General features: G+C 72.0%; 104 protein-coding genes (2 of these 104 cut by a window edge). 55 read left to right on the top strand and 49 right to left on the bottom strand.

Annotated features, from left to right (window positions below; genetic code table 11):
* Together NUT86_RS07610 and NUT86_RS07605 are read right to left on the bottom strand one after the other, a co-directional pair.
* Positions 1-844: the 5' portion of an amino acid permease gene (locus NUT86_RS07610; protein WP_274734296.1), read on the bottom strand. Its footprint begins 680 nt before the window's first position; only the first 844 of its 1,524 coding nucleotides appear in the window; the start codon lies at positions 842-844; the stop codon falls past the left edge of the window.
* Between the two features lie 67 nt (positions 845-911).
* A complete protein-coding gene (locus NUT86_RS07605) occupies positions 912-1,853 on the bottom strand; it encodes a hypothetical protein (protein WP_229838306.1) in 942 nt (313 codons plus the stop codon).
* 736 nt (positions 1,854-2,589) lie between these two features.
* Between NUT86_RS07605 and NUT86_RS07600 the strand changes: the two genes are divergently transcribed.
* From NUT86_RS07600 to NUT86_RS07560, 9 genes are all read left to right on the top strand, one after another.
* Complete coding sequence (locus tag NUT86_RS07600) at positions 2,590-3,183, top strand: hypothetical protein (RefSeq protein WP_323182529.1); 594 nt, start codon at positions 2,590-2,592, stop codon at positions 3,181-3,183.
* A gap of 136 nt (positions 3,184-3,319) precedes the next feature.
* Positions 3,320-4,135, top strand: coding sequence for a DUF3761 domain-containing protein (locus NUT86_RS07595; protein ID WP_274734293.1), 816 nt, complete (start codon positions 3,320-3,322; stop codon positions 4,133-4,135).
* Between the two features lie 153 nt (positions 4,136-4,288).
* Positions 4,289-4,828, top strand: coding sequence for a hypothetical protein (locus tag NUT86_RS07590; RefSeq protein WP_274734291.1), 540 nt, complete (start codon positions 4,289-4,291; stop codon positions 4,826-4,828).
* A gap of 267 nt (positions 4,829-5,095) precedes the next feature.
* The gene (locus tag NUT86_RS07585) at positions 5,096-7,315 is read left to right on the top strand and encodes an NADP-dependent isocitrate dehydrogenase (protein ID WP_093646852.1); all 2,220 of its coding nucleotides are present in this window, start codon (positions 5,096-5,098) and stop codon (positions 7,313-7,315) included.
* Between the two features lie 362 nt (positions 7,316-7,677).
* A complete protein-coding gene (locus NUT86_RS07580) occupies positions 7,678-8,085 on the top strand; it encodes a hypothetical protein (protein ID WP_274734289.1) in 408 nt (135 codons plus the stop codon).
* A gap of 217 nt (positions 8,086-8,302) precedes the next feature.
* Entirely contained in the window at positions 8,303-9,736 is a 1,434-nt protein-coding gene (locus tag NUT86_RS07575) for a site-specific integrase (RefSeq protein ID WP_274734287.1), read from the top strand.
* Positions 9,726-11,402, top strand: a complete 1,677-nt coding sequence (locus tag NUT86_RS07570; protein WP_274734285.1) for a hypothetical protein — start codon at positions 9,726-9,728, stop codon at positions 11,400-11,402. The genes NUT86_RS07575 and NUT86_RS07570 overlap by 11 nt, the downstream gene beginning before the upstream one ends.
* Positions 11,399-13,564: an integrase gene (locus tag NUT86_RS07565; protein ID WP_274734284.1), complete on the top strand. Its 2,166-nt coding sequence runs from the start codon at positions 11,399-11,401 to the stop codon at positions 13,562-13,564. Before NUT86_RS07570 ends, NUT86_RS07565 begins: the two co-directional genes overlap by 4 nt.
* Complete coding sequence (locus NUT86_RS07560; RefSeq protein WP_274734282.1) at positions 13,554-13,997, top strand: hypothetical protein; 444 nt, start codon at positions 13,554-13,556, stop codon at positions 13,995-13,997. The genes NUT86_RS07565 and NUT86_RS07560 overlap by 11 nt, the downstream gene beginning before the upstream one ends.
* 19 nt (positions 13,998-14,016) lie before the next feature.
* Here the strand turns inward: NUT86_RS07560 and NUT86_RS07555 are convergent, their stop codons facing one another.
* Positions 14,017-15,132, bottom strand: coding sequence for an NADAR family protein (locus NUT86_RS07555; RefSeq protein ID WP_274734281.1), 1,116 nt, complete (start codon positions 15,130-15,132; stop codon positions 14,017-14,019).
* Between the two features lie 112 nt (positions 15,133-15,244).
* Between NUT86_RS07555 and NUT86_RS07550 the strand changes: the two genes are divergently transcribed.
* Together NUT86_RS07550 and NUT86_RS07545 are read left to right on the top strand one after the other, a co-directional pair.
* On the top strand, positions 15,245-15,754 hold the full coding sequence (locus NUT86_RS07550; protein ID WP_274734279.1) for a hypothetical protein: 510 nt from the start codon (positions 15,245-15,247) through the stop codon (positions 15,752-15,754).
* A 51-nt stretch (positions 15,755-15,805) separates the two neighbouring features.
* Positions 15,806-16,204, top strand: coding sequence for a VOC family protein (locus NUT86_RS07545; RefSeq protein ID WP_159489663.1), 399 nt, complete (start codon positions 15,806-15,808; stop codon positions 16,202-16,204).
* A gap of 23 nt (positions 16,205-16,227) precedes the next feature.
* Here the strand turns inward: NUT86_RS07545 and NUT86_RS07540 are convergent, their stop codons facing one another.
* The 5 genes from NUT86_RS07540 to NUT86_RS07520 form a co-directional block, all read right to left on the bottom strand.
* On the bottom strand, positions 16,228-16,926 hold the full coding sequence (locus NUT86_RS07540; protein ID WP_159489661.1) for an HAD family hydrolase: 699 nt from the start codon (positions 16,924-16,926) through the stop codon (positions 16,228-16,230).
* On the bottom strand, positions 16,923-17,666 hold the full coding sequence (locus NUT86_RS07535) for a phosphatase PAP2 family protein (RefSeq protein ID WP_018087522.1): 744 nt from the start codon (positions 17,664-17,666) through the stop codon (positions 16,923-16,925). The genes NUT86_RS07540 and NUT86_RS07535 overlap by 4 nt, the downstream gene beginning before the upstream one ends.
* 63 nt (positions 17,667-17,729) lie before the next feature.
* On the bottom strand, positions 17,730-18,665 hold the full coding sequence (locus tag NUT86_RS07530; RefSeq protein WP_274734276.1) for a M56 family metallopeptidase: 936 nt from the start codon (positions 18,663-18,665) through the stop codon (positions 17,730-17,732).
* Between the two features lie 138 nt (positions 18,666-18,803).
* Positions 18,804-19,412: a DUF5134 domain-containing protein gene (locus NUT86_RS07525; RefSeq protein WP_274734275.1), complete on the bottom strand. Its 609-nt coding sequence runs from the start codon at positions 19,410-19,412 to the stop codon at positions 18,804-18,806.
* A gap of 152 nt (positions 19,413-19,564) precedes the next feature.
* Positions 19,565-19,951 (bottom strand): VOC family protein, encoded by a 387-nt coding sequence (locus tag NUT86_RS07520; protein ID WP_018087519.1) that lies wholly within the window; start codon positions 19,949-19,951, stop codon positions 19,565-19,567.
* A gap of 137 nt (positions 19,952-20,088) precedes the next feature.
* Between NUT86_RS07520 and NUT86_RS07515 the strand changes: the two genes are divergently transcribed.
* Together NUT86_RS07515 and NUT86_RS07510 are read left to right on the top strand one after the other, a co-directional pair.
* Positions 20,089-20,622, top strand: a complete 534-nt coding sequence (locus NUT86_RS07515) for a GNAT family N-acetyltransferase (RefSeq protein WP_159489653.1) — start codon at positions 20,089-20,091, stop codon at positions 20,620-20,622.
* Positions 20,623-20,770: 148 nt separating this feature from the next.
* Positions 20,771-21,610, top strand: a complete 840-nt coding sequence (locus tag NUT86_RS07510; protein ID WP_018087517.1) for an aldo/keto reductase — start codon at positions 20,771-20,773, stop codon at positions 21,608-21,610.
* Between the two features lie 64 nt (positions 21,611-21,674).
* Here the strand turns inward: NUT86_RS07510 and NUT86_RS07505 are convergent, their stop codons facing one another.
* From NUT86_RS07505 to NUT86_RS07490, 4 genes are all read right to left on the bottom strand, one after another.
* Positions 21,675-22,487, bottom strand: a complete 813-nt coding sequence (locus NUT86_RS07505; protein WP_159489648.1) for an amino acid ABC transporter ATP-binding protein — start codon at positions 22,485-22,487, stop codon at positions 21,675-21,677.
* On the bottom strand, positions 22,484-23,386 hold the full coding sequence (locus NUT86_RS07500) for an amino acid ABC transporter permease (protein ID WP_229838304.1): 903 nt from the start codon (positions 23,384-23,386) through the stop codon (positions 22,484-22,486). Before NUT86_RS07500 ends, NUT86_RS07505 begins: the two co-directional genes overlap by 4 nt.
* Positions 23,383-24,264 carry an ABC transporter substrate-binding protein gene (locus NUT86_RS07495; protein WP_266449140.1) on the bottom strand — a complete coding sequence of 294 codons (882 nt, stop codon included), beginning with the start codon at positions 24,262-24,264 and terminating at the stop codon, positions 23,383-23,385. Before NUT86_RS07495 ends, NUT86_RS07500 begins: the two co-directional genes overlap by 4 nt.
* A gap of 166 nt (positions 24,265-24,430) precedes the next feature.
* Positions 24,431-25,114 (bottom strand): glycerophosphodiester phosphodiesterase, encoded by a 684-nt coding sequence (locus NUT86_RS07490; protein ID WP_018087513.1) that lies wholly within the window; start codon positions 25,112-25,114, stop codon positions 24,431-24,433.
* A 553-nt stretch (positions 25,115-25,667) separates the two neighbouring features.
* Between NUT86_RS07490 and NUT86_RS07485 the strand changes: the two genes are divergently transcribed.
* The 5 genes from NUT86_RS07485 to NUT86_RS07465 all read left to right on the top strand — a co-directional run bounded on the left by NUT86_RS07485 (position 25,668) and on the right by NUT86_RS07465 (position 30,345).
* The gene (locus tag NUT86_RS07485) at positions 25,668-27,065 is read left to right on the top strand and encodes a DUF6421 family protein (RefSeq protein ID WP_159489644.1); all 1,398 of its coding nucleotides are present in this window, start codon (positions 25,668-25,670) and stop codon (positions 27,063-27,065) included.
* A gap of 59 nt (positions 27,066-27,124) precedes the next feature.
* Positions 27,125-27,886, top strand: coding sequence for an SDR family NAD(P)-dependent oxidoreductase (locus tag NUT86_RS07480; RefSeq protein ID WP_026169264.1), 762 nt, complete (start codon positions 27,125-27,127; stop codon positions 27,884-27,886).
* A complete protein-coding gene (locus NUT86_RS07475; RefSeq protein WP_078518477.1) occupies positions 27,865-28,953 on the top strand; it encodes a threonine aldolase family protein in 1,089 nt (362 codons plus the stop codon). The genes NUT86_RS07480 and NUT86_RS07475 overlap by 22 nt, the downstream gene beginning before the upstream one ends.
* A gap of 75 nt (positions 28,954-29,028) precedes the next feature.
* Positions 29,029-29,607 carry a transglutaminase domain-containing protein gene (locus tag NUT86_RS07470; RefSeq protein ID WP_274734270.1) on the top strand — a complete coding sequence of 193 codons (579 nt, stop codon included), beginning with the start codon at positions 29,029-29,031 and terminating at the stop codon, positions 29,605-29,607.
* A gap of 12 nt (positions 29,608-29,619) precedes the next feature.
* Complete coding sequence (locus NUT86_RS07465) at positions 29,620-30,345, top strand: B3/B4 domain-containing protein (protein WP_266449135.1); 726 nt, start codon at positions 29,620-29,622, stop codon at positions 30,343-30,345.
* A gap of 21 nt (positions 30,346-30,366) precedes the next feature.
* Here NUT86_RS07465 and NUT86_RS07460 read toward each other — a convergent pair whose 3' ends face one another.
* Together NUT86_RS07460 and NUT86_RS07455 are read right to left on the bottom strand one after the other, a co-directional pair.
* Positions 30,367-31,083, bottom strand: a complete 717-nt coding sequence (locus tag NUT86_RS07460; protein WP_018087507.1) for a lysophospholipid acyltransferase family protein — start codon at positions 31,081-31,083, stop codon at positions 30,367-30,369.
* A 157-nt stretch (positions 31,084-31,240) separates the two neighbouring features.
* Positions 31,241-31,657: a DUF4395 domain-containing protein gene (locus tag NUT86_RS07455; protein WP_018087506.1), complete on the bottom strand. Its 417-nt coding sequence runs from the start codon at positions 31,655-31,657 to the stop codon at positions 31,241-31,243.
* A 74-nt stretch (positions 31,658-31,731) separates the two neighbouring features.
* On the opposite strand from NUT86_RS07455, the gene NUT86_RS07450 reads away from it, so the two are divergent.
* The 4 genes from NUT86_RS07450 (at position 31,732) to NUT86_RS07435 (ending at position 34,934) form a co-directional block, all read left to right on the top strand.
* The gene (locus NUT86_RS07450) at positions 31,732-32,151 is read left to right on the top strand and encodes a TlpA family protein disulfide reductase (RefSeq protein ID WP_026169263.1); all 420 of its coding nucleotides are present in this window, start codon (positions 31,732-31,734) and stop codon (positions 32,149-32,151) included.
* Between the two features lie 225 nt (positions 32,152-32,376).
* A complete protein-coding gene (locus tag NUT86_RS07445; RefSeq protein WP_018087504.1) occupies positions 32,377-32,883 on the top strand; it encodes a flavin reductase family protein in 507 nt (168 codons plus the stop codon).
* A 251-nt stretch (positions 32,884-33,134) separates the two neighbouring features.
* Positions 33,135-33,920: an electron transfer flavoprotein subunit beta/FixA family protein gene (locus NUT86_RS07440; RefSeq protein ID WP_026169262.1), complete on the top strand. Its 786-nt coding sequence runs from the start codon at positions 33,135-33,137 to the stop codon at positions 33,918-33,920.
* Positions 33,921-33,971: 51 nt separating this feature from the next.
* Complete coding sequence (locus NUT86_RS07435; RefSeq protein ID WP_018087502.1) at positions 33,972-34,934, top strand: electron transfer flavoprotein subunit alpha/FixB family protein; 963 nt, start codon at positions 33,972-33,974, stop codon at positions 34,932-34,934.
* Between the two features lie 106 nt (positions 34,935-35,040).
* On the opposite strand, the gene NUT86_RS07430 is transcribed toward NUT86_RS07435, so the two are convergent.
* Positions 35,041-35,559 carry a DinB family protein gene (locus tag NUT86_RS07430; RefSeq protein WP_018093691.1) on the bottom strand — a complete coding sequence of 173 codons (519 nt, stop codon included), beginning with the start codon at positions 35,557-35,559 and terminating at the stop codon, positions 35,041-35,043.
* Between the two features lie 196 nt (positions 35,560-35,755).
* Between NUT86_RS07430 and NUT86_RS07425 the strand changes: the two genes are divergently transcribed.
* On the top strand, positions 35,756-37,042 hold the full coding sequence (locus NUT86_RS07425) for a DUF6986 family protein (RefSeq protein ID WP_159489634.1): 1,287 nt from the start codon (positions 35,756-35,758) through the stop codon (positions 37,040-37,042).
* Between the two features lie 116 nt (positions 37,043-37,158).
* Here the strand turns inward: NUT86_RS07425 and NUT86_RS07420 are convergent, their stop codons facing one another.
* Complete coding sequence (locus NUT86_RS07420; protein ID WP_274734248.1) at positions 37,159-37,785, bottom strand: TetR/AcrR family transcriptional regulator; 627 nt, start codon at positions 37,783-37,785, stop codon at positions 37,159-37,161.
* Between the two features lie 72 nt (positions 37,786-37,857).
* Between NUT86_RS07420 and NUT86_RS07415 the strand changes: the two genes are divergently transcribed.
* Together NUT86_RS07415 and NUT86_RS07410 are read left to right on the top strand one after the other, a co-directional pair.
* Positions 37,858-38,175, top strand: coding sequence for a hypothetical protein (locus NUT86_RS07415; RefSeq protein ID WP_018093694.1), 318 nt, complete (start codon positions 37,858-37,860; stop codon positions 38,173-38,175).
* Complete coding sequence (locus tag NUT86_RS07410) at positions 38,172-38,378, top strand: hypothetical protein (RefSeq protein ID WP_274734246.1); 207 nt, start codon at positions 38,172-38,174, stop codon at positions 38,376-38,378. The genes NUT86_RS07415 and NUT86_RS07410 overlap by 4 nt, the downstream gene beginning before the upstream one ends.
* A 25-nt stretch (positions 38,379-38,403) precedes the next feature.
* Here NUT86_RS07410 and NUT86_RS07405 read toward each other — a convergent pair whose 3' ends face one another.
* Positions 38,404-39,444, bottom strand: a complete 1,041-nt coding sequence (locus NUT86_RS07405; protein ID WP_274734245.1) for a LacI family DNA-binding transcriptional regulator — start codon at positions 39,442-39,444, stop codon at positions 38,404-38,406.
* A gap of 142 nt (positions 39,445-39,586) precedes the next feature.
* Here NUT86_RS07405 and NUT86_RS07400 point away from each other — a divergent pair, with 142 nt between their 5' ends.
* Together NUT86_RS07400 and NUT86_RS07395 are read left to right on the top strand one after the other, a co-directional pair.
* On the top strand, positions 39,587-40,540 hold the full coding sequence (locus NUT86_RS07400; protein ID WP_018093697.1) for an ROK family protein: 954 nt from the start codon (positions 39,587-39,589) through the stop codon (positions 40,538-40,540).
* Between the two features lie 230 nt (positions 40,541-40,770).
* Complete coding sequence (locus NUT86_RS07395) at positions 40,771-42,930, top strand: serine/threonine-protein kinase (RefSeq protein WP_274740401.1); 2,160 nt, start codon at positions 40,771-40,773, stop codon at positions 42,928-42,930.
* A gap of 102 nt (positions 42,931-43,032) precedes the next feature.
* On the opposite strand, the gene NUT86_RS07390 is transcribed toward NUT86_RS07395, so the two are convergent.
* Positions 43,033-45,108: an NPCBM/NEW2 domain-containing protein gene (locus NUT86_RS07390; protein ID WP_274734241.1), complete on the bottom strand. Its 2,076-nt coding sequence runs from the start codon at positions 45,106-45,108 to the stop codon at positions 43,033-43,035.
* Positions 45,109-45,376: 268 nt separating this feature from the next.
* On the opposite strand from NUT86_RS07390, the gene NUT86_RS07385 reads away from it, so the two are divergent.
* The 4 genes from NUT86_RS07385 to NUT86_RS07370 all read left to right on the top strand — a co-directional run bounded on the left by NUT86_RS07385 (position 45,377) and on the right by NUT86_RS07370 (position 49,887).
* Complete coding sequence (locus tag NUT86_RS07385; RefSeq protein ID WP_018093700.1) at positions 45,377-46,633, top strand: ABC transporter substrate-binding protein; 1,257 nt, start codon at positions 45,377-45,379, stop codon at positions 46,631-46,633.
* Between the two features lie 44 nt (positions 46,634-46,677).
* Positions 46,678-47,589, top strand: a complete 912-nt coding sequence (locus NUT86_RS07380; protein ID WP_159489624.1) for a carbohydrate ABC transporter permease — start codon at positions 46,678-46,680, stop codon at positions 47,587-47,589.
* Entirely contained in the window at positions 47,586-48,503 is a 918-nt protein-coding gene (locus NUT86_RS07375; RefSeq protein WP_148592045.1) for a carbohydrate ABC transporter permease, read from the top strand. Before NUT86_RS07380 ends, NUT86_RS07375 begins: the two co-directional genes overlap by 4 nt.
* A 349-nt stretch (positions 48,504-48,852) precedes the next feature.
* The gene (locus NUT86_RS07370; protein WP_274734236.1) at positions 48,853-49,887 is read left to right on the top strand and encodes an NUDIX hydrolase; all 1,035 of its coding nucleotides are present in this window, start codon (positions 48,853-48,855) and stop codon (positions 49,885-49,887) included.
* Between the two features lie 525 nt (positions 49,888-50,412).
* Here the strand turns inward: NUT86_RS07370 and NUT86_RS07365 are convergent.
* A complete protein-coding gene (locus NUT86_RS07365; protein WP_274734234.1) occupies positions 50,413-51,765 on the bottom strand; it encodes a dipeptidase in 1,353 nt (450 codons plus the stop codon).
* A 178-nt stretch (positions 51,766-51,943) separates the two neighbouring features.
* Between NUT86_RS07365 and NUT86_RS07360 the strand changes: the two genes are divergently transcribed.
* From NUT86_RS07360 to NUT86_RS07350, 3 genes are all read left to right on the top strand, one after another.
* Positions 51,944-53,149 (top strand): geranylgeranyl reductase family protein, encoded by a 1,206-nt coding sequence (locus tag NUT86_RS07360; RefSeq protein WP_093638934.1) that lies wholly within the window; start codon positions 51,944-51,946, stop codon positions 53,147-53,149.
* Positions 53,150-53,360: 211 nt separating this feature from the next.
* Positions 53,361-54,671 carry a sensor histidine kinase gene (locus NUT86_RS07355; RefSeq protein ID WP_274734231.1) on the top strand — a complete coding sequence of 437 codons (1,311 nt, stop codon included), beginning with the start codon at positions 53,361-53,363 and terminating at the stop codon, positions 54,669-54,671.
* A complete protein-coding gene (locus NUT86_RS07350) occupies positions 54,668-55,333 on the top strand; it encodes a response regulator transcription factor (protein WP_274734229.1) in 666 nt (221 codons plus the stop codon). Before NUT86_RS07355 ends, NUT86_RS07350 begins: the two co-directional genes overlap by 4 nt.
* Before the next feature lie 130 nt (positions 55,334-55,463).
* Here NUT86_RS07350 and NUT86_RS07345 read toward each other — a convergent pair whose 3' ends face one another.
* Positions 55,464-56,225, bottom strand: a complete 762-nt coding sequence (locus tag NUT86_RS07345; protein ID WP_274734227.1) for a maleylpyruvate isomerase family mycothiol-dependent enzyme — start codon at positions 56,223-56,225, stop codon at positions 55,464-55,466.
* Between the two features lie 111 nt (positions 56,226-56,336).
* Positions 56,337-57,560, bottom strand: coding sequence for an MFS transporter (locus NUT86_RS07340; protein ID WP_274734225.1), 1,224 nt, complete (start codon positions 57,558-57,560; stop codon positions 56,337-56,339).
* Positions 57,561-57,577: 17 nt separating this feature from the next.
* Here NUT86_RS07340 and NUT86_RS07335 point away from each other — a divergent pair, with 17 nt between their 5' ends.
* The gene (locus tag NUT86_RS07335) at positions 57,578-58,798 is read left to right on the top strand and encodes an ROK family protein (RefSeq protein ID WP_109888346.1); all 1,221 of its coding nucleotides are present in this window, start codon (positions 57,578-57,580) and stop codon (positions 58,796-58,798) included.
* A 161-nt stretch (positions 58,799-58,959) separates the two neighbouring features.
* Positions 58,960-59,343, top strand: a complete 384-nt coding sequence (locus NUT86_RS07330; RefSeq protein WP_127149813.1) for a PPOX class F420-dependent oxidoreductase — start codon at positions 58,960-58,962, stop codon at positions 59,341-59,343.
* 102 nt (positions 59,344-59,445) lie between these two features.
* Here NUT86_RS07330 and NUT86_RS07325 read toward each other — a convergent pair whose 3' ends face one another.
* Genes NUT86_RS07325 through NUT86_RS07310 form a run of 4 tightly spaced genes read right to left on the bottom strand, consistent with a single transcriptional unit; the run spans position 59,446 to position 62,057 of the window.
* A complete protein-coding gene (locus NUT86_RS07325) occupies positions 59,446-60,405 on the bottom strand; it encodes a phosphotriesterase family protein (RefSeq protein WP_274734223.1) in 960 nt (319 codons plus the stop codon).
* Positions 60,402-60,986, bottom strand: coding sequence for a DUF4865 family protein (locus NUT86_RS07320; protein WP_274734222.1), 585 nt, complete (start codon positions 60,984-60,986; stop codon positions 60,402-60,404). Before NUT86_RS07320 ends, NUT86_RS07325 begins: the two co-directional genes overlap by 4 nt.
* A 52-nt stretch (positions 60,987-61,038) precedes the next feature.
* Positions 61,039-61,437 carry a (R)-mandelonitrile lyase gene (locus NUT86_RS07315; protein ID WP_274734221.1) on the bottom strand — a complete coding sequence of 133 codons (399 nt, stop codon included), beginning with the start codon at positions 61,435-61,437 and terminating at the stop codon, positions 61,039-61,041.
* 29 nt (positions 61,438-61,466) lie between these two features.
* On the bottom strand, positions 61,467-62,057 hold the full coding sequence (locus NUT86_RS07310) for a TetR/AcrR family transcriptional regulator (RefSeq protein ID WP_274734220.1): 591 nt from the start codon (positions 62,055-62,057) through the stop codon (positions 61,467-61,469).
* Positions 62,058-62,347: 290 nt separating this feature from the next.
* Between NUT86_RS07310 and NUT86_RS07305 the strand changes: the two genes are divergently transcribed.
* Positions 62,348-62,653, top strand: coding sequence for an SHOCT domain-containing protein (locus NUT86_RS07305; protein WP_274734219.1), 306 nt, complete (start codon positions 62,348-62,350; stop codon positions 62,651-62,653).
* Between the two features lie 130 nt (positions 62,654-62,783).
* On the opposite strand, the gene NUT86_RS07300 is transcribed toward NUT86_RS07305, so the two are convergent.
* Positions 62,784-63,290: an ATP-binding protein gene (locus tag NUT86_RS07300; RefSeq protein WP_051104172.1), complete on the bottom strand. Its 507-nt coding sequence runs from the start codon at positions 63,288-63,290 to the stop codon at positions 62,784-62,786.
* A 176-nt stretch (positions 63,291-63,466) separates the two neighbouring features.
* A complete protein-coding gene (locus NUT86_RS07295) occupies positions 63,467-63,754 on the bottom strand; it encodes a hypothetical protein (protein WP_018090832.1) in 288 nt (95 codons plus the stop codon).
* Positions 63,755-63,993: 239 nt separating this feature from the next.
* On the opposite strand from NUT86_RS07295, the gene NUT86_RS07290 reads away from it, so the two are divergent.
* Positions 63,994-65,151, top strand: coding sequence for a PLP-dependent cysteine synthase family protein (locus NUT86_RS07290; protein ID WP_274734218.1), 1,158 nt, complete (start codon positions 63,994-63,996; stop codon positions 65,149-65,151).
* Between the two features lie 110 nt (positions 65,152-65,261).
* Here NUT86_RS07290 and NUT86_RS07285 read toward each other — a convergent pair whose 3' ends face one another.
* Complete coding sequence (locus NUT86_RS07285) at positions 65,262-65,735, bottom strand: SRPBCC family protein (protein WP_274734217.1); 474 nt, start codon at positions 65,733-65,735, stop codon at positions 65,262-65,264.
* A gap of 62 nt (positions 65,736-65,797) precedes the next feature.
* Positions 65,798-66,643, bottom strand: a complete 846-nt coding sequence (locus tag NUT86_RS07280; protein ID WP_018090829.1) for a DeoR/GlpR family DNA-binding transcription regulator — start codon at positions 66,641-66,643, stop codon at positions 65,798-65,800.
* A gap of 468 nt (positions 66,644-67,111) precedes the next feature.
* Between NUT86_RS07280 and NUT86_RS07275 the strand changes: the two genes are divergently transcribed.
* On the top strand, positions 67,112-69,526 hold the full coding sequence (locus NUT86_RS07275; protein ID WP_381844347.1) for a hypothetical protein: 2,415 nt from the start codon (positions 67,112-67,114) through the stop codon (positions 69,524-69,526).
* Here the strand turns inward: NUT86_RS07275 and NUT86_RS07270 are convergent.
* From NUT86_RS07270 to NUT86_RS07245, 6 genes are all read right to left on the bottom strand, one after another.
* The gene (locus NUT86_RS07270; RefSeq protein ID WP_274734216.1) at positions 69,496-71,934 is read right to left on the bottom strand and encodes a right-handed parallel beta-helix repeat-containing protein; all 2,439 of its coding nucleotides are present in this window, start codon (positions 71,932-71,934) and stop codon (positions 69,496-69,498) included. The two genes, NUT86_RS07275 and NUT86_RS07270, sit on opposite strands and share 31 nt — an antisense overlap.
* 168 nt (positions 71,935-72,102) lie before the next feature.
* Positions 72,103-72,696: an Rv1733c family protein gene (locus NUT86_RS07265; protein ID WP_148591700.1), complete on the bottom strand. Its 594-nt coding sequence runs from the start codon at positions 72,694-72,696 to the stop codon at positions 72,103-72,105.
* 173 nt (positions 72,697-72,869) lie between these two features.
* The gene (locus NUT86_RS07260; protein ID WP_018090825.1) at positions 72,870-73,310 is read right to left on the bottom strand and encodes an ATP-binding protein; all 441 of its coding nucleotides are present in this window, start codon (positions 73,308-73,310) and stop codon (positions 72,870-72,872) included.
* Positions 73,304-74,194, bottom strand: coding sequence for an MEDS domain-containing protein (locus NUT86_RS07255; protein WP_274734215.1), 891 nt, complete (start codon positions 74,192-74,194; stop codon positions 73,304-73,306). The genes NUT86_RS07260 and NUT86_RS07255 overlap by 7 nt, the downstream gene beginning before the upstream one ends.
* 132 nt (positions 74,195-74,326) lie before the next feature.
* Entirely contained in the window at positions 74,327-75,151 is an 825-nt protein-coding gene (locus NUT86_RS07250; protein ID WP_018090823.1) for an MOSC domain-containing protein, read from the bottom strand.
* Positions 75,152-75,198: 47 nt separating this feature from the next.
* Complete coding sequence (locus tag NUT86_RS07245) at positions 75,199-75,648, bottom strand: DUF6643 family protein (protein ID WP_018090822.1); 450 nt, start codon at positions 75,646-75,648, stop codon at positions 75,199-75,201.
* Positions 75,649-75,889: 241 nt separating this feature from the next.
* Here NUT86_RS07245 and NUT86_RS07240 point away from each other — a divergent pair, with 241 nt between their 5' ends.
* Positions 75,890-77,350 (top strand): TerD family protein, encoded by a 1,461-nt coding sequence (locus NUT86_RS07240; protein WP_274734214.1) that lies wholly within the window; start codon positions 75,890-75,892, stop codon positions 77,348-77,350.
* 22 nt (positions 77,351-77,372) lie between these two features.
* Here NUT86_RS07240 and NUT86_RS07235 read toward each other — a convergent pair whose 3' ends face one another.
* Entirely contained in the window at positions 77,373-78,521 is a 1,149-nt protein-coding gene (locus NUT86_RS07235; protein WP_274740398.1) for a glycosyltransferase, read from the bottom strand.
* A gap of 170 nt (positions 78,522-78,691) precedes the next feature.
* On the opposite strand from NUT86_RS07235, the gene NUT86_RS07230 reads away from it, so the two are divergent.
* From NUT86_RS07230 to NUT86_RS07220, 3 genes are all read left to right on the top strand, one after another.
* Positions 78,692-79,540 carry a glutamate racemase gene (locus tag NUT86_RS07230; protein WP_018090819.1) on the top strand — a complete coding sequence of 283 codons (849 nt, stop codon included), beginning with the start codon at positions 78,692-78,694 and terminating at the stop codon, positions 79,538-79,540.
* Between the two features lie 94 nt (positions 79,541-79,634).
* Positions 79,635-80,252, top strand: coding sequence for a hypothetical protein (locus NUT86_RS07225; RefSeq protein WP_018090818.1), 618 nt, complete (start codon positions 79,635-79,637; stop codon positions 80,250-80,252).
* 76 nt (positions 80,253-80,328) lie between these two features.
* Positions 80,329-80,832, top strand: a complete 504-nt coding sequence (locus NUT86_RS07220) for an NUDIX hydrolase (protein ID WP_274734213.1) — start codon at positions 80,329-80,331, stop codon at positions 80,830-80,832.
* A 45-nt stretch (positions 80,833-80,877) separates the two neighbouring features.
* Here NUT86_RS07220 and NUT86_RS07215 read toward each other — a convergent pair whose 3' ends face one another.
* Positions 80,878-81,411 (bottom strand): hypothetical protein, encoded by a 534-nt coding sequence (locus tag NUT86_RS07215; RefSeq protein WP_159489590.1) that lies wholly within the window; start codon positions 81,409-81,411, stop codon positions 80,878-80,880.
* Positions 81,412-81,656: 245 nt separating this feature from the next.
* Here NUT86_RS07215 and NUT86_RS07210 point away from each other — a divergent pair, with 245 nt between their 5' ends.
* The 3 genes from NUT86_RS07210 to NUT86_RS07200 all read left to right on the top strand — a co-directional run bounded on the left by NUT86_RS07210 (position 81,657) and on the right by NUT86_RS07200 (position 84,860).
* A complete protein-coding gene (locus tag NUT86_RS07210; RefSeq protein ID WP_266449076.1) occupies positions 81,657-82,451 on the top strand; it encodes a 3-hydroxybutyrate dehydrogenase in 795 nt (264 codons plus the stop codon).
* A 64-nt stretch (positions 82,452-82,515) separates the two neighbouring features.
* A complete protein-coding gene (locus tag NUT86_RS07205) occupies positions 82,516-84,534 on the top strand; it encodes a helix-turn-helix domain-containing protein (protein ID WP_381285341.1) in 2,019 nt (672 codons plus the stop codon).
* Between the two features lie 131 nt (positions 84,535-84,665).
* Complete coding sequence (locus NUT86_RS07200; protein WP_018090813.1) at positions 84,666-84,860, top strand: CsbD family protein; 195 nt, start codon at positions 84,666-84,668, stop codon at positions 84,858-84,860.
* Positions 84,861-84,944: 84 nt separating this feature from the next.
* Here NUT86_RS07200 and NUT86_RS07195 read toward each other — a convergent pair whose 3' ends face one another.
* On the bottom strand, positions 84,945-86,366 hold the full coding sequence (locus NUT86_RS07195) for an MFS transporter (protein WP_274734211.1): 1,422 nt from the start codon (positions 86,364-86,366) through the stop codon (positions 84,945-84,947).
* 284 nt (positions 86,367-86,650) lie between these two features.
* On the opposite strand from NUT86_RS07195, the gene NUT86_RS07190 reads away from it, so the two are divergent.
* On the top strand, positions 86,651-87,451 hold the full coding sequence (locus NUT86_RS07190) for a S1 family peptidase (RefSeq protein WP_159489586.1): 801 nt from the start codon (positions 86,651-86,653) through the stop codon (positions 87,449-87,451).
* A 20-nt stretch (positions 87,452-87,471) separates the two neighbouring features.
* Entirely contained in the window at positions 87,472-88,278 is an 807-nt protein-coding gene (locus NUT86_RS07185; protein WP_159489584.1) for a S1 family peptidase, read from the top strand.
* A 120-nt stretch (positions 88,279-88,398) separates the two neighbouring features.
* Here NUT86_RS07185 and NUT86_RS07180 read toward each other — a convergent pair whose 3' ends face one another.
* The 3 genes from NUT86_RS07180 to NUT86_RS07170 all read right to left on the bottom strand — a co-directional run bounded on the left by NUT86_RS07180 (position 88,399) and on the right by NUT86_RS07170 (position 92,417).
* Entirely contained in the window at positions 88,399-89,586 is a 1,188-nt protein-coding gene (locus NUT86_RS07180) for an MDR family MFS transporter (RefSeq protein WP_274734210.1), read from the bottom strand.
* 23 nt (positions 89,587-89,609) lie between these two features.
* On the bottom strand, positions 89,610-90,878 hold the full coding sequence (locus tag NUT86_RS07175; RefSeq protein ID WP_274734209.1) for an ATP-grasp domain-containing protein: 1,269 nt from the start codon (positions 90,876-90,878) through the stop codon (positions 89,610-89,612).
* A gap of 174 nt (positions 90,879-91,052) precedes the next feature.
* The gene (locus NUT86_RS07170) at positions 91,053-92,417 is read right to left on the bottom strand and encodes an aminotransferase family protein (protein WP_093638857.1); all 1,365 of its coding nucleotides are present in this window, start codon (positions 92,415-92,417) and stop codon (positions 91,053-91,055) included.
* 226 nt (positions 92,418-92,643) lie between these two features.
* Between NUT86_RS07170 and NUT86_RS07165 the strand changes: the two genes are divergently transcribed.
* Together NUT86_RS07165 and NUT86_RS07160 are read left to right on the top strand one after the other, a co-directional pair.
* On the top strand, positions 92,644-93,828 hold the full coding sequence (locus tag NUT86_RS07165; RefSeq protein WP_159489578.1) for an LLM class flavin-dependent oxidoreductase: 1,185 nt from the start codon (positions 92,644-92,646) through the stop codon (positions 93,826-93,828).
* Between the two features lie 108 nt (positions 93,829-93,936).
* Positions 93,937-94,941, top strand: coding sequence for an alpha/beta fold hydrolase (locus tag NUT86_RS07160; RefSeq protein ID WP_274734207.1), 1,005 nt, complete (start codon positions 93,937-93,939; stop codon positions 94,939-94,941).
* A gap of 73 nt (positions 94,942-95,014) precedes the next feature.
* On the opposite strand, the gene argJ is transcribed toward NUT86_RS07160, so the two are convergent.
* The 5 genes from argJ to NUT86_RS07135 all read right to left on the bottom strand — a co-directional run bounded on the left by argJ (position 95,015) and on the right by NUT86_RS07135 (position 101,573).
* Positions 95,015-96,196, bottom strand: a complete 1,182-nt coding sequence (gene argJ, locus NUT86_RS07155) for a bifunctional glutamate N-acetyltransferase/amino-acid acetyltransferase ArgJ (protein WP_018090804.1) — start codon at positions 96,194-96,196, stop codon at positions 95,015-95,017.
* Between the two features lie 158 nt (positions 96,197-96,354).
* Entirely contained in the window at positions 96,355-97,329 is a 975-nt protein-coding gene (cs1, locus tag NUT86_RS07150) for a clavaminate synthase Cs1 (RefSeq protein ID WP_159489573.1), read from the bottom strand.
* A 14-nt stretch (positions 97,330-97,343) separates the two neighbouring features.
* Entirely contained in the window at positions 97,344-98,288 is a 945-nt protein-coding gene (gene speB / locus NUT86_RS07145; RefSeq protein ID WP_018090802.1) for an agmatinase, read from the bottom strand.
* A gap of 41 nt (positions 98,289-98,329) precedes the next feature.
* Positions 98,330-99,856: an asparagine synthase-related protein gene (locus NUT86_RS07140; RefSeq protein WP_274734206.1), complete on the bottom strand. Its 1,527-nt coding sequence runs from the start codon at positions 99,854-99,856 to the stop codon at positions 98,330-98,332.
* Between the two features lies 1 nt (position 99,857).
* Positions 99,858-101,573, bottom strand: a complete 1,716-nt coding sequence (locus tag NUT86_RS07135) for a thiamine pyrophosphate-binding protein (RefSeq protein WP_018090800.1) — start codon at positions 101,571-101,573, stop codon at positions 99,858-99,860.
* Positions 101,574-102,010: 437 nt separating this feature from the next.
* On the opposite strand from NUT86_RS07135, the gene NUT86_RS07130 reads away from it, so the two are divergent.
* The 4 genes from NUT86_RS07130 to NUT86_RS07115 all read left to right on the top strand — a co-directional run bounded on the left by NUT86_RS07130 (position 102,011) and on the right by NUT86_RS07115 (position 105,523).
* Complete coding sequence (locus tag NUT86_RS07130; RefSeq protein ID WP_266441279.1) at positions 102,011-103,006, top strand: aldo/keto reductase; 996 nt, start codon at positions 102,011-102,013, stop codon at positions 103,004-103,006.
* A 153-nt stretch (positions 103,007-103,159) separates the two neighbouring features.
* Entirely contained in the window at positions 103,160-103,615 is a 456-nt protein-coding gene (locus NUT86_RS07125; protein WP_274734205.1) for a nuclear transport factor 2 family protein, read from the top strand.
* A 46-nt stretch (positions 103,616-103,661) separates the two neighbouring features.
* Positions 103,662-104,861 carry a serine hydroxymethyltransferase gene (locus NUT86_RS07120; RefSeq protein ID WP_274734204.1) on the top strand — a complete coding sequence of 400 codons (1,200 nt, stop codon included), beginning with the start codon at positions 103,662-103,664 and terminating at the stop codon, positions 104,859-104,861.
* Between the two features lie 65 nt (positions 104,862-104,926).
* Positions 104,927-105,523 (top strand): flavin reductase family protein, encoded by a 597-nt coding sequence (locus tag NUT86_RS07115; protein WP_274734203.1) that lies wholly within the window; start codon positions 104,927-104,929, stop codon positions 105,521-105,523.
* A 107-nt stretch (positions 105,524-105,630) separates the two neighbouring features.
* Here the strand turns inward: NUT86_RS07115 and NUT86_RS07110 are convergent, their stop codons facing one another.
* The 3 genes from NUT86_RS07110 to NUT86_RS07100 form a co-directional block, all read right to left on the bottom strand.
* Positions 105,631-108,774, bottom strand: a complete 3,144-nt coding sequence (locus NUT86_RS07110) for a BTAD domain-containing putative transcriptional regulator (RefSeq protein ID WP_274734202.1) — start codon at positions 108,772-108,774, stop codon at positions 105,631-105,633.
* A 526-nt stretch (positions 108,775-109,300) separates the two neighbouring features.
* Positions 109,301-110,026, bottom strand: coding sequence for a DUF4232 domain-containing protein (locus NUT86_RS07105; protein WP_159489561.1), 726 nt, complete (start codon positions 110,024-110,026; stop codon positions 109,301-109,303).
* A 28-nt stretch (positions 110,027-110,054) separates the two neighbouring features.
* Positions 110,055-110,177, bottom strand: coding sequence for a hypothetical protein (locus NUT86_RS07100; protein ID WP_018090793.1), 123 nt, complete (start codon positions 110,175-110,177; stop codon positions 110,055-110,057).
* Between the two features lie 139 nt (positions 110,178-110,316).
* Between NUT86_RS07100 and NUT86_RS07095 the strand changes: the two genes are divergently transcribed.
* A protein-coding gene (locus NUT86_RS07095) for an AAA family ATPase (protein WP_274734198.1) crosses the window boundary here: on the top strand, positions 110,317-112,958 show its 5' portion. Its footprint extends 469 nt past the window's final position; the window shows 2,642 of its 3,111 coding nt (coding positions 1-2,642); the start codon lies at positions 110,317-110,319; its stop codon lies beyond the right edge, outside the window.

Here is a 112,958-nt window from a genome sequence, read left to right as displayed (position 1 = left end):
TGGCGAAGGTCAGGCCGAAGAGCAGCACGAATCCGGCGGCCCAGGACACGACGATCGAGCGGACGATGCCCTTCGGCCCCTCGACCGAGGCGTTCTTCGTCTCCTCCGTCATATGGGCGGACGCGTCATAGCCGGTGAACGTGTACTGCGCCATCAGGAGCCCGATGAGCGCGACATAGACCGCGGAACCCCAGCCGGTGTTGTTGACGAACTCGGTGAAGACAAAACCGGGGGACTGGTGCTTGTCGGGGATGATCAGCAGGGCACCGACGATCACCACGACGCCGATCAGATGCCACCACACCGAGACGGTGTTGAAGAAGCCGACGACGCGCACACGGAAGGTGTTCACCACGGCGTGCAGCAGCAGGATCACGCCGAAGAGGGTGATCGTGTGGGCGGGGGTGGCCGCGTAGCCGAACTGAAGGTTCAGGTAGGCGTTGAGGAACGACGCGGCGCCGAAGTCGATGCCCGCGGTGACGGCCACCTGGCCGAGCGTGTTGAACCAGCCGGTGAACCAGGCCCAGGCCGGGGCGGACTTCTGCGGGGCGAGCTTGTGCGCCCAGAAGTAGAGGCCGGCGGAGGTCGGGTAGGACGAGCAGACCTCCGCCATGGCCAGGCCGACGAACAGGGTCATCAGGCCGACGAGGACCCAGCCCCACATGATCAGGGCCGGCCCGCCGGTGTTCATACCGAAGCCGTACATGGTCAGGCAGCCGGACAGGATGCTGATGATCGTGAAGGAGACGGCGAAGTTCTGCCGCCCGGACATTGAGCGGTCCAACGTCTGGGCGATACCGAGTTCGGCGAGGCGTTCCTCCTCCGTCTGCGTGACGCTTGGCATGTCCAATGGCATGGCTGGGCCTCTCCTGTTGGTGGCGCGGTGACGTGCGGAACAACCTCGGTCGGCGCTACGGTCCGGACCCCTTGACCGCCCACTTCCGATGCCGGGCGAAGAGCTGCTGAGCGTCTCCGCAGTAACTCCACGGCACATCCGTGGCGTACGGGCCGATGGCGTCGAACACCTCGGCCGCCGCCCGGTGCTGATTCGCGAAGGACATCGCGTGGGCCAGGTAGTTGGCGTCCTCGTGGAAGGCGGCGTGCGGCATGGAAGGGGCCCGGTACGTCCACCAGTTCACCCACGCCTGCTGGGTCGACGGGTTGTCCGTCCAGGGGTGGACCGTCAGGCCGTACCGGTGCCCTTCCTTCTTCATCCGCGTGCGGTGCGACTCGGCGAGCGCGACCAGCGGCAGGACGTGCAACGGCATCCCGCGGGGGACATGGGCGCACCGCTCCTGCGCCCAGTGGAACATCTCGCCCGCCACGCCGTGCCAGTCGGGGAACATGTAGGTGAGCAGCTCGTGGTGCGCCTCCCTGTTCCACGGGTCGCGTTCCTCGACCTCCTGCCACACGCTGTGCACCGTCTCCCGCCACTGCCGGTCGCGGTCGGGGGAGTGGTAGCGCAGCAGGGCGAGCATGACGACGTACGGCGTCGGATCGGCCGGCAGGGTGTCCCCGGCGGCATGGCAGGTCTCCCAGGCCTGTTCCATCTCCGGTCCGCTGCCCTGCCCCCGTGGGCCGGCCATCGAGCGCAGGGCCAGGACGGTGGCGAGAAGGGCCAGGGCGTGCGGCGAACGCGGTTCGGCCTGTGCCCAGGTGTCGGCGAAGGTGAGCCGCGCCCCGGCGCGGGCGAGTACCTGGAGGCGGAAGATACGGCGGTCCCAGTCGGCACCGGTCGCGGTCAGCAGTTCGCGTGCGCCTTCCCACCTGCCCATCGCGGCGTCCTCCACCACTGCGCGCAGGCGAGTGTCGTCCCGCGCCGGATGCCGGTCGAAGGCCGGTTGGCGTCTCACCGTTGTCCCGTCAACGGTCTCTCGGGCGAGGGGAACAGGTCCTCACCGTGCGCAAGGGGCGTGTCAACGGGCACTTTTCAGGCCTCCGGGTGGGCGTCCGCCGTGTCGGACGCCGACGTAGGGGGAGCGCGTCGCGCTGAGCGAACGACCATGGGGCCGGCAGGGCGCGTATGCCCGGCGTCCTTGACGGGCGGGACAGCGAGGGCATCGGGCGGGGCGGCGATGCACCGGGCCCACGCCGCTGGTGAGGGGCCTGCCCGGACACCGGTGGGGTCCGGCGACGGTGCCCGTGGGCCCCGGGTCCGGCCCTTGCCGGGCTGTCTCGTGCGCAGGCGAAAGCCCGATTCGACCTTGAGGGGCAATCACCGCAATCTCCTGTACGTGGCATGCATGTGCTGCGCAAGCGGACTGTCAACTTCGTTCATGAAGTGCTGACTTGAGAAAGAAGACTATTCACTGAGGAACCTCGGCGCACATTTCTTCGGGGATAAATCTCAGGCGATGTGGCGCCCTCGTCGGCGCGTGGGGGGTGTTCGCGCTCCCCTGGGACCTATCGGTCCTTGCCGCAGGGCGAGTTGACCGCGCCGGCCGGTACCGCGCCGAGAAGCCCTGGACCTGCACTCCGAAGCCTTGGCCAACGCATTTTGGTCACGGCATCATCACAGGTTCTTCACTTCATCTATTTCGATGTTCAACCACTCGCTACTCTTCCGGTTCCAGACACCTAGGGGGAATCGTGGCGTATCAGCAATATCCGTCCCAGCCCGGACAGCAGCCGCCCACGCCGCCCGGCATGTACGCGTCGCCACCGCCGAAGAAGATGGGGGCCGGCGCAAAGATCGGCATCGGATGCGGCGGCGCCTTCGGTGCGCTCGTCCTCATCGGCGTCATCGCCGCCGCGGTGGGCGGCGGCGACAGCGGAACACAGGCCGAGAACAAGCCCGGCAAGACCGCCACCGCACCGGCGAAGGAGCGGGCGAAGGGCAGCGCCGAACCGGCCGAAGCCAAGCCGGAGGAGAAGCCCGAGGAGAAGCCCAAGGCGGCCCCCAGGTCACCGGCCGACCGGTTCAAGGCCTTCGTCACGAAGAACGGAAGTGCCAACGAGAAGGCGGCCATCGGGCACGTCACCAAGGTCCAGGGCGCCGAGGAGCAGAACGACATCCTCGACTCGGTGGACATCTACACCGACTTCACCGGCGGCCTGATGGGTCCCCACCAGAGCGAGGGCAAGCTGATCGCCTCCGCCTTCGCCGACTGGAAGGACTCCAAGAACGGCCTGGTCACCGTCTACGACGTCAAGGGGGAGCTCCTCGCCAACGGCAACTTCTGACCGCCCTGGCGCGACAACACCACCTGTCTCTCCGGTTTCAGCCGGGCGGCGGCTCGCGACCGTGGGCAGGGCCATGCGTGCAGGGGAGCATGCAGTCGCCAGGCAGGGGGGCCACTTGTCCAGAAACCAACGACCGATGTCGCCGGAGGAGAAGAAGAACACCCGGCTCGGCTGTGCGGTCATTGCCCTTCTCGTGCTGCTGGTTGGCGGGTGCGTCAACTTGATGGACGGCGAGGGCGGCGGGGACGGCTCGAAGTCGTCCGCCAGTAGTTCGGTCGCCGATGCTTCGGACGCTTCCGACCCTTCTGCTGACGCGTCCGATGGATCGGACGAGTCCGACGCATCCGACGCCTCCGACAGTGACGCCGACACCGTCACGGTGCCGGACTACACCGGCCGCAACCTCCAGGAGGCGCAGGACGACGCGCAGGGCAGGGGTATCTACCTGCTCAAGAGCGATGATCTGTCCGTCCGGCAACGCCTGCAGGTGTGGGACCGGAATTGGCAGGTGTGTGACCAGGAGCCGGCCGCCGGGACGGTCATGGCGGACACGGAAACGCTGACGTTCGCCGTCGTGAAGACCGGCGAGAGCTGCGACGATCCCGACGAGGCGGCATCCGCGGGCGACGACGGAACGCCCGAGCCCACGGAGGAGCTGACCGAGGCCGGCAGTTCCGGCACCTCCGGCTCGTCCGCCTCCTCCGGCGCGGACGCGAGCGACTCCTCCGGAGGTTCCAGCTCCTCCGGTGGTTCCAGCTCCTCCGGGAGTACGGGGAGTACGGGCTCCGAGGGTGGCAACACCTCTACGACTGGTGGCGAGGAGCAGTCGCAGGCTCCGGCAGGTGCCTCGGCGCGGTGCAACGACGGGACGTACAGCTACAGCCGGCACCGGCGGGGCACCTGCAGTCATCATCACGGGGTCGCCGTCTGGCTGAGGAGCCTTCCGGCTTGAACGGGTGCCCGTCCCGGGGCGACGGGGCGTAAGGGGCAGGGCGTATGGGACGGGCTGTAAGGGGCGGGGCACGTACGGGCACCTGGCCGTGCAACCTTCATCGGCAGTGGGCGGTCTTCACGACACCATCACACATTGCCAGGGGGACTGATCATGTCGTACTCGCAGCAGCCCGCGCCGCCCGGCCGGCAGCCCCGCCCCTTCGCGCCGCGGCGGGCCACCGAGCCGCCGGAGAAGAAGCACGCCACCCTCAAGATCGCAGTGGGTGTGGTCTGTGCGTGCATCGTCGTCGGGCTCGGGGCCGCGGTGGGCGGCGGCGGCAAGAAGACCGAGGTGGAGCCCGCACCCGCTGCCACGGTCACCGTCACCGCCAAGATGGCCAAGGCCCACGCGGCGAAGCCGAAGGGCGGCGCGAAGCCCGCCGAGAAGGCGGCGGCGCCGACGGGCCCGGAGATCATGGTCGGCCAGGGCAGCTACCTCGTCGGGGAGGACATCACCGCCGGCACCTACCGGACCGGCGGCCCGGCCGCATCCGATGTGCCGCTCTGCTACTGGGCGCGCGCCAAGGACTCCAGCGGTGACATGGACAGCATCATCGCCAACGGCACCCCCCAGGGCCCGGCCCGCGTCACCGTCAACAAGGGGGAGACGTTCGAGACCAACGGCTGCAAGGAGTGGACCAAGGTCCGCTGACCGGCTCGCCGCAGCTCAGGTCGCGCTTTTCGGTGGCCGCGCCGTCGGCCGTCATGGGCCGACGTGCCGAGCCGCCCGGTCCGCCGGCGGGGGCGTGAGCGGGGAAGGGGGAGGGGGCAGTGCCGTGCGGCCGACAGAATTCCTCCGCTCGCATCCGGTCGGAGTCGGTTCCTCCGGTTTTGCCCGGGGTGGGGTCCTGTCGAGAGGGGGGCGCTCACGAGATATCTTGATGTCGAGCAATGTTGCAGACGTGGAGCGGAGCACCCGGTGACTGACTCGACCATCATTTACACCCACACTGACGAGGCCCCGGCCCTGGCGACGTATTCGTTCTTGCCGGTGATCCAGGCATACGCGTCGACGGCCGGCGTCAGCGTGGAGACCCGTGACATCTCGCTGGCCGGGCGCATCATCGCGAGCTTCCCCGAGCACCTGGAGGAGGGCCAGCGCATCGACGACGCCCTCGCCGAGCTCGGTGAGCTGGCAAAGACTCCCGAGGCGAACATCATCAAGCTGCCGAACATCTCGGCCTCGATCCCGCAGCTGAAGGCGGCCATCGCCGAGCTTCAGGAGCAGGGCTACGCGCTGCCGGCTTACCCGGACGACCCGAAGACCGACGAGGAGCGCGACATCCGCGCCCGCTACGACAAGGTCAAGGGCAGCGCCGTCAACCCGGTCCTGCGTGAGGGCAACTCCGACCGCCGGGCCCCGGCGTCGGTCAAGAACTACGCCAAGTCCAACCCGCACCGCATGGGTGCCTGGACGGCCGACTCGAAGACGAACGTCGCCACCATGGGCGTCGACGACTTCCGCTCCACCGAGAAGTCCGCGGTCATCGGCCAGGACGGCACGCTGCGCATCGAGCTCTCGGGCGACGACGGCTCCACCACCGTGCTGCGCGAGTCGGTACCGGTCCTCGCGGGCGAGGTCGTCGACGCGTCCGTGATGCGGGTGGCCGCGCTGCGCGAGTTCCTCACCGCGCAGGTCGCCCGCGCCAAGGCCGAGGGCGTGCTGTTCTCGGTGCACCTGAAGGCCACGATGATGAAGGTCTCCGACCCGATCATCTTCGGCCACGTGGTCCGTGCCTTCTTCCCGAAGACGTTCGCCCAGTACGGCGAGTCGCTGGCCGCCGCCGGCCTGACCCCGAACGACGGCCTCGGCGGCATCTACAAGGGCCTGGAGTCGCTGGCCGACGGCGCCGAGATCAAGGCGTCCTTCGACGCCGAGCTCGCCGAGGGCCCGGAGCTCGCCATGGTCGACTCCGACCGCGGCATCTCCAACCTGCACGTGCCGAGCGACGTCATCGTCGACGCCTCCATGCCGGCCATGATCCGCACCTCCGGCCACATGTGGGGCCCGGACGGCGCCGAGGCCGACACCCTCGCGGTCCTCCCCGACAGCAGCTACGCCGGCATCTACCAGGCCGTCCTCGACGACTGCCGCGCCAACGGCGCCTACGACCCGTCGACGATGGGTTCGGTCCCGAACGTCGGCCTCATGGCGCAGAAGGCCGAGGAGTACGGCAGCCACGACAAGACCTTCGAGATCCCGGTCACGGGCACCGTGCGGGTCCTCGACGAGAACGGCAACGCCGTCCTGGAGCAGGTCGTCGGCGCCGGCGACATCTTCCGGATGTGCCAGACCAAGGACGCGCCGATCCGCGACTGGGTCAAGCTCGCCGTCACCCGTGCCCGCGCCACCGGCAACCCGGCGGTGTTCTGGCTCGACGCCGGCCGTGCGCACGACGCCCAGCTCATCGAGAAGGTCAAGACCTACCTCGCCGAGCACGACACCGACGGTCTGCAGCTGGAGATCATGTCGCCGGTCGACGCGATCACGTTCTCCCTGGAGCGGATCCGCCGTGGCGAGGACACGATCTCGGTCACCGGCAATGTGCTGCGTGACTACCTGACCGACCTGTTCCCGATCCTGGAGCTGGGCACCAGCGCCAAGATGCTCTCGGTCGTACCGCTGATGAACGGCGGCGGGCTGTTCGAGACCGGCGCCGGCGGCTCCGCGCCCAAGCACGTCCAGCAGCTCGTCAAGGAGAACTACCTGCGCTGGGACAGCCTGGGTGAGTTCCTCGCCCTCGCGGTCAGCTTCGAGCACCTCGCGCAGAAGACCGGCAACGCGCGCGCCCAGGTGCTCGCCGACACCCTCGACCGCGCCACCGGCACCTTCCTCAACGAGAACAAGTCGCCCAGCCGCAAGCTCGGCGGCATCGACAACCGCGGCAGCCACTTCTACCTCGCGCTGTACTGGGCGCAGGAGCTGGCCAAGCAGACCGACGACACTCAGCTCGCGGAGGCGTTCGCGGCACTCGCCAAGACGCTCACCGAGCAGGAGCAGACCATCGTCGACGAGCTGAACGCGGTGCAGGGCTCGCCGGCCGACATCGGCGGCTACTACCAGCCCGTCGTGGCGAAGGCCGATGCGGTCATGCGTCCGTCGAAGACCCTCAACCAGGCCCTGGCCTCCCTCAGCTGACGCGACAGCTGAGGTAAGCCCCTTCCGCCCCGGCCGGTGCCCACCGGCCGGGGCGGTGCCGTTTCCGGCTGACGGCCGCCCCGTTCTCCGATTTCCGCCGGCCGGAACGGGCCCCTCCGGCACGACGGGCGGCATCATGAAGCCGTGGAACCCACGCTGCCGCTGCTCTTCCTCGACGTCGACGGCCCCCTTATCTCGGCGGTTCGATCCTGTCTCGCTGTCTCATCAGCCGCTCACGCCTGCTACGCTCCGCGAGTCCGAGCGAGGACTCCCGGCCGATCAGCGGGCCCTGCCGACCTGGCGCCGCCGAGCACGGCCGGGTCGGCCACTCCTCGCGGGGTGCTGTCGGGCAGCATGGGGCGATGAGCTCGGATCAGGCGCTGCCTCACGAGGTGAAGGTCATCGGTACCGCCGCGCTGCTCGAGCTGGAGGATCGCGCCTGTCAACTCAGCCTGAACCAACGGCTGGACCCTGCTTGGGTGCTAGAGAATGCGGCACCCGAGGGAACTCACTACCTGTGGCCGGCAGTGTGGAACAGCCTGCCCCATCGCCCGGAGGTCCCGCGCCAACTGCGGTGCGAGCTGCTGCTCACGCTGCGTTCGGGAGAACGCGTGATGAGCCTGTTGGACATGCTTCCCAACGACTTCGACCCGCTCCCGAGGGTGACCTCGCGCGAAGAGGGCATGCAGGTGAGCCGACTCCTTGACCACGTTCCATCGGTGAGGGAGTGGCTGCTACGGGAAGACAAGGGCTCCTCAGACCGGCTGTGACTGGCGGCGCCAGCAGAGCGCGGCTCTCCCAGCGAGTCCTCAGGCCGCAGAATCAGTACAGGTGGGCGAAGGCGCGCTCGACGACTCCGCACTGCGGGCATTCTCGGCGGGCGCTAGCGAGACACCGTCGCGGCGCGAATATACGACTAACTCTCGCAGGGCTTGCCTTCTCGCAAATATCGGGCACTCCCAGCTACGTCTCAAATACCGTGCAGCGGTGATTCTCTTCTATTTCTCCAGAGCCGGTGGGGAGGATTGGAACCTCTCCTCCCCGCCGCTCAACCGCGACGGCATGCCGGTACTCGTGGACGACGACCTCCGCTTCGAAGACGAGAACGGCCCCCGACCGGTAACCTTCATCAACCGATGGCTACGGGAGCTGCCAATCAGCGGCGCCCCGGCCGAGAACTCCTGGAAGACCTACGCCCTACAGCTCAAGCCCTGGGCCGAATTCCTGCTCGTGCACGGCATCGGCCTGTTCTCCGACAGGCAGCGGCTGCGGGACGGCTTGTCCCTCTACGCTGAGCATCGTTTATCCGGCCCGCTGGAGGTCCGGCTCGGGTCGACGAGCTGGAACCTTGCGGTCAAGACAATCGCGGCATTCTATCAGTGGGCTGTGAACGAGGGCCACTGCGACCAGGTCCCTTTCTCCTACGCCAAAGGATTCCACCTGCGCCCCGACGGCGTACGAGTGGAGACCGCCCGTAACCTCGCCACCGTGCGGGGTGCCAGACGACACGCCACCCGCAAGTACCTGGAGCGGCCGTACTCCGATCTGCTACTCAACGCCCTCGCCGGCAACGACCCGGACGGCGAACCTGACCACACGTTTCGGGGTCGCGAGACCGGCCGGAATGCAGCCGGCGGCTCGCTTGCGATCTCCACCGGCCTGCGGCTTCGAGAATGGCGGCTTCTCACACCGTGGGAGATCCCTCCCCTGCCCCGCCAGCGCACGGTCGTCCCCATCCCGTTGCCGCTCGCGCCTCCTACCACCAAGGGCAGCAAGGGCCGACAGACCTGGGTGGAATACGACGCCCTGGCCCGCATCCACGACTACACGACGCTGGAACGGGCCGCCCAGGTGGACGGCTCCCGGTGGCGCCCCGCCCACGCCCTCGACGTAGAAGACCCGACGTACGAGGGCGCCTACCTCAACGGCACCTACCGCCGCTGGCACCTGCTGACTCCCACCGAGAGGCTCCGCCTCGTCGGCCCGGGCGGCGGGAGCGCCCTCCTCGCCGTCCAGTCCGACGGCTCGCCGTTCCTGGACTGGGCGACCACGCTCCGTCGGACCTCCGCCCGTATCCGCGACCGCTGGGAACCCGCGTTCCCGCGCGTCCACCCCCACATGACACGGCACACGATGGCCATGACCACTCTGGAAAGGCTGGTGCGGGGCTACTACCAGCAGGCAGCCCGCCTCGTCCTAGACACCGGCAATGACAACGCCATGGCTCTCTACCTCACCAAGGCCGATCCTCTGCTGATCCTGCGGGACCTCCTCGGCCACGCCAGCGTCGCCACCACCCAGGTGTACCTCCATCTCCTGGACACCCAGAGAATCTTCCGCCAGGCGTACGAGGACGCCGACCCCAACCCGGTCGCCCGCCGGGAAGCCGACGCAGAATTCCAGGACACCGATGCCCGCTGAAATCCGACAACCGCTCGCCGTTCAGTACACGCTCCCGGGTCAGCGGCCTTACCTCGGCACGCTTCACGAGCTGCCCGACTCGGTACTGGCCGGCGACCTCGCCCGAGGACTAACCGCAGCCGCCCATCCCAACGGCCCGATCCGCACCTACCGCGATGCCCGGCACGCTGTCCGGTGTGCCCGACACCTCGCCCGCTACCTGCACGAGACCGGCTTCACCGGCACTCTCTCCAGTCTCACTGCGGCACAACTCACGCCCTACTGGCTGAAGTTCGGATTCACATTCGAGCGGCACAGCCGCATCACCCTCAATGGCTTCCTCGCCGACGGCGGCACCCTCCACGCCGGCATCCGAGCCCACCTCGAAGGAAGGCCGATCAACCAGCAGGCTGGGTCCACCCCGCATCGGCCCTACAGCGACGCAGAATGGCGGCGCATCGATCAAGCCGCCCGCGCCGCCATCGACGCCGCCTGGCAGGATCACCTCAAGGCTCTGGAATCCGCTGAACGCGGGGCCGACCCGATCGCCCACGGCATCACCCGGGACAACCTGGCCTGGCTGATCCGTAGAACTGGCCCCGTGCCGGTTCGCGCGATCCGCGCGATGATCCCAGGAGCTCCTTGGGCGATCACAACCGCGGTCCTGGAGATTCGCGACGCCCTGTTCCCATCCGGGTATACGGCACTCGTCTACAACCTCCGGCTGGCCATGCTGACCGGCGCCGTACCCGACGGTATCGACACCCTGTCCGTACCCGACTTCACACACACCGGCCCCGGCACGGGCCTGCTGTCCTATCGCAAGGGTCGGACCGCCCGCGAAGCCCTCAACCTGCGCGGCCCCGCCGTACGGCTCCTGGACCAGTGGCTCTCCCACTCCGCACCTCTTCGCGAGCACGCCGGAGAACTCTCCGACTCCATGTGGATCAACTACAACGGCACGGCGTTGTCCGGGCAACCCCGTACCCCATGGCAGCGGATCAAGTGGGCGAAGACCGTTGGCCTGACCGACGACAACGGCCAGCCCATGGCCCCGCACGGCGGCCGGATCCGCACGACCTGCCATCACAGGCGCGACCGCTCCGCCTGGACAGGACGCACCACCATCGATCCCAACCACACACCGGCGATCGAAGGCGATCACTACCTCCACCACCACACCCCCGCCCAGGTGGATGCCATCGAGGGAGTCATCGAGGAAGCTCAGCACGACATCCGCCGCAAGGCCGCGCCGCCGGTCATCGCCACCAGCCAAGACGCCGCCCGGTTCGCTGCCGACTTCCCCCGCCTCGTTTCGGACGCCGGACTCGACGGCGACGCCGTCCAGCGGCTACTGGCCGGCGAGCAGGACGTGTTCGTCGCCTCTTGCGCAAGTCTCTACAACAGTCCTCACGCCCCGGCCGGAACCGCCTGCCCAGCCCGTCCCTGGGTGTGCCTGTTATGCCCGCTCGCCGTGTTCACCCCCCGGCACCTGCCCAACCTGCTGCGTCTCCAGCGCTATTTCGCCGATCAGGAACGGCACATGACGAACGCGCAGTTCCTGGCCATCTTCGGCCCCTACGCCGACAGGCTCAGCACTGACCTGCTGCCCCGTTTCAGCACGACAGCGATCCGGGCCGCCACCGAAAACGGGTTCGCGGCCCTGCAACCGGAGGAGATCCCGTGACCCGATCCGACGCTCTGATCGCTGGCGCCGGTCACCGTCCCTTCACTGGCTTGGACATCCTCCAGACTGCCGGGTACCGCACTCGGCCCGGTACTCGCCGCCCCCACTTCGACCAGGACATCTGGGACCTGACCGGCGTTGCCGACGCCCCAGCCTCCTGGCCCCGCAGCGACCAGATCCTGGACTTCACCCAGGTCACCAACCCGACCTGGCGAGCGGTCGCACGCACCTACTTGATGGCCCGCCTCCTGCCCACCCACCCGTCCGTTGCGGTCCTCCCACAGGCATACCGCTCCCCCCTCGCCCTGCAGACGCTTCGACACGAGCTCGTCCGCCTCACAGCCTGGTTCAACCACCTCACCGAGGCGGGACTCACCGGCCTTCAGCAGATCCACCAGCGGCACTGCGACGCCTTCCTGCCAGTCGTCTCCGTCAGCCGCACCAACCCCACCCAGACGGTCACCCCCGGCACCATCGCTGGTTTCGTCCTGACCACTCAGGCCCTGGCCGCCTACGCGTCACTGCTACCCGACGCCTACCCGACTGGGTTCCGCCCATGGGGCGACCGCACAGCCGCCCAGGTCGCCGGATACCAGCGTCCCGACACCAACCAGACCCCCGCCGTCCCAGACGACATCCTGCGGCCCCTCCTCGCCGCCGCCTCCTACCTCGTCGACACGATCAGCCCCCATCTCGTCAAGGAAGCTACCCACGCCCGGCAGACCATCGCACGCCGGGCTGGCATCCGGTCGTCCCTCCGCGTCGAACATCACACGCCCGTCATCGCCGAAATCGAGCGTCGTATCGCAGCCCGAATCCCGGCCCCCCGCGCTGCCCCCTCCGGCATCTCCCGCAGGCTCAACTCGGGTTGGGATGTCAGCGACCCTCTCCTCACGCTTGGCCACACGTCCTTCACCAAGGACTTCCTTTCGCTCTCCTCCACCAAACGGGACCTGGAACGGCTCCGGCCCCAGTTGGAGGCATGGGTCGCTGCCTGCGGTGTCGAGAACTCGTGGTGCCGTGACGTAGCGGCGGTGCCCCGCGCCGATGACGCAACGCCCGTCCCATGGGCGCTCCCGATGAATCACTTCACCCTGGACAGCACGGTGTTCGCCGTCGCCTCCGCCGCCTACTACCTCACCTCAGCACTGTCTGGAATGCGATCCTCAGAGCTGGCCGAGCTCACCCATGGCTGCCGCCGCAGCGAAGACCGCGCCTACGGCTCCCGCCACTGGCTGGACTCCCGACGCGTCAAGGGTGAAAAGTTCGGCGGAGTGCCTGACTCATGGGTGGTCATCGAAGAGGTACACCGCGCTGTCGGAGCCGCCGAAGCTCTCGGCGGCACGGACCTGGGAGACCCGATCTTCCCCGTCGCCAACAACTCAGCCAACAGGTACACCGCGCTCCGGGACTGGATCAACGGCCCCTTCGGACAGCATCTCGGCCTCACCGCGATCCCCGATGGCTCGGTCCACCCGCGGGCGCTGCGCCGTACTCTCGCTCTGTCCATCGCCCAACGTCCCCACGGCCTCCTGGCCACAAAGTGGCACTTGAAGCACGTCTCGGTGGCCACCACCGAGGGCTACACGGCTCGGCCAGGCGGGCACCAGGCTGCGTTCCTCGCCGAGGTCCAGGCCGAAGAGGAGGTCGAACACACCCGGCTCACGGTCGCCGCCTACCACGACTACCAGCAAGGCATCCTCCCCTCGGGCCGAGGCGCACGAGACCTGGTCGCCGCTTTCCAGAACGTGGACCAGTCCCTCGCCGGACACGACCCCGGCCCCGCCACCGTCGCCGACGACCGCCGCGTGGAGAAACTCCTCAAGAGCAAGGCGAAGACCCTTCACATCGGAGTGGCGAACTACTGCTGGTTCACCGACCCCGCCAAGGCTCTGTGCCTCACCATGGCCGGCACCCCGAATGCCACCGAGCCTCTGCTCGGCATGTGCGACTCCGCTCGCTGCCCCCAAGCCACCCATCACTCCCAGCACCGGCAGGCATGGGCCGACCACGCCGAGAACACCCGGGCTGTGTTCCTCGGCAATCCCCGGCTGTCCGCGCCGGAGCGTCAACGCGCCCAGCAGACCTACGAGCGATCCATGCGGATCGTGGAATCCATCGACGCCGCCGTAGCCACTGAGGAGGCATCCAGTGCCCAATGACCGCCACGCCGACGCGGAGAGCCGTTTGAAAGCCGCCATGGATCAGCTCATGGCTGGGGACATCCCTGAGGGCCTGCGGTGCGACATCAAGTCCCTCAGCATCCTCGCGGCTGTCCCCCGGGCGACGCTGTACCGCACCTACCCCCACATCAAGCAGGAGTTCGAAAGCCGGCTGGGCAGGGCCCGAGAGGTCACCGGCGAGCCGGACCCCCGCCTGGCCCAGATCGAACGCCTAAAAGCCGAGGTAGCCAGCTTGAAGGGGCGACTCTCCCAAATGAAGCAGGAGGCCATCGAGGCGGCCGAATTCAAGACGTTGGCACTCTCTCGACTGGTCGAACAGCACGACGAGATCCAACGCCTCCGCGTCGCCCTCGAAAACGGCGGGAACATCCGCACCCTTCCCGTGCGGGCCCACGCCGCACCGGGGCAGTAGACGCCGCGGCGCAATCCCGTTACCTGATTCCGGCCCGCTGCGCGTGCAGTTCAGAGCGAACGAGTTCGAGGAGACGACCTGTCCAGTTGCGGCCGCGGCCGGCGTTGTCACCCCAGAAGCCGGAGTCGGCGTCGTCGTAGATGAGGGTAGCGTCGTTGGTTGCGAGAAGGATCTCTGCCAGGTCGGGGTGCTGCGTGTACTTGACACGCAGCAGTGTGGTCATGACGGCGGTACGAGCGTCTTCCCAGCCCTCGCGCTGGGTAGCGTCGGCGGCCAGTCTGCGGGCGGCGTATGCGGTATCCGCCACTGCGATGGCGACTCGCGTCGTGGGGTCGGTGGCTGACAGGGCCCAATACGCTTGGGAGACGGACGAGTAGGTGATGCCGTCGATGTCGATGGGCGCGGGGTAGTCATTGCGTAGACCCACCATGCCCGGGTCGTCGACTCGCTGCCGCGGGTATGAGTGGGCCAGATGAATCGCAGGTGCGTGCGGCGTCGCCGGGCCGTCCGCAGGAACCCGCGAGGGCCGTTCGGCGATGAGCCGGGCACGCTCCTCGAAGTAAGCGAGAGCATCCTCGTACGCTTTCTCCGAGACCAGCTCGTCGGACCAGCTGTCCGGCTGGCCGCCCACCCCGACCACCAACACCTGAAGCGGCCAGTCCTTTCGGTCCATGTCACCGAGCGCGTACCGGCGCTGGGTCTCGGGAATGGCGAGATACGCGGCCCGAGCCGTGGCGCGATTCTCCTCGGTCCGGTCGGCGAGGAACACATCGACGGCTGCCAGGCACCGGGCGGTCGAATCGGGGCGACGGTTAAGCTGGTCGATGGTGTCCCGCACCTCGGCGAGCAGCAGCTCGGGGGTGAGCCATGTGCGCGGCTCACTGAACTTCCATGAGGCCAGGTCGTGGGCTGATGCCTCGGCGCCTTCCGGGAGGTCAGTGGCCACCCAGCCGGAGCGCAGCTTCCGCTCGAACTCGTCGACGGTGACCAGGCCCCAGCAATCGACGAGCCCGTCGGCATAGATGACGAGGTCCGTGAGGAAGAACGTCCCACCGTTACAGATGAAGGCGTGACGCCAAGTTCCGGGTATGCGGACGCCGTCCGCCTTGCGGTAAGTGATCCGGTTTCCGATCATCCTGTCATTGTGCCGGGCCCGGCCTCACTCCCCGCTGCCCTTTTCGGCGAAGAGCGATTCAGTCGCGAGACACGAGGCCGTTCTCCCGGCGTTCCGCGAGAACCGGTCGGACATGTCTCATGCCCGCATAGGCGTCCTCAACCCCTGGCGGGCCAAGCCCCACCGGCGGCCCGAGGGGTACACCACGCTGCGGATGCGGCCCACGGGCTGGGAGCCGCCGGGCCCGGCCCTGCGGGTCTGGCTCAACCCCGCCCATGGCCCGCTACTGCTGGGCCTGGGCTTCCGCCTCGTCTGGGCGACGACCTGGAAGACGGAGGCCAACACCTGGATCGGTCCCGTGCTGGGCCTGCCGGAACTGCCCGCCGTGGACTGGCCGCAGATGCATCACCGCGATCCGGAGGGCGTGCACTGGAAGACCCGCTACCTCGTCACGTCCGCCGCCGGCCGCCCCTTCGCCTGGGTGGACGACGAGATCGGCCCCCGGGACCGGGCGTGGATCGCCCGCCACCACACGGGCCCCGGGCTGGCGCACCGCGTCGATCCGGCGAAGGGCCTGCTCCCGGACGACTTCGCGGCGCTGCGGGAGTGGGCGGCGGAGGTGGCCGGGGGCGGTGCCCCGTGAAGCGGTAGCGTCACCGCGCAGGTGTCCGCACTTCTCCACACGGGGGTATCGATGGAACTCGCCCAAGTCCGCCTGCTCGTCTCGGACTTCCGCGGCTGCTACCGCTTCTACCGGGACACGCTGGGGCTCACTCCGCAGTTCGCGGCCCCGGACGGTCCGTATGCGAAGTTCACCTGTGACGACGGCACCGCGGGCATCGCGCTGCAGGAGCGCGCACAGATGGCCCGGGTCCTCGGCGAGCTGGCCGCCGCGCCGGACGGCTACCGGTCCCTGATCGTCCTCCGGGTCGACGATCTCGACGCCTACTGCGGGGAACTCACCGGGCGCGGCGCCGCCCTCGCGCACGGCCCGGCGCCGATGACGGACCGGATGCGGGTCGCCCACCTCAAGGACCCGGACGGGAACCTCGTCGAGCTCCAGGAATGGCTGGCACCGCGGTCCGCCGGCTGACCGCGGTGCCAGGCGCCCGGCGCTCAGCCCACGAGGTCCAGCACCGGCCGCAGCCCGTCCGGGCGCCGGTCCACCGGCAGCGGGTCCACCGGCAGGAAGGAGCAGCCCAGCGCGGTGGCGCCGCCGTCGGCCGTGCGGTCGTCGCCCACCATCAGGACGGCGGACGGGTCCAGCCCCAACTCCCGGCAGGCCACGGCGAACAGCTGCGGGTCCGGCTTCTGGATGCCGTGCTCGTAGGACAGCACACAGGCGTCCAGGTAGCGGTCCAGGCCATGGGCGCGCAGCACCGGCCGCAGATCCCAGCCGATGTTGCTCAGCACGCCGATCCGGATGCCGCGCCGGTGCAGCTCCGCCAGCACCTCGGCGGCATCGGGGTACGGCTGCCAGGCCGCCGCCGTCATATGGCGGTCGTAGAGCGCGTCGTACAACTCCGGCCCGGGGAGCGGAACTTGGCGGGCCAGGCCGGTGTACACCTCGCGGTGGTGGCGGGCATCGCGGTCGCGGATCTCCCACAGGTCGGCCAGCGCGGCAGGGATCTCGGCGGGCGAGGCACCGCCGGGCAGCGCACCGGCCCGTTCCAGCGCGGCCGCCCGCGGGGCGATCTCGGCCTCGGCCAGGTCCGTACCGGACGCGGCCAGCGCCGCCCGCAGCCATGACTCGGCGGGTTCGATCCGCAGCAGGGTCTTGGAGAAGTCGAAGAGCACACCTTTGATCGTCGTCATGACCGCCATCCTGCCCACCGTGCGGCTCCGCTCACCTCGGGCCGGGGCGCATACCCGGTGTACGCCGCTGCCGCCGCGGCCACCAGCGCCCCGCCCAGCAGCCAGCCCCCGACGACGTCCGACAGCCAGTGCACCCCCAGATACACCCGGGTGAAGCCGACGCCGGCGACCGAGACCACGGCCACCGCCCGGGCCGTCCAGCGCCACAGCGGACGCGCCCCGCCCAGCCGCAGCACCCACAGCACCAGTGCGCCCGCGACCAGCGCGGACATCGCATGCCCCGACGGGAACGCCGCGTAATGCGCGGTGTCCACCGGGTCCGCCCAGACCGGACGGTCCCGGCCGACCACCGCCTTCAGCACCTGCTGCAGCCCCGTCCCCACGAGCGCGGTGACCGCCACCCAGACTCCGAGCAGCCGCTCACCGCGCCGTACGAGCAGGACGACCGCCCCCACGAGCACCGCGCGCATCATCCACGGGTCCCACAGCCAGTCGCTGAGCACCCGGTTGAGCCGGGTCCAGCCGGGCGCGGCGACGGCCGTCCGGTGCAGCACACCGGCAAGCGCGCGGTCCACCGACATCAAGGGCCCCCAGCCCATGGCGACCAGGGTGAGCAGCAGGCCGAAGACGACCGTGCACAGGACGGCGCACGGGAGGGCCGGGACGCGACGGGCGGGATCGGCGCGGCGGTCGTCGTCCACGGCGGACGACCGGACGGAGGGCTGCGGCGTCGGTGGCATACGTCGATCCTCGCCGATACCCGGCGTTCCGGGCGAGGGGGCCACGCCCCAGGGGGTCGATCCCTACGTCAGGGCACTCAACCCGGGCATAAAGGTCACCAGCAGCGGCACCGCCGGCACCAGCGCCGCCACCGCCGTCATCCGCAGCCGGCGGCCGGGGGTGAAGCGCGGGGCGGGGGCCAGCAGCCGGTCCACCCGCTCCGGTACCTGGGCGAGCTGGGCCGGGCAGGGGCCGAACACCCCGCGGTCCTCGTTGAGTTCGACCAGGGCCAGGGCGATCGTCCGCCGGCCGAAGCGGCGCGAGGCCACATCGTCGGCGGCCAGCTCGACCAGCCGGTGCACCTGGTCGCGGAACGCGGCGAAGACCGGGACCTGCGGAAAACCGGCGGCCAGCGCCGAGGCGCAGTACAGCAGGAGATCGTGCCGGGCCCGCGCATGGCCCTGCTCATGGGCGATCAGCGCATCGAGCTGATGCCCCTTCAGCCGACGCAACGCCGAAGTGGTGATGACCAGTTGGGGCGAGGCGTGGGACAGCCACCAGGCCTCCGGGCGGTCCCCCTCCAGGACGACCAGACGCTCCCCGGAGGGCTCCTCGCCGGGCAGCAACGGGGAGCGGCGCAGCAGCTCGGCCCGCCGCTGCCGGCGACGGGAGCGAACCGCCCGTACCTCGCGGGTCAGGGCGACGGCCGTCCAGGCGCCGCCACCCGCCAGCAGCAGGGCCAGCGCCCCGGCCCAGGGCCCGTGCGCCTGGAGCGCGTACGCCTCGACGACGACCCGTGGGGCGAACCCGAACACCGGGCTGCGCACGCCCTCCCAGGCGGCGGCCGCGCTCAGCGACATCGCGAGCAGACAGCACAGCAGCACACCGGCGACCACGCACTGCCACACCCACAGGGCGAGCACCGGTTCCCGGTCGGGCCAGTCGGAACGGGCCATCAGCCGTGGCGCCATTGCCGCGGCCAGCACGCCGAGCATCATCAGCGCGAGAGGGACCATCATGCCGTCACCCTATGAGCGCACGACTACCCGTTGGTACGGCCACGCGTCGGAAGTGATGCATACCACCCCCGCAACAGGTGTGAACGGTCAACGGACGCGCCCATGGCGCCGAACCGTTCGGCGGGGCGTCGTCGCAGCTCACAGCGCCAGCAGCATCGCCAGCATGCCGATCCCCATCGCCACCCGGCAGGCCCGCAGCACCCCGGCGCCCGCCGCCGCCCCGCCCGCCGGCGCCTCCAAGCCCCCCGCGCCCGCCGCCGGCACCAGCCGGACCCCCGCGGCGAGGACGTACCCCGTGAAGTAGACGAGCAACAGCCCTGTCAGCAACGGCACACCGCCCGGCGCTGTGTGCGCCATCGGGCCCGTCCCGCCCGCCTGGTCCATCTGGCCCAGATGACCTATTGGGCTCATCTGGTTCATCTGCCCTGTGTGGCCCGGCTGTTGGGACGGGATCACCATCGCGAGTGCCATGTACGCCATGGCCAGGGCACCGACCGCATGGTGCAGATGGCGCCGCGCCAGCGCCCACAGGCCCGCCGCCCCGAACACCGCGGTGAACAGCCACGGCGACCACGACGGCGGCGCCACCGGCCAGGCCATCGCCGCCATCCCCAGCGCCATCAGCCCCTCGCCGCGCGCCTCGCCCCGCTGCGCGGCCGGACCGGTACGCGCCCGCCACAGGCAGTACGCGCCGGCGGCGGCACCCAGCAGCACCAGCAGCCAGCCGACCCACGCCGGTCCGTGCACGGAGCACCTCCCCCTCGTACCCGTACGCATCGGGGGCAGGATGCCCGCCGGGCGCCCGGCACACGGGAGCGCACGGGCGCAAGGGGGGAGCGCGGCGGTGTTGCCCGCCGGGACCGTTTCCGCCCCGGCCGGAAGCGGCCGCGGAGACGGACTTACGGGCGGTAGCGCAGCGGATGGTCCGCCGGGACCTGGGTCAGCACGATCCGGTGGCCGTCCGGGTCGGCGATCCACATCTCGATCAGCCCCCAAGGCTCCTGTACGGGCTCGCGCAGCACCTCCACCCCGTGCGCCAGCAGCTCCTGGTGTGCCTCGGCCGCGTCCGCCACCTGGAGCCACAGCTGGAGGGTCCCGGTGGCCGGGCCGGCGGCGTGGCCGGACACCTCCAGGAAGCCGCCGCCGAGGAAGTAGACCGTGCCGCGCTCGGGCCCCGTACCGAATTCCCGGTAGATCTCCAGACCCAGCGCCTTGCCGTAGAACGCCCGCGACCGCTCGGGATCGGCCGGCCGCAACAGCACCCTGCTGCTCAGTACGTGCACCATGGCTGGACCCTACGCCGACGGCCGCGCACGGCCGGGCACCCACCGCCGGAAGACCGTGACGAAAGGCCCTGACGCCGTACACCCGCCGGTTGTTAGCCTCCTCGAAGCACCCGTCCGCCGAGAGGACTCCGCGCACCATGCCCACCAGCGAGCTGACCTTCCGTACCGCCCTCGATGCCGATGTCCCCGGGCTCGTCGGCCTGATCGAGTCGGCCTACCGCGGCGATGTGAGCCGCAGCGGCTGGACGACGGAGGCGGACCTGCTGGCGGGGCGGCGCACCGACCCGGACGCGGTCACCGCCGTGGTGCGCCACGAGACCGGCCGGCTGCTGATCGCCGAGCGGGACGGTGAGCTGATCGCCTGCTGCCAGATCGAACACCGCGGGGACCACGCGTACTTCGGTATGTTCGCGGTGCGCCCGGAGCTCCAGGGCGGCGGCCTCGGCAAGGTGATCCTCGCGGAGGCGGAGCGGGCCGCCCAGGAGATCTGGGACGCCCGGGAGATGCGGATGACGGTCATCCGGCAGCGCACGGAGCTGATCGCCTGGTACGAGCGCCGCGGCTACCGGCGCACCGGGGAGCGCACCCCGTTCCCGTACGGCGACGAGCGCTTCGGCATCCCCCAGCGCCCCGACCTGGAATTCGAGCTGCTGGTCAAGCCGCTCGGCTGACCTCTGTCCCGTTGACCGGCCGCGGGTCCGGACGGGGGACGCCTTGGTGCGGCGGCGGAGGTGCACGCGGATCGCGCGCGCCCGGCTCACCCACGCCAAGGCCCTTCGCACTGTTAGCGTTTGGCCTTTGAACGAGGGGCGGCATCAGATGACATCGACCACGTTTCGCATCGGCGGGGACCTGGGCATACGGCGGCTCGGGTTCGGAGCCATGCGCCTGCCGACCGGGCCGGGCTCCGCCCGGGAGGCCTCCCTCGCGCTGGCGCGAAGGGCCGTCGAGCTGGGCGTCACGCTGATCGATACCGCCCACATGTACGGCTGGGGAGCGAACGAGGAGCTTCTCGCCGAGGCCCTGCACCCCTATGCGGACGGGCTGCTCATCACCACCAAGGTCGGCATCGCGCGATCGGCGTCCGCCGGCGAGTGGAGTCACGACGGGCGGCCGGACTCGCTACGCGATCAGGTCGAGAACGCCCTCCGTCGGTTGAGGGTGGAGCGGATCGAGCTGCTCCAGCTGCATCGCATCGATCCGCAGGTGCCCCTCGCCGACCAGCTCGGCGCGTTGCGGGAGCTCCAGGTCCAGGGCAAGGTCGGCCGGATCGGGTTGTCGGAGGTGACCGTCACCGAACTCGGCCGGGCGCGCGAGTTCATCGACGTCGCGAGCGTGCAGAACCGCTACAGCCTTCTCGACCGTGAGCACGAGCCGGTGCTCGCGGCCTGCGAGGCCGCGGGGATCGCGTTCCTGCCGTGGAGGCCGGTCGCCGGAGCGGCGTCAGGCGCGGCGGACGAGGTGGCCGCCGTGGCGGCCGAACTCGGTGCCACCCCGGCCCAGGTCTCCCTCGCGTGGCTCCTCGACCGTTCGCCGGTCATCCTCCCGATCCCGGGCACCGCCCGGATCGCTCACCTGGAGGAGAACCTCGCCGCGGCACATCTCCGGCTGACCCCGGACCACCGTGACCGCCTCGACCGGTTGGCCGAGCAGGCATAGAGGGTGTCCGGGCCCGCAGCTGATCAAGGGGACAGCACGCAGGCCCGGGGCCGGCGGCCGCCGTTCACAGCCGTCCCGCCTGGATGATCCGCTGCAGGAACTGCCGGGTGCGGTCGTGCTGCGGATCGCCGAAGACCTGCTCCGACGTGCCGCGCTCCAGCACCACCCCGCCGTCCAGGAAGCACACCTGGTCGGCGACCTCCCGGGCGAAGCCCATCTCATGGGTGGCGATGACCATGGTCATGCCCTCCTCCTTGAGCTCGCGGACGACGCCGAGCACCTCGCCGACCAGTTCCGGGTCGAGCGCCGCGGTGATCTCGTCGAGCAGCAGCAGCCGGGGCCGCCCGGCCAGCGCACGGACGATCGCGACCCGCTGCTGCTGGCCGCCGCTGAGCCGGTCCGGGTACTCGCCGGCCCGTCCGCCGAGCCCCAGCCGCTCCAGCAGCTCGTGGGCCCGCGCCTCCGCCTCGGCGCGCGGCACCCCGTGCACCCGGCGGGGCGCCAGCGTGATGTTGTCCAGCACGGTCATGTGCGGGAAGAGGTTGTAGGCCTGGAAGACCACACCGATCCGGCGGCGCACCGCGTCCACGTCGGCCCGCGGATCGGTGATCTCCGCACCGTCCAGGAAGATCGCGCCGTCGTCGATCTCCTCCAGCAGATTCGCGCAGCGGAGCAGGGTGGACTTGCCCGACCCCGAGGCGCCGATCAGCGCGGTCACGGTGTGCGGCGGGACCTCCAGATCCACATCCCGCAGGACGACCGTGCCCCGCCCGTAGGTCTTGCGTACGGACTCCAGCCGCAGCACCGGTCCGCCGTCGGGCGCGGCCGGGCCGGCGGTCTCCACGGCCGGCCGCGGGGTGTCGTCCGTCGTGCTCATACGAGGCCTCCCTGGGCGCGCCTGCGGTCCATGCGCGCCGTGATCCAGTCCGTGCAGCGGGTCATCGGGATCGTCAGCGCGACGAAGACGAGCCCGGCCACCACATAGGGCGTGAAGTTGAAGTCCTTGCCGGCGATGATCTGCGCCGCGTAGACCGCGTCCACCGCGCCCGCGATGGACACCAGACCGGTGTCCTTCTGCAGCGAGACCAGATCGTTCAGCAGCGGCGGCACCACCCGCCGCACCGCCTGCGGCAGCACCACGAAGCGCAGTGCCTGTCCGCCGGAGAGCCCCAGCGACCGTGCCGCGGCCCGCTGTGAGGGGTGCACCGATTCGATGCCGGCCCGGAAGACCTCGGCGACATAGGCCGAGTACGTCAGCACCAGCGCGGAACCGCCGAGCAGCACCGGGTCGGTGGTCACGCCCTGCAGCCGCAGCGCCGGCACCCCGAAGACCACCATCAGCAGGCAGATGATCAGCGGCAGTCCGCGGAAGAAGTCGGTGTACGCGGCGGCCAGGGCGCGCAGCGGGAAGAACACCGGGCCGCGCAGGGTCCGGGCCACCGCCAGCAGCAGCCCGAGCACCAGCACCGCCGCCCCGCACACCAGCAGCAGCCGCAGATTCAGCAGCAGCCCGTCCAGCACCTTCGGCAGCGCCATCCGGGCGTACTCCAGGCTGAAGAAGGTCTCGCGGGTGCGCGGCCAGCCGGGCGAGCGGGTGATGACGAGGAAGAGGACGGCGCCGGTGACCAGGGTGCTCAGCGCGGCGACAGCGGTGGCGCGCCGGGCCCTGGCCCGCTTGAAGCGCTCCCGCTCGATCCGCCGCGGCGAGGGCACATACCCGTCGTCGGCCCCCGTCTGCGCCGTACGGGTCTTCACCACACCTTCTCCGTACGTCACTTGAGCACCGGAACCGAAACGGCGTCGGCCAGCCACTTCTTCTCCAGCGCGGCCAGGGTGCCGTTCTTGCGCAGCGTGTCCACCGCGGCCGTCACACACCCGGTGATCCGGCTCTCCTTGTCCAGGACCAGACCGAACTGCTCCTCGGCGGTACCGGTGGCGGCGAACTGCCCGACCACCTCGGCGTCCTTCACCTCCGTCGAGGTGATGTAGAAGGCCGTCGGCAGATCGGTGAGGATCGCGTCGACCTGGCCGTTCTTCAGAGCGGACTTGGCGAGGTCGTTCTTCTGGAAGACGGCCGGCGGCTGCGTGGGCCGGACGGTGTCCTGGAGGACGTCCAGGCTGGTGCTGCCGACCTGCGCTCCGAGCTTGACCCGCCGCAGGTCGGCGATGCTCTTGGCGCGCGCGGCCCGGGAGCCCTTGAGCGCGATCACCGCCTGCCGTACGTCGTAGTAGCCGGAGGAGAAGGCGACGGCCCGCTTGCGCGCATCGCTGATGGAGATCTGGTTGATGTCGAAGTCGAACTTCTTCTCGCCGGGCGCGAAGGCGTTGTTGAACGGCACGGTCTGCCAGTGCACCGCGCCCTTGTCATAGCCCAGTTGCCGGGCGACGGCGTACGCGACCGCGGACTCGAAGCCCTTGCCGTTGGCCGGGTCGTCGTCGTGGAACCACGGCGCGTAGGCGGGCTTGTCGGTGCCGACCGTGAGCTTGCCGTCGGCCACGGTGGCCAGTTGGCCGCGGTCGCAGCTCTGTTTACCCGGCCCGGCGGCCCCCGGGCCACCGGGGGACGTGTCCTGCGGGGCACAGCCGACGGCCGCGACGAACAGCGCGACGGTGGCGCAAGCGGCAAGGCGGAGGGGGCGGTTGGCGAGGCGCATGGCGGGAGAGTGGCAGTGCGCGAGGTGATCTGTCGAGATCGCCGGGGGAAACGTCCGCATGCTGGAAGCACATTGCACGGCTGTGAACTGCGGATTTCTCCGTGTGCCGGGGCGGGGCCCGGGGGACGAAGTACGCCCCGCCGGGCTCGGAGCCGTGCCCGCCGTCCTACGCCGTGAAGCGGACCGCCCGGCGGATCTCGGGCTGGTCGGTCACCACACCGTCCAGCCCGAGCCCGCGGGCGAGACGGAGCTGGTCGTGGGTGTTGACCGTCCAGGCCACGACCTTCAGCTGCGCGGCATGGGCCCGCTCGACCAGTTCCAGGGTGAGCCGGCGGATGTTCAGCGAGAGCATCGTCGCGCCGACGGCCAGTGCCCGGTCGACGACATCGGCGCCGTAGCGGCTGCCGACCAGCGCGGTACGGACGCCGGGCAGCAGGGTCCGGATCGCGGCCAGCGCCTCGTCGTGGAAGGAGATCACATCGACCCGGCCGACCAGATCGCGCGAGCGCATCACCTCGGCCAGCGCCTGCGCGGCCGCCACGTCCTTGATCTCGGCCTGCAGCGGCCCCTTGACCGCCTCCAGGACCTCCTCGAAGACGGGGATCCGCTCACCCTGGCCGGCATCGAGTTCGCGCAGTTCGGCGAGGGTGCGCTCGGCGATCGGACCGGCGCCGTCGGTGGTCCGGTCCACATCCGCGTCGTGCATCACCACGAGCGCGCCGTCCTTGCTCAGATGCAGATCCAGTTCGATGACATCGAGGCCCTCGTGCTCGGCGCGCACGAAGGAGCGCAGGGTGTTCTCCGGCTCGACGCCCATCATCCCGCGGTGTCCGATGGTGAGAAAGGACAAGGCTGCCTCGCTTCTGTCGGCTCGGTGCTGCTGTCGGCTCAGTCCCAGTGTCGACCGTCGACTCTCGGCAACGGCGTGACGAAATGGCGCACAGCCTAACGGGCCCGGACGGCGGAAAAAGGGGTGCCGGACGGGGCCGCGGTGTGTCCAGTACGGGTACCCGCCATCTCCGGGTTCCAGACCGCCTCACCCTCGCGTGGGCGAGTCCTCACCGCGCTGACGGGCCCGTCGGGACCCGGTCACCACGGGCAGCGGAGGTGCCGGGGAGCGAGTGTGGCATATGCCATACGGCTGCGGGCGGCGGCTGCCGCGGCGCTCGGACGGCGGCACCCGAGGAGGCGGAAAGGTGCCCTTTCCCCGTCAACAGGCCCTGAAAGAAGCGCCGGAAGCTTGGGCGTCACGGGCAGGAAGTGCCGTCTAGGCCGTCACACACAGGAAAAATCTGCGTGAGCGCGGGGTGTCGGCAGAAAAATTTTCACCGGCACCACTTGAGCGGGCGATCCTCGGCTGGTTACCGTGGCCTGACAACACGATCTACCGCCGGAGGGCAGTCATGACGGAAATTCTTTCGCCTGTGGGTGTCCGGGGGGCCACCACGACCGCAGAGAGTGTGGTCGCGCACCCGGCGTGGCCCGTGCTCAAGGACGCGGTCGAGACCATCCGCCCGTGGCAGTCCAAGGACGGTTCGATCGACCTGGCGGCGGAGGGCGCGCCGACCGCCGACGCCGTCCGCGCCGAGGTCGACCGCGTGATAGCGGCCGTCGGCGAGCTCGCCCCGCTGCTGCCGCACGACGCCGCCTACCACGAAGCGCTCGCCGCCGACCTGCGCCGCTGGGCCGACAGCGGCTTCGGTGTGCCGGACTTCCTGGACTCGCTGCTCGCCTTCCAGCCCGCCCAGCAGCGCGCCGACGGCCTCCAGCACCTCGTCCTGTTCCCCATGTACACCCAGAACGGCAACCTGGACCGCAACTTCGAGGCCGTCGTCCTGCGCATGGTCTGGCCGGACTGGCTCGCCGAGCTGGAGCGCACCCGCTACGACAACCCCCTCTTCTGCGGAATCACCTTCGAGGACTTCACGGCCGGGTACGACACCCACTCCGCCGTGCTCTTCCCGGAGACCATCGCCGTGCGCGAGGCTCCCGAGCGGTTCAGCTGGGGCGGGATCTTCTGTGACCGCGAGGCCGCCCGCTTCCGCCGGGTCAGCGAGGCCGCCATCGAGACGCTCGGCCTCGAAGTCCCGCAGGACCTCCGCGAGATGCTCGACGACCAGGAGCGCTGCCAGCAGGCGTTCGTGCTGTGGGACATGGTGCACGACCGCACCCACAGCCACGGTGACCTGCCGTTCGACCCGTTCATGATCAAGCAGCGCCAGCCGTTCTGGATGTACGGCCTGGAGGAGCTGCGCTGCGACCTCACCGCCTTCAAGGAGGCCGTGAAGCTGGAGGCCGAGGGGTACTCCCAGGCACGCGATGTGCAGTTCGCAGTGATCTTCGACCGGATGTTCCGCTTCCCGGTCAGCGGCGACCGTGTCCGCAACTACGACGGCCTGGGCGGCCAGCTGCTCTTCGCGTACCTGCACCAGCACGACGTCGTACGCTGGACGGACAACACACTCCACATCGACTGGGAGCGGGCGCCCAAGGTCACCAACCAGCTGTGCGGCGAGATCGAAAAGCTCTACCGCGACGGCATCGACCGGCCCAAGCTGGTCCACTGGCTCGCTGCGTACGACCTCGTCTCGACCTACCTCGCACCGCACCCGGGCTCGGTCTGGGCCAAGGGGCCCGAGGCCCTCGACCTGGACCAGCCGCCGCGCAAACTCGTGGACGACGTGCTCCCCGACGAATTCCCGCTGAGCATGTTCTACGAAGCGCTCGCCAAGAAGCTGCGTGCTGTGATCGCCTCTACCAAGGGCATCACGGCCCACAGCGACGCATTGGCGGCGGCATGAAAACCGAGCGGAACACCCGGCCGAAGGCCGTCCAGCAGCAGGACGAGGAGGCGACGAAGATGGTTACTTCGACGGGCGGACAGGGGCCGCTGGAGGGTGCGGTCATCGCGGTGGCGGGAGCGGCCGGACCGGCCGGCCGGGCGACCCTGCTGCGTCTGGCCGAAGCGGGTGCGGTGGTGGTCGGCTCGGACTCCAACCCCGAGCGACTGGCGGAGGCCGTGGACGCGGCGCGCTACGCCCATGGCGGCGCCACGGTGATAGGGGACACCGTCGACCTCCTCGACCCGGACCAGGCCCGTGAATGGGCGGACCGTACGGAGAAGGAATTCGGCCGGATCGACGGCCTGGTGCACCTCGTCGGCGGCTGGCGCGGCTCCTCGACCTTCGCGGAGACCGACCTGACCGACTGGGACATGCTGCACAAGCTGCTGGTGCGCACCGTCCAGCACACCTCCCTCGCGTTCTACGAGGCCCTGGAGCGCAGCGGCAACGGCCGTTTTCTCCTCACCAGCGCGGCCGGCGCCAGCAAGCCCACCGGCGGCAATGCCGCCTATGCCGCCTCCAAGGCCGCGGCCGAGGCCTGGACGCTGGCCATGGCGGACGGTTTCCGCAAGGCGGGGGGTGAGCAGGGGCCGCGCGCCGCTGCTGCCATCCTGATCGTGAAGGCGCTCGTCAACGACCAGATGCGCGCCGAGCGACCCAACGCAAAGTTCGCGGGCTTCACGGATGTCACGGAGCTGGCCGAGGCCATCGCCGGGGTCTGGAGCCGGCCCGCGCAGGAAGTGAATGGACAGCGTCTGTGGCTGACCCCCGAGCCGTGACCGGTGCGAAGACCGACGCCCGGCAGCACCACGATCCCGAGATACGCGGCTTCGCCAGCGACAACTACGCGGGCGCGCACCCCGAGGTGCTCGCCGCGCTCGCCCTTGCCAACGGCGGCCATCAGGTCGCCTATGGCGAGGACGACTACACCGCGCACCTCCAGCGTGTCATCCGCAGCCACTTCGGGCAGCGCGCCGAGGCGTTCCCGGTGTTCAACGGCACCGGCGCCAATGTCGTCGCCCTGCAGGCCGTCACCGACCGCTGGGGTGCGGTGATCGCTGCCGATTCCGCGCACATCCACGTCGATGAGTGCGGTGCGCCCGAGCGGGTCGGCGGGCTCAAGCTGCTCACCGTGCCGACCGAGGACGGCAAGCTCACCCCTGAGCTGATCGACCGCGAGGCGTACGGCTGGGACGACGAGCACCGTGCCATGCCGCAGGTCGTCTCGATCACCCAGAGCACGGAGCTCGGCACGGTCTACACGCCCGACGAGATCCGGGCGATCTGCGAACACGCCCATGAGCGCGGCATGGTGGTGCATCTGGACGGCTCTCGGATAGCCAACGCCGCGGCGACGCTCGATGTCCCGATGCGGGCCTTCACCAACGCCGTGGGCGTCGACATCCTCTCCTTCGGCGGCACGAAGAACGGTGCGGTCTTCGGCGAGGCCGTGGTCGTGCTCAACCCCGACCGGGTGCGGGCGATGAAGCATCTGCGGAAGCTGTCCATGCAGCTGGCCTCCAAGATGCGCTTCGTCTCCGTCCAGTTGGAGGCGCTGCTGGCCAAGGACCTGTGGCTGCGCAACGCCCGGCACGCCAACACCATGGCGCAGCGGCTGGCGGCCGGGGTGCGGGAGATCGGCGGGGTGGAGATCCTCTATCCCGTGCAGTCCAACGGGGTGTTCGCGCGGCTGCCGCACGACGTCAGCGAGCGGCTCCAGAAGCGCTACCGCTTCTACTTCTGGGACGAGTCGGCCGGTGTCGTGCGCTGGATGTGCGCCTTCGACACCGCGGAGGAGGACGTCGACGGCTTCCTCGCCGCACTCCGCGAGGAGATGGGCCGCTAGACGGCACTGCATAGCTATGCGCCCGGTCGGAAAGTCATTGACTTCTGGCCGGGCGCATAGCTACGCTCCCCGGGCATGGAGCTGATCCAGAACACCCCGGAAATCTCTGCCTACTTGGCGGCCGGCGAGGTCATCGACCACGAGCATCCACGCGTCCGGGCCACCGCGGCCACGCTCTCCGTCGACGCCCCCGATGCATACGCATACGCCACGGCCGCCTTCGAATTCGTCCGCGACACCATCCCGCACAGTCGGGATGTCGGAGATCCACGGGCTACCTGGCGCGCCTCCGACGTCCTCGCCCAGCGCACCGGCATCTGTTACGCCAAGGCGCATGCGCTCGCGGCCCTGCTGCGGGCGGAGGGCATCCCCACCGCGCTCTGCTACCAGAAGTTCGAGGTCGTCCACGGCCTGGTGGCCGTCAAACTGCCCGGTGAGGACCGCTGGGCCCGGCAGGATCCGCGGGGCAACAAGCCCGGCGTCGACGCACAGTTCCGCCTCGACCGCGAGCAGCTCGCCTTCACCGTGCGACCTGAGTGCAATGAACTGGACTACCCGGTGCTATTTGCTGAACCGCACCCGGCCGTGCTCCAATGCCTCCGTGAGGCCGTCGACCGGCCTCACCTCTGGCAGACGCTCCCCACCGATCTCTGAGGAACGGCCCTGATGCCCAGCCCTTCGCAGGTCTCCGACCTCACCTGTGCCCTGCACATCTCCGACGAGGTGCGCGCCCTGGCACCCGGCTTCGCCTGTCTCGCCGTGGAGGCCCACGGCCTGACCAACGGGCCCAGCGACGAGGCCGGCGCGGCGCTCCTGGAGGACGCCACCCGCCGGCTGACCGAACGCCTCGGCGGACGGGCTCCGCAAGACGATCCGCACGTCGCCGCCTGGCGCGCCGCGTACACCGCCTTCGGCAGCAAGCCCTCGCGCACCCGCAACTCCGCCGAGGCGCTGGCCAGGCGGGCGCTCGCGGACGGCGGCCTGCCGCGTATCAACCGTCTCGTCGATCTTTACAACGCGATCAGCGTCGCCCATCTCATTCCCGTGGGCGGTGAGGACCTGGACCGCATCCAGGGCGGTATGCGGCTCGTCCGGGCCACCGGCGAGGAGCCGTTCGCGACCGCGGCCGGAGGCGCCGAGACCGTCGAGTACCCCGACGCGGGCGAGGTGGTCTGGTGCGACGACGAGGGCGTCACCTGCCGCCGCTGGAACTGGCGGCAGGGTGTCCGCACCCGTCTCACCGAGGACTCGGTCAGCGCCCTCTTCCTGCTGGAGCGGATGGCCCCCATGACGCTCGACGAACTGACGGCCGCGGGCGCCGAGCTGGCCGAGGCGCTGCACCGGGCCTGCCCGGACGCCCGGATCGAGATCGGTGAGATCCGCGCCGCCTGATCCGGGCCGGTCCCGGCGTCGTTACGCGGGGCTCCCGGGCGCCGCGGGGGCGGTGCCGCCCAGGTGCGCCGGGATCCACCAGGTGTCCTCGGGGTCCTTGGGGCGTACGGGGTAGGCGCGCTGGGCCGCCTCCAGCAGGTCCTGCACCCGGGACCGCAGCCGATCGGTGATCTTCTCGGCCTGCTCGGCCGGGTCGGCCTCGATCGGCTCGCCCACCCGGATCGTTATGGGGAAGTGGTTCCGGCCCAGATCGCGCTTGTGGCCCTTGGTCCACAGCCGCTGGGTGCCCCACAGCGCCACCGGCAGCAGCGGCACCCCGGCCTCCTGGGCCAGCCGCGCCGCACCCGACTTGAAGTTCTTCAGGGTGAAGGACTCGGAGATCGTCGCCTCGGGGAAGACCCCGATGATTTCACCCGAACGCAGTGCGGACAGCGCGTGCTTGTAGGCATGCATGCCCTGGCCGCGGTCCACGGGGATGTGCTTCATCGCGCGCATCAGCGGACCCGACACCTTGTGCCGGAAGACCGACTCCTTCGCCATGAAGCGCACCAGCCGCTTGGCCGGCCGCGCGGTCAGCCCGGCGAAGACGAAGTCCAGGTACCCGATGTGATTGCTCACCAGAACCGCCCCGCCGCGGCGCGGAATGTGGTCCGTCCCGGCGATGTCGAATTTCAGATCGAGCGCCTTGAAGAGCGTGCGGGCGGCGCCGATCACCGGCGGATAGACGAGCTCTGCCATTGTCCGGAGGACCCCTTTTCCACGCCTGGGGAGGGTTCTCCCGGCGGAAACCTACGCAGTCGTAACTGCGGCTTTCGGGAGATCGTGCCCGATGTCGGCCGTGGCGGCCAGCGCGTCGGCCGCCAGGGCCGGGAGATTCTTCTCACGTGGCCCCGGATCAGCCGGCCGTTCTCCGCAGCAGAAGGTACATCTCGCACCCCAGGCAGTACCCGAACACGGCATTGAGGAAGGCCGCCGCGAGCGCGCAGCCGGTGGCCGCGAGCCCCAGCCACTCCGGCCCCACGAAGTAACCCGCCAGCCCCACGACCGCGAAGAACAGCCCCACGCCCTGGGCGAAGCGCGGCGGGGCGGCGCCCTCGAACTCCGTCGGCGGGGACAGCCGTGGGCGCACCGCCACCTTGAACAGCCAGGCATAGGGCGACCGCGGCACACCCGCCACCGCCCCGACCGCGAAGACCAGCGCCTGGAAGGCCAGCAGCGGGCCGCTTCCGGTGATCAGCACGGCCGCCAGCACGACGGTGGTCAGCGCCGCGCCGAACCTCGGGCCCCGTACGTCAATCCTGTCGACAGTCATGCCCTCACCCTTCCGCAGAGCGGGCCGGATACGCCCCGGGAATCTTTGCGGTCCCGTGAACGCTGCATCCCTCGATGACTGGACTCATGGTGTGCATCGCGGTGCTCGCGGCGGCGAGCGCCTTCGGCGTATGGCACCGACGCCGCAATGGGAGGCTGACGGTGCGGGAGCGGGACGACACGGCGCGGCTGGGCGCTGCCGAGATCGGGGCGGCGCTGGGGGAGCGGGCCACCCTGCTGCAGTTCTCCAGTGCCTTCTGCCAGCCCTGCCGGGCCACCCGGCGCACCCTCACCGAGGTCGCCGGCATGGTCGAGGGGGTGGCCCATGTCGAGATCGACGCGGAGGACCATCTGGACCTCGTACGGCGGCTCAATGTGCTGCGGACCCCCACGGTGCTGGTGCTCGACGCACAGGGCGCGATCGTGCGCCGCGCCTCCGGACAGCCCCGGAAGGCGGATGTCATCGCGGCGCTGGGCGCGGCCGTCCGTGATTGATCTCCCAGATGGCGGGCGCCCCTTGACGCTGTGGGTCACGAATCGTCACTCTGACGTGATGCGGCCAGGAACCCTTCTCTACGGACGCGCCCACGTCGACCTTCTGCGGACTGCCAGCGCCCGCTGTCCGGGCATGTGAGCAGCGACGACATCAGTGCCGCCGGCCGCCCCACGGCTGTCGGCGGCTTTGCCCGGGCTCGTACTCGACAGCAGAAGGACAACTCCATGACGGCCCTGCCCGGCCTCGGCACGCCCCGCACCGCCTCTCCCGAGCTCCTGCGCTCGGTCTTCCGGCAGCACGCCGCCGGCGTCGCGGTGATCACCGCGCCCGGCTCCCGCCCCGCGGGCTTCACCGCCACCTCCCTCACCTCCGTCGCCGCCGACCCGCCGCTGCTCTCGTTCGGCGTGGGCACCGGCTCCTCCAGCTGGCCGGCCGTCTCGGAGGCCGAGCACATCGGCGTCCACATACTCGGCGAGCACCAGCAGGAGCTGGCCGCGACCTTCGCGCGCAGCGGCGCCGACCGCTTCGGCCCCGCCACCTCCTGGTACACCGGCCCCGAGGGCGTGCCCCTCCTGGACGGTGTCCTGGCCTGGATGGTGTGCAAGATCGTGGCACGGGTACCGGCCGGCGACCACTGCCTCGTGCTCGCCCAGCCGGTCGTCGGCGACCCCGCGGGGCCCGGCCGTCCGCTCCTCTATCACCAGGGCCGTTTCAACGCGCTGCGGGACTGACGGGCAGTCGTCGGACCTCCCGGGTCCGGCGACACGCTCGGGGTTCCGGCGCGGCTTCCTCTTCGCCCGTTCAGGGCCGTTGGCAAGGTCACATTTCGACGGCCTTGCTTCGGGGCATGAGACTGGATGTACTGGCGAGTAATATGACGGTCGGCGTGGGGAACCGGAACCGACCGGGAGCCGCCCCAACAGGCGCCTATGCTGCCAGCACAAGGCAGTTCTGAAGAGACGAAGCAGGTAGGAGAGTCGGCGTGAGCTTGAGGATCGTTGTCTGTGTGAAGTACGTGCCCGACGCCACCGGCGACCGGCACTTCGCCGAGGACCTGACCGTCGACCGTGATGACGTGGACGGTCTGCTCTCGGAGCTCGACGAGTACGCCGTCGAGCAGGCCCTGCAGATCAAGGAAGCGGCCGACGACGCGGAGATCACGGTCCTCACCGTCGGTCCCGAGGACGCCAACGACGCGCTGCGCAAGGCGCTGTCGATGGGCGCCGACAAGGCCGTCCACGTCGAGGACGACGACCTGCACGGCACGGACGCGCTCGGCACCTCCCTCGTGCTCGCCAAGGCCATCGAGAAGACCGGCTACGACCTCGTCGTCTGCGGTATGGCCTCCACCGACGGCACGATGGGTGTGCTGCCCGCGCTGCTCGCCGAGCGGCTGAACATCCCTCAGGTCACCCAGCTCTCCGAGGTGTCCGTCGCCGACGGCAAGGTCACCGGCCGCCGGGACGGCGACACCGCCAGCGAGCAGCTGGAGGCCGCGCTGCCGGCCGTCGTGTCCGTCACCGACCAGTCGGGTGAGGCGCGTTACCCCTCCTTCAAGGGCATCATGGCTGCCAAGAAGAAGCCGGTGGAGTCCCTGGACCTGGAGGACCTGGAGATCGAGGCGGACGAGGTCGGCCTCGAGGGCGCCTGGACCAAGGTCGAGGACGCCGCCGAGCGTCCGGCCCGTACGGCGGGCACGATCGTCAAGGACGAGGGCGAGGGCGGCAAGCAGCTCGCCGAGTTCCTCGCGGGCCAGAAGTTCATCTGAGCCGCGCAGCCCTTCCCACCGCCCTCATTCTTCCCGCAGGAGAGCAATCCCATGGCTGAAGTTCTTGTCTACGTCGACCACGTGGACGGTGCCGTCCGCAAGCCCACCCTCGAACTGCTCACCCTCGCCCGCCGCATCGGCGAGCCGGTAGCGGTCCACCTCGGCCCGCACGCCGACGAGGCCGCCAAGGTCCTCGCCGAGCACGGCGCCGTCAAGGTCCTGGCCGCCGACGCGCCGGAGTTCGCCGAGTACCTCGTCGCTCCCAAGGTCGACGCGCTGCAGGCCGCCTACGACGCGGTCTCGCCGGCCGCCGTGCTGCTGCCGTCCTCCGCGGAGGGCAAGGAGATCGGTGCCCGCCTCGCGGTCCGCATCGGCTCCGGCATCATCACCGACGCCGTCGACCTGGAGGCCGGCGACGAGGGCCCGGTGGCCACGCAGTCCGTCTTCGCGGCCTCGTACACCACCAAGTCCCGCGTCTCCAAGGGCACCCCGGTCATCACCGTCAAGCCCAACTCCGCCGCCCCGGAGGCCGCCCCGGCAGCCGGCACGGTCGAGCAGCTCGCGGTGACCGTCGCCGACTCCTCCAAGGGCACCAAGATCGTCTCGCGCACCCCGCGTGAGTCGACCGGCCGCCCGGACCTGACCGAGGCCGCGATCGTGGTCTCCGGTGGCCGCGGCGTCAACGGCGCCGAGAACTTCCCGGTCATCGAGGCGCTCGCCGACTCGCTCGGTGCGGCCGTCGGCGCCTCGCGTGCCGCGGTGGACGCCGGCTGGTACCCGCACACCAACCAGGTCGGCCAGACCGGTAAGTCGGTCTCGCCGCAGCTGTACATCGCGGCGGGCATCTCCGGTGCCATCCAGCACCGCGCCGGTATGCAGACCTCGAAGACGATCGTCGCCATCAACAAGGACGAAGAGGCACCCATCTTCGACCTGGTCGACTACGGCGTGGTCGGCGACCTCTTCGAGGTCGTCCCGGCCCTCACCGACGAGGTCAAGACCCGCAAGGGCTGAGCCCGTCGAGGTGCCGGTCCCTTCGGCGCACGCAACGAGGCCCCGTACGCGCGCTGCGTACGGGGCCTCGTGCTGCCGCGGCCCAAGGAGCCGCGCGCGTCACGCCCTAGGCGCCCGTCGTGCCGTCGATCTGCTCGCGGAGCAGATCCGCATGGCCGTTGTGGCGCGCATACTCCTCGATCATGTGGACGTAGATCCAGCGCAGGCTCAGTGTGCGGCCCCGGGAGGTGCGGAAGGTCTCGTCCAGCCCGCTGTCCGCCACGGCCTTGTCACAGGCATCGATCTCGGCACGGAAGGCCGCGAAGTGCTCCTCGGCGGCGGCCGGGTCGAGGTCGTCGAAATCGGCGTCGGGGCTGGCTTCGGTGAAGTAGTGGTCGCCGACCCGTTCACCGAGGAAGCGCTTGCGGAACCAGGTCCGTTCGACATCCGTCATGTGGCGCACGAGGCCGAGCAGGGTGAGGGTGGACGGTGCGCTGCTCGCCTGGATGAGCTGGTCGGCGGTGAGTCCGGTGCATTTGGCGAGCAGGGTGTCGCGATGGAAGTCGAGCCAGCCCTGCAGCATCTCCCGTTCACCGGCCACGGTGGGGAGTTCTCTGCGCTCGATGGGGGGTGCGATCCAAGTCATGCGGGTGAGTCTGGCGGTGCCGGCTCCGCCGCGCCACGGGGTTTCCGGCCCGGCCGCACACCCCGTGACCTGCGTCGCCCCGGGTGAGGGGTGTTGACCTCGCCGAATGACCCCGTTAACTTCGCTATACGGATTGTTGATTCCGTTAAGCGGAATACGCTCGATGGTCGGGCGTGAGCACCGGGAGGGGCAGCGAATGGGGCAGCAGGAGACCGTGGCGACAAGCCTCGCGGACACCGTACGCGAGGGCATCGGCGCCGCTCTCGCCCAGGTGGACGCGGATCTGGCGCGGCGCTACCCGGGCGACCCCGGCACCCGCCAGCCGGTCCACACGGTCTATGTCCCCGGCGACGCCTTCGCCGCCGACACCCTGCGTTCCTGGGGTGACCAGGCGCTCGCCGCCCTCGACGCGCACGCCCCCGACGCCGGTGCGCTCGCCGCCGTCCTCGGCATCCCCGACGCGCTCGCCGCCGATGTTCATGACCGGGTCCGCGCGAAGCTGGTCCGTGAGCCCATCGAGGATCTGCGCATCGACTTCGAGGACGGCTACGGCCCCCGCCCGGACGCCGAGGAGGACGCGGCCGCGGCCCGCGCCGCCGCCCTGGTCGCCGCCGCGAATGAGAACGGCACCGCGGCCCCCTATATGGGTATCCGGATGAAGTGCATGGAGGCCGCCGTCCGCGACCGTGGCATCCGCACTCTCGACATCTTCCTCACCGGCCTGATGGAGGCCGGCGGTCTGCCCGGCGGACTGGTCCTCACGCTCCCCAAGGTGACCTACGCCGAGCAGGTCACCGCCATGGTCCGGCTGCTGGAGGCCTTCGAGAAGGCGCACGGCCTGGAGAGCGGCCGGATCGGCTTCGAGATCCAGATCGAGACCACCCAGTCGATCCTGGGAGCCGACGGCCGGGCCACCGTCGCCCGCATGATCGAGGCGGCCGAGGGCCGCGCCACGTCCCTGCACTACGGCACCTTCGACTACAGCGCCTCCTGCGGCGTCAGCGCCGCCCACCAGTCCCTCGACCACCCGGTGGCCGACCACGCCAAGGCCGTGATGCAGGTCGCGGCGGCCGGCACCGGAGTACGGCTCTCCGACGGCTCGACCAATGTCCTGCCCGTCGGCACGACCGACCGGGTCCACGAGGCCTGGCGGCTCCACTACGGCCTCGTCAGCCGCTCGTTGGCTCGCGCCTACTACCAGGGCTGGGACATGCACCCCGCCCACCTGCCCACCCGCTACGCGGCGGTCTACGCCTTCTACCGCGGGGGCCTGGAGCAGGCCGCCGCCCGGCTCGCGGCGTATGTCGCCAAGGCCGGCGGGGACGTCATGGACGAGCCCGCCACCGCCAAGGCACTCAGCGGCTATCTGCTGCGCGGTCTGGACTGCGGAGCCGTGGACATCGCCGAGGTCGCCCGTCTGACCGGGCTGACGCGCGCCGACCTGGACGCCCTCGCGGGCCGCCCGACAGCTACGGCAGTCTGAGGCGACAGCCGAAACCGGCACAACTCCTCGCATGATGCGGTGAGTTGACTGCCATAGCCGCTTACGGGCCCGAGTGCCCGACGAGGCCCCCGCCGATCCGGCGGGGGCCTCGTGCGTCAGCCGCCCGCCGGTCCGAGGTCGTCGAGGTGGGCGCGCAGGACCGTGGCGCACGTCGGTGCGTCCAGCACTTCGGGCCGCAGTACGGCGGTGAAGGCGAGGCCGTCCAGGAGGGACGTCAGCCGCTCGGTCTCGGTCTCGACGCACAGCCCCGGCCGCAGCCCGCCCGCCGAGCCGAGGCGGGTGAGGATGCGCCGCACCAGGGCCCGGGTGGCGACGGCGGTCTCGTGGGCGAGGCCGCCGAGGGTGGGATCGGTCCGGGCGGCCGTGGAGAAGTCGACGAGGACGGTGACCTCGGCGCGCCGGCTGTCGTCCAGGGGCAGCAGCTCGGAGAGCAGCTCCACCGCGAACCCTCGGATCCGGGGCCCGGGGAGCCCCTCCAGATCACCCAGTTCGTCGATCCGCCGCTGCAGCCGGTCGCCGACCCGGTCGAGCATCGACCGCATCGCAAAGCGCATCAGCTCTTCCTGGCCGGCGAAGTAGTGCCGGACCGAACCGATGTTGAGCCGCGCCTCGTCGGCGACGGCGCGCAGTGACGCGCGCTGGAGGCCGTCGCGTACGGCGACGCGGAAGAGGGCGTCGACGACCTCGCGGCGGCGGGCTTCCCGGTCCACCTGTTTGGGCATGGGCCCTTTCTATCACGGCTGTGATAAATTGTTTTCTATCACGCCTGTGATACAAAAATGAGAGGGGCGACCATGGAACGGGTCCTGAACCTTCTTCTCCTCAGATTCGGCCTGCTCGTGGGCGGTCTGGTGGCGCTGGCCCTGCTGGTCTTCGCGGTGGCGCTGGTGCTCCGGCGCAGGGGGAAACTCGGCGAGGCGCGGCGGTATGCGGCACCCGCCGCGCGTGCCGCGAGCCGCTGGCTGGACGGCCGCGGTGCCGCGCGGGGCCGCGGCGGGTCCAGAGGTGGGTCCCGGGGTGTCGGAGCGGTGGCCGGGGCGGCGATCCGGGTCGCGGCCCGTCACCTGGACGACGACGGGCGCGGGCAGCGGGAGCGGGGTGCGGGGCGATGACCGGTGGCGTGCCGCTGACGGGTGGCGGTATGGCTCACCCCCTCGCCCGGGGCGATGGTGCCGGCCTCCTCCACCACCTTCTGGTCGACCGGGCGATCAAGGTCGCTCTCGTGCTCGTCGCACTGATCGTGCTCGGGCTCGGGATGGCGCTCATCTGGAAGAAGGCCGGCCGCGGCGGACCTCCGCGGCGCGACGACGGATGACACCGGGCCCGCGGCGGCGGGGAGTTCAGTTCTCCGAAGGGGGGATCTCGCCCGAGCCGCGGGGGATCAGCCGGGTGGGGATCTCCATCCGGCGGGGTGCGTCATCGGCGCCGTCGAGCCGGCGGAAGAGCAGATTCGCCGCCGTACGGCCCAGTCGTGCGGCGTCCTGGGCGACGACGGTGATGGCGGGGTCGACCAGATCGGCGAGTTCGAAGTCGTCGAAGCCGACGAGGGCGACCGGGCGCGGGCGTTCGGCGAGCACCCGGACCGCCGTGACCGTGACGCGGTTGTTGCCCGCGAAGAGCGCGGTCACCGGGTGCGGGCCCTCCAGCATGGCGGTGGCGGCGGACCGCACCCGCTCCGGAGCGGTCGGGCCGAGGGAGACCCAGGACTCGTCAACGGGCAGGCCGGCGGCGGCCATTGCCGTACGGTAGCCGCGCAGCCGCTCATGGGCGGTGTGGATCCTGGGCTGGTCGCCGATGAAGCCGATCCGGCGGTGGCCGTGCGCGATGAGATGGGCCACCGCGTCCTGTGCGCCGCCGAAGCTGTCGGAGAGGACGACATCGGCGTCGATACGTCCGGCCGGGCGGTCGACGAAGACCGTGGCTATCCCGGCCGCGATCTCCGGTTCCAGATACCGGTGGTCGTCCGCGGCCGGGATGATGACCAGGCCGTCCACCCGCCGGGCGCACAGGGCCAGCACCAACTCCTGTTCCCGCGCCGGGTCCTCGGCGCTGGAGCCGTTGATCAGCAGTGCGCCGTGGCTGCGGGCGACTTCCTCGACGGCGCGGTTGAGCGGGCCGTAGAAGGGGTCGGCGAGATCCTCCAGCACCAGACCGATGCTGGCCGTGCGTCCCTTGCGCAGGATCCGGGCGGAGTCATTGCGGCGGAATCCCAGGGCCGTGATGGCCTCCTGGACGCGTCGTTCGGTGTCCGGGGTGACCCCCGGTTCGCCGTTGACCACACGGGAGACCGTCTTGAGGCCGACCCCGGCGCGCGCCGCGACATCCTTCATCGTGGGCCGGGTGCCATAGCGGCGGGACGTGCCCCGCGCGGTGTCGGTCACGGTGTGCGGTCCTGATTCTGTCGGCGTCGGCGTGTGGCGTCGAGCATAGCCTCTAGACAACGTTGTCAATCAAAGGGAGACTGGCGTTCTCACGCCGGGCCGGTACGCTCGGCCCCCGGGCCCACCAGGAGATTCCACACCGATGCAGACGGACCTCAGCGCAGCCTTGGACATTGGCGGCACCAAGATCGCCGGCGCTCTGGTGGACACTCACGGCAGGCTGGTCGTACGGGCCGCCCGGCCCACCCCCGCCGACAAGGACGGGGCGACGGTGATGCGCGCGGTGGCCGAGGTGGTCGGCGAGCTGGCGGCGGGGCCGGACTGGGCGCGGGTGGCGGCCGTCGGAATCGGCAGCGCGGGCCCGGTGGACGCCGCCACCGGCACCGTCAGCCCGGTCAACATCCCCGGCTGGCGCGACTTCCCGCTCGTCGCCGGAGTGCGGGCACTCGTCGGGGAGCGCCCCGTCGTGCTGGTCGGCGACGGCGTCGCGATGACCGCGGCCGAGCACTGGCAGGGCGCCGCACGAGGCCACGCCAACGCGCTGTGCATGGTGGTGTCCACCGGAGTCGGCGGCGGGCTCGTCCTCAACGGGCGGCTGCACCCGGGACCCACGGGAAACGCCGGGCACATCGGTCACATCAGCGTCGATGTCGAGGGTGACCCCTGCCCCTGCGGGTCCCGCGGCTGTGTCGAGCGGATCGCCAGCGGCCCCAACATCGCCCGCCGGGCGCTGGCCAACGGCTGGCAGCCGGGCCCCGACGGGGACACCAGCGCGGCCGCCGTCGCCGCCGCCGCGCATGCCGGTGACCCGGTCGCCCTGCGCTCCTTCGAGCGAGCGGCACGGGCGCTGGCTGCCGGAATCGCCGCCACCGCCACGCTCGTCGAGATCGATATCGCCGTCATCGGCGGGGGAGTCGCGGGTGCGGGGGAGGTTCTCTTCCGTCCCTTGCGTGCGGCGCTGCGGGACTACGCGACGCTGTCGTTCGTGTCGCGCCTGACGGTCGTACCCGCCCAAATGGGCACGGACGCCGGGGTGGTGGGCGCCGCGGCCGCCGCACAACAGTCCCGTCTCGATGCCTTTGTCCCCGCTCCCTGAACCCACCACGTGCCCCCGTGCGCCCCTTAGTGTGGTGCCCATCGCGACGTCCGCCGTGACGCGCGCGGTGGTCGGCAGGGGTACGGGCAGCGAGGGGATCGGCGACGGTGACAGCGGGGGAACGCGCGCAGGGCGGAGCGGACGGGGAGCCTGAGGCGAGCGGTGTGAGCGGCCCCGGTGAGCCGGGCGGCGAGCCGGCGCGGAGTGCCGACGGCGGGGCGGGCCACGGCGTGCCCGGAGCCGCCGCCGCGAGCGGGCCACGGCGCGGCAAGGACGCGGATCTGACCGGGCGGCTGCTGGGCGGCCGTTACCGCGTGACCGACCGGATCGGACGCGGTGGCATGGGCGTGGTCTGCCGCGCGGTCGACGAGGTGCTGGGGCGCGAGGTCGCGGTCAAGGTCCTCCGTGCCTACACCGACGCCTCGGCTCCTGAGCTGGCCGATCTGCGCACCCGGATGCAGCGCGAGGCGCGGGCCGCGGCCCGTATCCGGCACTCCGGTGTGATCACCGTCCATGACGTCATCGACGAGGACGGCCGGCCCGTCATCGTCATGGAGCTGGTGGACGGTCCCTCGCTGGACGATGCGCTGGAACAGCAAGGCCCCCTCGATCCGCGGGAGATCGCCCGGATCGGCGCCGAGGTGATGGACGCCCTGGACGCCGCCCACCAAGCAGGCGTACTGCACCGCGATGTGAAGCCCGGCAATGTGCTGCTGGACAGGTGGGGGCACCGCCCCGACCGTTCAGGCGCCGGGGGAGGCCGGGTGGTGCTCACCGATTTCGGCATCGCCAGCATCGAGGCCCCGGGCGACGGCGCGACCACGCACCTCACCCGCAGCGGCGAACTGGTCGGCTCGCTCGACTACTTGCCGCCCGAGCGGGCGCAGGGCCAGGACCCCACCCCGGCCTCGGACATCTGGTCCCTCGGTATGACGCTGTATGCGGCGGTCGAGGGCGGCGGCGCCCCGTTCCGCCGTACGTCGGTGTGGTCGACCCTCACCGCGATCGTCACCGAGGCTCTCCCCGAGCCCCGGCGGGCCGGGCCGCTCACCCCCGTACTCCATGCCCTGATGGCCAAGAACCCGGCCGACCGGCCCTCCGCCGCCCAGGCCCGGAGCCTGCTGGCGGCGGTGGCCGAGGGCCGCGAGCCCACACCGCTGCCGACGCCCGGAGCGTCGCATTCGCCCACGGTGACCGATGTCCGGGCGGCCGCCCCGCCGGCTGCGCCGGGGGAGCACGGGCCGACGGTGGGGGTGGGCGGGCCGGAGGGTGCGGCTGCCGGTCCTGCGGGGGCTGCCGGTCCAGGCGCCACGGGTTCCGGCGCTGGTGGGGCTGGCCCCACCGGTCCCAGCCCCACCGGACCCACCGGGCCGGTCAACGCGGGTGCACCGACGGCCGGTTGGCCTTCCGGACCGGGGGCTCAGGGCGCCCCGGCGACCCAGCCCACGCCACTGTCGCCACCTGCACCTGCACCTGTACCGGCACCCGCCCCGGCACCGACGCCGCCCTCCGCCCCCGCCGGGCATCCCACGCCCCCACCGGGCGCCGCCGGGCCGTACCCGGCGAGCTCCGCCGAGCGGGACCCCGGACGCGACACCGGACACGCCCCCGAACGGGACACCGAACGGGTGCCCGCCCGGGGACGGCGTCGGGTGCTCCCGGCCGTGGCGGCGGTGCTCGCCGTGCTCGCGGCAGGGGGTGGTCTGACGTATGCGCTGGTCGGCGGCGGGGCGAGTGAGACGGTCGCGGACCGCGGGCGGCAGTCGGCCCCGCCGGCCGGGACGCCGGGCGGGCCGGACAGCCGGGGCGCGGCCGAGGGCAAAGCCGGTGGCGAGGAAGGCGACAAGGGCAACGCCAAAGGCAGCGACAAGGGCAAGGGTGGCGGGAAGAGTGCGTCGCCGTCCGCGTCGGACCGGCCCTCGGAGGGGGACGGGACCGAGGGCCCCAAGCCCGGTGGTGCGGGCGGGAGTCCGGGCGGTCAGGGCGGTGACTCAGGGGGAACCCAGGGCGGCACCGACGGTGGCGGCGGCTCGGACGGTGGCCAGGGTGGTGCGTCCGGGGGATCCGGCGGGGACAGCGGCAGCGGCGGCGGTGAGCCGACGCAAGGGCCGTCGTGCGAGTCGATCGGCGGCGGCAAGGCCAACTGCGACGTATGGCGCAGCGCAAACTCCTACACCGCGTCCTTCCAGCAGGTCGGCACCCTCAACATGGGCACCAACTACTTCTACTGCCAGTCGAAGCTGGGGCGCCGGGAGACGTACGGGAAGTGGACGAACGTCTGGTGGGCCAAGACCGATGACGACAGCGGCAATTCCGGTGTCTACATCAGCGTCGTCTACCTCAAGGGCGGGGCGAACGACCAGCCGGTCCCCGGGCTGCCCACCTGCTGAAAGCCCGGTACACGCTTCGGCTGCCGGGCGGACCGAACCGGCCCGCCCGGCAGCGACTGCCGCCTCAGCAGCTGACTGCCGCCTCAGTAGCTCAATGCCGCCTCAGCAGCTGAACGTGGCGTCCGCCCAGTCGGCGTGGTCGTAGTCGATCCCGTCCCCGCCGTCGGTCACGACCAGCCGGACGGTCTGCGCACCGGCGACCGGGGCGCTGATGGTTCCGGCGGGATCCGCGCCGGTCGCGGCGATCCGGGCGACCCGCTTGCCGTCGGCCCACACCTCGAAGCCCACCGAGCCCCGGTCACCGACCTCGTCGTCGACGCCGGTCCGGGCGCGGAACTCGGAGCACCGCCCGCCCGTGTAGAAGCTCACCTCGCTGGCGGCATGTACCCCCAGGCCCTTGGCGAAGCCGGTGCCGCCGATGCCGAGCGGCCTGCCGTCCCCGGCACCTTCTTCCCCGACGCTGCTGTTCTTCTCCACCGGGCCCCAGCCATTGGTGGCGGTGAGCCAGGGCAGTGCGGCGGCGTCCGCGGTCCCGGACGGCGGGGGCACCACGACATGGGCCGTGCCCGGCAGTGTCGTGGTGATCCGCTCGCCGCCCGGTGCGCGGTAGTCGGCGGTGAGCGGCAGGGCGTAGGCGCCGGGCGTGGTGCCGGCCGGCGCGGTGATCCGCCAGTTGGTGCGGAGCGTCCGGCCGCCGGGCAGGGCGCGGGCCGACGCGGGTGAGGTGGCCTTGACCCGCCAGCCGTGCGGGGCCTTGAGCGTCACCGTGAGGTTCTTGGCGGGGGTGCCGCCCAGGTTACGGACGGTGGAGCGGAGTCCGGCGGGGGCGCCGGCCTCGACCAGCGGCGTACGGTCGGTGCCGCTCTCGACGGCCGGCGGGTAGGTGGCCCAGCGAGGGTCGGCGGAGACACGGTAGACGGTGGTGCCGTGCGCCGGGACGGTCGCGGAGACGGTGCCCTTGGTGTGGGTGTCCCGGTGCTGCCACAGGTCGCGCAGCCGGTAGCCGTCGGCCTGCGGCAGGCCGAGGTCCTTGGCGGTGGTGGCGATCCGCTGCGGCCTGCCGGTCTCGTTGAACAGCGCCACCGCACGGTCGCCGTTGGCCAGTTGCCTGACCACCGTCCAGCGGCCGTCCTCGGACTTCAGCACCGTGGCCTGCTTGCCCAGCGGGTCCTGGTCGATGGCGATGAGGTCCTTGTTGCCCAGGATCTCGAACGTCTCCGGGGTCGCCTTGCGCAGATCGGAGCCGATCAGCAGCGGGGCGGCCATCATCGACCACAGGGAGAAGTGGCTGCGGTACTCGGTGTCCGTCATCCCGCCGTTGCCGACCTCCAGCATGTCCGGGTCGTTCCAGCGCCCGGGCCCGGCGTGCGGTGCGAGCGGCAGATTCTTCTTGGCGATCTCCAGCATGCTCGACCACGAGTCACTGATGTCGCCGGTGGTGCGCCACAGATGCCCTACGTCCGACGCCCACTCCCAGGGCTTGTTCTCGCCCCATTCGCAGATGCTGTAGACGATGGGCCGCCCGGTGGCCCTGAGCGCGTCCCGCATGGTGCGGTACCGCTGCTTGGCGTCCACGCCCATGTTGTTGCAGTTGTCGTACTTGAGGTAGTCCACACCCCAGTCGGCGAACTGCTGGGCGTCGGACTTCTCATGGCCCAGGCCGCCGGGGAACCCGGCCGGGTTGCAGGTCTTGATCCCGGCGCTCGTGTAGATGCCGAATTTCAGGCCCTTGGAGTGGACGTAGTCGGCCACCGCCTTGATGCCGTGCGGGAAGCGCTGTGGATCCGGTACGAGCTTGCCGTTCCCGTCGCGGGTGGGCAGCGCCCAGCAGTCGTCGAGATTGACGTACTGATAGCCGGCGTCCTTGAGGCCCTTGGTGACGAAGAGGTCGGCGATGCCCTTGACCATCTCCTCGTTGAACTCCGCCCGGCAGTGGGTGGAGTTCCAGTTGTTGAAGCCCATCGGGGGCGTCTTCGCGAGCCCGTCGGGCAGCCGGGGCGCCGGATCGGTGCCGGTGGTACGGGCGGTGCGGGCGGTGCCGGGGTCCGGGGCGTCGGGTGTCCGGGCCGCGGCGGGCAGGGCGGTCACCCCTGCCGTACACAGCAGCGCGGCGGACAGCGCTCCGACGATTCTTCGGTGTCCTCGCCGGTGGCGGGTGGTGCGGATATGAACGCGCATGGTTCGCGTCCTCCGTCTTCGCGAGAGGTGTGTGGGGTCGGGTACCGGTCGCGTGCGAGTGTTTACGGTAGACCTTGTTGAAGTCTGTTGGAAGAGGAGCGGTATCGGTTCCTGCTCCGCCTGCCAAAACCCTTGACTGGACCTGCCGTTCGGAGTGAGATCCCACCACTCGCGTTCGGTTCTGTTTGGTTCCACCCCTGAGGAGGGGGACATGGTCCAGTCAACGTTCAGCGGCTCGGGTGCACATGAGGAAGCGGCAGGACATGGGATGTCCCGCCGGACACTGCTGAGGGGCGCGGCGGTCGGCGCGGGCGCCGTGGCCCTCCCGTCCCTGCTCGCCGCCTGCAGCGGCGGTCCCAGCGGCGTCACGATGGGCTCCAATGCCTCGGACGCCGTGCCGAAGAAGGCCTTCGCCGAGGCCTTCAAGGCGTACGAGAAGAAGTCCAAGAAGACGGTGCGGGTCAATACCGTCAACCACGAGAACTTCCAGGAGAACATCAACCGCTATCTCCAGGGCACCCCGGACGATGTCTTCATGTGGTTCGCCGGCAACCGTATGCAGTACTTCGCGCAGAAGGGACTGCTCTCCGACATCAGCGACCTGTGGCGGGACTTCGACGGATTCACCGATGCGCTGAAGAAGCAGTCGACGGGCCTGGACGGCAAGCAGTATCTGGTGCCGTACTACTACTATCCGTGGGCCGTCTTCCACCGGAAGAGCGTGTTCCGGGACAAGGGATATGACGTCCCCAAGACCTTTGACCAGTACCGGGCGCTCGCCAAGCAGATGCAGAAGGACGGCCTGGTGCCGTTCGCCTTCGGCGACAAGGACGGCTGGCCGGCGATGGGCACCTTCGATTACCTCAATATGCGCGCCAACGGCTACGACTTCCACATCGCGCTGCTGCGGGGCCAGAAATCCTGGAACAGTCCGCAGGTGAAGCAGGTTTTCGACCTGTGGCGCGGGCTGTTGCCCTACCACCAGAAGGGCGCCAACGGCCGTACCTGGCAGGAGGCCGCACAGACCCTCGCGCAGAAGAAGGCCGGTATGACCGTGCTCGGACTGCCGCACCCCGGGCAGCAGTTCAGCGCCGCCGACCGGGAGGACCTGGACTTCTTCCCCTTCCCTGAGATCGACCCGGCGCACGGCCAGGACGCGGTCGAGGCACCGATCGACGGATTCCTGATGTCGAAGAAGGCCAAGGACAGGGAGGGGGCGAAGGACCTTCTGACGTACCTCGCCACCCCCCAGGCGGAGGACGTCTATCTCAAGTCCGACCCCAACAACATCGCGGTCAACAGCGGCGCGGACACCGCCGCCTACACCCCGCTGCAGAAGAAGGCCGTCCAGCTCGTCTCGGGCGCGAAGCAGATATCGCAGTTCCTGGACCGTGACACCCGGCCCGATTTCGCCTCGACCGTGCTGATCCAGGCGATCCAGCAGTTCCTCAACAGACCGGATGACATCGACGGACTGGTGAACGACATCGAACGCCAGAAGAAGCAGATTTTTTCCGCCACGTGAGGCGCCGCCGAACAGTCGCCGGGAAAGACGGGGAGCGAACCGCCGTGCCGAACACCCGCGCACGGCGCGCCGGACGACCGGGCCCGCGGCGCCACACCCGCCGTGACCTCATCGTCCTCGGCGTGCTGCTGGGCATACCCATCCTGCTCGACCTCGCCCTGATCTGGGGCCCGACGCTGGCCTCCGTCGGACTGTCCTTCACCACCTGGGACGGCATCGGCGATATCCAGTGGGCAGGCCTCAAGAATTACGACAACCTCTTCACCACCTACCCGCAGTTCTGGCCGGCGGTGCGCCACAACCTGCTGTGGCTGGCCTTCCTCGGGCTGCTCGCCGCCCCCTTCGGCCTGCTGCTCGCCGTCCTCATCGACCGTGGCGTCCGCTTCAGCCGCTTTTACCAGTCGACGCTCTATATGCCGGTCGTGCTTTCGCTCGCCGTCGTCGGCTTCATCGCCCAGCTGATCCTCTCCCGGGACCAGGGCGCACTGAATGCGGTCATCGGCGGCCGGAATCCCACCGACTGGCTGGGAAATCCCCAACTCAATATCTGGATGGTGCTGCTGGCCGCCTGCTGGCGGCACACCGGCTATGTCATGATCCTCTATCTCGCCGGACTGAAATCCGTCGACCCCGGCCTCAAAGAAGCCGCCGCTCTCGACGGCGCCAGTGCACGCCAGACGTTCTTCCGGGTCGTCCTTCCCACCCTGCGTCCGGTGAATGTCATCGTCGGCGTCATCACCGTCATCGAATCGCTGCGCGCCTTCGACATCGTCTACGCCGTCAACAAGGGCCGCAACGGCCTGGAGCTGCTGTCCGTGCTGGTCACCGACAACATCATCGGCGAGGCGAGCCGGATCGGATTCGGCTCGGCCCTCGCCGTCGTCCTGCTGCTGGTCTCCCTGGGATTCATCGTGACCTATCTCGTCCAGGAACTCCGAGGGGAGCAGCAGCGATGACCGCTTCCGCCACCACCGCACCGCCCGCCCTACGACCGGGACCCGCTGCCCCGCAGCCGACGCGCCGCCGCGGCCGGTTCGGCATCCACCTCTTCCTGGGCGCCGTTTCGCTCGCCTTCCTCGCCCCGCTGCTGCTGGCCGTCTACGCCTCGCTGCGCCCCTACGAAGAGACCGCGAAATACGGCTATTTCTCCTTCCCGCGCCGGCTCTCCTTCGACTACTACCGCCAGGCCTTCGTCGACTCCGGAATGAGCAAGTACTTTCTGAACTCACTGCTCATCGCCGTCCCCGGTGTGCTGCTCACCCTTTTCCTGGCCTCGTTCGTGGCCTTCGCGGTGTCCCGGCTGCGGATCCGCGGCGGCCTCGTCCTGCTGATGGTCTTCACCGCCGGGAACCTGCTGCCCCAACAGGTGATCGTCACCCCGCTCTATGTCCTGTTCAACAGGGTTCCGCTGCCGTACTGGATGTCCGACTCGCTGACGATGTACGACTCCCTCTGGGCCGTCATCGCCGTACAGACCGCTTTCCAGCTCGGTTTCTGTGTCTTCGTTCTGGCCAATTTCATGCGCACCCTGCCACGGGAAATCCTGGAGGCCGCGATCGTCGACGGAGCAGGTGTCTGGGCGCAGTACTGGCGGGTCACCCTGCCCCTGTGCCGTCCCGCGCTCGCCGCCCTGGGCACTCTGCAATTCACCTGGATGTACAACGATTTCCTCTGGGGCCTGGTCTTCCTCTCCGACGGCGACAAACTGCCGGTCACCTCGGCCCTCAACAATCTGCGCGGCCAATTCTTCACGGATTACAACCTTCTCGCCGCGGGATCCGTCCTCGTCGCGCTGCCCACGGTCCTGGTCTTCCTGCTCCTCCAGCGCCATTTCATCGCCGGTCTGACCCTCGGCGCGAGCAAGGGGTAGGCGGGACCGTACGGAACCGGCCGCCGGGCCCACGATGGGCCGCCGTCATATGCGCCGCCCCGTGGGCCGACGGCCGTCCGGAAACCCGGTATCGGGTGAGGGTTTCGGTACAGGAGGGGCGGGGGAGCGCTTGTTTGCCGGGGGCTTCGCGGCGGCGGATACGGTGACCGGCATCCGCCGTGCGCGGCATTTCTCGATCGGCGCGTCCATGGGTGAGCGAAGTCCCCCTGGCCGGGCCGATGGTCGAATGTGCAACGTTCCCGTCGTGCGCGCGGCCCCTGGTTCCCGAGCGTTTCCGTGGCAGGGTGTTGCGGGCAACTCACCTGGGGTCTAGGGAAGAGGGGAAACCGTGATCGTCTGGCTGAACGGCACGTTCGGTGCGGGCAAGACCACTACGGCTCATGAATTGCTCGACCTGCTTCCCGGAAGCACGCTCTACGACCCCGAACTCCTCGGCAGCGGACTGCGGTTGATGCTGCCGGCCAAGCGGTTCGAGGAGATCGACGACTATCAGGACCTGCCGGCCTGGCGGCGCATGGTCGTGGACACCGCCGCGGCCCTGCTCACCGAAGTGCCCGGTCCGCTGGTGACCCCGATGACGCTGCTGCGCCAGGAGTACCGCGACGAGATCTTCGGCGCCCTCGCCGCCCGCCGGATACCCGTACGGCATGTCCTGCTGCACACCGAGGAAACGATCCTGCGGGAGCGGATAGCACACCGCGAGGAGCCCTCCGGCGACGCCGAAACCCACGCATCGATCCGCCGCTGGAGCCTGGAACACCTCACGCCGTACGCCGACGCCCTGCCGTGGCTGCGCGGCGACGCGCACGTCGTCGACACCACCCGGCTGACCCCCCGGCAGGCCGCCGAGCAGGTCGCCGAGGCCGTACGCACCGGCGCCGGTGCCTGCGACATCGTGCAGACACCCGAGCCGACCGCCGAGACGCTCGCCGCCGGTGTCCTGCTCTTCGACGACCAGGACCGGGTGCTGCTCGTCGACCCGACCTACAAGGCCGGCTGGGAATTCCCCGGCGGCGTCGTGGAACGCGGTGAGGCCCCCGCACAGGCCGGCGTACGGGAGGTCGCCGAGGAACTGGGCATCGAACTGCCGCGTGCGCTACGGCTGTTGGTGCTGGACTGGGAAGCCCCCAAGCCGCCCGGCTTCGGCGGCCTCCGGCTGCTCTACGACGGCGGCACGCTGACCGGCGACCGGATCAGCAAGCTGCTGCTGCCCGGCGCGGAACTGCGCGACTGGCGCTTCGTCACCGAGGCCGAGGCGGAGAAAATGCTCCCGCCGGTCCGCTGGAACCGCCTCCGCTGGGCCCTACGGGCCCGCGAGCGGGGTTGTCCGCTCCACCTGGAGGCCGGTGTCCCTCTCGGGTAGTTCCCCACGATTTCGGCTTTTCCGCCGTGGGTGTTGCTCGCCGTGCGCTGCGCTTTGCCTTCGGCCCGCGTCTTCGGCTTTCTCGCCGTGGCGCCTGCGGCGGGCCGGGCCGCTGCGCGGGCTTGCGTCGGGTAGAGCCGGTTCCGCCGCGGGTGGGTGTCCGGACTGCTTCGCTTTACGTCCGGACACCCACCCGCTCCGGCCCGTCCCCTCCCGTTGAGGGGTGGGAAAAACGGTTGGTGGGGGTGCACGCCGGTGGTCCCCTGCTCCTCGCGAAGCAGGAGTGACACGTCCTACGGACGCCCGCCCCCACCCACCTGCACTCACTCCTCCCACGGGAGGGGACGGGCCGTGCGGGACGCCAGCAGTCCACACACCAGGCCCCGGAGGTCCGTCACTGCACCCGACACCCATCGCCGCAGGCGCAACGGCGAGGCACTCGCAAGCGTCACCCGCGCCCACGCCCCGCGCAGCGGAGCCGCAACGGCGAGAAGCCCCACGGTGGGAAAGCCAAAAACGTGGGAATTAAACGGCATAGCTCCGCAGGAAAATGGCCTCCGCCAGCGAAAGCCGTTCCAGTTCCTGCGGCGACACGCTTTCGTTGACCGCGTGGATCTGGGCCTCCGGCTCGCTCAGGCCGATGAGGAGGATCTCCGCGTCGGGGTAGAGGCCGGCGAGCGTGTTGCACAGCGGGATCGAGCCGCCCATGCCGGAGGTCTGCATCTCCTCGCCGTCGTACGCCTCCCGCAGGGCCGCCGCCATCGACGTGTACGCCGGGCTGGTGGTGTCCGCCCGGAACGCCTGGCCCTGGCCGACCTGTTCGACCGTGACCCGAGCGCCCCACGGAGCGGAGCTCTCCAGGTGTGCCGCCAGCAGCTTGGTGGCTTCGGCCGCGTCCGTGCCCGGCGGCACTCGCAGGCTCACCAGCGCACGGGCGCCCGCCTGTACGGACGGGGTGGCGCCGACCACCGGCGGGCAGTCGATGCCGAGCACCGTGACGGCCGGGCGGGCCCAGATGCGGTCCGCGATCGAGCCGTTGCCGAGCAGACCGACCCCGTCGAGGACCTTGGCGTCCTTGCGGAAGTCCTCCTCCGGATACTGCAGGCCCTCCCAAGTGGCGTCCGCGGTCAGCCCGTTCACCGTCGTCGAGCCGTCCTCGGCGCGCAGTGAGTCCAGGATGCGGATCAGTGCCGCCAGCGCGTCGGGGGCCGCGCCGCCGAACTGGCCGGAGTGCAGATTGCCCTCCAGGGTGTCGACCTGGACGCGGAGCAGCGTCATCCCGCGCAGCGTCGCGGTCACCGTCGGCAGCCCGACCCGGAAGTTGCCGGTGTCACCGATGACGATGGCATCGGCGGCGAGCAGCTCCGGGTGCGCCTCGGCGTAGCGCTCCAGACCGCCGGTGCCCTGCTCCTCCGAACCCTCCACGATCACCTTGACGTTGACCGGGATGCCGCCGTGCTCCTTGAGCGCGCGCAGCGCCGTCAGATGCATGATCAGGCCGCCCTTGCAGTCCGCGGCGCCGCGGCCGTACCAGCGGCCGTCACGCTCGGTCAGCTCGAAGGGAGGGGAGACCCAGGCGGCCTCGTCCAGGGGCGGCTGCACGTCGTAGTGGGCGTACAGCAGGACCGTGGGAGCGCCGGCCGGGCCGGGGAGGAAGCCGTACACGGACTGGGTGCCGTCCGGGGTGTCCAGCAGCGCCACGTCCTGGAAACCGTCCGCCCGCAGCGCATCGACGATCCAGTTGGCGGCCGCCTCGCACTCGCTCTTGGGGAACTGGGCAGGATCCGCGACCGACTTGAAGGCCACCAGCTCGGCCAGCTCGTTCCTGGCACGGGGCTGCAGCGCGGCGATGGTGCGGGCGAGCGGGCTGTCAGACATGGAACGCTCCTTGTGGGCGCGACGTTGTGTCGTACGGGCGGTCCGGCCTCGTGAGCCGGGCGGGCCGGACGTACGGGCATCAGTGCCCCCGATCTTCCCACAGGCCCCTTGAGCAACAGCGGCCCGTAGGATGCGGGCGGTACACGCAGCCAGGCATCGAACGGGAGCAGAAGCACAGGTGAGCAGCGAGCGGGCAGCGGAGGACAACCAGCAGGTGTGGGACGTCGTGGTGGTGGGCGCGGGGCCGGCGGGAGCCTCGGCCGCGCATGCCGCGGCCTGTACGGGACGCCGGGTGCTGCTCCTGGAGAAGGCGGAACTCCCGCGCTACAAGACCTGCGGCGGCGGCATCATCGGACCCTCCCGGGACTCCCTCCCGCCGGGTTTCGACCTGCCGCTGCGCGACCGGGTGCATGCGGTGACGTTCTCGTTGAACGGCCGGCTGACCCGCACCCGCCGCTCCAAGAACATGCTGTTCGGGCTGATCAACCGCCCCGAGTTCGACGCCCGGCTGGTCGAGTCCGCCAAGGACGCGGGCGCGACGGTCCGTACGGGCGTCACGGTCTCCCGGGTGGAGCAGCACGGCGCCGAGGTGCCGGACCGGCGGACCGTCGCGGTGGTGCTCGGCGACGGAGAGGTGGTGCTGGCCCGTGCCGTGATCGGCGCGGACGGCAGCGCGGGCCGCATAGGAGCCCATGTCGGGGTCAAGCTCGACCAGGTCGACCTGGGTCTGGAGGCGGAGATCCCGGTGCCGGAGCCGGTCGCCGAGGACTGGGCGGGCCGGGTGCTCATCGACTGGGGGCCGATCCCCGGCAGCTACGGCTGGGTCTTCCCCAAGGGCGACACCCTCACCGTCGGTGTCATCTCCGCGCGCGGCGAGGGCGCGGCGACCAAGCGCTATCTGGAGGACTTCATCGGGCGGCTGGGCCTCGCCGGTTTCGAGCCGAGCATCTCGTCCGGGCACCTCACGCGCTGCCGCGCCGACGATTCCCCGCTGTCCCGCGGCCGGGTGCTGGTGTGTGGGGACGCGGCCGGGCTGCTGGAGCCGTGGACGCGGGAGGGCATCTCCTTCGCGCTGCGGTCCGGGCGGCTCGCGGGGGAGTGGGCGGTGCGCGTCTCCGAGGCGCATGACGCGGTGGACGCCCGCCGCCAGGCGCTGAATTATGCCTTCGCCATCAAGGCGGGCCTGGGTGTGGAGATGGGCGTGGGGCGGCAGATGCTCAAGGTCTTCTCGCGCCGCCCCGGTCTGCTGCATGCCGCGGTCACGGGCTTCCGCCCGGCCTGGCAGGCCTTTGCGAAGATCACCCGCGGGACGACGACGCTGGCCGAGATCGTGCGCACGCACTCGATGGCGCGCCGGGCGCTGGAGGCGATGGACCGCGGCTGAGGCGGGACGGCGCCGGCCGGGGCGTTTGGTGACAGGCCCTGGCGGCAGGCCCTGGTGACAGGCCCCGGCGGCTCGTCCCGGGGCGGGTACCGGCCGGGGGCGGCGGCCGCCCCCGGTGGGGACGTGTGCCGCGTCGTACTCCCGGAGGAGTACGTCTGATCACCGCGCCGGGCTGACGCCGCCGGGCCCCGCCGCGGTCTAGCGTGACGGCATGGAGAATGCACGGCCGCCGTGGGCGCGGCGCTGCGTCGGCCCGGTGTGGGAGCGGTGGCTGGCGGCTCCGCCCGGGGAACCGCGCGGCCGGACCGGCACCCGGCTGCCCTGGCTGTCGACCCTCGTCGTGACGCTCGTGGTGCTGGTCGGCTCCGGTTTCGCCGGCCACGACCAGCCGGGCCGCGTCCCGCTGGACTCCCTCGGCCGCGCGCTGCTGGTCCTCGGCGGGGCCCTGCTGCTCTTCCGGCACCGCTTCCCGCGCACCGTCGCCATCGGCACCGCCACCGCCGGTGCCGCCTACCTCGCGGCCGGCTATCCGTACGGACCGGTCTTCCTCATCCTCGCCCTCGGCGCGTTCGCGGCGGTCGTCGCGGGACACCGCAAGGTCGCCTGGTGGGCGCTGGGCGGGGTGTGGGTCTCCCATGTGGTGGTCGCCCACTGGCTCTACCGGTGGCTGCCGCCCCCGCACGACGGGCCCGCCCCCTGGGGGCAGGAACTGCTCGTCATCGCCTGGGTGGTGGCCGTGGTGGCCCTCTCCGAGCTGGTACGGGTGCGCCGGGAGCAGCTGGCGAAGGCACAGGCCGAGCGGGCCGCCGCGGAACGCCGCAGGGCGGACGAGGAGCGGCTGCGGATCGCCCGCGAGCTGCACGACGTCCTGGCGCACAGCATTTCCGTCATCAACGTCCAGGCGGGCGTGGGACTGGCGCTGCTCGACAGCGACCCGGAGCAGGCACGGTCCGCGCTGACCACCATCAAGGACGCGAGCAAGGAAGCGCTCGGCGAGGTCCGTCAGGTCCTCGACACCCTGCGCACACCGGGCGACGCCCCGCGTTCCCCGGCCCCCGGACTGGACCGGCTGCCCGAACTCACCGAGCAGGCCCGGAGCGCCGGGCTCGCTGTCGATCTCACCACCGAGGGCACCCCGGCCACGCTGCCGCCCGGCACCGACCTCGCCGCCTTCCGCATCGTCCAGGAGGCGCTCACCAACATCGTCCGCCACTCCGGTTCACGTACCGCCCGGGTGCTGCTCCGCCACACCCCCGGAGCGCTGGAGATCCGGGTCGACGACGACGGCCCGGCGACCGCCGGCACGGGTGAGCGGGGCGGCGGCAACGGACTGATCGGGATGCGGGAGCGGGCCGCCGCGCTGGGCGGCACCGTCGAGGCGGGCCCGCGCCCGGACGGCGGCTTCCGGGTCCGGGCGCGCATCCCGCTGACCGGGACGAGGACACCGGACCGGGACCCGGGTGCGGATACGGTGACCCCGACCCCGACCCCGCCCCCCACCGCCACCGAGGAGGAGCCGTGATCCGGGTACTGCTCGCCGACGATCAGCTGCTGGTGCGGGCCGGTTTCAAGGTGCTGCTGGACGCCCAGCCCGATATCGAGGTGGTCGGCGAGGCCGCGGACGGGCGGCAGGCGCTGGCCGCCGTCCTGGCACACCGCCCGGACGTCGTCCTGATGGACATCCGGATGCCGGTGGTGGACGGTCTGGTGGCCACCCGCCGGATCACCGAGGACCCGCGGCTGCCGGACGTGAAGGTCGTCATGCTGACCACCTTCGAGCTGGATGAGTACGTCTTCGAGGCGATCCGCTCCGGAGCCTCCGGCTTTCTGGTCAAGGACACCGAACCGGAGGAGTTGCTGCGGGCCGTGCGTGCGGTCGTCGCCGGTGACGCCCTGCTCTCGCCCGGGGTCACCCGCCGCCTCATCGCCGAGTTCGCGGCCCGCTCCAAGGAACCGGCCGCGGCCGATGCGCTGTCCGCACTGACCGAGCGGGAACGCGAGGTGATGGCGCTGGTCGGCATCGGCCTCTCCAACGAGGAGATCGCCCGTCGGCTGGTCGTCAGCCCGCTCACCGCCAAGACGCATGTCAGCCGCACGATGGTCAAACTGGGCGCCCGCGACCGCGCCCAACTCGTCGTGCTGGCCTATGAGTCGGGACTGGTGCGGCCCGGCTGGCTGGGGTGAATCCGGGCCAGGGGCCGGGCTGAGACGCGGGAAGTGCCACGCGGTGGCGGTCCGCAGCGGGCGGGCGGGCCGGCACGGGCGTGGTCCGGCCGACGGCTGCCCACCGGACCGCGGCGCCCCCCCCACGAGCTCAGACGCCGCCCCGCTCCTGCCACAGCCGGGGCAGCGACTCATCGCCGGTGATGGTCAACGCGTCCCACGGCAGGCGGTTCCACAGCGCGAGGTACAGCTCCTCGGCCGGGCCCTCGATCGTGCAGTCGGCCGGCTTTCCGGCGTCCGGGCCGTCGGCGTCCGGGGCGGTGCGCACCGTGTGCGGCGGGGCGTCGGAGAGGTGCACGGTCCAGTCGGCGCCGGGCGAGTTCGCCGCGCGCAGCCGCAGCGTCCGGGGGACGTCCGTACGGATCCGGCTGCGGTCGCGGGCGTGAAAGCCCGTCAGGAGTTCGTCGATCCCGTCGGCGGCGAAGGCGGACGGGAGGGGTGTGAGGGAGGCACCGACCGCCTGCTGGGCGTCCGCGCGGTGCACCGAGGTCTCGTGCGCCTGCCGGCGGGCCCAGAAGGCCAGCGGGGACGGGGCGGGCAGGAATGTCCAGGCGGCCAGGTCCTGCGGCGCGGAGTGCAGCGCCAGGACGAGGTGGTGGTGGCCTTCGCGCAGCCAGGGCACGAGTTCGTCGTCGGCCAGATCCGGGGTCTCGGGAGGACGGCTGGGCTGCTGCAGGCCCTGCGTCACGAACCCCGTCGCCCAGCGGTGCACCTGTCCGACATGGGTGACCAGATCCCGCATCTGCCACTCGGGACAGGCCGGAATCCGGGCATCCGGCCCCGCCTCCTGTGCGGCGTCGGCGAGCAGGCCCCCGTCCAGTCGCAGCGTTTCGACGAACTCAGTGATCTCCATGCGCACGAGTGTGCCAGCAGGCACTGACAACGGACCTCCGCGGGTCCGGACGGCGACCGCAGCGGGCGGAGGCTGTGTGCAGCGGCCGGTGGCCGTGGGTACGCGGGTGCCTCAGGGCCGCCCGGTGTGTGCCCCGCGGGTGGCGTAGGCGATGCCCGCCGCGAGCGCCGCCAGCAGGGCGACCGTGGTCAGCGCGGCGGGCAGACCGACCGCCTCGGCGAGGAAGCCGATGGCGGGCGGGCCGAGCAGCATGCCGCCGTAACCGACGGTGGAGGCCACGGCGACCCCGTCCGGGCCGCCGGTCTCGCCGGCCCGTGCGAGGGCGATGGGGAAGATGTTGGCGAGCCCCAGGCCCGCGACGGCGAAGCCGGCACAGGCCGCCCAGGCCGTGGGGGCGAGCGCCCCGAGCAGCATGCCCGCGGTCGCCGTCGTCCCGCCCGCGATCAGTGCCCGGGCCGCCCCGAAGCGCTGCACGGCCGCCGTTCCGGACAGCCGCCCCACGGTCATCGCCAGCGCGAACACCGCATATCCGGCGGCGGCCGTACCGGGCCCGGCGCCCAGGTCCTGGGATAGGTGCAGCGCGCCCCAGTCGGCCATCGCCCCCTCGCCGTACGCGGTGCACAGGGCGATCAGCCCGAAGACGAGCACCAGCCGGCGCGCCCGGCCCGCACGGACACTCCCGGGGCCCTCCGCGGCGGGCAGCCGCTCGGGGACCTCCGGCACCGGGTGTCCGCACAGTGCGCGCCCCGCAACCACCGTCACCAGCAGCCCGACCGCGGCGAGCAGCAGCAGATGGACGGTGGCGGACAGGCTGCCCGCGAGCAGTCCGCCGAGGCCCGCGCCGAGCATGCCGCCCAGGCTGAAGGCGGCGTGGAAGCCCGGCATCACGGGGCGCCGCAGGGCGTCGATGAGAGCGACCGCGGCGCTGTTCATCGCGACGTTGAGCGCGCCGTACGCGGCGCCGAAGACCAGCAGGACCAGTCCCAGTGCGGTCGCGGAGCGGGTGAGGGGCGGCAGCACGATGCTCAGCGAGAGGGCGGCCGCGGCGGCGGCCGTCACGGCGGGGCTGCCGAACCGCCGGCACAGCCGTCCGGCGATCATCATGAAGGCGACCGCGCCGGCCGACACGCCGAGCAGTGCGAGCCCGAGGGTGCCCGCTCCCGCGCCGGTCTGCGCCTTGATCGCGGGGATACGGACGACCCATCCGGCGAAGAGGAAGCCGTCCATGGCGAAGAATGCGGTGAGCGCGATACGGGTGCGGGTCAGGCGCGGATCGGCGGGGACGGAGCCGTGCTCCTTCGTGAGGGCCCTCCGTATTTTGTTTAGCGTCGGCACAAAGCCAGAATAGGGGTGTGACCCAGACTCGGACAACCAGGCTGGAGCGGGGCCGCGGCGCCCTCGGACCCGCACTGGAGCTCGTACACACCGGCCGCGCGCCCACCCGCGCCGTTCTGACCTCCGAACTCGGCGTGACCCGCGCGACCGCGGGAGCGGTGGCCGCCGAGCTCGAAGCGCTCGGACTGATCACCGTCGATTCCCGGCCGACCGCCTCGGCCGGCTCCCAAGGGCGCCCCTCCCACCGGCTGTTCGTCGCCGAGCGCGGACCGGTCGTGCTCGCCGCGCAGATCCACGCGGACGGGTTCCGGGTCGCGCTGGTCGGGCTCGGGGGCCGCATCGTGGCCACCTCGGCCGGCTGCGGCACCATCCCCGCCGATCCGGTGCATGTGCTCGCCGATGTCGTCGCGGCCGGCTCCGACCTGCTGCGCGAGACCGGACGGCGCTGCCTCGGCGCCGGCCTCGCGGTGCCCTCCGCGGTCGCCGAACCGGACGGCGAGGCCCTCAACCCGCTGCACCTCGCCTGGCCTTCGGGCGCGCCCGTACGCGCCCTGTTCCTGCGCTCGCTCGCCGAGGCCGGCATCCCCGGAGTCACCGAACAGATCGGCTTCAGCGGCAACGACGTCAACCTCATGGCGCTCGCCGAACACCGGCACGGGGCCGGCCGGGGAGCCCGCGATCTGCTCTGTGTGGCCTCAGGCCACCGGGGAGTCGGTGGGGCGCTGGTGCTCGACGGCCGTCTGCACAGCGGCAGTTCGGGCCTGGCGCTGGAGGTCGGCCATCTGACGGTCAACCCCGAGGGGGCGCCGTGCCACTGCGGCAGCCGCGGCTGTCTGGACGTCGAGGCGGACCCGCTCGCCTTCCTCGTCGCGGCGGGCCGCGAACCGGGCCCCGAGGTCTCCCTGCTCCAGCAGGCCGCCGACCTGCTGCGGGACGAGTACGCCGATCCGGGCGTCCGCGCTGCGGCCGATCTCCTCATCGACCGCCTCGGGCTCGGCATCGCCGGACTCGTCAACATCCTCAACCCCGACCGCATCGTCCTCGGCGGACTGCATCGCGCCCTGCTGGAGGCCGATCCGGAACGGCTGCGCGCCGTCGTCGCCGACCGCAGCCTGTGGGCCCGTGGCGGCGGGGTGCCGATCCTGCCCTGCAGCCTCGACCACAACAGCCTGGTCGGCGCGGCCGAGCTGGCCTGGCAGCCGGTTCTGGACGATCCGCTGGTCGTCCTCGACCGGTAACGGGCGGGCACGATACGTGGCCGCCCCCGCCGCCGCCGTGGACCTGGTGCAGGAGCTTCCGCGTCGAGCTCGCCGCCGCATACGCCCGGGCGGTGGGGGGAGGGCCGGGCGCACCGGAACGCGGCGGAGATCGGTCCGCGGGAGGCCTTTAGGCTGCGCTCATGATTCCCGAAGCGGTCGCGCGCAGCCCGTACGTCAGCCTGGTCACCTACCGCAGGAACGGGACCCCGGTGGCCACCCCCGTATGGGCGGTGGCCGAGGGGGCGGAGCTCCTGGTGTGGACGCGGGACGACAGCTGGAAGGTGAAGCGGCTGCGCAAGGACACCCGGGTGACCGTCACCCCGTGCGATGTCCGCGGCCGGATCGCCGAGGGCGCGCAGACCGTCGAGGGCACCGGCCGGCTCCTGGAGGGCGCCGCGGGGCTGGGCCGGGTACGCAAGGCGATGGCGCGCAAATACGGGCTGCGGTTCCGGCTGATGGACGGCGTCGGCGCGCTGGTGCGCGGCGGCAAGCGGCCGCATGTGGGGATCTCGGTCACCCTGTAGGCGCCGGGTGGGCTGCCCGGACCGCACGCCCGGCCGCCCGGACCGGACACCTGGCCGTCCGGAAAGCACGCCCGGCCGTCCGGACCGCACCCCGGCTCCCGGTCAGCGGCTTCCGCCGGGCGCCCGCGCCCAGTCCGCGGCGAAGGCGCGTGCCGGGTTGGCCGTCAGGAACTGTGCCACCAGGTCCGCGCCCAGGGCGACTTCGAGCCGTTCCCGGTGGCGGCGCAGCAGATAGGGCATACCGGGGCCGCCGTTGACCGATCGGGCACCGGCCGTGGTGGTGTCGCCGCCGAGCAGGATCCGGTCACCGAAGCCCGCCTCGGCGAGCGCGGCCAGCGCCTCGGGCAGCCGCCAGTCGGTTGCGTGATGGGCCCGCGAGGGGCCGTCGAACGCCAGATACGCCCCGGCCTCGGCGGCCGTCCGGTGTACGACGAGGTCCGGCGAGCGGTTGAGATGGCCGAGGATGACCCGGTCCGGCGGGACCGCCAACGTGCCGCAGAGCAGGTCGAGTACGTCCAGCGCCCCGGTGCCCAGCTCCAGATGGACGCCGATGGCGGCGCCGGTCGCCCGCTGGGCCTCGGCGGCGGCCGCCATGGTGTGCCGGGCGTGCCGGTCCAGCCCGTGGAAGCCGCCGGCGACCTTGATCATTCCGGCCCGCGGGCCGGTGCCGCCGATCCCTTCGGTCAGCTCGGCGACGAACAGCCCGGCCAGATCCGGGCGGACCCGCGCCAGCAGCTCGGGGGAGTAGTGCGCCGCCTGGTGCAGCCCGGTGGCGGCGACGATCCGCACCCCTGACTCCCTTGCCAGCCGCGGCAGTTCGGCGGCGCGACGGCCCATCCCGTACGGCGTCCACTGGATCACCGCCGCACCGCCGGCCGCGCGGAAGGCGCTCAGCTCGGCGGCCGCCGCCTCGACGTCGTCCAGTTCCTGCCCCGGGAGTTGGGGACTGCGCAGGAAGAGATGGTCGTGTGCGTCGCAGATGCCGAGAGCGGCGGGCGCGATATCGCCGAGGACCGTACGGACGGCGGGGGCGGCGGGCCTACCCGCGGGAGCCCGGTTCACCACTGCTGTCCCGCGCCCAGCCGGCCGGTGCCCGGGGCGGACAGATGCAGCACCTGGAAGCGGTCGCCCGCGGACTGCGGGGCGCCGTCCGTCCAGAGGGTGAAGTGCACCAGTTCCCAGTGCCGGGGGTCGAAGGCCAGCGCGGTGGTGTGCACCCCGTCCGTGGCGGCCAACTCCTCGTGTCCGGCGACCGCGTCCGCAACGAAGGTGGCGAGGTCGGCGCGCTCGGCGAGCGTTTCGGTCCGGCGGGTGAAGGCGCGGGGCGCGGCATCCGAGGCGGGGCCCGGACGGTGGAACAGCCCCTGCCAGTGCTGGACGGCCGGCCGGCCGAAGTCACGGACCACGCCGCGGAATCCGTCGCCGAGGAGGAAGCGGTTCATGGCCTCCGGGTCGGCCCAGAGATAGAACGGCGCGTACTGGTTGACCGGCGAACCGTCGACGCCGCGCTCGCGGATGCCGTACGCCTTCAGGCCGAGCCCGGGGAAGTCGTCCAGGAGGTGGCCCTTGGACTCCACGCGGTGCCGGATGATCCGCATGTCGTAGTCGGCGGGCAGGGTGAGGGCGTACTGCATGGCGTGCATGACGGGCTCCATACGGGGGCGGGGCGGAGGGAGGTGGCTCTGCGGTGGGTGGTCACCCGCCGGGGTACTCCTGGGCGTCGACCAGTTCGGCCCACTCCGCGGCGGTGCCGTCGCCGGCTGCCTCGACCGTCGCCAGGTGGGTCATGAAGGTGTCCGGTGCCGCGCCGTGCCAGTGCCGTTCGCCCGGTGCGATCCAGACGGTGTCGCCGGCGCGCACCGGCTCGACGGGGCCGCCCGCGCGCTGCACCAGACCGGCGCCCTCGGTGATGTGGAGGACCTGGCCGTGCGGGTGGGTGTGCCAGGCGGTGTGGGCGCCGGGCGCGAAGTGGACGCTGAACATCCGGAGCCGGGACGGCGCGGGCGGCGCCGCGATCTCGTCCAGCCAGACACTGCCGGTGAAGTGCGCGGCGGGTCCCGGCCTGCTGGCGGGGCGCTGTCGGGTGATCTCCATGGGGAGGTAACTCCTGGTGGTTGGGGCGTTCAGCCGGCGGCGGGGACCTGTGCGGCGAGCAGGGCCAGCACGCCCTGTACGGCCGCGTCGAACGGCGCGGTGTCATCGGCGGCGCGGGCCAGCACATAGCCGCCCTGGACAACGGCCGCCACGGTCGCGGCCGTCGCCGCCGGATCGAGCGCGGCGGCGAGCTCGCCACGCCGCTGTCCCTCGGTGAGGACCTCGGTGATCCGCTCCCGCAGCCAGTCGAACATCTCGTCCAGCGGGCGGCGCAGCTCGGCGCTCTGCACCACATCGCGGTCCTGCGTCATCCGGCCGACCGGGCAGCCGCGCAGCACCTGCCGCTCGCGCAGCAGATACGCCGCTACGCGGTCATACGCCGTGCCGGGTGCGGCCAGGCACTCCTCGGAGGCGTGCTTCAGCTCCTCCGCGGTACGCCGGATCGCCGCCAGGGCGAGAGCGGACTTGCCCGAGAAGTGGTGGTACATGCTGCCCTGGCCGACGCCAGCGCGCTCCAGGATCGCCTTGGGACTGGTGCCGACATAGCCCCGCTCCCACAGCAGCTCCTGGGTGCTCCGGACGAGCCGTTCCTGTGTGCCGGGCGGTTCCTGGGTGCTCATGACGGCACTGTACATACTAGTAGTTACAGTGATCAAGAGTGGGTGGGCGGCGGGAGGGCGGTGGGCGGAACCCCGCGTGTCCGGGCAGTCGTGCGTCCACGGCCGCGCGTCCGGGCGGCCGGGAGCAGCCGCCGGTGGCCCGCGTACTTCCCGGGTCGTACGGAAGGAGCCGCTGGCCGTACGACGACCGGCGGGCCCCTGGAGGCGAGTCTCGGAGAAGACCGGAAGTCCCCGGTCCGCCCGGGACCGGAAGGCCCCGGAAACATCTGCCCACCGAGGAGCTGATCGCGATGTCCGAGCTCGCCGACCCCTGGTCCGGAGGCGGCCCCGGCCCCTGGATCCTGTTCGTCCCCGTCCTCTGGGCGCTGGTCATCTTCGGCGTGGTGACACTGCTGCGCCGCACCGTATGGCGCCATGGCGGGCCCGGCCGGCAGTTCCGCGGCCCGCAGTACCCCGCCCGCGCCGAGACGCCCTCGCCGCTCGCCGTGCTCGGGCGGCGCTTCGCCTCGGGTGAGATCGACGAGGAGGAGTACTGGCGCCGGCTCTCCGTCCTGGAGGAACACTTCGCCGCAGGCCCCAAGGGGGGCGCGGCGTGACCGCCGCCGGCCCGGACCGCCGCGCCGTCCGGGCCGGCCGCCGGAGGTCAACCGGCAGGCGCGGCAGGGGGATACGCCGGACGCCCGCCGCGGCGGCACGGCCCGGTGGGCGGCGGCCGACGGCGGCCCGTCAGCCGACCTTGGTGCCCCGTATCCGGATGTGTGAGCCGGCCGCCGTACGGGCGTCCTCCTGTGGCAGGGGCTCCCCGCACCCGCGGACCGCACGGACCTCTTCGGGCGCCGTGATCAGGGCCGGAAGGGTGAACCACACGACCTTGCCGCTGCCGTCCGGGCGCACCCCCCAGCTCTCGCTGAGCGCCGCGATCAGCGCCAGACCGCGACCGCAGGTCTCCCAGCTCTCGGCGACCCGGATCCGGGGCAGCCGGGGGTCCTCGTCGTGCACCGAGACCGTCAACTGATCAAGAAGAACGCACAGTTCCACGGTGCACTGTTTGCTGGGACGGGCGTGCCGGTGCACATTGGCGAGGAGTTCGGTCACCCCGAGCGCCGCCGGGTCTATCAGGGCATCGAGACGCCAGTACCGCAGCTGGGCGGAGACGATTCTGCGCACATGTCCGATGCGAGCCGGAACGGCTTGGAGCTCCACCGTGCAGTGCCTGCTGGGCTGCCTGATCACGACCGCGACTCCCTGATGAGGCCGGGCGCCCCTCATACCGGGCAGGGGCGAAGATCGGATCCAGCGATGCCGACTGCGCCACAGCGTCACCGCTGGTGAACCCTCAGTGATACGAGTCCAGGGTCAGGCAGCCGGAGCGCTCCCGCAACCGCACCTCCACGGCCGGAGCAAGGCCGTCAGGGGTGGGGCGGGCGCGCCGCCTCCAGGGCCTTGAAGAAGAGCTCCGGGGCGCCGAGCGTGAGCGAGTAGCGGTGGCCGTTGAGCGTGGCGAGCGCCCGGTCCCGTGCCGCGAACAGCGGCTTATGGGCCTGTACGGCCTGCAGCGGGGCACTGTCGATCTCCGTGCCGTAGCTGGTCAGCAGCGCCAGTCTGCCGTCGCTGATGACGACCTGACCGGCGCGGGTCAGGGACCGCAGCCACCGCTCGATCCGTACGCCGGTCGCGTTGAACTCAGGCTCCGCCATGCCGGCACCTCCTCGGTAGACGGGCAGCTGCCCTCCACCGCCCCTTGGGGGAAGTCTGCCGCTACCGCGCCCGGCGCACCAGTGGCCCCGGTGCGCAGTGCGCACAACGGCCCTGCCCCACGGCCTCCTTGGGGTATCTCAAAGCGATGTTTATGCAGGTGAGAAGCGTGCGGCGGGTGGCTATAGTCGGAATCGGCCCGCCGTTGTCCGCGGGCTTCCACACCCAGAGGAGCGCGCCGGTGAGCACCGCACAGCAGCCGCAGAGCCGGCCTGACCACGAGGCCGCGAGCGAAGCCCCGATACCGACCGTCGACGTCGACCGCACGGATCCGGACTACCGCAGCTGGCTCAAAGAAGCCGTCCGCAAGGTCCAGGCGGATGCCAACCGCACCGCCGACACCCATCTGCTGCGCTTCCCGCTGCCCGAGAAGTGGGGCATCGACCTCTACCTCAAGGACGAGTCGACGCACCCCACCGGCAGCCTCAAGCACCGACTGGCCCGCTCGCTGTTCCTCTACGGGCTGTGCAACGGCTGGATCCGCCCCGGCAAGCCCGTCATCGAGTCCTCCAGCGGCTCCACGGCCGTCTCCGAGGCGTACTTCGCCTCCCTCATCGGGGTGCCGTTCATCGCGGTGATGCCGGCCACCACCAGCCGTGAGAAGACCCGGCTGATCGAGTTCCACGGCGGCACCTGCCATCTGGTGCAGGACCCGCGGACCGTCTACGAGGTCTCCGCCCGGCTCGCCGCCGAGTCCGGCGGCCACTACATGGACCAGTTCACCTACGCGGAACGGGCCACCGACTGGCGCGGCAACAACAACATCGCCGAGTCGATCTACCAGCAACTGCGGCTCGAACGCTATCCCGAGCCCGCCTGGATCGTGGCGACCGCGGGCACCGGCGGCACCTCCGCGACCATCGCCCGCTATGTCCACTACATGCAGTACGACACCCGCATCTGCGTCCCCGACCCGGAGAACTCCTGTTTCTTCGACGGCTGGCTCACCGGCGACGCCAAGACCGACTGCGCCACCGCCTCGCGCATCGAGGGCATCGGGCGGCCGCGGATGGAGCCGAGCTTCGTGCCCGGCGCCATAGACCGGATGATGAAGGTCCCGGACGCGGCCAGTGTCGCGGCCGTACGCGCCCTGGAGACCGCGATAGGCCGCAAGGCGGGCGGTTCGACCGGCACCGGGTTGTGGAGCGCCCTGAAGATCGTCGCCGAGATGGTCGCCGAGGGCCGCAAGGGATCCGTCGTCACCCTGCTGTGCGACCCCGGTGACCGCTACCTCGACAAGTACTACTCCGACGACTGGCTGGCCTCCCAGGGCTTGGACATCACGCCCTACGCGCGCACCCTCGACGAGTTCCTGACCACCGGCTCCTGGTCCGCCTGAACCTCCGGGCGGGCGGTGGGGACCGGCTCAGGGGCGGGTGAGCCTGAGGGTGGGTTGCGGGGAGCCGGCTCAGGGCCGGGTGAGCCTGCGGGTGGGCGGTGGGGGTCGGCTCAGGACCGGGTGAGCCTGCGGTCCAGGGCCCGTGCCGACCCCCGGAAGGCGCGGCCCAGACCGGGCCTGGCCAGCGTCAGCAGAAAGCGGAACGGCGCCGGGCCGTCCGCCGCGAACGTCCACCGCAGCCGGGTGCCGCCGCCCGCCGGTGCCAGCCGCCAGTCCTCCAACAGGGCCCGCAGACCAGGGGCGTTGGTGGTGTCGACGCGGTAGGCGTAATGCGCGTCGGGCTCGGCCGCCAGGACCGTCTCGGTGAAGCGGGTGCCGCCGGTCAGCCGCACCTCCCTGCCCGTGCCGCCCTGTGTAGGCGCCGAGCGCGCCACGCCGGTGAACCAGCACGACCAGCCGGCCACATCGTCCGCCAGCGCCGCATACACCGCCTTCGGCGGCGCGCTGACCTCCGCGGTGAACACCAGCCGCAGCGGGGCGGATTCGACGAAGTCGAGCTCGACGGGGCGGAGTCGGCGTGCCATGGGACGAGCACCCCCTACGGGACGGTCGGCGGGTCTGCGCGCACACCCTAGCTGGCGGCCCGTCAGATGTCTGCGTCCTCCGGCTGCTCGCCCGCCACCACCAGCTCCGGCGGCAGCTCCGCGAACTCCGCACGCGCCCCCGCGGGCAGCCCGGCATCCGTCACCAGGACATCCACCTGATCCAGCGTCGCGAACGAACTCAGGCCGACCGTGCCCCACTTGGTGTGGTCGGCGACCACCACCACCCGCCGCGCGGACCGCACGAAATGCCGGTTGGTCTCCGCCTCCGCCAGATTCGGCGTCGACAGACCCGCCTCGACCGATATGCCGTGCACCCCGAGGAAGAGCACATCGAAATGCAGCGACCGGATCGCGGCGTCCGCCACCGGGCCCACCAGGGTGTCCGACGGCGTACGCACGCCGCCCGTCAGCACGACCGTCGCGGCACCCGCGCGCGGTCCCGTGCCACCGCTGGCCGCCGCCCGCTGCGCGGTGTAGAACACATCGGCCACCCGCACCGAATTCGTCACCACTGTCAGATCCGGCACCTCCAGCAGTTGCTGGGCCAGCGCGAACGCGGTCGTGCCGCCCGCCAGCGCGATCGCGCTGCCCGGCGCCGCCATCTCGGCCGCCGCCTTGGCGATGTCCTCCTTGGCGCTCAGCTCCAGCCCCGACTTCGCCTCGAAACCGGGCTCGTGCGCGCTCGGCTCGCTGACCGGCACCGCGCCGCCGTGCACCTTCTCCACCAGGCCCTGCCGGGCCAGCGCGTCCAGATCGCGACGGACCGTCATGTCCGACACGCTCAGCTTGCGGGTCAGCTCATTGACCCGCACCCCGCCCCGTCGTCTGACCTCGTCGAGAATCAGGGCACGCCGCTGCTCCGCGAGGAGATTCTGGTTGTCGCTCACCCCGGCCCGTCCCTTCCGCCCCGGCTCGCTGTGTCGGGTCGTACGCGCTGGCTTTGCCGCCTGCGATCACTGATGCCCTCATCCTCGCACGAGGCACTGACAGTGACGGCGTTGTCGGGTGAGGCGGTTCGGCGCGGGTGGGGGAAAGGGGGATGGGCGGAGGCGGGGGACTGGGGTGGGGTGAGGGGTGTGGTGGTGGCGCTTTCTGAGCTGGCTCGTGCCCGCCTCCCTCGGAGCTGGTCGTGTCCGCCTCCGGTTGCTCCCCCGCCCCCTCCCCCTCTCCCCCTTCGGGGGAGGGGGCGGGGGTGGGTTCGGGGGTGGGAGGGGGACGCGCGAGAGCGCGAGACGAAGCCCCGACACCTTCGCCAGAACGCCACCCCGAGGTGGTGCTGGATGTGCGTACAAGGGGAAGAGACAATCCTGGGGGCGTCGCACCGCTCGGCGCCGCACGGACTACGGGGGAATTCAGTGGAGACCGCGGACCCGACACCGCACGCCCGCCCAACGGACCCTGGCAGCCCAGGAGATGGGCCACCGGACAACGCACCACAGCTCTCCCTGGAGCTGCTGGTGCACGGCGTCGGGGGCACCACCGCCCAGGAGATGCTCGGTGACCCACGCGTCCAGCTGATCACCGGCGACGACACCGCCGCCTGCTACCGCCGCACCGAGGACGCGGACGCCGAGCAACGGCCCGACGACTACCGCGTCGAGCCGGTCCGCGAGGCGTACTGCTGGTCCAACCTCACCTCGGGCAACGGCGCCCGCGCCCTGTGGCTGATCCTGGTGCCCTTCATGGTCGCCAACCTCGCCCACTGGATGCGCCCGGCCGCCCCGCCCGAGCACCCGGCCCAGCGGATCTACGACCTGCTCGTACGCATCCTCGCCCTCACCCTCACGGTCCTGCTCGCCGCCGCGGCCTGCGAGGTCGCCCTCGACCTCACGGCCTGGCAGTGCGCGGGCACCACCGTCTGCGCCTCCGGCAAATCCTGGATGGGCTTCCTCAGCCCCGACAACTCCGGCTGGTGGAGCGCCCCGGGCCGCCGTCTCGCGCTCGCGTCCGTGGTGCCGCTGCTCGTCATCGGCTTCCTGTGGGGGCTCTCCCGCCGCACCTGGAGCGCCTACGAATCCGCCTCACCGCCGCCGCGGCTGCCCGGTACCTCCCGCGACACCCCGGTCGCCGAACGCACCGCGCTCAGCCGCGAGGGCTTCTGGTACGGCCGCCGGCTGGTCGCCAGACTGCGCGCCGCACACACCACGGCCGGTGTGCTGACCGTGGCCGCCGTACTGCTCGCCGCCGCCGCGAAGGCCGACGGGGACGACGGCCGCACCGTCCTCGCGGTCACCGGCCGGGCCCTGACCACCCTGGTCATCCTGCTCGCCGCCGCCACCCTGGTGGTGGTCTGGCGCACCGCCCGCAGCGAGGACGCGCCGGACGTCGCCTCGGACCACCTGGTCGTACGGGCGCTGCCGTTCGCCGCCCTGGGGGTGCTGGCGCTGACCATGGTGCACACCGGCTGGGCGCGCCCCGGCGCCCACAGCCACGGTCCGCTGCCCGGCGCCGCCGCCTTCGGCGGGATCGCCGTCTTCCAGGGCGTGCTGGTCCTGGCGCTGGCGGTGACGGCCTGGGTCCTGCAGCGCGCCGCCCGTGACGACGCCCGCACCGCGCTGCGCGGTATGGGCGGGCCCGCCGTCGCCCTGCTGGCCTGTGCGGTCGGCGGGGTGCTGTCCGGGGGCGTGGCCCAGCGCTTCGCGGACTGGCTGGACGGCGGTGCGACCCCCGGCCAGGCGCACGCCCCCATCCCCGGGCCGCCGGTCCTGCTGTCCTGGCAGGCCTCGGTCATCCCCGTGCTGCTGGTCGTCGTCGCCGTGGTCGCCGTGCTCGCCGCCGTCCGAGTGGTGATCGTCCGCAACCGGGTGGCCAAGGACATCCCCGGGCTCTACGACCCGCGCGAGCACCCCGACGCGGGCCGTACCAAGCGCATCGCCGCCACCATCGCCGGCGCCGGACTCACCGATTCCGCGCCCGTCCTGATCGCGGCCACCTCCGCCGTCACCCTCGTCCTCGGGGCCGGTGCGGTGGTCGGCGCCTGGCTCACCGGCCGGGCGCCGGGCCGTGCCACCGAAGGCGCGCCGCCCGTTGTGCACGCCGCCGCCGAGACCGCGGAATCCCTGGGGTCCTGGCTGATGGGCGCCGGGGTCATACTGCTGATCACGGCGGGCCGGCGTGCCTACCGGGATCACTCCGCCCGCCGCACCATCGGCATCCTGTGGGACGTCGGCACGTTCTGGCCCCGCGCCGCCCACCCCTTCGCACCGCCCTGCTACGCCGAGCGCGCCGTCCCCGACCTCACCTGGCGGATGGCCACCTGGACCGAGCGGTTCGACGGCCGGCTGGTGCTCTCCGGGCACTCCCAGGGCAGTGTGCTGGCGGCCGCCGCGGTCTGGCAGCTGGACCTGGTCACCCGCAGCCGCGTCGCCCTGATGACGTACGGCAGCCCCCTGGAGCGTCTCTACGGACGCTGGTTCCCCGCCTTCTTCGGGCCGCCCGCGCTGACCGGACTGCACCGCGAGATGGACGACTGGCGCAATCTGTGGCGCTTCACCGACCCCATCGGCGGCCCGATCCGGCTCACCTGCGAGGACGGCCGGCGGATCGACCAGGGGCCGCTGCGCGACCCGCTCGCCTTCGGCCGCACCCTGCAGAACCCGCTGCCCGCCCAGATCCTGGGCCATGGCGACTACCAGGCCGACCCGGTCTTCGAGACGGTCCGTGCCGAGCTGATCGCCCGGCTCGGCCCGGACGTGCCGTGCCAGCGACCCGCTGACGACCGCCCGGAGGTGCGTCCGGCTCAGGGGAGTTCGGGAAGGTCGTCCGCGTAGAGGAGGGTCAGGTCGTCGGTGCTCGGGTCGGTCAGCTGCGCCACCCGGCCCGCGTGCCGCTCGACCATCGCCTCGAACGTCTGCCGCGCGGTACGGCCGTTGCCGAAGGAGGGGCCCTTGGGCAGCGCCGTGAAGTACTTCAGCAGCGCCTCGCCGGCACCCTCGGCGAGGTGGTATTCATGCTCCTCGCCCTGCTGCTCGACGATCCGCAGCAGCTCCTCGGGCGCATAGTCGCCAAAGGTGATGGTCCGTGAAAAACGGGACGCCACACCGGGGTTGACCGCCAGGAAGCGCTCCATCTCGGCGGTGTAGCCCGCCACGATCACCACCACCGCGTCCCGGTGGTCCTCCATCAGCTTCACGAGGGTGTCGATGGCCTCCTTCCCGAAGTCCCGTCCGGAGTCCTCGGGGGAGAGGGCATACGCCTCGTCGATGAACAGCACCCCGCCACGCGCCCGGTCGAACGCCTCCTGGGTACGGATCGCCGTCGAGCCGATGTGCTCGCCCACCAGGTCCACCCGGGACACCTCGACCAGATGCCCGCGCTCCAACACCGCCAAGGACGCCAGGATTTCGCCGTACAGCCGGGCCACGGTCGTCTTGCCGGTACCGGGGGAGCCGGTGAAGACCAGATGGCGGCGCACCGAGGCGGCCTTCAGCCCCGCCTCCTGCCGGCGGCGCCCCACCTCGATCATGTTGATCAGGCTGCGCACCTCACGCTTGACGCTCTCCAGCCCCACGAGGGTGTCCAGCTCCCCCAGCACCTCGTCGGAGGGCCGGCTGCTGACGGCCGGTTCCGCGGCCACCGGCGCCGGTGCGGGCGGCGGCGGGCCCTGCGCCGGGACGTTGCCCAGCAGCCCGGCCGTCTGGGTCATCTGCTGTACCGCGGGCGCCGTCGCGCCGGTGCCCGGTGCCGGCACGGCCCGGCTCTCGTCGCTGGTGCAGTCCTGGACCGTCGGCCCGTCGCCCTGCCCGGCCCCGCCCTCGGCGAACTCGTAGCCGCCGCGCGCACACCGCTCCGTACGGCAGCGTGTCAGCGTCGTACGGCAGCCGTCGATCACATGGAAGCCGAAGCCCGAACTCCCGGTGACCCGGCAGCCCTGGAAGCTGCCGCGGCCCTCGGCGGAGACATAGAACCCGGCCTCGGCCGGTGAACTGACCGTGCAGCCCTCGATGGTGGGGTCCGCGCCCTTGGTGACGATCACGCCGGTCTGCGCACCGTCGATGGTGCAGTTGGCGAGCGTGCCGCCACTGCCGTGGTCGCGGAACCAGGCCCCCGTCGCGGCCTCCCGGATCCGGCAGTCGTCCAGCTGCACGGTCGCCCCGTCGCTCACCGACACCGCGGTGTTGCGGACCTGGGCGATATCGCAGTCGACGACATCGGCGCGGGAGCCCCGGTCCAGGACGAACAGGGCGTCCGGGACGTCGTGCACCCGGGTCGCGTCCAGCACGGCGGTGGCGCCGTCGCTCACCCACACCGCCGGGTAGTCGCCCGTGCTGTCGTGGATCTCGCACTGGTTGGCGTCGACGCGGGTGCCCGGGTCCCAGACGGACAGCCCGTTGCGCCCGAAGTGCCGCACCGTGCTGCGGGTCAGCGTCAGCACCGAACGGGACCGCAGATCGACGGCGTTCTCCGGGATGTCGTGGATGTCGCAGTCGGCGAGGGTGAGGACCGCATCGGTGTCCAGGGTGACGCCGTCGGCCGAGGTGCGGTGGACCGTGCAGTCGGTGAAGTGCCCGGTGGCCCGGGACGCGACCTGGATCCCCGCGCCCTTGATCTCGTACAGCTCGCAGCCCACCGCCTCGACCGCGCTGCCCTCACCGTGCAGCGACAGTCCGGCGCCCGAGGCGTGGTGGATCCGGCAGTTCTCCAGTCGGGGGTGGGCCCCGCCGCGCACCGCCACTCCGGCCTGCCCGGCGGCCATCACCTCGCACTCCTCGAAGACACCGCCGGCGCCGTCCAGGACGCTGATGCCCACTCCGCCCGCGTTGTCGACCGTGCAGCGGCGCACCGTGGGGCGGGCGCCGCCGCGGACCTCGATGCCGGACGCGGACCGGGTCACCACCCGCAGGCCGGCCAGCTCCGGGGCGCCGTCCTCCACCAGCAGCGCGGGCGACGCCGAATCCGTCGCCTCCAGATGCAGATCGTGGACGGTGGCCGAGGCGCGTACCGTCAGCGCCACACCGTCGGACGGGGCGATCCGCACCGAACCGCGCGCCCCGTCCGGGCCGCGCAGGGTCACCGCGCGCACCAGCACCAGATTCTCGCGGTAGGTACCGGCCGGGACGGTCAGCACATCTCCGTCCCCGGCGGCCTCCAGGGCGGCGGCGAGCGAGCTGTACTCCCCTGTACGGCGTCGCCAACGCGAGGTTCCGGAGTGCGTCACCTGGACCGAGCCCTGTGCCATGGCGCTGTCGTGTCCCCACTTCGTGCGGCGGTTGTCGGCCCGGCACCCATCCGTCCGCGGATGTCCGTATTCCGGTCTGCGAGGCCCCAGCCGAGAGGCTGGCGCCACCACCGTAGCGCGCCCGGCGGGCGGCAGTTGACACGGTCAGCAGCCTGATGACGCGGGCGCTCAACTGCCCGCGTCGGCCCGGCCCCAGTCCTGGCCCGCGCGCTTCCACTCCTGGTCCCAGCGGCGGAAACGACGCACCATCAGCTGCCAGACGATCATCCGCCGGGCACCCTCGATCATCATGCCGACCCCGGCCGTGGTTCCCAGCCCGGCCAGCACCGCATGGGCCCCCGCCGTCCCGGTGTCCATCGGCCGCGGCACCACCCGGCCCCGGTCGTCCGTCCAGATCCGGAACCGCTCACCGGTCTCCACCGGACGGGGCGCGGCGAGCTGCCCGAGGTGCGCGCTGCCGTCCGGGGCCGTCCAGCGGCCGAGGACCCGGCGGTGCGCGTCGCGCTGCGAGGAGGTCTCGGGGTCGGGGTCGAGCGGGGCCCGCGAGATCAGCCGGTCGACCGTGACCCACACCAGATGCCGCTGCTGGTGCTGTATGCGTACGGTCTCCAGCAGTGCGCCCTGCGCGGACCGCCCGGTGAGCCAGCCCGCGGAGGTCGCCCCGAGGACGATCAGGAGGGCCGCGACGAGCGCCACCCAGGCCTCGAGCCGGTCGGTCCGGCGCCGCAGCGGGTTGCGCCGCCAGCGCCATACACCTCTCATCGCTCGCATCGTTGCCCCCTCTCCGTGTCCGTGAATACCGCATCAGGGGTGGTCCATGCGAGAGTTCTGCGAAGAGAGAGCAACATCACCGCGTACAAAGGGCATCTCCCGGACGTACGGAGCGCGTCCCCGGCCCGCTCGCGCCGCGCCTGCCGGGCCGGAGTCCTGCCCGGTCAGCGCAGCCGTACCGCCACCGTCACCACGGCGCCCGTCGCGCCCGTCCCCGCCCCGCCCGTGACCGCGAACCGGTCCGCCACCAGGCGCGCCAGCCACAGCCCGCGCCCCTTCGTCGCGCCGTCCAGGCCGGGCAGCAGCTCGGGGATCACCTCCTCGCTGAACCCGGGCCCCGCGTCGCTGATCCGGCACTCCAGCTCATCGCCCACCTGCCGCAGCTCCAGCCGTCCCGAGCCGCCCGCATGCTCCACGGCGTTCCCCGCGATCTCGTCCACCGCCAGCACGAATTCGCCGCGCCGTGGCTCGCACAGGCCCTCCCGGGCCGCGCACTCCTCGACCAGCAGCCGCAGTTGGGGCAGCAGCCGGGCGGTGAAGCGCCGCTGCAAAAGCGGGCGGCCGGACTCCTCCGCCGGCACCTCGGCCGGACCGGAGCTCACCACGGGCGCACCACCTCCGTCAGCACCAGCCGTGACACCGTCCCGGCACCCAGCCGCCGCAGCATCCGGCGCTGCCCGCGGTCGCAGCGCACCTCGATCAGCTCATGGCCCGCTGCGCCGCGGGCCAGGGTGAGCAGGCCGACGGCGCAGCCGACCGACAGGAAGTGCAGCCGGGTCAGATCGACGGTGAGCCGCCGGGCCGGTGCGGTCTGCGCCAGCGATATCTCCAGGGCTCTGCCGACCGCGGGCCGGTGCGTGGCGTCCGCCTCGCCGATGAAGTGCAGCGTCCCGTCCGGTCCGCGCGTCGACCGCAGGCTGCCCAGCCGCTCCAGGAGCACACGGGGATGGGCCCGTTCCATGGCCGTCAGCAGGGTGCGGTCGAACCGGCGGCGGTCGTAGGCACATATCTCGGTGTACGGGCGGCCGCTGAAGAGAGCGTGGGCGCCGGTCTCTCGGGCGGCCATCACCTGGACGTCCGCGCCGAGCGCGCGCACCCAGCCCATGTCGATGAAGGCCCGCAGGCCCGTATGGCCCTCGGCCGTCGCCCGGTCCGTCTCCGCGCGCAGCCGGCTCATCTGGCGCGCGGCGGTGAGCTCCGTGTCGGGCCGGATCACCTCGCGCATACTGCTCACCACCAACTGGCCGCGCTCGCGCGCCGGGACCGTGCTGCGGCTGGGGAAGTCGATCCGGGCCAGCACCTCGTCGGCCGGCACCCCGGGGCAGGGGAGGACCAGGACCTTCTCGCCGCGGGCCAGCCCGAGCCGTACGAACGCCGTGACGACCTCCCAGCGCACCTCGTCATCGCCGTAACTCACAAAGGCGTGGTCCCCGGGCCGCAGATGCTGGACAGGCAGGAGGCGGTCGCATCCGGTGTCCCTCGCAGCCATCGGCCCACAGCTCTCCGTCTTCCGCCGGCCTCTCCGCCGGCGTCGCCGGGCGCACACCGCGGAGAGGTGGTCACGCCGCGGCGGCCCGCCGGTCGCCTCGGACGCCCATGGCGCGGGGCGCGCGCCGGCCCGTCAGCCGAGTATCTCGAACGGGTCGCCGATCCGGATCGTGCCGGTCCCACGAGGTATCAGATTCTGGCCGAAGACCAGCCGGTCACCGAAGCGGCGATGGTGGGCGAGCGTCCGCAGCGGCTCCTTGCCGCGCTCGGCGGTGCGCTGGTCGGTTGTCGTGACCACGCAGCGTGCGCTGGGCTTGGCCACCGCGAAGTCCACCTCGCCGATGCGGACCCGGTGCCAGTCGTCTTCCGCCCAGGGCGCGGTGCCGTCCACCACCACATTGGGCCGGAAACGGTTCATGGGCAGCGGGCCCTCGTCGGGGTGGTCGCCCTGCGCGATGAGCGAGTTGAGGGCGTTCAGCGACGAGGTGGTCGTCAGCAGCAGCGGGAAGCCGTCGGCGAAGCTGACCGTCTCACCGGGTACGGAGTACGCCGGGTCGATGGGCCGGCGCTTCTCCGGGGCGTCGAGATACACCAGCCGGCACTCGGCGCCCAGATACCCGCTGAACCACTCGGCCGCCTCCGGGCCCGCGGGCACCGCTTCGACCTCGTCCTTCCAGACCTCGACCGGGACCGTCTCCGCGGGCCCGGGCACCGCGACCGTCAACGGCCGCCTCCCGGGCGCGGTGAGCCGGAGGGCACCGCCGGGCAGCCCCTCGGCGCGCGCCAACGCCAGGGTCGGCTGCTGTCGTTGGGTGACCTGCCTGCCCTCGGCATCCACCAGCAGCCAGCGTCGGTCCCCGGCGAGCCCCCACGGCTCCACTACCGCCTCGCCGGGACCGGACCCCGCAATGGATTTGACCGGGTAGAGATGGATCGACTGGAGCGCAGGATTGGGCATGTCTGCCATCCTGCCAGCCGCCTCGGACAGTTGACCGATCGCCCAGGTCAGTACCCGCGGGGGTACTGGCGGCCGTACGGATCGTCGTAGGGCGCGGGGCGGGGCGCGACCGGAGCGGCCGGGCGCATCGCCTCGTACCCCGTGCCCATGGGCGGGCGCTGGGGCTGCTGCTGTTGCGGGGACGGATAGCCGCGGACGCCCGCCTGCTGCGGGATGTACGGCGCCGGGGCCTGCTGCAGCGGGGCGACCGGCTGCGCGGCCGCTCCTGGGTAACCCTGCCCGGGCGAGGGGTGGGAAGGCGCGGCCGGAAGTGCCGGCAGCGCCGAGGGCAGCGCCGGCAAATAGGACGAGCCCGTGTCGTAAGGGGAGGGGTTCACCCGGATCGGGGCGATCTGCGGTGTGCCGCGTTCGGCGACGAGGCTGTCGTAGATCGGGGTGTCCGGGAAGGAAGGCGAAGCGTAGTAGCCGCCGCCGTAGGTAGAGCGGGGGGAGGTCATGCCTCATAAGTTAAGCCCACGATGTGCCGATTGGGGAGTCTGGAAAGAGGGTTGTTTTACGTGTTCGGAGTGGCCATGGAGCGCCAATGTGAGCGAACTTGCGGAAATCGGTCGCGATCGCCCGTAGGGATCCTGTAAAGACCTCGCTTCTCGCAGGTGAACAAGGGACGTTCGGAATCGGCCAAGTAGGTTGGGGGTGCCCCGACCTACGGGGTACGGCGGACGAGAGGAAGGCGCGGCGATGTCGATGCTCAAGGGCAGCAACGTTCCGGTCCCGGCCCCGGCGGTCCGGGTCGAACTGGGCTGGCAGGCGGCCCCGGGGGCACCCGACGTGGACGCCTCCGCCCTGCTGCTGGTGTCCGGAAAGGTCCGCGACGACGCAGACTTCGTCTTCTACAACCAGCCCGCGCACGCCTCCGGCGCCGTACGCCACGAAGGCAAGCGGCAGGCCGGCGGCGCGATGACCGACTGCCTCGCCGTCGATCTGGCCGCCGTCGAACCCGCCGTCGACAAGGTGGTGCTCGCCGCCTCCGCCGACGGCGGCAGCTTCGGCAGTGTCCCGGGGCTGCACATCCGGGTGCTGGACGCCGCGGGCGGTGCCGAGCTCGCCCGCTTCGACAGCCAGGACGCGGGCGCCGAGACCGCCTTCGTCCTCGGCGAGCTCTACCGGCGCCAGGGCGCCTGGAAGTTCCGTGCGGTGGGGCAGGGGTACGACACCGGGCTGGCCGGCCTGGCCACCGACTTCGGCATCAGCGTCGAGGAGCCGGCGGCGCCGCAGCCCCCGGCGCCCGCCCCGGCCCCCGCCGCGCCTGCCCCGGCTCCCACCGCGCCCGCCCCGGCCCCCGCCGCGCCCGCTCCGCCGCCCCCGGCCATGGCGCCCGCGCCTCCGATGGCACCGCCGCCCCCGGCGCCCGCGGCCCCCATGGCGCCGCCGCCGGCGGCCCCCGCGCCCCCGTTGCCGACGGGCCAGCCGGCGGCGTCCGTCCCGCCCCCGCCGGGGCAGCCCGCGCCCGCCCCCGCACCGCCGGCCGTTCGTCTGACGAAGGTCACCCTCACGAAGGACGCCCCGGCGGTCTCCCTGACGAAGCAGGGCGGCACCTCCGGCGCGATGCGGGTGAACCTCAACTGGAGCGCCGGATCGGCGGGCAAGCGGTTGGGCAAGAAACTTGGCCGAAAAGCGATGGAGGCCATGGGTGCCCGCGGGGCGCTGCTGCCGCCGTCCGGGGAGCTCGACCTCGATCTGTGCGCCCTCTACCAACTCACCGACGGCTCCGCCGGTGTGATCCATCCGCTGGGCAACAACTTCGGCGCCCTGCACGCCCCGCCGTACATCCAGCTCGACGGGGACGACCGCACCGGCGCCGTCGCGGCCGGTGAGAACATGACGATCAACCTCGACCACCAGGACCGCATCAAGCGCGTCCTGATCTTCGTCACCGTCTACGCCGGCGCCCGCAGCTTCGAGGGGCTGAGCGCGACCGTCACCCTCCAGCCCCAGCACGGCGCCCCGGTCGACTTCACGCTGGACGCCTGCACGGTGCCGTCCAACGTCTGCGCGCTGGCCATGATCACCAACACCGGCAGCGAACTCGTCGTCCAGCGCGAGGCCCGCTACCTCGTCCCCGACCCCGGTGTCAGCCCGCAGCGCACCGTCGACCAGGCCTACGGCTGGGGGCTGGACTGGTCACCGGCCCGCAAGTGAGCGGCGGCGCCGGGGGCGCGGCTCAGGGCGCCGGGTACGTCCGGCCCTTCCATGCCGCGCCGCGCCCCCGGTAGTGCTGCACCGCCGAGTCCACCGTCATCAGCAGATAGAGCAGCGCGGTGAAGGGCAGCAGCGGCGCCGCCCACAGCGGCTGCCCGTAGTAGCGCAGCATCGGCAGATACGTCCCGCACATCAGCGCCCAGGCGGCCCCGCCCGACGCCGCGAGCGCCGGACCGCTGCCGGCCAGTCCGGCCACCAGCGCGACGGGCGGCACCAGATAGACCAGGGCGAGACCGAGGACCGTGCCGAGCAGCAGCAGTGGCCGGTGCCGGAGTTGGGCGTACGCGCTGCGCGAGACCATCTGCCACAGCTCTGCCGGCCGCGGATACGGCCGCACGCTGTCCACCCGGTCCGCCAGCCCCAGCCAGATCCGCCCGCCGCCGCGCTTGACCGCCCGCGCCAGCGCCACATCGTCGATCACCGCGTGCCGGATCGCCTCCGGGATGCCCGCCCGCTCGGCGGCCTCCGCGCGCAGCAGCACACAGCCGCCGGCCGCCGCCGCGGTCCGCGCCCCGTGCCGGTTGACCCGGCGGAACGGGTACAGCTGCCCGAAGAAGTAGACGAACGCCGGCACGATCAGCCGCTCCCAGAACGTCACCACCCGCAGCCGCGCCATCTGTGAGACCAGGTCCAGCCGCGCCGACCGGGCCGCCGCCACCAACTCCCGCAGACTGTCCGGGTCGTGCGCGATATCCGCGTCGGTCAGCAGCAGGTACTCGGGCGCGACGCGCTCCCGCGCCAGTGCCATCCCGTGCCGTACCGCCCACAGCTTCCCCGTCCACCCCGGCTCGGGCTCGCCGGGCGAGGACACCGTCAGCGGCAGCCCGCCCCGCGCGGCCGCCAGTCGCCGGGCCAGCGCGCCGGTCCCGTCTGTACTGCCGTCGTCGACGAGGAACACCTCGGCCCGGCCCGGGTACTTCTGCCCGAGCAGCGACGGCAGGCTGTCCGGCAGCACCGCGGCCTCGTCCCGCGCCGGGACGACCACCGCGACCGACGGCCAGCGCTCCGGATCCCGGCGTTCCGGCAGCCGGACGTCCGTCCGCCAGAAGAAGCCCTGACCCAGCAGCAGCCACACCCAGGCCAGCAGGGACCCGGCACCGATCCACTCCATCGCTCCCACGGCCGCAGTCTGCCGCACCGCACTCGTCGCGCGGCGGCGCTCGACACGGTGTCGGAACGGGGCGGCGGGGGAGGGACGGGGCCGGGAGGGCGGCCACCGGGGGCACTCGCCCGTTCCGCCCGGTATGACAAGCCGGACGGGCGGCTGAGTAAAGTGTCCGCGTGAAGATCGCGCTGATGGACTCCGGGACCGGGCTGCTCGCGGCGGCCGCCGCGATGCGGCGACTGCGGCCGGACGCCGATCTGGTCCTCTCCTCCGACCCCGACGGGATGCCCTGGGGCCCCCGCACCCCCGACGATGTCACCGCACACGCCCTGGCCGTGGCCCGCTCGGCGGCCGCGCACCGCCCCGACGCCCTGATCGTCGCCTGCAACACCGCGTCCGTGCATGCCCTGCCAGCCCTCCGCGCCGAACTGGAACCGCAGATCCCGGTCATCGGCACCGTCCCGGCGATCAAGCCCGCCGCGGCCGGCGGCGGTCCCGTCGCCATCTGGGCGACCCCCGCCACCACCGGCAGCCCCTACCAGCGGGATCTGATCGACCGGTTCGGACGCGGTGCGGACGTCACCGGTGTGCCCTGCCCGGGGCTCGCCGACGCGGTCCAGGCCGCCGACGAGGCCGCGATCGACGCCGCCATCGCGGCCGCCGCCCATCTCACCCCACGGGACGTGCGGACCGTGGTCCTGGGCTGCACCCATTACGAGCTGGTCGCCGAGCGCATCCGCGCCGCCCTCCAGCAGCCGGGCGCCCCCGCGCTGGTCCTGCACGGTTCGGCCGAGGCGGTCGCCGCCCAGGCGCTGCGCCGCATCGGTGCCGAGCCGGCCCCGGCGGCCGCTCCGACCGGCGCCCTCAGCGTGATCCTCAGCGGCCGCCCCGCCGGACTGCCGGCCGAGGCGCTCGCCTACGCGGAGGGCCGGCTGCTCGCCCGGAGCCGTACGGACCTCGCGCCCGGGGCCGCGGTACCGGCCGCCCCCGCGGCCGACGGGGCCACCGCGGCGGCCCCCCGCTGACGTCACCCATGACGTCGCCCGTAGCGCAACCCGGGCCGGAACGGGGCCGTCCGAAGCACTGCCATGGTGTGCAAAGACGCGTACGCTGCGTTTCATGAGGGACCACCCCCACGAGGGGGCAGCAGCCCCCGGACACCACAGCAGTACCGACGGCGCCGACAGCGGAGCGCGCCCCGCCGGCGGCTCCCATGCCGAGATCCCCGAGGTCTGGCACGGCAGCGCCACCAACCGCATCCAGTGGCTGCTGGCCGGGATCGGCGCGGCCTGTCTGGCGCTGGGCATCCTGCTCGCCGTCGAGAGCAACTGGACCTCGGGGCGTGCGCCCCTGGTGATGTCGGTGGTCGGCTGTGTCGCGGCCGGTCTGCTGGTGCTCTTCGGCACGCTCGCCTTCGTCCATGTCGCGGTACGCGTCGACAAGGACTGCCTGGAAGTGCGGTGCGGCCATATAGGGGTACCGCGCCGCCGCATCCCGCTCGACACCGTCGTCGGCGCCGATTTCACCCCCCAGGTCACCCCCCGCCACTGGGGCGGCTGGGGCTACCGCTGGCGCCCCGAGCAGGGCACGGCCGTGGTCGTCCGCCGGGGTGAGGGCGTGGTGCTCCAGCTCGGCGACGGGATGACCTTCACCGTCACCGTCGATGACGCCGAGGGCGCCGTCCGGGCGATCCGGGGCCGGCTCCGGCCGCGTGAGGGGACCCCGGCGGGCACCTGAGTGCCGCGCCGACGGGTGGGCAGCGCACGTGCGCTGCGGGCCGTGGAGGACCGGGGACGTCCCGTAGGGTCGGACCATGGCAACCCCCGACTTCATTCGTGATCTCCGGAACTCCATCGGCCGGCAGCTCCTCTGGCTGCCGGGGGTGAGCGCGGTCGTCTTCGACGGCCAGGGCCGTGTCCTGCTGGGCAAGCGGGTCGACACCGGCGGCTGGTCGGTGATCGGGGGCATCCCCGAGCCCGGTGAGCAGCCCGCCGAGACCGCGGTGCGGGAGGTCTACGAGGAGACCGCCGTCCGGGTCGTTCCCGAGGGCATCGTCCTCGTCGAGACCATGCCGCCCACCCACTACCCCAACGGCGATGTCTGCCAGTTCATGGACGTGACGCTGCGCTGCCGGGCGGTCGGCGGTGAGGCGCGGGTCAATGACGACGAGTCGCTGGAGGTGGGCTGGTTCGCCGTGGACGCCCTGCCGGAGCTGGAGGAGTACGCGCTGACCCGGATCAAGCGGGCGATGGAGGCCGGGCCGGCGTGGTTCCACGGGATGGAGGAGGAGCGGCCGGGCCGGCACCCGGAAGCCTGAGCCCCCGGCCGTCGTCTCCGGGGGTTCAGGCCGTCGGGCGACGGGCTACAGCTCCTCCGTCGACGGCTCGTCCAGCGGGTCGGACGACTCGTCGGGAAGCGGCGGCAGCTGGGAACCGTCCGGGGAACCGGGCTCCTCGGTGCTGCCGGGCGGCTCCTCCGTGTGCATCTCCCGCTTGTCCTTGCGGCAGGTCGTGATCCAGGTGCCGGTGGGGCCGCTCTCGTACTGGCAGAACCAGCCCCGTACGGAGAGCGTGCCCCGGTCGTCCTGTGCCTCCCGCGGCGCGCGCAGAAAGAACTCGGACATCACCTGACGGGCCTCCGCGCAGCCCACCGTGCCGCCGGCCCCGGGATCGGCGAAGAGGGTGACGTCTCCTTCCGCGCCCAGCGCGTCGGCGAGCTCACCGCAGTCCACCGGCTGCCCGGGGACGGTGGGGGAGGCGGAGCCCGGCCCACCGTCCGGGCCGGCGCCCGTGGGGGAGGACCTCGCGGCCGTCGTGTCCTTGCCGCCGTCCGCGTCCCCGCAGCCCGCGGCGGCCAGCGCGAACAGCACGGTCGGCACGGCGATGAGCCTCCGCATGTCGGCCTCCCTTGTGGCGGGGCGGTGCGCAGACGGCACGCTGACGAGGCTAGGAGCCCGCCGGGCGCCGTGCGATCCGGGACGGCCGGTCGGGTGAAGGGCACGCGCCGTGGACCGGTGCGCGGAAGGCGCCAGGGCCCCGGCCGCCGGCGCACCGCCCGGCAGGTGCCGCCGCCACACCCGGCCCGCGAAGTGTGGTGCCGCACCACATCGGTGCCGGCCCGGTCGCTGCCTAGGGTGCGGACATGACCGTGATCGGCACCCCAGGCCCGGTATCCCTCGACCTCGACGGCCGTACCGCTCTCGTCACCGGCGCGGCCGGTGGCATCGGACGCGCCTGCGCGCTGCGGCTGGCCGCGGCCGGCGCCACGGTGCGCGCGGTCGACCGGGACACCGACGGCCTGACCCGCCTCGTGACGGATCACCCGAACGGCGCCCCCGGCCGCATCGAACCGTGCCCGCTGGATCTGACCGATCTGGACGCCGCCGAGCGGGCCGCGGCCGGCACCGATCTGCTCGTCAACAACGCGGGCCTCCAGCTCGTCCGGCCCATCGAGGAGTTCCCGCCCGAGGTCTTCCACCAGGTGCTGACCGTGATGCTGGAGGCGCCCTTCCGGCTGCTGCGGGGTGCGCTGCCCCATATGTACGCACAGGGCTGGGGCCGCGTCATCAACATCTCCTCCGTGCACGGACTGCGGGCGTCCCCCTACAAGTCCGCGTATGTCGCCGCCAAGCACGGCCTGGAAGGGCTGTCCAAGACCGCGGCCCTGGAGGGCGCCCCGCACGGCGTGACCAGCAACTGCGTCAATCCCGGATATGTCCGCACACCCCTCGTCGAACGGCAGATCGCCGACCAGGCCGCCGCACACGGCATCCCCGAGGAGCGCGTACTGGCCGACATCCTGCTCGCCGACTCCGCCCTGAAGCGGCTGCTCGAACCGGCGGAGGTCGCCGAGGCCGTCGCGTATCTCTGCACCCCGCAGGCGTCCTTCGTGACGGGCACCTCGCTCGCCCTGGACGGGGGCTGGACCGCGCACTGAGCGGCACCGGTCCGTACCCGGGCGGCGGGAGGCTGGCGCACCGCGACGACCCGGAGGTATCCCTGTGACCATGCCCACCGAACAGCCGACGCCCGAGCCGGGTCCCGGGGCCGGGAACACCCCGCGACCGGTGCCCGTTCCGTACGCCCCGGAGGGCACCCTGGCCGGCGATCCCGCCCACGACCCGGCCGAGGCACCGTTCCTCGGGCTGCTGGCCACCGGTGCCGCGGCCGAAGAGTACGAGCGCCCGGTGCTGCGCGCCCGCGCCGGGGGTGCCGCCGCCGGCCGGCTCGCCGCCCTGGAGCGGGCCAAGCTCCTCGCGCTGCGGGTGCGCGCCGAACTGGAGGACCGCCGGCGGCGCGAGGCCGAGCTGTCCGCCCTCTACGCCACCGCGCACGACCTGGCCGGGCTGCGGGACCTCGACGCGGTGCTGCGCGCGATCGTGCGCCGGGCCCGCTCCCTACTGGGCACCGAGGTCGCCTACCTCACCCTCAACGACCCGTCCGCCGGTGACACCTATATGCGGGTCACCGACGGCTCGGTCTCGGCACGCTTCCAGCAGCTGCGGCTCGGCATGGGCGAGGGCCTGGGCGGACTGGTCGCACAGACCGCCCGCCCGTACGTCACCGACAGCTACTTCCACGACGAGCGGTTCCGGCACACGCACACCATCGACTCCGGCGTCCAGGACGAGGGGCTGGTGGCGATACTCGGGGTGCCGCTGATGCTCGGCAGCGGTGTGATCGGGGTGCTGTTCGCCGCCGACCGGCGCGAGCGGGTCTTCGAACACGGCCAGATCGCGCTGCTCGCCGCCCATGCGGCGCATGCCGCCGTCGCCATCGACACCGCCAACCTCCTTGCCGAGACCCGTAAGACACTCACCGAACTGGAGGCCGCGAACGAGATCATCCGTGACCGCAGCGCGGTCATCGAGCGCGCCTCGGACGTCCATGACCGGCTGACCGAACTGGTGCTGCGCGGCGGCGGGGTCCAGGACGTCGCCGGGGCGGTGGCGGAAGTCCTGCACGGCGAGGTCGAGTTCACCGAGCCCGGCGGGGCACCGGCCGAGGCACTGGACCGCTCGCGCGCCGACGGGCACGCCGTACGGGACGGCGCGGACTGGGTCGCGGCGGTCGGGGCGGGCGGCGAGGTGCTGGGCGCGCTCGTGCTGCGGGGCCATCCGGCCCTCGACCCGGTCGACCAGCGGACCCTGGAGCGGGCCGCCATGGTCACCTCGCTGCTCCTGCTCGCCCGGCGGACCGCCGGCGAGGCCGAACAGCGGGTGCGCGGTGAGCTGTTGGACGACCTGCTGAACGCGGCGGACCGCGACCCCCGGCTGCTCCGGGAACGCGCCGCCCGGGTCGGCGCGGACCTGGACGCGCCGCATGTCGTCCTGGCCGCCCGGACCGACGGGCCGCGGCCGGACGACGCGCACTCCCACGGCACCGACCGCCACCGGCTCCGGTCGGCGGCCTCCCATCTCGCCGCCACCCGCCGGGGCCTGGCCGCCGTACGGGACGGTGGCGCCGTCCTGCTGCTGCCGCTCGGCCCCGACGACGACCCGGCACACACCGCCCGCGAGACCGCCGCCCGGCTCGGTGCCGCGCTGCACCTGCCGGTCACGGTGGGCGCCTCGGCTCCGGTCCCGGCGCCCGCCGCCCGCCCCGCGGCGGTCGCGGACGCCTACGCGGAGGCCCGACGCTGCCGGGAGGCACTGGGGGCGCTGGGCCGGGCCGGCCAGGGGGCGGCCGCCGCCGACTTCGGCTTCCTCGGGCTGCTGCTGGCCGACACCCGCGATGTGGACGGCTTCGTCCACCGCACGCTCGGCGCGGTCACCGACTACGACGCCCGCCGCGGTACGGAACTGCTGCGGACCCTCGGTGCCTACTTCGCCTGCGGTATGAGCCCGGCCCGCACCAAGGACGCGCTGCACGTCCATGTGAACACCGTCGCGCAGCGCCTGGACCGGGTGAGCCGGCTGCTGGGCCCCGACTGGCAGACCCCGGCACGCGCCCTGGAGATCCAGCTGGCGCTGCGGCTGCACCAGCTCTCCTCCGGCGTGGCGGGCGATACCGGCGCGTAGCGGGGGGCGTCGACCGGCACCGGGCTCACGGGCGGTCCGTACCGATGGCCGCCTCCGGGTGCGCGCCGTCGCGACCTGCGGCAGCGTGGTGCCGAAGCTTCCCCCCTTCCCACCGGACAGAGGAGTGCGACATGGGTGACAAAGGTGCCATGGACAAGATGAAGGGCAAGGCCAAGCAGAAGGCCGGCAAGATCACGGGCAACGAGCGGCTGAAGGGCGAAGGCCGTGCGGACGAGGCCAAGGGCAGGTCCAAGGGCGCGATGAGCGACGCCAAGGAGAACCTCCAGGGGATGAAGGACTCCCTGAAGGGCAAGAGCCGCTCCTGACGCCCGGCGGGGGCGTGGCGGACCTGTGCCCCGTCTCCCGGAGCGTCCCCGGGCCCGCCACGCCCCCGCCGTACATCAGGTGGTTCAGGCCCCTCCGGACGGTACGGCCGATGACGCCCCGCCGTCCGGACCGGCCGTGCGGCCCTCGCCGGCCACCGCGTTCCCCTCCACCGCGTTCCCGTCCACCGCGGTGAGATCCCGGCTGCGGGTCTCCCGCGCGACCCCCACCGCGAGCAGCGTCAGCAGCGCGGCGGCGATGACGTACAGGGCGATCGGCGTCGGGCTGTCGTAGTCGGCGAGCAGCGCGGTTGCGATCAGCGGGGCGGGCGCACCGGCCGCGACCGAGGAGAACTGGGCACCGATCGAGGCGCCCGAGTACCGCATCCGGGTCGCGAACATCTCCGCGAAGAAGGCCGCCTGCGGCGCGTACATCGCACCGTGGAAGACCAGGCCGACGCTCACCGCGAGCAGCAGCGGCCCGAAGTGGTGGGAGTCCACCAGCGCGAAGAACGGGAACGCCCAGACGCCGACACCGGCCGCGCCGAGCAGATAGACCGGCCGGCGCCCGATCCGGTCCGAGAGCGCGCCCCAGGCGGGGATCACCGCGAAGTGCAGCGCCGAGGCGATCAGTACGGCGTTCAGGGCGGTCTGCTGCGACAGCCCGGTGTGCGAGGTCGCGTACACGAGCACGAACGCCGTGATCACGTAGTACGAGATGTTCTCGGCCATCCGCGCCCCCATCGCGATCAGCACATCCCGCCAGTGGTGCCTGAGCACCGCCACCAACGGCATCCTCTCCAGCGCGGCACCCTCCGCCCGCCGGGCCTCGGCACGCGCCAACGCGGCCCGGAACACCGGTGATTCGTCCACCGAGAGCCGCACCCACAGCCCCACGATCACCAGCACGCCCGAGAGCAGGAACGGCACCCGCCAGCCCCAGGACGTGAACGCAGCGTCCGACAGCAGCGCCGTCATCACCGACAGCACCCCGGTGGCCAGCAACTGCCCTGCGGGTGCTCCGGTTTGTGGCCAGGACGCCCAGAACCCGCGCCGCCGGGCGTCCCCGTGCTCCGACACCAGCAGCACCGCGCCGCCCCACTCACCGCCCAGCGCGAACCCCTGGACCAGCCGCAGCGCGGTCAGCAGCACCGGCGCCGCCGTGCCGACCGTCGCATGGGTCGGCAGCAGCCCGATCGCGAAGGTCGCCCCGCCCATCAGCAGCAGGCTCAGCACCAGCAGCTTCTTGCGCCCCAGCCGGTCCCCGTAATGCCCGAAGACCAGCGCCCCGAGGGGCCGCGCGGCAAAGCCCACCGCGTACGTCAGAAACGACAGCAGGGTCCCGACGAGCGGATCGGACCCGGGGAAGAACAGCTTGTTGAACACCAGCGCGGCGGCGGACCCGTAGAGGAAGAAGTCGTACCACTCGACGGTCGTGCCGATCAGGCTCGCGGCGACGATGCGCCTGAGGTTCGCGGACGCGGGCGGGGAGGTTGCGGGGGCGGCCATGGTCACCACTTCCGGGCGGCTACGCGGACGTTGACGTATCGCCACACCGTAGAAATGCCCAGGTCAGGCGCACATGTGGTGGGACACCACACTTCGGGGCCGCACCATGCGGGCGGGCACCATGACGGGGCCGAGGGGGACACACGGCCCGGTCACGAGCGGAAGCGTGTCAAGAGGCCCTGGCTCATGCCGGCCATATGCGGGCGCCCGGAGGGGCAAGGCAACCGCCTTACTCTCCACGGCCTCTCCCTGGGCGACTTTGTTCGATCGTCAATGGAGGACTGATGAGCAAAGCGAGAACCCGCCGCGGCACCTTGGCGGGCGCGGTCCTGGTGGGGGCGGCGCTGGTGGGGTCGTCCGCCCCGCCCGCCGCCGCGGTCGTCGGGGGAGACCGGGCCGAGATCAAGAAGTATCCGTGGACGGTCGCTCTGACGTCGCGGGACGTGAAGGACCCGGACTGCGCGGGCACCCTCGTCGCGCCGCGCAAGGTGCTGACGGCGTCCCACTGCGTGAGCCCGGCCACCGTCGACGGCGTGCGTGTGGTGGGCGGACGGGAGGATCTGCGGGACACCCGCAAGGGCACCGTGCGCAAGGTGGCGAAGCTGTGGATCCACCCCAAGGCCGACACCGAAGGGAACGGCGCCACCTACGCGCACGACCTCGCCGTCCTCACCCTCAACGCCCCCATGCCGTACCGGACCCTGCCGCTCGCCACCCCGGCGCAGCAGAAGCTGTACGAGGAAGGCACGCCCAACAGGGTCCTGGGGTGGGGCTCCACCACGGGCCGCGACGATGACCTCCGGGTGCCGCCGCTGCAGACCGCACTGATACCCAACCGGGGCGACGAGCAGTGCATCACGGCGTATGGCACCCGCCGGTACCAGAAGTCCTACACGATGTGCCTCGGCTACCCGGCGGGCGGTGTCAGCGCATGTTCCGGGGACAGCGGGGGGCCGGTCGTGGTGCGGGGGCGGCTGGTCGGTGTCATCAGCGGCGGCGGCAGTTGTACCAGCCGCCTCTACCCGGGCGTCGCCGTGAAGGCGGCCTCCTACTACCCGCTCCTCCAGAGCCGGATCGCCGGATGAGCGGGCAGGGGAGCATCCACATGGCGCGACACAAGTACCTGCGGTGGGCGGTCCTGGCAGGGCTCATGGTGCTCGTCGGGGCCGGCTTCGCCGTGCTGCCGGCGCACCCCGCCCAGGCCGTCATCGGCGGACAGAAATCCAGTACGGCAGCCGCGCCGTGGACCGTCACGATCAACCTGTGGCGGCAGACCGACACCTATCCGCGCTCGGGGCAGTTCTGCGGCGGCACCCTGGTCACTCCGAGGAAGGTCGTCACCGCCGCCCACTGCGTCGTCGACGAGGCCCCCACCGATCTGGGGGTGGTCGCGGGCCGTACCGACCTGCGCCGCCACGAAGGCCGGATGCGCAAGGTGACCAAGGCCTGGATCCATCCGCGATTCGGCCGCCACCTGGAGAACGACGTCGCCGTCCTCACGCTCGACAAGCCGATGCCACCGCAGTACACCCCGCTGCCCGTGGCCACCGCTGCCGACACCGGTCCGTACCGCCCCGGCACCCGTGCCCGGGTCCATGGCTGGGGTCTGCTGGACAACGAGGGCCGTGAGGCGAATGTGCTCCGGTCGGCGAACCTGCGGGTCCTGGCCGACCGGACATGTCAACGGCTCAACCCCTGGGGCGACATCGACCCCAAAATGCACGTCTGCGCCAACGATCCGGTCACCGGCGCCCACCATGCCGAAGGCGACAGCGGCGGCCCGCTCGTCGCCGGCGGCAAGCTGATCGGGATCGTCAGCTGGCTGGCCGGCGGCAACGCCACCACCCCCACGACCGGCGTCTACACCCGGGTCGCGGCCTTCTCCCGCGAGATCGGCCGGCAGCTCGGGTAAGGATGCGTGGTGAGCGGGGCGGCCGGACGGCCGGCCCGCTCACCACTCCGCCGGAGGAACGCCCGCGCCCGGGAAAGCGCTGACGAGATCAGCCGGTTCCCCGTCAGCCGGGTCCCCTCGTCACACCGGCCGGCGGAGCCGGGCGAGGACGAGATGGGCGGTGGCGGCCACGAGTGCCAGGACCAGGCAGGCCGTCCAGACCACGGCGGTGCCGTCGAAGGCCCCGATCAGTTGTGAGCTGAACAGGGGCGCCAGGGCGACGGAGACGCTCCATACGGAGAGGAACCAGCCCTGGTAGGCGCCCTGTTGGTGGGGTGGCGCCAGGGCGGCGACCAAGGTCATGCAGGTCGGCCAGATCACGATCTCGCCCAGGCTCCACAGCACCACGGTCGCCGCGTACCCCGGCACGGAGTGGACGGCGGCGGTGCAGCCCAGGCCGATACCGGTGAGCACGGTGGCCGCGGCGAGCGCGAACTCGGGCCGTATACGTCCCGCGAGGCGGGTCAGCGGTATCTGGAAGATGACGATGACCAGGCCGTTCATCATCATGGCCAGTCCGTAGCCGGCCGGGGAGAGCCCGTCGGCCGTCATGGTCAGCGGGAGGGCGACCAGCGGTTGCTGGAACAGTATTCCCAGCAGCAGCACCGACCCGAGCAGCACCAGGAAGGGCCGGTCGCGGTGGACGGCCCCGGCCGGCAGGGACTTGCTGCCGCGACGCGGCACCGGCTCCGGGCGGGTCTCGGGGACGCAGCGGTAGACCACGGCTCCCGCGGCCAGGTTGGCGCACGCATTGACCACGAACAGCAGGAAGAAGCCGTGCTCGGCGGCGAGGCCGGCGCTGACCGCCGCGACGGAGGACCCCAGGTTGGTGCCCCAGTAGAGCAGCGAGAACGCCCGGGGGCGGCCCTCCTCGCTCACCAGGTCCGCGACGGCCGCCGCCCGCGCGGGCCGGGTGGCGTTCAGCCCCACCCCCACCACGAGCGTGCCGACCAGCACCATGATCTGGGTGCGTGCCGTGCCGAGCGCCAGCATGCCGACCACCGCCAGCACCTCGCTCGCCAGCAGCACCACCCGGCGGCCGAGACGGTCCGCGAGCACACCGCCGGCCAGCGAGGCGATTCCGCTGCCGACCCCGAACACCGTCAGGGCCAGGCTGGCGAAGGAGACCGAGTACCCGCGCACGCTGGTCAGGTAGATCGCCAGGAAGGGCAGGACGAATCCGCCGGCGGAGGTGATGAGGGTCTCGCCCCAGAGCCACCAGAACGGGCGCGGCAGCCCGCCCAGGGAGGTGCGGAGCGCCTTCACCACGGTCCCGCCCGGCTGCTGCGCGCTCAGCTCTCCTCCTCGTACTCGACGTGCAGGGTCCGCACCAGGTGATCGCGGAACTCCACGGCGGCGGCGTCCGACTCGTGGTGGGACAGGACGATGGCCGGGTACCCCGCCCAGTCCGGGTAGGGGCGGAGCAGGGCGCCGGGGCCGACGGTCTGCACCACCTGGTCGACCCGGGGGTCGGCGCGTACGGCGTCCAGCCCGTGTACCCGGACGATCCGTCCGCCCTTGCCGACCGGCACCGAGTAGGCCGCCGCGTGACCGGTAGGCACCGGCTCCTGGCTCCAGCAGACCGGCTCCTGGCCGAGGTGGATGCGCAGCGCCTCGGCGGCCAGGTCGATCCCGCCGGCAATGTGCGTCAGGTAGTGGTTGACGCCCGCGCCGCCGATGCGCGCGGCCATCTCCAGCAGGACCGGCCGTACGCCACCGATCAGCCGCAGCTCCGTGTGCGTGGCGCCTTCGGTGACGCCGAAGGCATGGTGCGCGCCGATCACTTCCGCCTCGATCGCGGCCAGCACGTCCGCGGGCAGTTGGGCGGGCGCGCGCACCGTGGTCTCCTCGAAGTAGGGCCCGGTCATCTCCCCCTTCCACTCGATGGCGCAGACCCGCACCCTGCCCTGGTGGACGAGGGACTCGGCGGCGATCTCCGGACCGTCCAGGTACTCCTCGACCAGCACGCCGACCCCGTCGGCCGGCCCGCCGGCCTGCCGCAGCTCGGTCTCGCACAGCTCCCATGTCCGGGCGACGGCCGGCACCAGCTGGTCCTTGTCGTCCACGCGGACCACGCCGAGGCTGGAGTAGCCGTTCGCCGGCTTGACCACCACGGGGAAGCGCAGGGTCAGTGCGTCCGCCCAGCGGTCCGGGCCGTCCAGGCTGACGAAGCCGGGCGCCCCCAGTCCCGCCTCGCGCAGCAGCCGCCGCATGCTGCGCTTGTCCCGGACCACCGCCGCCACCTCCTCGGGCAGGCCGGGGAGTCCCAGCATCCGGGCGGCGCGGGCCACGAAGGGCACCACCTTCTCGTTGCCCGGCATGATCCCGTCGAAGGGGTCGCGCCGGAAGCGCTCGACGAGCGTGGACAGCGCCGACTCCGGGTCCCCGTCGATGTCCAGCGGCAGGACCTCGACCACCGACTTCGCGCGCCCGGCGGACTCCACGGAGTCGTCACCCCGGGGCACGAGCACCAGGTCGATACCGGCGCGCTCAGCGGATTCGAACACCCAGGGAAAGCTGGACAACTGACCGACGAGGACGATTTTCGGGCGCTGTGGCATGGGGTCTCCGGAGGTGCGGACGCAGATGGACCGGGCTGGTGCGGGCGCGGCCCGGCCGCCGCCCGGCACGGCCCCGCCAGACTGCCCCGCGGCCCTTGGCACCCGCTTGCAGAACCGTTTGACGTCCCGCCACACACCGGGGCAGCCGTACCGGTGAGCGGCGGGACCGGAACGTCAGTGCACCTGCCCGTCCGGACCGGTCCGGCTGAGCACGGACCGCAGCCCGTCCACGAGTTCGTCCGCGTCGGCACGGCTGAAGACCAGCGGCGGGTTGATCACCAGCGCGTTCGGGTTGGTGCGCAGCAGGATGCCGGCCTGCTCCCGCAGCGCGTCCGCCACGGCGAGGGTGCCGCCCGTCAGCGGCCGGCGGCTGTCCTTGTCGGACACCAGCTCCACCGCCAGCATCAGCCCGAGCTGCCGCACCTCGCCGACGACCGGCAGGTCGGTCAGCTCCGCCAGCCGCCACCCCAGGTGGTCACCGACCACGGTGGCGTTGGCCATCAGTTTCTCGCGCTCGATGATGTCCAGGTTGGCCAGCGCCACGGCACAGGCCGTCGGGTGCCCGGTGTAGGTGTAGCCGACGGGGAAGCCGTGGTCTCCGGTCACTTCGGCCGCGACCTCGTCGGTCGTCAGGACGGCGCCGTGCGGTACGTACCCGGAGGTGAGGCCCTTGGCGGTGACCATGATGTCGGGGACCGCGCCGAAGTGCTCCGCGGCGAACCAGTGCCCGAGGCGCCCGTAGGCCGTGACCACCTCGTCGGAGATCAGCAGGATGCCGTAGGAGCGCAGCAGTTCGGCGACCCGCGGCCAGTAGTCGGCGGGCGGGATCACCGCGCCGCCGCCGCCCATGACGGGCTCGCCGATCATCGCGGCGATCCGCTCCGGGCCGGTCCGCTCGATGGTCTCGCGCAGCTCGGCCAGGCAGAAGTCGGTCACCTCGGCGCCGGAGAACAGCTCCCGGCGGTACGGGTGCGGCGGGGTCAGGAAGTGGACGTCCGGGAGGGAGGGCCCGAACCCGTCGTGGTAGACGGGGAATCCGGAGACTCCGCCGCTGCCGTAGCCGATGCCGTGGTAGGCCATCCGGCGGGAGAGGATCCAGGTCCGCTGCGGCTCGCCGCGCCGGTGGTGGTAGAGGCGGGCCATCCGCAGCGCGATCTCGTTGCCCTCGGCGCCGCCGCTGGTGAAGTACACCCGGCGCAGCGGTTCCGGGCTCAGTCCGGCCAGCCGTGCGGCCAGCTCCACCGCACGGTCGTTGCTGAGGGGGCCCCAGGTGTGGAAGTAGTCGAGGCGGGTCATCTGCTCGGCCGCGGCCTGCGCCAGCTCCTGCCGGCCGTGGCCGACTTGGCTCACCCCGAGCACGGCGGAGGCGTCCAGATACTCCCGGCCGTGGGCGTCGCGGACCCGGCTGCCGGAGCCGGAGACCAGCACGGTCCGGTCGGTGCGGTGCGCGGGCAGCGTGGGGTGGATCAGGGTGGCGCGGTCCGTGGCGGCGAGTTCGGCGCCGGACGCTCCGGACGGGGCGGGGCGGTCTGAGGACAAGGCGGGCTCCTTCGGGACGGCGATGGCGCGTCCCCAGGCTCCCCGCCACGGCTTGCCACCCGCTGGACGTACCGCTGCGCCCGGCCGGCGTCCGGCCCCGCCCGGGCCCGCCGGAGCGGGGTGCCCGACAGGCGCCGCATCAAATGGATGTCAAGAGACCGGTGGGACGGTCGAGCCGCCTACAGCACACAGCCATGCGTCGGCTCTGCGAACCGAGAGGACCACGGTGAAGTCCATCCTTTTCTATCTGCCCACGGTCGGCAGCCATGCCCAGATCCTGCGCGGTATGTCGGGCGTCAACCCGCAGAACTACCAGAACATGCTCTGGCAGCTCACCCGCCAGGCGCAGGCGGCCGACGAACTCGGTTACTGGGGGCTCTCCTTCACCGAGCACCACTTCCACGTCGAGGGCTTCGAGGTGTCCAACAACCCGGTCATGCTGGGCCTGTATCTGGGCATGCAGACCAAGCACATCCGGGTCGGCCAGATGGCCAACATCCTGCCCTTCCACAATCCGCTGCGGCTCGCCGAAGACCTGGCGATGCTCGACCACATGACCCGCGGCCGGACCTTCGTCGGCATCGCGCGGGGGTTCCAGAAGCGCTGGGCCGAGGTCATGGGCCAGGTGTACGGCGTGGGCGGCACGCTCTCCGACGCCGGCGAGAGTGACCGGCGCAACCGTGCGCTCTTCGAGGAGCACTGGGAGATCCTCAAGAAGGCGTGGACGACCGAGACCTTCTCGCACTCCGGCGACCGGTGGACGATCCCGGTGAAGGACCTGGAGTTCCCCTACGAGGCGGTGCGCCGGTACGGCCGCGGGCTGGACGACGACGGGGTGGTCCAGGAGGTGGGCATCGCCCCCAAGCCCTACCAGCGGCCCCACCCGCCGGTGTTCCAGCCGTTCAGCTTCAGCGAGGACACCTTCCGGTTCTGCGCCCGGGAGGGCGTGGTGCCGATCCTGATGAACACCGACGACCGCGTCGTCCGCCGTCTGATGGACCTCTACCAGGAGGAGGCCGAGGCGGCGGGGCACGGCACACTGCGGCGCGGTGAGCGGGTGGGCGTGATGAAGGACGTCCTGGTGTCCCGGGACGCCGATGAGGCCCACCACTGGGCGGCCCGCGGCGGCGGTTTCATCTTCGAGAACTGGTTCGGCCCCATGGGCTTCACCGAGGCGCTGCGGAACGAGGGCGAGACCGGGCCGATCGGGTCGGACTACGGGACGCTGGTCGAGCGCGGCCTGGAGTGGGTCGGTACGCCCGACGACATCAACCGCAAGATCGAGAAGCTGGTGGCGCACCACGACCCGGAGTACCTGCTCCAGTGCCAGTACTCCGGGCTCATTCCGCACGACGTACAGATGCGCAGCCTGGAGCTGTGGGCCACCGAGATCGCGCCCAACTGGCTCTGAACAGCGCTCAGTTCATCCCGTCCCGGCGGCCGGTGCGGGGGCACTCCCCGGCGCTCGGTGACGTGCTCCGCGCACCGCCGGCCGCACCGGACCACAAGGAGGACCGCGGTGGAGCACCGCATCTTCGAGCTCGACGCCCTGCCGCTGCTCAGCGGGGAGACCCTCACCGATGCCAGGATCGGCTACGCCGTGCACGGGACGCTGGACGCGGACGGCGCCAACGCCGTGCTGTGCCCGTCGTTCTTCGGCGGTGACCACACCGGCTACGACTGGCTGATCGGGGAGGGCCGGCCGCTGGACACCGGCCGGTACTGCGTCATCACCGCGGGGCTGTTCGGCAACGGGGTCTCCAGCTCGCCCAGCAACCACCCCTCCGGGGCGGGCTTCCCGCTGATCACCCCGCAGGACAACGTCGCCGCACAGCACCGGCTGCTCACCGAGCACCTGGGCGTCCGGGAACTGGCCCTGGTCACCGGCTGGTCGATGGGCGCGGCGCACACCTACCAGTGGGCAGTGTCGCATCCGCGGATGGTGCGCCGGATCGCGCCGGTCTGCGGCGCCCCGGTGACCAGCGAGCACAACCAGGTCTTCCTGGCCGGCCTGGCCGCCGCGCTGACCGCCGACGGCGGCGCGGAGCGGGGACGGCGCGCCGCCGGACGGCTCTTCGCCGGATGGGGGACCTCGCACCCCTTCTGGGCGCGGCAGACGTACCGGGAACTGGGCTTCGCCACCCGGGAGGACTACCTCACCGGGTTCTGGGAGGAGTTCTTCGTGGCGGGCCCGGCCACCGCGGACCTGCTGGCCATGGTGCGCACCTGGGAGAGCACCGACGTGGGCGCGACCCCGGGGTCCGGCGGCAGCGCGGAAGCGGCGCTGGCCTCGGTCACGGCCGAGGCGGCGGTGCTGCCCGGTGCCCTGGACCAGTGCTTCGCCGCCGCGGACGAGGAACGGGTGGCGCGGACGCTGCCGCACGCCGTGCTGGAGGAGATTCCGGGGGTGTGGGGTCATCTCGCGGGGGCCGGGGCGGACGCCGCCGACCGGGAGTTCGTCGGCGCTGCGCTGCGCCGTCTCCTGGCCCGCCGCCCCGCGACGGTACCGGCCTGCGACGGCTGACACCCGGCGGCCCGGGCGGGCGCGCGGACGGTACAACGGGGTACCGTCCGCGCCCGCCCGGGCCGGGTGGCGATCAGGTCGAATAGTCGGCGTTCAGCCGGATGTAGCCCTCGGTCAGGTCGCAGCCGTACACGGTGAAGGCGCCGTCCGCGATGCCGAGGTCGATGCCGATGACCACCTCGCTGCCGGCCAGTTCGGCGGCGACCGCGTCCCGCACCTCCTCCTCGCTCCGCGCCCCGGGCAGGCCGGGCGGATAGACGGCCACCTCGCCGAAGCGAATGACCACCCGGTCCTGCTCGATGTCGGTGTCGTCGGAGCACTTGCCGATCGCCATGGCGACCCGGCCCCAGTTGGGGTCCCCGCCGTGCACCGCGGTCTTGACCAGCGGGGAGTTGACCACGGCCTTGCCGACCCGCTTGGCCTGCGCGTCGTCCCGGGCGCCGCGGACCCGCACCTCGATCAGCTTGCCGGCGCCCTCGCCGTCCCGGGCGATGTCCTTCACCAGCGTCAGCGCGACCTCGTACAGCGCCTCCTCGAAGGCCGCCGGGTCCACCTCGCCCGCCAGACCGTTGGCGAACAGCGCCGCGGTGTCGCTGGTGGAGGTGTCGGTGTCGATGCTGACGGCGTTGAACGTACGGTCCATCACCCGGCGGAAGATCCGGTCCTGCTCCGCCGGGTCCAGCCGCGCGTCGGTGGCGAAGAAGGTGAGCAGGGTGGCCATGTCGGGCTCCATCATCCCGACACCCTTGGCGATGCCCGCCACCACGGCGTCACCGACCCGCCGGCACGCCTGCTTGGGCCGGGTGTCGGTGGTCATGATCGCCCGGGCCGCCCGGTCGAAGCCGCCGTCGGGCAACGGCACGGTCAGGGTCTTGAGATGGTCGCGGAGGGCCGGCATCGGGTACTGGCGGCCGATGACGCCGGTGGAGGCGATCAGCAGCTCCTCCTCGGGCAGCCCCGCGGCCTGCGCCACCGCGGCCCGCACCTCGCGGGCGTTGCGCTCGCCCTCCGCGCCGGTGGCGACATTGGCGTTGCGGGCGAGCACCACCACGCCCCGGGCGCGGTGGTCCGCGGCGGCGGCACGGCTGAGCACCACGCTGGGCCCCGCGAAACGGGAGCGGGTGAAGACCGCGCTCACCGTGGCCGGTGCGGTGGAGAGCAGGACGGTGAAGTCGTCCCGTCCGTCGTCCCCGAGGCCCACGGGCGCGGTGTGCACCGCGAACCCCCGCGGTTCGTAGGTATTGCTGTCCGTCATGCCTGTTCGTCTCCCGGGTACCGAAGGGGCGGGCTGGGGTGCGGCGCTGGGCCGTCCCGCTGATCCATACCATGTTCCGTTGCCGGAGTGCGGAACGGAGCCGGGCGGCGGGGCAGTTGTGGCGGCCCCCGCCGCCCGGCTCCGTTCGGGTGGTGCGCTCAGCCGCGCGGGGTGAAGGCGACCACGTCGCCCGCGCGCTCCCCGCCGGAGAGCTGCCCGTTGCGGGGGGTGCGGATGTAGACGCGGTGCAGCCAGCGGTCCCGGCCGTCCCAGCGGGGGGAGAACGGGGTACGGGCGTGCGTGGTACGGAAGTTGTCGACGATCAGCACATCACCGGGCGTCAGATACACCGCCTCGGTGACCTCGTCGAGCGCCTTCGACAGCGCGGCGACCGCCGCCACGTCCTCCGGGACGTCCGGGGTGAGCAGCTCACGGTCATAGCCGATGAAGGGATCCCCGGGGTCCCCGTACAGGGGGGTGACCTGGGCTATGGCCCCCGGGTCCGGCACCCCGCCGCGGAACGACACGTCCACACAGCACGGCATCTTCCGTCCGAAGAGCCGCTCGCGCACCTCGGCGGAGAGCAGCGGCAGCGCCTTGCGGACCGAGGCGACCAGGGTGGCCGCCGTGCGCTCGTGGTCGGCCCGGGTGCAGGCCAGCATCACGTAGTTGGGCTGGAGGACGTGGTACGCCATCTCCGTGTGGAACTCCAGCAGCGTCTCGGAGGTCTCCGACGACAGGTAGTGGGCGTCGGGGGAGGGGTACACGTCGTGGTAGACGGTGCCCGCGCGCAGCTCCTTGTAGCCGGTGTGCAGGCCCAGGCGGCGGCCGACGACACCGAGCATCGCCTCCATGGTCAGCAGCGGGCGGTCCGTGGGAGCCGGGGTGCTGGTCGGGGTGGGCGGCAGGGCCGCCTCGTCCTCCACCGGGAGGCCGCGCAGCATCAGATAGCCGTCCTGGTTGCCCTCGGCGTTGAAGGTGTCCAGCGCGGTCGCCAGGGCGCCGGGGAGCGCGGTGGCGGCCGTCTGCGCGGATTCCAGGAAGGCGTCCAGGTCCGCGCGGGGCGTCTGCGGCAGCCGCGCGGCGAGGGCGCGCAGCTCACCGGCGAAAGCGGTGCAGTCCACGACTGTCACGGGGATTTCCTTTCCTAGGCGTGCTCTTGGACGTGTGCGCGGGCGTACTGGTACAGCAGCTCCGCGCCGATTTCGGTGGCCAGGACGGAGGTGATGCCGCCGTGGTCGTAGAGCGGCGACACCTCCATGACGTCGAATCCGACCGGCCGCAGGTCCCCGATGCCGCGCAGCAGCGCCAGGACCTCCCGGGAGCTGGGGCCGCCGGGGGCCGGCGTCCCGGTGCCCGGGGCGAAGGCCGGGTCCACGACGTCGATGTCCACCGACACATAGAGGGGCGCGTCGCCGACGATGTCCCGCACCAGCCGGGTGGCGGCGTCGTTGCCGAGGTCGGCGAAGGTGTCGGCGGTGACGATGTGCACGCCGTGCCCGCGGGCGTAGTCCAGCGAGTCGGGCTGCGGGTTGTGCCCCCGGATGCCGATCTGCACCATCCGCTGCGGATCGACCAGCTTCTCCTCGATGGCGTGGCGGAAGGGCGTGCCGTGGTGGTATTCGCCGCCGTAGAAGGCGGGGTTGGTGTCGCTGTGGGCATCGAGATGGAGCACGGCCAGTGGCCCGTGCTTCGCGGAGACGGCCCGCAGCGCGGCGAGGGTCAGCGAGTGGTCGCCACCGAGCATGAGGAACGCCGCGTTGTCGGCGAGCAGTTCGGCCAGCCGACGCTGTGCGGTGTCCATGGCGATGTGCATGTTGAACGGGGTCAGATCGATGTCGCCGGCATCGACGCAGCTGATCAGGTCGAAGGTGCCCGGTCCGCGGTCGATGCCCACCCCGTGGATGAGCCCGGACTCACTGCGGATGGCGCGGGGGCCGAAGCGGGCCCCCGGCCGGTAGCTGGTGCCGCCGTCGTACGGGGCGCCGATGACCACGACGTCCCGGCCGCGCGGGGCGGGATCGTGCGGCAGCCGCATGAAGGTGGGGATCTGCGCGTAGCGGGGGGAGACGGTGGTGTCGATGCGTTCCACGCCCTGGTTGCTCCTTCGTCTGTGCGCGGGGTGACAGGTCGTCACGAAATGGGCTGTGTGCGGCTCTCCATCTGGCTGGCGGCGAGCTGCACCACTTCCTCGGTGGCCACCTCGTCCGGGTGCCGCCCGGCCACCACCACCTGGTCGAACAGCTCCTGGACGACCAGGCGCTTGGCGTGGTGCACCCGCCCCTCGGGGACTCCGGCGGCGGTGAGCAGCCGGCTGAACGACGAGGTGGTGCCGGATCCCTCGTGCACCCCGAGCTTGGGGCGCAGCACGGTCTCCTGCGGCAGCACATCGCCCATCGCGGCCCGGAGCACCCACTTGTCCTGGCCGTAGCGGCGCTTCAGCCCCGCCTCCAGGGGGACCAGGACGTCCAGCACTTCGCGGTCCCAGTACGGGTGGGTGGACCAGTGGCCGCCGATGCCGGAGAGCACCGGGGACATCTCGTTGAGGCCGTCGAAGGTCTCCATGTCGTGGGCGAGCGCGGTGTCCAGGGCGGGCAGCCGGTCCTCGCGGTGCATGCCGCCGAGCGGGATGTCGGCGCCGTAGCCGGTGAGGATGCGCCGCCCGGTGCCGCCCAGCCGCAGGTACAGGGCGGTCAGCGGGAGCAGGTACTCGATGATGTCGGGGTCCAGGGACTCCGCCGCCCAGACCGTGTGCGGCAGGCGGCGCAGCAGGTTGTCGGTGGGGATGGTGAGTTCGCGGTGCGCGGTTTGGAGGTGCGCGGCGACCACCCGCGCCTGCGGGAACTCATCGGCCTCGTCCGTACCCATCGAGACGGTGTCGACCGGGCCGGCCGCCCGGCCCGCGGCCAGCGCCGCGACGCTGGAGGAGTCGATCCCGCCGGAGAGCACCACCAGCGGCGCCTCCGGGCCCATACGGACCTGGACCGCGTGCTCCAGGGCCCGGCGGACGGCCGCCACCGCCTCGTCCTCCGGCAGGATCCGGCGGGAGAGCGGCGGCGCCCAGGTGCGGTGCGCGGTGCAGCCTCCCGTGCCGAGGGCGACCTCCAGCACCGTGCCGGCCGGGACCTGGTGGACCCCGGGCAGACGGCGGACCGGGCGGGCGGCGGGCAGCGGACGCCCCGTGGGGGCGGTACGCAGCGCCTTGGCCTCGGTGGCGGCCAGCACCCGGCCCGGCGCGGCCGTCAGGTACAGCGGCACCGAGCCCGCGTGGTCGGTGGCGAGCAGCACCCGCCCCTCGCCCTGCACCAGCGCGGCGAAGCGGCCGTTGAGCAGCCGGAACGCATGCAGGTCGTAGATGTCGAAGAGCGCACGGACGAGCTGGGCGTCACCGTCCGGCCCGGCGCCGGGCGGCAGCAGCGACCGCAGCTCGGCCTGGTTGTAGAGCTCTCCGGCGAACACCACCGCGCAGCGCGGTCCGTACGCCCGGGCGGCCTCCGGTGCGCCGGTGTGCAGCAGGCCGGTGTGCAGCGTGTGGCCGTGCCGTTCCTCCCGCTCCAGGGCGCAGGACCCCAGCGAGGCGAAGACCGGGGCCGGGGCCCGGCCCCCGTCCTGATGGACGGCGGCCAGGAAACCGGTGGCGGCGGGCAGGGTCCGCTCCATGTCAGATGCTCAGGGCCGCGAAGCCGCCGGCCTGGAAGTCGTAGTTCACCGGGACCTCGATGAGGAACGGCCGCCCCAGACCGGCGCCCTTGCGCAGCGCGGCGAGCAGCTCCTCGCGGCTGCCGGCCCGCACCGCCTCCACCCCGTTGGCCTTGGCCAGTTCGGTGAAGTCGACACCGGTGAACTTCACCGCCGGGTCGTGGGAGCGGTGGTGGCCGATGTTCTGGTAGAGCTCGATCAGCCCGTTGGTGTCGTTGTTGACCACCACGGTGACGATGGGCAGGTTGAGCCGGGCGATGGTCTCCAGGTCCGAGCTGTTCGAGTGGAAGCCGCCGTCGCCCGCGATGAGGAAGGTGGGCTGTCCCGGGCGGGCCAGCTGGGCGCCCATCGCGGCGGGGATGCCGTAGCCGAAGCTGGAGCAGCCGGCCGAGGTCAGGAAGCCGAACGGCTGGTCGGCGCGGGCGAAGAGCACTCCGTAGTGCCGGAAGAAGCCGATGTCGGAGACGATGGTGCCCTCGCCCGGCTCGGCGCTCTCGGCCATCACCGTGTTCATGCAGTCCATCACCTGGTGGACCCGCATACCGTCCGCATGGCGCTCGGGGTCGGAGAGGAACTCGGCGATCCGCTCGCGGAGCGGGGCGATGTCGTGCGGGGTCTTCGCCGCCACCTGGCCCGTGTGGGCCTCCAGGTGCTCGACGAAGGCCAGCACATCGGTGACCACGTCCACGTCGGGCCGGTAGACCCGCGGGACGGGGTTGACCGTCGGCGAGACCCGGACGGTCTGCTTCGCGCCGCCGCGCTGCCACATCGACGGCCGCAGGTCCTCGGCGTAGTCGTAGCCGAGGGTGAGGATCAGGTCCGCGGGGCCGAACAGGGTCTCCAGCGCCGGGAAGGAGAGGATCCCGTCCATGTAGCCGGTGACCGCACCGTAGTTGAGCCGGTGGCCGTGCGGCAGCACCCCCTTGGCGATGTAGGTGGTGATGACCGGGATGTTCAGACGCTCGGCCAGGGCGCGGATGGCCGGTACCGCACCGGACCGGATCGCCGCGGCACCGACCACCAGCACCGGGTGCTCGGCGGCCGCGAGCAGCTCGGCGGACCGCTCCGCCTCGGCCTGCCAGCCGTCCTGGACCGCGCCGACCGGCTTTCCGGGCGCGCGCACGGCCGGACGCTCCTGCGTGGTGTCGACCTCGCCGGCGAGCAGATCGACCGGGAGCGAGAGGAAGCTGGGGCCGACCGGCTCGGTGGTCGCGGCGGCGACCGCGGAGTCCACGAGGTCGGTGATGTCATCGGGGCGCTGCAGCTCCACCGCGTACTTGGTCATCGGACGCATCACGGCGACCGAGTCCAGGCACTGGTGGGTGTCGTTGGGGAAGATGTCGTACGACTCGGACTGGGCGGCGAGCGCGATGACCGGCGAGCGGTCCAGGATCGAGGTGGCGACACCGGTGGACAGGTTCGTCATACCCGGGCCCAGCGTGGCCCAGCAGGCCTGCGGCCGGCCGCTGATCCGGGCCAGTACGTCGGCGGCGACCCCGGCGGTGAACTCGTGCCGGGTCAGCACGAAGTCGATGCCCTCCACCTCGTCGAAGAGGATGGACGCGGCCTCCCGGCCGACCACGCCGAACACGGTCTGCACTCCGTGGTCCCGCAGGCGCTGGAGCAGGGCGTGCGCGGTCGTCGGATTCGTACCGGGGGTGGTGGACACACGGGACATGACAGCTCCTCATATGTGGGGGGGGACTGTGACGACACCGGGCGGATCGGCCGCACGGGCCGGTGCCCCGACGGCACGGGCCGGTCGGGACGCCGTGCTCACCATGCGGAGCGGGCCTTGCACGGCTGTGGACGTTCCCCTTGCGGGCGGCCGCCGCATGCCGCGGTCCGGTGCACGCGGTACGCCAGCGCTTTGTCAAGCGCTTGAAAAGGAGGGCGTTGTGGCCCCGGGGCGCCGGCGGCTACCGTGCTGCGGGCCGGCTTCCGCAGCGGACCGCCATGCCAAGCCCCGGGGCCGACAGGCCCCGCCGTCCTCGCGCCGCGGCCGTTTCCGCACCCGGCCCAGCCCTTCGCCCGGGGGAGACCCCTGGCTCCCTCAGCGCTCCCCTGTCCCTGCCGCTCGCCCCGCCCAGCGGCGTCCGCACTGGAGGTACCGCCATGCCCGCGTCCCCGCGTCCGCCCGTCCGCACCCTGCGTGAACTGCACGTCAGCGCCCAGGGATTGGGCTGCCTGCCGACCACGGCCTTCTACGGCCGCCCGGACCCGGCACGGGCGGTTGCCACCATCCGTGCCGCCCTGGACGCCGGGGTCACCCTGCTGGACACCGCCGACGTCCAGGGCCTGGGCGCGGGCGAGGAACTGCTCGGCCGGGCCGTCGCGGGGCGCCGGGACGAGGTCGTGATCGCCAGCAAGTTCGGCATGGTGCGCTCCGCCGACGGCGCGTTCCAGGGGCTGTGCGGTGAGCCGTCCTACGTGCGCACGGCCTGCGAGCGCTCCCTGCGCCGCCTCGGCGTGGACCACCTCGACCTCTACTACCAGCACTGGACCGACCCGGCGGTCCCGGTGGAGGAGACCGCGGGCGCGGTGGCCGAGCTGGTCCGCGCGGGCAAGGTCCGCCACTTCGGGCTCTCCGAGCCCTCCGTGGCCACGCTGCGCCGGGCCGACGCGGTGCACCCGGTGACCGCGGTGCAGAGCGAGTGGAGCCTGTGGTCGCGGGACATCGAGGCCGAGGTGGTGCCGGCCTGCCGCGCGCTGGGCATCGGCATCGTCGCGTACGCCCCGCTGGGCCGCGGCTTCCTCACCGGAGGCATCCGCACCACCGACGACCTGGCCGCCGAGGACTTCCGCCGCGGCCAGCCGAGGTTCAGCGCCGACGGCCTGGCGCACAACCGGGCGCTGCTGGACCGGCTGCGCCCCCTCGCCGCGGAACGCGGCCTGACCCTGGCCCAGCTCGCCCTCGCCTGGCTCCACCACCACGGCCCCGACGTCGTCCCCATCCCCGGCACCAGCGACCCGGCCCATCTGACCGAGAACCTCGCCGCGGCCGCGGTCCGGCTGGACGAGGACGACCTGGCGGCGGTGGCGGAGGCGCTCGCCGTCCCGGTGCTGGGGGAGCGCTATGCGCCCGCGCTGCTCGCCATGACCGGCAACTGACGCCTTGCAAGCCGGGCCGCAGCGAGACGTCAAGCCGACGCCAAGGCCGCCCTGCGACGGTGAAGACCGCCCGCCGGACGGCCGCAATGGCGCCGCCGTTCTCCGCGTGTGGCGCCCCCTTCCGCAGAATCCCGGCACATCTGGAGGTCGTTCATGACCGTGGCACCGGCCGGCATGACGGACGAGCAGCGCAAGGCCGTCATCACCGCATATCTCCACGCCTTCGACAACGGCGGGGTCGGCAGCGACGGGACCGCCGTGCTCGACTTCTTCGCCGAGGACGCCACCTTCTTCTTCCCGAAATGGGGGCTGGCCCGCGGAAAGGCCACCATCGCCCGGATGTTCACCGACCTCGGAGGCACCATCCAGGCGGCCACGCACCACCTGTGGTCCGTCAACTGGATCACCACCGGGACGGACCTGCTCGCGGTCGAGGGCACCACGCACGGCGAGCACCGCGACGGGCCCTGGCGGGCGGGCGTGCCCGAGTGGGGGGCCGGACGCTGGTGCGGAGTCTTCGAGGTGCGCGACGCCCTCATCCAGCGCGCCTTCATCTACCTGGACCCCGACTACGCGGGCAAGGACACCGCCCGCTACCCGTGGCTGTGACGTCGCACCCCCGGACCCCCGCCGACCCCCCTGCCAAGGAGCACTGATGGACGTCCTGGCCGCCTTGCAGCGCAGGCCCAGCCTCAACCTCTTCCCGATCGAGAACCGGCTCTCGCCACGGGCCGCCGCCGCCCTCGCCAGCGACGCGGTCAACCGCTATCCGTACTCGGAGACGCCGGTGGCGGTCTACGGCGACGTCACCGGCCTCAAGGACGTCTACGACTACTGCGTGGACCTCACCAAGGAGTTCTACGGCGCCCGGCACGCCTTCGTACCGTTCCTCTCCGGGCTGCACACCATGCACACCGTGCTCACCGCGGTGGCCCCGCCCGGCGGCCGGGTGATGGTGCTGGCCCCCGACGACGGCGGCCACTACGCCACCGTCACCATCTGCGAGGGCTTCGGCTACGAGGTGGACTACCTCCCCTTCGACCGGCAGCGCCTGGAGATCGACCATGCCGCGCTGGCGGCGCGTACGGCGGAGCGCCCGGTCGACGTCATCTACCTGGACGCCTCCACGGCGCTGCGCTTCCTCGATGCCCGGGCGCTGCGGGCCGCCGCTCCGGGGGCGATCCTCTGCCTGGACGCCTCGCACCTGCTCGGCCTGCTGCCCGCGGCCCCCCAGACCCTGGTCCTCGACGGCGGCTTCGACAGCATCTCCGGCAGTACGCACAAGACGCTGCCCGGCCCGCAGAAGGGACTGCTGGTCACCAACAGCGACTCCCTCGCGGAGAAGATGGCCGCACGGATCCCCTTCACGGCGTCCAGCTCCCACTCGGCGACGGTCGGCAGCCTGGCGATCACCCTGGAGGAGCTGATGCCGCACCGGGTGGAGTACGCACAGCAGATCATCGCCAACGCCCGCCGGCTGGCCGGTGAGCTGGCCGGGCTCGGCTTCGACGTGGCCGGCGAGGAGTTCGGCCACACCGATACCCACCAGGTCTGGGTGCACCCGCCCGAGGGCAACACCCCGCACGAGTGGGGCCGGCTGCTCACCCGCACCGACATCCGCACCACGACGGTGGTGCTGCCCAGCAGCCGGCGTTCCGGTCTGCGCCTCGGCACCCAGGAACTGACCCGCTGGGGCATGAAGGAGAACGACATGGCGCGGGTGGCTGATCTGCTGGCCCGGCTGCTGCTGCACCACGAGGACTCCGGCAAGGTCGCCGCGGACGTCGCCGACCTGGCCCGGGCCTTCCCCGGCGTGGCGTACGCCGGGGCTTCCGCCGCGGTGACGGCCGGCTGAGCCGGGACGGGGAGGTGCTGCGGCCCGGCCCGCGGCCGTGCCCGGCAGGAGCGAAGGAGACCCGTATGTCCCTTTCCGCGGCGGACAGTTCGCTGCAGCGCGGTACCCCGCAGCGCGGCACCCAGCAGAGCGGCCAGGCGTCCGTGACGGCCGGGCTGCTGCGCCGGGTGGCCGGCCACTACCCCACGGGGGTGGTCCTCGTCACCGGGCCGCGACCGGCACCCGGGCAGCCGCCACCCGCCATGGTGGTGGGCACCTTCACCTCGGTGTCGCTGCGCCCGGCGCTGGTGGGCTTCCTTCCCGCGAAGTCCTCGACGACCTGGCCGCGGATCCGGGCGGCGGGCCGCTTCTGCGTCAATGTGCTCGGTGCGGACCAGCAGCAGGTCTGCCGCCGCTTCGCCGCCGCCGACCCCCACCGCTGGGAGGTGCCCCACCGGGAAACCGCCACCGGTTCCCCGGTCCTGCTCGACGCGCTCGCCTGGTTCGACTGCGAGGTGGCGGGTGAGGCGGAGGCGGGGGACCACTGGTTCGTCACCGGGACGGTCCGTGACCTCGGGACCGGGCGGCCCGGTCCGCCCCTGGTCTTTCTGCGCGGCGGCTATGGCCACTGCGCCGAGGACACCGACGCCGCCCGGTCCGGACGGCCCGCCGGCCCGGACTGACCTCCGCCGCCGCTCGCTGCCGAGCCGCGCCGTACTGTCGCACGCGGCACGGCCCGTCGGGCGGCGCGACGGCGGAGGAGGTCCGGTCCGGCTCCGGCCGGCTGCCGTCAACGAGGTTCGTGATCGAGGTGCTGTGCGCCCGCGGTGCCGGTGCCGAGTTCCTGGAGAAGCCGGGCGAACGGCCACTGCGGCCGGTAACAGAAGTACTCGCCGCGCTCCTCGATCTCCTTGACGGCGGTGGCGCTCGTACTCCGGGCCTCGTCGTGGGCACCCGTACGGTGCAGGGCGTCGGCGAGCAGCCCGAGGTGCAAGGTGCGGCGCAGTACGGTCCGGTGCCGGACCGCGTCCTGCAGCGCCTTCCGCATCCGGGCCAGTCCCTGCTCGTGCATCCCCTGGTGCACCTCGGCCCAGCCGAGCGGGATGGCGAGCATGCGGTGCCAGAACGGGAGTTGGCAGCGGGCGGCGAGGTCCAGGCCCGCCCGGCCGGCCAGCCAGGCACCCCGTACGTCGTACTCGGTCACGGCGATGAGGGCGTCGACGTAACGGGCGAAGGCCCGGTCCCACGGCCGGTCGTAGCGGTCGGACTGGGTGAGGTGCAGAAGCTCCGACCGGTAGCGCCGGGTCTGGACCCGGTCGCCGTTGAGGCAGTGACCGAGCGCCAGGTAGGCCCGGTAGTCGATGCGCTGGTCCCTCAGCAGCGCGCTCGGGCGTAACGGCACGCGGGGGGATTCCAGCAGGGTGTCGATGATCCCGACGCCCTCGGCGAGCGCGGTGAGCGACTCGTCCAGCCGGCCGCTCACATACTGGGTGACCCCGCCCACGTAACAGGCCGCCGACCGGGCCTCCGGACCGCCGCCGTGGTCGGCCAGCTCGTAGAGCAGGCCGCCGATCTCGGCCGCCTCCGGGTACTGGCCCGCGGTGATCGCGCGCATCGCCTGTGCGTGCAGCAGCCCGGTGGGCTGGGTGCCGTCGAAGGCCCTCTCCAGCTTCTGGGCGTGCCAGAGGATCGCCTCGACCCGGGCCGAGCCGTAGCCTTCCATCAGGGCCTGCAGCCACATCATCCGCTTGCGCAGCTGCAGTTCCACGGCAGAGGTCGGCTCGTCCCCGGGCAGCGCCGCGACGACCGACGCCGCGGCCTCCAGCCAGTGCAGTGCGGCCGTATGGGAGAAGCGGGCCTGCTCCCGGTCGGCCAGGGTCAGCAGCGGGCGCACGCCCGCGCGGGCACCCAGGAGCCGGGCGGCCGCCAGGCAGTGGCGGCGGATCTCCGCGGCGTCGTCACCCGGCCGGCTCCGCAGCGCCAGGATGGTGGCCACCCGATGGTGCCACCGGGCGCGGGTGACCGGCTGGGTGGCGTCCAGCAGGAAGTCACGCGTCAGACCATGGGCGAAGGAGAGCCGGCCCTCCGTGGCCCGGTCGTGGCGCAGCAGGCCGGTCTGCACCGCGTCGTCGATCAGGGTCTGCGGCAGCCCGAGGGTGGACAGCAGGTCCGCGAGCAGGGGGCGGTGCACGTCCATGCCCATCACGGCGCAGAGGGTGAGCACTTCGAGCGTGTCAGGGGAGCATTCGCTCAGCCGCTCGTGGAGCACCTCGCGCACCTCGAACGGGACCGAGGGCCGCTCCCCGGCGGACTGTGCGCAGACCGCGCTGAGCAGGAGGAAGGGGTTGCCGCCGGAGGCGCGCTGGAGTTGCTGGGCCTTTCCGGGCGAGGGCGCCGCGCCGGAGGCCGAGGCGATCAGCTCCCGGCTCTGCTCCTCGGCGAGTCCCTCCAGCCGGAGCATGCTGCTGTTGCCTTCCTGGAGGATACGGCCCACGGCGCGGCGCACCGCCGGGTCCTTCGCCAGCTCGTGGTCGCGGAGGGTGGCCAGCACCAGGACCCGGGCCCGGCCGATCTGTTTGACCAGCAGTTGGAGCACTTCCAGTACGGGGGCCTGGGCGAGGTGCAGGTCCTCCAGAAGCAGGACCACGGGTGTCCGTTCCGCGGCGGCGAGCACGGCCTGGCAGATCCGCATCTGGTGGGTGAGGTGCTGCTCGGGCAGCCAGTCGGCCTGCGCGACGACGTCCACGGCGGCGGCCTCACCGGCCCCGCCCGTCAACTCCAGCTGCCGCACGATGTGTTCCCACGTCCAGTAGCCGGGATCCGGCAGGGTCCCGACGCAGTACGAGCGCGCCAACCGGAACTCGGTGGTGGCAAGACAGCGCTCGGCCTGCTGCAGCAGCCGCGTCTTTCCTATGCCCTGCTCGCCGTAGACCAGCACCACATGGCCCTGACCGCCGCGGGCGCCGGCCAGCAGCCGCTGCAGCCGCTTCATCTCCGCCTGACGGCCGACGAGCCGGTCACCCGGCGGCGGGGAGTCGGGTGGCTCCGGCTTCTCCGCTTCCGGCGGCACGGGTGCCGGGGCGGATGCCGAAGCGGGGGGTGCCGGCGTGGGGAGCGCCGGCGCGGGCGTGGTCCGGTCCGCCGGCTCGCGGACCGGTGCGGCCGGAAGCTCCTGCCGCAGGATCTTCCCGTGCAGCGCCTGCAGTTCCCGGCTGAGGTCGGCCCCCAAGTCCTCCGCCACCGCATGGCGCATCCGCTCATAGGTCAGCAGCGCCTCCGCCGACTGGCCGGAGTGGTACTGGGCCGTCATCAACTGCCCGCCCAGCCGCTCCAGTCCGGGATTGCGGCGGAGTTCCTCACCGAGCCGGACCGTCACCTCCTCGTAGGCGCCCAGACCGAGGCACGCCTGGGCCCACACCTCAAGTGCCCGGAGGCGGACATGTTCCAGGCGGTCCGCTTCCGCCACCGCGAACTCGTAGCCGTACAACTCGCCCAGGGGAGTGCCCTTCCACAGTTCCAGGGCGGCCCCCGCAGTCGAGCGTGCGGCGTCGAGATCGCCGGCCTTGATCAGTTCCCGGCACTCCCTGACCTTCACCTCGAAGACCGCGGCATCGACCAGCCGCGCATCGGCTTCGAGCAGATATCCCTGGAGGTGGTGGACGAGCCGGATCGAGCGGTCGTGGCGGGCCAGCAGCTTGCGCAGCCGGGACACGTACGCCTGCAGGGTCCCCGTGACCTGACTCGGTGGGCTGGACCCCCAGATCGCCTTGATGATCGTGGGCAGCGACACCACGTTGCCCACATGGATTAACAGAAGGGCGAGCAGGGCCCGCTGTCTTGGTGCACCGAGGTCGACCGTCTTCCCACTGGATCTCACACTCAAGGGGCCAAGGAGGTCGAACCGAAGCCCAGGGAAACGTGCATCATCTTTCATCGTGCATCCCGACTGGAGAGAATGACGGAAGAACATGAACGTAAACGGAAGCTGACGAGACCTCAGATTGTGGACGCAACCTGAGCTTTCCGAGGTCTCAGCGCGTTCCGGATCCGGGACTCCGGGCGGGAACAGGGGGAGTACCCGCCCGGAGCCGTTCCGGAGGGCGCGCGAAGGAAGAGCCGGCGTCGTGTGCGGACCGCGTGGTGCCGGTCGACGGGGCGAGGCCGTGCGGCCCGGCAGCTCCCCGTGCCGCATGCGCTGCGCTCAGCGCTCCACGGGAGGCGTCAGGCCCCCGCAGACGGCGGGCATGGCGACGGCTATAGCTCTTCATGCTGTAAATGATGACTTCCGCGCGAATTTTGGTTCATTCCCCAACGGAATTGTTGTTTTCTGAGTGGAGCTGCTATAGGTGCCTCCGATATGGGTAAGGGGCCTTGCCACGGCCGCCCCTCCGCCCGCCCGGGCGCGGGCGGCGGGCCGGGTGGTTCCGGACGGGAGAGGGCTGACCGGGACCGGGTCGGGATCAGTAGGTCAGTGCGTCGGACGCCGAGCCCTGCCAGTAGGTGACGGCGGCGTCGTTGTCCTTGTGCGTACCCGCGGGCAGGGTGAGCTTGAGGGGGGTGCCCGTCGAACCGGAACCGCTCCGCGGAGCGAAGTGCACCTCGAGGCGCTGGGCGGTGCGGCCACCGGAGTCATCGCCGCCCTCGCCGCTGAGCAGGATCGAGGCATAGGCGGACCGGCCCGGGGCGAGGGTCACGACGGCCTGCGGCTGGCTGTCCTCCATGATCCGGGTCGCCGACTGCTCGTCGTCGAAGCGCAGAAGGGGCGCCGAGTAGGCATGGCAGGAGCGCGACCCCGTGTTGGTGATCGTGAGGAGCAGGTGGTTGATGGGGCGTGTGACCTTGGTGATGACGGCCTTGGTGTTCGCTCCCGTACAGGTGTCCGCCGAGCCGTCCGCGGTGCCTCCGCCCTTTCCGGCGCTCTTGCCCTGACCGCCGGAGGCGCCCTGTCCGTTGCCGGAACCCTCTCCTTGCGTCTTGCCGGTTCCGCCGGGCTTGCCGTTCGCGGTGGCGCCGCTGGGGGTGGCGCCGCTCTCGGTGGCGCCGCTGGCGGTGGCCCCGGCCTCCGGGCGGGCCCCGGACGGAGTGCCGGACGCCGCCTCGCTGTCACCCTGGCAGGCGGACAGCGACAACCCCGCGAGAAGGGCGGCGGTGGCGGCGGCAGCGGTACGGGATCGGACGGTGCGCATGGTGATTCGGTTCTCCTAGCAAGTGGTTTCAGCGGTGGGTGATCAGCGAGATCACCACCACGGCACAGATGATCAGCACGGCGATGGCGACACCATCGCTGGTGCACCAGCGGGTTCGCATGGCGCCTCCGGTCTCGGTGGTGCTGCTCACAGCGTGCGGGGTATGCGTGCGTATGCCAACGATTCCGGGACAATGAGAGAAGCCGGAACGCTGAAACAGGTGCTGACCTGGGGGAATGCCCACTCCCTGGAATGCTGTCCTGGAACGGCGGAACGAAGAGGGGAGCAGGGTGGGGACAGAGACAGAGGGATTTGCGGGCCTGCTACGCCTGTTGAAGGAACGCTCCGGCCGCAGCTATGGCGTCCTCGCCCGGCAGGTGCACATGAGCGTTTCCACGGTGCACCGGTACTGCAACAGCGGTGCCGTACCGATGGACTTCGCGCCCGCCGACCGCTTCGCGAGGCGCTGCGGCGCGACAGCGGACGAACTGGTGGAACTGCACCGGCGCTGGATCCTCGCCGACGAGGCCCGAAGACGAAGCCGTGCGACGTCCGCCTCGACCACCTCGTCCACCGCTGTCACCGCACGGGCAACAGCTGCCGACGCCGCGGGTGCTCCGGCCGACGTGCCGGAACCCTCGGCACACAGAAACGCTTCCGCTCCGACGGAGACGTTCTTGGCCACCGCACCGACGAGCCCCGGCCCCCTCGTCGGTCGCGGCACCGAGGTCGAGCGCACCGCCGAGTTACTGCGGATGCCGGCCGGCACGGATCCGGTCCTGATCGTCACCGGAGATCCGGGTGCGGGCAAGACCGCACTGCTCGACGTGGCGCTCCACACGGCCCGCGCGACCGGGATGCGGGTGCTACGGGCCGAAGGAGCGGAGCCCGAGGCGGAACTCGCCTTCTCCGGGCTGCACCAGCTCCTGAGCCCGGTGCTGGCAGAGGCGGAAGGGCTGCCCGTCCGGCAGCGGGGAGCACTGCTGGCCGCTTTCGGGATGAACACCCAGGAAGCGGAGCGTGATCCGCTGCTCATCGGGCTGGCGGCCTGCACGCTCCTGGGCCGGGTCGCAGAGCGCAAGCGGCTGCTGGTCGTGGTCGACGACGCCCACTGGATCGACGCGGACTCCCTGCGCACGCTGGGTTTCGTGGCCCGGCGCCTGCACGGTCACCAGGTGGTGCTGCTGATCGCGGCCCGTGACACCGCCCGGCTCACCGGACTGAACCGGGGCCACCGCACCCTGGAGCTCGGTCCGCTGGACACGGCCGCCGCCAACCAGCTGCTCGATCAGCAGGGTTGCCCGCCCACCGGCCTCACCCGCCTGCAGGTTCTCGACCAGTCGGTGGGCAACCCCCTGGCCCTGATCGAGTTCGCCGCGGCCCATGCGGCCGGCCGGGCCGCGCCCGTACGCAGCGGTGAACCCCTCCCGCCCACCGAACGGCTGGAACGGTCCTTCGCGCACCGGTGGCGGCAACTGCCCGAAGAGACCCGGCAGATACTGCTGCTCGCCGCCGCCGACACCACCGTGGTCACCCTCCACGACCCCCGGGTGTGGCTGCCGGCCGAGGACGCCGGGCTGGTGCGGCTCCAGTCAGGCGGTGTCCGCTTCCATCATCCGCTGGTCCGCTCCGCGCTCTACCACGCCGCCACACCGCAGCAGCGGCGACAGGCACATCTGGCCGCGGCCGCGGCGCTGGCCGACGCTCCCGACCGGCAGTCCTGGCACCGTGCGGCGGCGGCCACCGGACCCGACGAGGACGTCGCCACCGCCCTGGAGCGAACCGCCGAACGGACCTGGCAGCGCGGCGGATACGCGGAAGCGGCCACGGCATGGAACCGTGCGGCCGAGCTCAGCCCGGTGCCGGACGAGGGCGCCCGCCGCTTCGTCCACGCCGCGCAGTCGGCGATCCTGTCCGGCCAGATGTCCTGGGTCGAGCAGCTGACCGACCAGGCCCTCGCCCTCACCGACGACCGGTCCCTGCGCGCTCTCGCCGCGCTCCGCGCGGGGCAGGCGCTGGCGCTGACCCCGCAGCGGGCGGTCGCCGCCGGTGTCCTGCTGCGCACCGCCGAGGACTGCCTGGCGGTGTACCCCGCCCTCGCCCGGGAGGCTCTCGCCACCGTGGCCCTGGTCGCCTACTACACCGGCGATCCCGCCCAGCAGCGTGCGGTGGAGCAGTTGTTGCCCCGGACCGGAGGAGAGCGGGGCAAGGATCTCGTCCGGCTCTGGACCCAGGCGCTGACCGACCCCTCGTCCGACCGGGTGGGGCTCCTGGCCGACCTGCACGCCCTGGTGGGGGACGCCAACCCGCCCGGGGAGCTGACCGCCCTGGGCACCATCGCCTGGCTGCTCGACGAAACCTCCCTGGCCCTCACCCTGTTCCACCGGGCGGCCCACCGGCCGACGGGGCCGCCGTTCCCCGCCGGCCTGCGCTGCGCGGCCGGATGGGCCAACTTGGAACACGGGGACTGGGACCAGGCCAGGAAGGTCGCCGACGCCTCCGCGCAGGGGGCAGCCGACTCCGGCCTCGCCCACACCGCGGCCGCGGCGCTGGCACTCCACGCCGGTCTGTCCGCCCTGCAAGGGCAGACCGAGGCGGCACGGACGGCCGCCGAGGAAGCACTGGCCTCCGTCACCCCCCACGGCAGCGGGGCGGTGGTGGTCCGCGCCAGATGGGCCCTGGGCATGGCGGCCACCGCCGAGGGCGACCACGACACGGCATTCGCGCACCTCCGCATGCTGTTCACCGCCGACGGCAAGGAGGCGCACTACCACGCCTCGCTGCCCGGCCTCGCCGACATGGCGGCCGCCGCCGCACGCACCGGCCGCCACGACCAGGCAACGCTGATCGTCGAGCAGGCGGCGGACCGCCTGGAACACGGCTCGCCACGGCAGCGGACCGCGCTGTCCCGGGCGAGGGCACTGCTCGCCGG

Origin of the sequence: Streptomyces sp. G7(2002) (assembly GCF_028870195.1) — a bacterium.
GTDB lineage: Bacteria > Actinomycetota > Actinomycetes > Streptomycetales > Streptomycetaceae > Streptomyces > Streptomyces nigrescens.
The sequence above is the reverse complement of the archived record's forward strand: the minus strand, read 5'-3'. Positions and strand labels throughout refer to the sequence as shown.

What these genes read in the sequence shown, in the direction of transcription:
- NUT86_RS07385 (WP_018093700.1), top strand. Translation starts at nt 45,377, where the DNA reads ATGTCCCGCCGGACACTGCTGAGGGGCGCGGCGGTCGGCGCGGGCGCC.
- NUT86_RS07250 (WP_018090823.1), bottom strand. Translation starts at nt 75,151, where the DNA reads ATGCCCAATCCTGCGCTCCAGTCGATCCATCTCTACCCGGTCAAATCC.
- NUT86_RS07105 (WP_159489561.1), bottom strand. Translation starts at nt 110,026, where the DNA reads ATGCGCACCGTCCGATCCCGTACCGCTGCCGCCGCCACCGCCGCCCTT.
- NUT86_RS07365 (WP_274734234.1), bottom strand. Translation starts at nt 51,765, where the DNA reads ATGTCTGACAGCCCGCTCGCCCGCACCATCGCCGCGCTGCAGCCCCGT.
- NUT86_RS07190 (WP_159489586.1), top strand. Translation starts at nt 86,651, where the DNA reads ATGAGCAAAGCGAGAACCCGCCGCGGCACCTTGGCGGGCGCGGTCCTG.
- NUT86_RS07545 (WP_159489663.1), top strand. Translation starts at nt 15,806, where the DNA reads ATGGAACTCGCCCAAGTCCGCCTGCTCGTCTCGGACTTCCGCGGCTGC.
- NUT86_RS07555 (WP_274734281.1), bottom strand. Translation starts at nt 15,132, where the DNA reads ATGATCGGAAACCGGATCACTTACCGCAAGGCGGACGGCGTCCGCATA.
- NUT86_RS07240 (WP_274734214.1), top strand. Translation starts at nt 75,890, where the DNA reads ATGTCGATGCTCAAGGGCAGCAACGTTCCGGTCCCGGCCCCGGCGGTC.
- NUT86_RS07225 (WP_018090818.1), top strand. Translation starts at nt 79,635, where the DNA reads ATGAGGGACCACCCCCACGAGGGGGCAGCAGCCCCCGGACACCACAGC.
- NUT86_RS07110 (WP_274734202.1), bottom strand. Translation starts at nt 108,774, where the DNA reads ATGAAAGATGATGCACGTTTCCCTGGGCTTCGGTTCGACCTCCTTGGC.
- NUT86_RS07390 (WP_274734241.1), bottom strand. Translation starts at nt 45,108, where the DNA reads ATGCGCGTTCATATCCGCACCACCCGCCACCGGCGAGGACACCGAAGA.
- NUT86_RS07485 (WP_159489644.1), top strand. Translation starts at nt 25,668, where the DNA reads ATGACGGAAATTCTTTCGCCTGTGGGTGTCCGGGGGGCCACCACGACC.
- NUT86_RS07450 (WP_026169263.1), top strand. Translation starts at nt 31,732, where the DNA reads ATGACTGGACTCATGGTGTGCATCGCGGTGCTCGCGGCGGCGAGCGCC.
- NUT86_RS07455 (WP_018087506.1), bottom strand. Translation starts at nt 31,657, where the DNA reads ATGACTGTCGACAGGATTGACGTACGGGGCCCGAGGTTCGGCGCGGCG.
- NUT86_RS07175 (WP_274734209.1), bottom strand. Translation starts at nt 90,878, where the DNA reads ATGCCACAGCGCCCGAAAATCGTCCTCGTCGGTCAGTTGTCCAGCTTT.
- NUT86_RS07220 (WP_274734213.1), top strand. Translation starts at nt 80,329, where the DNA reads ATGGCAACCCCCGACTTCATTCGTGATCTCCGGAACTCCATCGGCCGG.
- NUT86_RS07215 (WP_159489590.1), bottom strand. Translation starts at nt 81,411, where the DNA reads ATGCGGAGGCTCATCGCCGTGCCGACCGTGCTGTTCGCGCTGGCCGCC.
- NUT86_RS07115 (WP_274734203.1), top strand. Translation starts at nt 104,927, where the DNA reads ATGTCCCTTTCCGCGGCGGACAGTTCGCTGCAGCGCGGTACCCCGCAG.
- NUT86_RS07470 (WP_274734270.1), top strand. Translation starts at nt 29,029, where the DNA reads ATGGAGCTGATCCAGAACACCCCGGAAATCTCTGCCTACTTGGCGGCC.
- NUT86_RS07505 (WP_159489648.1), bottom strand. Translation starts at nt 22,487, where the DNA reads ATGAGCACGACGGACGACACCCCGCGGCCGGCCGTGGAGACCGCCGGC.
- NUT86_RS07515 (WP_159489653.1), top strand. Translation starts at nt 20,089, where the DNA reads ATGCCCACCAGCGAGCTGACCTTCCGTACCGCCCTCGATGCCGATGTC.
- NUT86_RS07540 (WP_159489661.1), bottom strand. Translation starts at nt 16,926, where the DNA reads ATGACGACGATCAAAGGTGTGCTCTTCGACTTCTCCAAGACCCTGCTG.
- NUT86_RS07130 (WP_266441279.1), top strand. Translation starts at nt 102,011, where the DNA reads ATGCCCGCGTCCCCGCGTCCGCCCGTCCGCACCCTGCGTGAACTGCAC.
- NUT86_RS07420 (WP_274734248.1), bottom strand. Translation starts at nt 37,785, where the DNA reads ATGCCCAAACAGGTGGACCGGGAAGCCCGCCGCCGCGAGGTCGTCGAC.
- NUT86_RS07265 (WP_148591700.1), bottom strand. Translation starts at nt 72,696, where the DNA reads ATGAGAGGTGTATGGCGCTGGCGGCGCAACCCGCTGCGGCGCCGGACC.
- NUT86_RS07535 (WP_018087522.1), bottom strand. Translation starts at nt 17,666, where the DNA reads ATGCCACCGACGCCGCAGCCCTCCGTCCGGTCGTCCGCCGTGGACGAC.
- NUT86_RS07135 (WP_018090800.1), bottom strand. Translation starts at nt 101,573, where the DNA reads ATGTCCCGTGTGTCCACCACCCCCGGTACGAATCCGACGACCGCGCAC.
- NUT86_RS07410 (WP_274734246.1), top strand. Translation starts at nt 38,172, where the DNA reads ATGACCGGTGGCGTGCCGCTGACGGGTGGCGGTATGGCTCACCCCCTC.
- NUT86_RS07590 (WP_274734291.1), top strand. Translation starts at nt 4,289, where the DNA reads ATGTCGTACTCGCAGCAGCCCGCGCCGCCCGGCCGGCAGCCCCGCCCC.
- NUT86_RS07235 (WP_274740398.1), bottom strand. Translation starts at nt 78,521, where the DNA reads ATGGAGTGGATCGGTGCCGGGTCCCTGCTGGCCTGGGTGTGGCTGCTG.
- NUT86_RS07270 (WP_274734216.1), bottom strand. Translation starts at nt 71,934, where the DNA reads ATGGCACAGGGCTCGGTCCAGGTGACGCACTCCGGAACCTCGCGTTGG.
- NUT86_RS07415 (WP_018093694.1), top strand. Translation starts at nt 37,858, where the DNA reads ATGGAACGGGTCCTGAACCTTCTTCTCCTCAGATTCGGCCTGCTCGTG.
- NUT86_RS07495 (WP_266449140.1), bottom strand. Translation starts at nt 24,264, where the DNA reads ATGCGCCTCGCCAACCGCCCCCTCCGCCTTGCCGCTTGCGCCACCGTC.
- NUT86_RS07315 (WP_274734221.1), bottom strand. Translation starts at nt 61,437, where the DNA reads ATGGAGATCACCCGACAGCGCCCCGCCAGCAGGCCGGGACCCGCCGCG.
- NUT86_RS07400 (WP_018093697.1), top strand. Translation starts at nt 39,587, where the DNA reads ATGCAGACGGACCTCAGCGCAGCCTTGGACATTGGCGGCACCAAGATC.
- NUT86_RS07210 (WP_266449076.1), top strand. Translation starts at nt 81,657, where the DNA reads ATGACCGTGATCGGCACCCCAGGCCCGGTATCCCTCGACCTCGACGGC.
- NUT86_RS07480 (WP_026169264.1), top strand. Translation starts at nt 27,125, where the DNA reads ATGGTTACTTCGACGGGCGGACAGGGGCCGCTGGAGGGTGCGGTCATC.
- NUT86_RS07310 (WP_274734220.1), bottom strand. Translation starts at nt 62,057, where the DNA reads ATGAGCACCCAGGAACCGCCCGGCACACAGGAACGGCTCGTCCGGAGC.
- NUT86_RS07580 (WP_274734289.1), top strand. Translation starts at nt 7,678, where the DNA reads ATGAGCTCGGATCAGGCGCTGCCTCACGAGGTGAAGGTCATCGGTACC.
- NUT86_RS07595 (WP_274734293.1), top strand. Translation starts at nt 3,320, where the DNA reads ATGTCGCCGGAGGAGAAGAAGAACACCCGGCTCGGCTGTGCGGTCATT.
- NUT86_RS07140 (WP_274734206.1), bottom strand. Translation starts at nt 99,856, where the DNA reads ATGGAGCGGACCCTGCCCGCCGCCACCGGTTTCCTGGCCGCCGTCCAT.
- NUT86_RS07330 (WP_127149813.1), top strand. Translation starts at nt 58,960, where the DNA reads ATGATTCCCGAAGCGGTCGCGCGCAGCCCGTACGTCAGCCTGGTCACC.
- NUT86_RS07195 (WP_274734211.1), bottom strand. Translation starts at nt 86,366, where the DNA reads ATGGCCGCCCCCGCAACCTCCCCGCCCGCGTCCGCGAACCTCAGGCGC.
- NUT86_RS07355 (WP_274734231.1), top strand. Translation starts at nt 53,361, where the DNA reads ATGGAGAATGCACGGCCGCCGTGGGCGCGGCGCTGCGTCGGCCCGGTG.
- NUT86_RS07200 (WP_018090813.1), top strand. Translation starts at nt 84,666, where the DNA reads ATGGGTGACAAAGGTGCCATGGACAAGATGAAGGGCAAGGCCAAGCAG.
- NUT86_RS07185 (WP_159489584.1), top strand. Translation starts at nt 87,472, where the DNA reads ATGGCGCGACACAAGTACCTGCGGTGGGCGGTCCTGGCAGGGCTCATG.
- NUT86_RS07445 (WP_018087504.1), top strand. Translation starts at nt 32,377, where the DNA reads ATGACGGCCCTGCCCGGCCTCGGCACGCCCCGCACCGCCTCTCCCGAG.
- NUT86_RS07255 (WP_274734215.1), bottom strand. Translation starts at nt 74,194, where the DNA reads ATGGCTGCGAGGGACACCGGATGCGACCGCCTCCTGCCTGTCCAGCAT.
- NUT86_RS07120 (WP_274734204.1), top strand. Translation starts at nt 103,662, where the DNA reads ATGGACGTCCTGGCCGCCTTGCAGCGCAGGCCCAGCCTCAACCTCTTC.
- NUT86_RS07125 (WP_274734205.1), top strand. Translation starts at nt 103,160, where the DNA reads ATGACCGTGGCACCGGCCGGCATGACGGACGAGCAGCGCAAGGCCGTC.
- NUT86_RS07530 (WP_274734276.1), bottom strand. Translation starts at nt 18,665, where the DNA reads ATGATGGTCCCTCTCGCGCTGATGATGCTCGGCGTGCTGGCCGCGGCA.
- NUT86_RS07320 (WP_274734222.1), bottom strand. Translation starts at nt 60,986, where the DNA reads ATGCACGCCATGCAGTACGCCCTCACCCTGCCCGCCGACTACGACATG.
- NUT86_RS07345 (WP_274734227.1), bottom strand. Translation starts at nt 56,225, where the DNA reads ATGGAGATCACTGAGTTCGTCGAAACGCTGCGACTGGACGGGGGCCTG.
- NUT86_RS07570 (WP_274734285.1), top strand. Translation starts at nt 9,726, where the DNA reads ATGCCCGCTGAAATCCGACAACCGCTCGCCGTTCAGTACACGCTCCCG.
- NUT86_RS07425 (WP_159489634.1), top strand. Translation starts at nt 35,756, where the DNA reads ATGGGGCAGCAGGAGACCGTGGCGACAAGCCTCGCGGACACCGTACGC.
- NUT86_RS07305 (WP_274734219.1), top strand. Translation starts at nt 62,348, where the DNA reads ATGTCCGAGCTCGCCGACCCCTGGTCCGGAGGCGGCCCCGGCCCCTGG.
- NUT86_RS07550 (WP_274734279.1), top strand. Translation starts at nt 15,245, where the DNA reads ATGTCTCATGCCCGCATAGGCGTCCTCAACCCCTGGCGGGCCAAGCCC.
- NUT86_RS07430 (WP_018093691.1), bottom strand. Translation starts at nt 35,559, where the DNA reads ATGACTTGGATCGCACCCCCCATCGAGCGCAGAGAACTCCCCACCGTG.
- NUT86_RS07520 (WP_018087519.1), bottom strand. Translation starts at nt 19,951, where the DNA reads ATGGTGCACGTACTGAGCAGCAGGGTGCTGTTGCGGCCGGCCGATCCC.
- NUT86_RS07375 (WP_148592045.1), top strand. Translation starts at nt 47,586, where the DNA reads ATGACCGCTTCCGCCACCACCGCACCGCCCGCCCTACGACCGGGACCC.
- NUT86_RS07460 (WP_018087507.1), bottom strand. Translation starts at nt 31,083, where the DNA reads ATGGCAGAGCTCGTCTATCCGCCGGTGATCGGCGCCGCCCGCACGCTC.
- NUT86_RS07510 (WP_018087517.1), top strand. Translation starts at nt 20,771, where the DNA reads ATGACATCGACCACGTTTCGCATCGGCGGGGACCTGGGCATACGGCGG.
- NUT86_RS07285 (WP_274734217.1), bottom strand. Translation starts at nt 65,735, where the DNA reads ATGGCACGCCGACTCCGCCCCGTCGAGCTCGACTTCGTCGAATCCGCC.
- NUT86_RS07295 (WP_018090832.1), bottom strand. Translation starts at nt 63,754, where the DNA reads ATGGCGGAGCCTGAGTTCAACGCGACCGGCGTACGGATCGAGCGGTGG.
- NUT86_RS07245 (WP_018090822.1), bottom strand. Translation starts at nt 75,648, where the DNA reads ATGACCTCCCCCCGCTCTACCTACGGCGGCGGCTACTACGCTTCGCCT.
- NUT86_RS07435 (WP_018087502.1), top strand. Translation starts at nt 33,972, where the DNA reads ATGGCTGAAGTTCTTGTCTACGTCGACCACGTGGACGGTGCCGTCCGC.
- NUT86_RS07465 (WP_266449135.1), top strand. Translation starts at nt 29,620, where the DNA reads ATGCCCAGCCCTTCGCAGGTCTCCGACCTCACCTGTGCCCTGCACATC.
- argJ (WP_018090804.1), bottom strand. Translation starts at nt 96,196, where the DNA reads ATGACGGACAGCAATACCTACGAACCGCGGGGGTTCGCGGTGCACACC.